At 39.8% G+C, this 115343-nt stretch carries 108 protein-coding genes, 3 tRNA genes and 1 pseudogene (1 of these 112 cut by a window edge); 20 read left to right on the top strand and 92 right to left on the bottom strand.

Annotated elements, in window-relative coordinates:
• Positions 1–151 precede the first annotated feature (151 nt).
• The 4 genes from F565_RS0105580 (at position 152) to F565_RS21240 (ending at position 4903) form a co-directional block, all read left to right on the top strand.
• Positions 152–694: a GNAT family N-acetyltransferase gene (locus F565_RS0105580; RefSeq protein WP_020212218.1), complete on the top strand. Its 543-nt coding sequence runs from the start codon at positions 152–154 to the stop codon at positions 692–694.
• 69 nt (positions 695–763) lie between these two features.
• Positions 764–1876 (top strand): lipid-A-disaccharide synthase, encoded by a 1113-nt coding sequence (gene lpxB, locus F565_RS0105585; protein WP_020212219.1) that lies wholly within the window; start codon positions 764–766, stop codon positions 1874–1876.
• Positions 1877–1950: 74 nt separating this feature from the next.
• Positions 1951–2727, top strand: coding sequence for a C40 family peptidase (locus F565_RS22280; RefSeq protein ID WP_020212220.1), 777 nt, complete (start codon positions 1951–1953; stop codon positions 2725–2727).
• A gap of 151 nt (positions 2728–2878) precedes the next feature.
• Entirely contained in the window at positions 2879–4903 is a 2025-nt protein-coding gene (locus F565_RS21240; protein ID WP_020212221.1) for a ComEC/Rec2 family competence protein, read from the top strand.
• Between the two features lie 6 nt (positions 4904–4909).
• Here the strand turns inward: F565_RS21240 and F565_RS0105600 are convergent, their stop codons facing one another.
• From F565_RS0105600 to F565_RS0105615, 4 genes are read right to left on the bottom strand one after another with little or no spacing between them, the layout of a single operon-like run.
• Complete coding sequence (locus F565_RS0105600; RefSeq protein WP_020212222.1) at positions 4910–5380, bottom strand: thioredoxin family protein; 471 nt, start codon at positions 5378–5380, stop codon at positions 4910–4912.
• 43 nt (positions 5381–5423) lie between these two features.
• Positions 5424–6971 (bottom strand): peptide MFS transporter, encoded by a 1548-nt coding sequence (locus F565_RS0105605; protein ID WP_020212223.1) that lies wholly within the window; start codon positions 6969–6971, stop codon positions 5424–5426.
• Positions 6972–6992: 21 nt separating this feature from the next.
• Entirely contained in the window at positions 6993–8486 is a 1494-nt protein-coding gene (locus tag F565_RS0105610) for a peptide MFS transporter (protein WP_020212224.1), read from the bottom strand.
• Positions 8486–10654, bottom strand: coding sequence for a S9 family peptidase (locus F565_RS0105615; protein ID WP_020212225.1), 2169 nt, complete (start codon positions 10652–10654; stop codon positions 8486–8488). Before F565_RS0105615 ends, F565_RS0105610 begins: the two co-directional genes overlap by 1 nt.
• 166 nt (positions 10655–10820) lie before the next feature.
• On the opposite strand from F565_RS0105615, the gene F565_RS0105620 reads away from it, so the two are divergent.
• Together F565_RS0105620 and F565_RS0105625 are read left to right on the top strand one after the other, a co-directional pair.
• Positions 10821–12170: a hydroxymethylglutaryl-CoA reductase, degradative gene (locus F565_RS0105620; protein ID WP_020212226.1), complete on the top strand. Its 1350-nt coding sequence runs from the start codon at positions 10821–10823 to the stop codon at positions 12168–12170.
• Positions 12151–13065 (top strand): GYDIA family GHMP kinase, encoded by a 915-nt coding sequence (locus F565_RS0105625; protein WP_020212227.1) that lies wholly within the window; start codon positions 12151–12153, stop codon positions 13063–13065. Before F565_RS0105620 ends, F565_RS0105625 begins: the two co-directional genes overlap by 20 nt.
• Positions 13066–13479: 414 nt before the next feature.
• Here F565_RS0105625 and F565_RS0105630 read toward each other — a convergent pair whose 3' ends face one another.
• From F565_RS0105630 to F565_RS0105660, 7 genes are all read right to left on the bottom strand, one after another.
• A complete protein-coding gene (locus tag F565_RS0105630; protein ID WP_020212228.1) occupies positions 13480–15582 on the bottom strand; it encodes a peptidylprolyl isomerase in 2103 nt (700 codons plus the stop codon).
• Between the two features lie 98 nt (positions 15583–15680).
• The gene (locus tag F565_RS0105635) at positions 15681–16946 is read right to left on the bottom strand and encodes a hemolysin family protein (RefSeq protein ID WP_020212229.1); all 1266 of its coding nucleotides are present in this window, start codon (positions 16944–16946) and stop codon (positions 15681–15683) included.
• Positions 16947–16952: 6 nt separating this feature from the next.
• A complete protein-coding gene (locus F565_RS22610; protein ID WP_081621317.1) occupies positions 16953–17144 on the bottom strand; it encodes a hypothetical protein in 192 nt (63 codons plus the stop codon).
• A 9-nt stretch (positions 17145–17153) separates the two neighbouring features.
• The gene (gene lptC, locus F565_RS0105645) at positions 17154–17708 is read right to left on the bottom strand and encodes an LPS export ABC transporter periplasmic protein LptC (RefSeq protein WP_020212231.1); all 555 of its coding nucleotides are present in this window, start codon (positions 17706–17708) and stop codon (positions 17154–17156) included.
• Positions 17705–19072, bottom strand: a complete 1368-nt coding sequence (locus F565_RS0105650; RefSeq protein ID WP_020212232.1) for a hypothetical protein — start codon at positions 19070–19072, stop codon at positions 17705–17707. The genes lptC and F565_RS0105650 overlap by 4 nt, the downstream gene beginning before the upstream one ends.
• Before the next feature lie 14 nt (positions 19073–19086).
• The gene (bamG, locus tag F565_RS0105655) at positions 19087–20352 is read right to left on the bottom strand and encodes a BamG family beta-barrel-assembly machinery protein (protein WP_020212233.1); all 1266 of its coding nucleotides are present in this window, start codon (positions 20350–20352) and stop codon (positions 19087–19089) included.
• On the bottom strand, positions 20349–21080 hold the full coding sequence (locus F565_RS0105660; RefSeq protein WP_020212234.1) for a type III pantothenate kinase: 732 nt from the start codon (positions 21078–21080) through the stop codon (positions 20349–20351). Before F565_RS0105660 ends, bamG begins: the two co-directional genes overlap by 4 nt.
• A 99-nt stretch (positions 21081–21179) precedes the next feature.
• Between F565_RS0105660 and F565_RS0105665 the strand changes: the two genes are divergently transcribed.
• The 3 genes from F565_RS0105665 to F565_RS0105675 all read left to right on the top strand — a co-directional run bounded on the left by F565_RS0105665 (position 21180) and on the right by F565_RS0105675 (position 22764).
• Positions 21180–21252, top strand: a tRNA-Phe gene (locus F565_RS0105665).
• A 59-nt stretch (positions 21253–21311) separates the two neighbouring features.
• Positions 21312–21384, top strand: a tRNA-Phe gene (locus F565_RS0105670).
• A 108-nt stretch (positions 21385–21492) separates the two neighbouring features.
• Positions 21493–22764, top strand: a complete 1272-nt coding sequence (locus F565_RS0105675; protein ID WP_020212235.1) for a hypothetical protein — start codon at positions 21493–21495, stop codon at positions 22762–22764.
• Positions 22765–22773: 9 nt separating this feature from the next.
• Here the strand turns inward: F565_RS0105675 and F565_RS0105680 are convergent, their stop codons facing one another.
• From F565_RS0105680 to F565_RS0105895, 40 genes are all read right to left on the bottom strand, one after another.
• Complete coding sequence (locus F565_RS0105680) at positions 22774–23058, bottom strand: helix-turn-helix domain-containing protein (protein ID WP_020212236.1); 285 nt, start codon at positions 23056–23058, stop codon at positions 22774–22776.
• Between the two features lie 469 nt (positions 23059–23527).
• Positions 23528–24157: a DUF6549 family protein gene (locus F565_RS0105690; RefSeq protein ID WP_020212237.1), complete on the bottom strand. Its 630-nt coding sequence runs from the start codon at positions 24155–24157 to the stop codon at positions 23528–23530.
• Positions 24158–24310: 153 nt separating this feature from the next.
• A complete protein-coding gene (locus tag F565_RS0105700) occupies positions 24311–24859 on the bottom strand; it encodes a TIGR02594 family protein (RefSeq protein ID WP_020212239.1) in 549 nt (182 codons plus the stop codon).
• On the bottom strand, positions 24856–25395 hold the full coding sequence (locus tag F565_RS0105705; RefSeq protein ID WP_020212240.1) for a hypothetical protein: 540 nt from the start codon (positions 25393–25395) through the stop codon (positions 24856–24858). The genes F565_RS0105700 and F565_RS0105705 overlap by 4 nt, the downstream gene beginning before the upstream one ends.
• Position 25396: 1 nt before the next feature.
• Positions 25397–25795: a hypothetical protein gene (locus F565_RS0105710; protein WP_020212241.1), complete on the bottom strand. Its 399-nt coding sequence runs from the start codon at positions 25793–25795 to the stop codon at positions 25397–25399.
• Between the two features lie 28 nt (positions 25796–25823).
• The gene (locus F565_RS0105715) at positions 25824–28793 is read right to left on the bottom strand and encodes an SGNH/GDSL hydrolase family protein (protein WP_020212242.1); all 2970 of its coding nucleotides are present in this window, start codon (positions 28791–28793) and stop codon (positions 25824–25826) included.
• A gap of 1 nt (position 28794) precedes the next feature.
• The gene (locus tag F565_RS0105720) at positions 28795–29301 is read right to left on the bottom strand and encodes a DUF6712 family protein (protein WP_020212243.1); all 507 of its coding nucleotides are present in this window, start codon (positions 29299–29301) and stop codon (positions 28795–28797) included.
• The gene (locus F565_RS0105725) at positions 29276–30454 is read right to left on the bottom strand and encodes a hypothetical protein (RefSeq protein WP_020212244.1); all 1179 of its coding nucleotides are present in this window, start codon (positions 30452–30454) and stop codon (positions 29276–29278) included. Before F565_RS0105725 ends, F565_RS0105720 begins: the two co-directional genes overlap by 26 nt.
• Before the next feature lie 4 nt (positions 30455–30458).
• Positions 30459–31115 (bottom strand): hypothetical protein, encoded by a 657-nt coding sequence (locus F565_RS0105730; protein WP_020212245.1) that lies wholly within the window; start codon positions 31113–31115, stop codon positions 30459–30461.
• 14 nt (positions 31116–31129) lie between these two features.
• Complete coding sequence (locus F565_RS0105735) at positions 31130–31738, bottom strand: hypothetical protein (protein ID WP_020212246.1); 609 nt, start codon at positions 31736–31738, stop codon at positions 31130–31132.
• Between the two features lie 35 nt (positions 31739–31773).
• On the bottom strand, positions 31774–32835 hold the full coding sequence (locus F565_RS0105740; protein ID WP_020212247.1) for a hypothetical protein: 1062 nt from the start codon (positions 32833–32835) through the stop codon (positions 31774–31776).
• Positions 32836–32837: 2 nt separating this feature from the next.
• Positions 32838–33923: a Clp protease ClpP gene (locus F565_RS0105745; RefSeq protein ID WP_020212248.1), complete on the bottom strand. Its 1086-nt coding sequence runs from the start codon at positions 33921–33923 to the stop codon at positions 32838–32840.
• A 79-nt stretch (positions 33924–34002) separates the two neighbouring features.
• Entirely contained in the window at positions 34003–34224 is a 222-nt protein-coding gene (locus F565_RS0105750; RefSeq protein ID WP_020212249.1) for a hypothetical protein, read from the bottom strand.
• Entirely contained in the window at positions 34225–34467 is a 243-nt protein-coding gene (locus tag F565_RS0105755) for a hypothetical protein (RefSeq protein WP_020212250.1), read from the bottom strand.
• Positions 34467–34778: a hypothetical protein gene (locus F565_RS0105760; RefSeq protein ID WP_020212251.1), complete on the bottom strand. Its 312-nt coding sequence runs from the start codon at positions 34776–34778 to the stop codon at positions 34467–34469. Before F565_RS0105760 ends, F565_RS0105755 begins: the two co-directional genes overlap by 1 nt.
• A 27-nt stretch (positions 34779–34805) precedes the next feature.
• A complete protein-coding gene (locus F565_RS0105765) occupies positions 34806–36965 on the bottom strand; it encodes a hypothetical protein (RefSeq protein ID WP_154652539.1) in 2160 nt (719 codons plus the stop codon).
• Positions 36966–37055: 90 nt separating this feature from the next.
• Positions 37056–40211 carry a coiled-coil domain-containing protein gene (locus F565_RS0105770; RefSeq protein WP_020212253.1) on the bottom strand — a complete coding sequence of 1052 codons (3156 nt, stop codon included), beginning with the start codon at positions 40209–40211 and terminating at the stop codon, positions 37056–37058.
• 1 nt (position 40212) lies between these two features.
• Entirely contained in the window at positions 40213–40503 is a 291-nt protein-coding gene (locus F565_RS0105775) for a hypothetical protein (RefSeq protein WP_020212254.1), read from the bottom strand.
• Positions 40500–41642, bottom strand: coding sequence for a hypothetical protein (locus F565_RS0105780; protein WP_020212255.1), 1143 nt, complete (start codon positions 41640–41642; stop codon positions 40500–40502). The genes F565_RS0105775 and F565_RS0105780 overlap by 4 nt, the downstream gene beginning before the upstream one ends.
• Positions 41639–42202 carry a hypothetical protein gene (locus F565_RS0105785; protein WP_020212256.1) on the bottom strand — a complete coding sequence of 188 codons (564 nt, stop codon included), beginning with the start codon at positions 42200–42202 and terminating at the stop codon, positions 41639–41641. The genes F565_RS0105780 and F565_RS0105785 overlap by 4 nt, the downstream gene beginning before the upstream one ends.
• 71 nt (positions 42203–42273) lie before the next feature.
• Positions 42274–42735, bottom strand: a complete 462-nt coding sequence (locus tag F565_RS0105790; RefSeq protein ID WP_020212257.1) for a hypothetical protein — start codon at positions 42733–42735, stop codon at positions 42274–42276.
• On the bottom strand, positions 42732–43289 hold the full coding sequence (locus tag F565_RS0105795; RefSeq protein ID WP_020212258.1) for a hypothetical protein: 558 nt from the start codon (positions 43287–43289) through the stop codon (positions 42732–42734). Before F565_RS0105795 ends, F565_RS0105790 begins: the two co-directional genes overlap by 4 nt.
• 2 nt (positions 43290–43291) lie before the next feature.
• On the bottom strand, positions 43292–44662 hold the full coding sequence (locus F565_RS21245; protein WP_020212259.1) for a phage terminase large subunit: 1371 nt from the start codon (positions 44660–44662) through the stop codon (positions 43292–43294).
• Positions 44663–44768: 106 nt separating this feature from the next.
• On the bottom strand, positions 44769–45473 hold the full coding sequence (locus F565_RS23085) for a terminase small subunit (RefSeq protein WP_020212261.1): 705 nt from the start codon (positions 45471–45473) through the stop codon (positions 44769–44771).
• A 471-nt stretch (positions 45474–45944) separates the two neighbouring features.
• Entirely contained in the window at positions 45945–46142 is a 198-nt protein-coding gene (locus tag F565_RS0105815) for a hypothetical protein (protein WP_020212262.1), read from the bottom strand.
• Between the two features lie 2 nt (positions 46143–46144).
• Complete coding sequence (locus F565_RS0105820; protein ID WP_020212263.1) at positions 46145–46384, bottom strand: hypothetical protein; 240 nt, start codon at positions 46382–46384, stop codon at positions 46145–46147.
• Between the two features lie 19 nt (positions 46385–46403).
• Positions 46404–46628: a hypothetical protein gene (locus F565_RS0105825; RefSeq protein ID WP_020212264.1), complete on the bottom strand. Its 225-nt coding sequence runs from the start codon at positions 46626–46628 to the stop codon at positions 46404–46406.
• A gap of 321 nt (positions 46629–46949) precedes the next feature.
• The gene (locus F565_RS0105835) at positions 46950–47375 is read right to left on the bottom strand and encodes a hypothetical protein (protein ID WP_020212266.1); all 426 of its coding nucleotides are present in this window, start codon (positions 47373–47375) and stop codon (positions 46950–46952) included.
• A 145-nt stretch (positions 47376–47520) separates the two neighbouring features.
• Positions 47521–48714 carry a hypothetical protein gene (locus F565_RS0105840; RefSeq protein WP_154652541.1) on the bottom strand — a complete coding sequence of 398 codons (1194 nt, stop codon included), beginning with the start codon at positions 48712–48714 and terminating at the stop codon, positions 47521–47523.
• A gap of 1 nt (position 48715) precedes the next feature.
• Positions 48716–48961, bottom strand: coding sequence for a hypothetical protein (locus tag F565_RS0105845; RefSeq protein ID WP_154652542.1), 246 nt, complete (start codon positions 48959–48961; stop codon positions 48716–48718).
• Between the two features lie 218 nt (positions 48962–49179).
• Positions 49180–49647 carry a hypothetical protein gene (locus tag F565_RS0105850; RefSeq protein ID WP_020212269.1) on the bottom strand — a complete coding sequence of 156 codons (468 nt, stop codon included), beginning with the start codon at positions 49645–49647 and terminating at the stop codon, positions 49180–49182.
• Positions 49648–49657: 10 nt separating this feature from the next.
• Complete coding sequence (locus F565_RS0105855; RefSeq protein WP_020212270.1) at positions 49658–50542, bottom strand: hypothetical protein; 885 nt, start codon at positions 50540–50542, stop codon at positions 49658–49660.
• Positions 50539–51087, bottom strand: a complete 549-nt coding sequence (locus F565_RS0105860) for a hypothetical protein (protein WP_020212271.1) — start codon at positions 51085–51087, stop codon at positions 50539–50541. The genes F565_RS0105855 and F565_RS0105860 overlap by 4 nt, the downstream gene beginning before the upstream one ends.
• The gene (locus F565_RS0105865; protein ID WP_020212272.1) at positions 51084–51755 is read right to left on the bottom strand and encodes a DUF6291 domain-containing protein; all 672 of its coding nucleotides are present in this window, start codon (positions 51753–51755) and stop codon (positions 51084–51086) included. The genes F565_RS0105860 and F565_RS0105865 overlap by 4 nt, the downstream gene beginning before the upstream one ends.
• 5 nt (positions 51756–51760) lie before the next feature.
• Complete coding sequence (locus F565_RS23300; RefSeq protein WP_262486798.1) at positions 51761–51883, bottom strand: hypothetical protein; 123 nt, start codon at positions 51881–51883, stop codon at positions 51761–51763.
• 134 nt (positions 51884–52017) lie between these two features.
• A complete protein-coding gene (locus F565_RS0105875) occupies positions 52018–52212 on the bottom strand; it encodes a hypothetical protein (RefSeq protein ID WP_020212274.1) in 195 nt (64 codons plus the stop codon).
• Between the two features lie 107 nt (positions 52213–52319).
• A complete protein-coding gene (locus tag F565_RS0105880) occupies positions 52320–52640 on the bottom strand; it encodes a hypothetical protein (protein ID WP_020212275.1) in 321 nt (106 codons plus the stop codon).
• Positions 52641–52663: 23 nt separating this feature from the next.
• A complete protein-coding gene (locus F565_RS0105885; protein WP_020212276.1) occupies positions 52664–52885 on the bottom strand; it encodes a hypothetical protein in 222 nt (73 codons plus the stop codon).
• 13 nt (positions 52886–52898) lie between these two features.
• Complete coding sequence (locus tag F565_RS0105890; protein WP_020212277.1) at positions 52899–53087, bottom strand: hypothetical protein; 189 nt, start codon at positions 53085–53087, stop codon at positions 52899–52901.
• A gap of 17 nt (positions 53088–53104) precedes the next feature.
• Complete coding sequence (locus F565_RS0105895) at positions 53105–53323, bottom strand: hypothetical protein (protein ID WP_020212278.1); 219 nt, start codon at positions 53321–53323, stop codon at positions 53105–53107.
• Between the two features lie 189 nt (positions 53324–53512).
• Here F565_RS0105895 and F565_RS22290 point away from each other — a divergent pair, with 189 nt between their 5' ends.
• From F565_RS22290 to F565_RS0105915, 3 genes are all read left to right on the top strand, one after another.
• Positions 53513–54580, top strand: a complete 1068-nt coding sequence (locus F565_RS22290; protein WP_020212279.1) for a helix-turn-helix domain-containing protein — start codon at positions 53513–53515, stop codon at positions 54578–54580.
• Positions 54581–54859: 279 nt separating this feature from the next.
• Positions 54860–55864, top strand: a complete 1005-nt coding sequence (locus tag F565_RS0105910; protein WP_020212281.1) for a phosphotransferase — start codon at positions 54860–54862, stop codon at positions 55862–55864.
• 30 nt (positions 55865–55894) lie between these two features.
• A complete protein-coding gene (locus F565_RS0105915) occupies positions 55895–56221 on the top strand; it encodes a nucleoside triphosphate pyrophosphohydrolase family protein (protein ID WP_020212282.1) in 327 nt (108 codons plus the stop codon).
• Between the two features lie 144 nt (positions 56222–56365).
• On the opposite strand, the gene F565_RS0105920 is transcribed toward F565_RS0105915, so the two are convergent.
• Together F565_RS0105920 and F565_RS0105925 are read right to left on the bottom strand one after the other, a co-directional pair.
• Complete coding sequence (locus tag F565_RS0105920; RefSeq protein ID WP_020212283.1) at positions 56366–57469, bottom strand: acyltransferase family protein; 1104 nt, start codon at positions 57467–57469, stop codon at positions 56366–56368.
• A 116-nt stretch (positions 57470–57585) separates the two neighbouring features.
• Positions 57586–58698: an acyltransferase family protein gene (locus tag F565_RS0105925; protein WP_020212284.1), complete on the bottom strand. Its 1113-nt coding sequence runs from the start codon at positions 58696–58698 to the stop codon at positions 57586–57588.
• Between the two features lie 273 nt (positions 58699–58971).
• On the opposite strand from F565_RS0105925, the gene F565_RS0105930 reads away from it, so the two are divergent.
• A complete protein-coding gene (locus F565_RS0105930; RefSeq protein WP_020212285.1) occupies positions 58972–59421 on the top strand; it encodes a KTSC domain-containing protein in 450 nt (149 codons plus the stop codon).
• Positions 59422–59716: 295 nt separating this feature from the next.
• Here the strand turns inward: F565_RS0105930 and F565_RS0105935 are convergent, their stop codons facing one another.
• The 7 genes from F565_RS0105935 to F565_RS0105965 form a co-directional block, all read right to left on the bottom strand.
• On the bottom strand, positions 59717–60940 hold the full coding sequence (locus F565_RS0105935; RefSeq protein ID WP_020212286.1) for an efflux RND transporter periplasmic adaptor subunit: 1224 nt from the start codon (positions 60938–60940) through the stop codon (positions 59717–59719).
• A gap of 4 nt (positions 60941–60944) precedes the next feature.
• Positions 60945–65285: a CusA/CzcA family heavy metal efflux RND transporter gene (locus tag F565_RS0105940; RefSeq protein ID WP_020212287.1), complete on the bottom strand. Its 4341-nt coding sequence runs from the start codon at positions 65283–65285 to the stop codon at positions 60945–60947.
• A 388-nt stretch (positions 65286–65673) separates the two neighbouring features.
• Positions 65674–66000 (bottom strand): DUF6660 family protein, encoded by a 327-nt coding sequence (locus F565_RS22295; protein ID WP_020212288.1) that lies wholly within the window; start codon positions 65998–66000, stop codon positions 65674–65676.
• Between the two features lie 93 nt (positions 66001–66093).
• Positions 66094–66177: transfer RNA gene (locus tag F565_RS0105950), tRNA-Gly, on the bottom strand.
• 162 nt (positions 66178–66339) lie between these two features.
• Positions 66340–67581, bottom strand: coding sequence for a glycoside hydrolase family 5 protein (locus F565_RS0105955; RefSeq protein WP_197062226.1), 1242 nt, complete (start codon positions 67579–67581; stop codon positions 66340–66342).
• Entirely contained in the window at positions 67578–68726 is a 1149-nt protein-coding gene (gene glf, locus F565_RS0105960) for a UDP-galactopyranose mutase (protein ID WP_020212290.1), read from the bottom strand. Before glf ends, F565_RS0105955 begins: the two co-directional genes overlap by 4 nt.
• Position 68727: 1 nt before the next feature.
• Positions 68728–69858, bottom strand: a complete 1131-nt coding sequence (locus F565_RS0105965; protein ID WP_020212291.1) for a glycosyltransferase — start codon at positions 69856–69858, stop codon at positions 68728–68730.
• A gap of 414 nt (positions 69859–70272) precedes the next feature.
• Between F565_RS0105965 and F565_RS0105970 the strand changes: the two genes are divergently transcribed.
• From F565_RS0105970 to F565_RS0105980, 3 genes are all read left to right on the top strand, one after another.
• On the top strand, positions 70273–72291 hold the full coding sequence (locus F565_RS0105970) for a thioredoxin domain-containing protein (protein WP_020212292.1): 2019 nt from the start codon (positions 70273–70275) through the stop codon (positions 72289–72291).
• Entirely contained in the window at positions 72292–73140 is an 849-nt protein-coding gene (locus tag F565_RS0105975; RefSeq protein WP_020212293.1) for a mechanosensitive ion channel family protein, read from the top strand.
• A gap of 150 nt (positions 73141–73290) precedes the next feature.
• A complete protein-coding gene (locus F565_RS0105980) occupies positions 73291–73974 on the top strand; it encodes a hypothetical protein (RefSeq protein WP_020212294.1) in 684 nt (227 codons plus the stop codon).
• On the opposite strand, the gene tsaB is transcribed toward F565_RS0105980, so the two are convergent.
• The 3 genes from tsaB to F565_RS0105995 are packed head-to-tail and all read right to left on the bottom strand — an operon-like array spanning position 73975 to position 77310.
• Entirely contained in the window at positions 73975–74634 is a 660-nt protein-coding gene (gene tsaB / locus F565_RS0105985) for a tRNA (adenosine(37)-N6)-threonylcarbamoyltransferase complex dimerization subunit type 1 TsaB (protein ID WP_020212295.1), read from the bottom strand.
• 1 nt (position 74635) lies between these two features.
• A complete protein-coding gene (locus tag F565_RS0105990) occupies positions 74636–75919 on the bottom strand; it encodes an efflux RND transporter periplasmic adaptor subunit (protein ID WP_020212296.1) in 1284 nt (427 codons plus the stop codon).
• 2 nt (positions 75920–75921) lie between these two features.
• Positions 75922–77310 carry a TolC family protein gene (locus F565_RS0105995; RefSeq protein WP_020212297.1) on the bottom strand — a complete coding sequence of 463 codons (1389 nt, stop codon included), beginning with the start codon at positions 77308–77310 and terminating at the stop codon, positions 75922–75924.
• A 144-nt stretch (positions 77311–77454) separates the two neighbouring features.
• Here F565_RS0105995 and F565_RS0106000 point away from each other — a divergent pair, with 144 nt between their 5' ends.
• On the top strand, positions 77455–78837 hold the full coding sequence (locus F565_RS0106000; RefSeq protein WP_020212298.1) for a DUF4403 family protein: 1383 nt from the start codon (positions 77455–77457) through the stop codon (positions 78835–78837).
• A 512-nt stretch (positions 78838–79349) separates the two neighbouring features.
• Here the strand turns inward: F565_RS0106000 and F565_RS0106005 are convergent.
• From F565_RS0106005 to F565_RS0106075, 14 genes are all read right to left on the bottom strand, one after another.
• Positions 79350–79601: a hypothetical protein gene (locus tag F565_RS0106005; RefSeq protein ID WP_020212299.1), complete on the bottom strand. Its 252-nt coding sequence runs from the start codon at positions 79599–79601 to the stop codon at positions 79350–79352.
• Position 79602: 1 nt separating this feature from the next.
• Positions 79603–80157 carry a DUF420 domain-containing protein gene (locus F565_RS0106010; RefSeq protein ID WP_020212300.1) on the bottom strand — a complete coding sequence of 185 codons (555 nt, stop codon included), beginning with the start codon at positions 80155–80157 and terminating at the stop codon, positions 79603–79605.
• Between the two features lie 2 nt (positions 80158–80159).
• Positions 80160–80783 (bottom strand): SCO family protein, encoded by a 624-nt coding sequence (locus F565_RS0106015; RefSeq protein WP_020212301.1) that lies wholly within the window; start codon positions 80781–80783, stop codon positions 80160–80162.
• Between the two features lie 4 nt (positions 80784–80787).
• Complete coding sequence (locus tag F565_RS0106020) at positions 80788–81456, bottom strand: hypothetical protein (RefSeq protein ID WP_020212302.1); 669 nt, start codon at positions 81454–81456, stop codon at positions 80788–80790.
• A gap of 80 nt (positions 81457–81536) precedes the next feature.
• Positions 81537–81893 carry a cytochrome C oxidase subunit IV family protein gene (locus F565_RS0106025; RefSeq protein ID WP_020212303.1) on the bottom strand — a complete coding sequence of 119 codons (357 nt, stop codon included), beginning with the start codon at positions 81891–81893 and terminating at the stop codon, positions 81537–81539.
• Between the two features lie 19 nt (positions 81894–81912).
• Positions 81913–82893 (bottom strand): cytochrome c oxidase subunit 3, encoded by a 981-nt coding sequence (locus F565_RS0106030; protein ID WP_020212304.1) that lies wholly within the window; start codon positions 82891–82893, stop codon positions 81913–81915.
• A gap of 46 nt (positions 82894–82939) precedes the next feature.
• The gene (locus F565_RS0106035; protein WP_020212305.1) at positions 82940–83527 is read right to left on the bottom strand and encodes a cytochrome c oxidase subunit 3; all 588 of its coding nucleotides are present in this window, start codon (positions 83525–83527) and stop codon (positions 82940–82942) included.
• 6 nt (positions 83528–83533) lie between these two features.
• Positions 83534–84436: a heme o synthase gene (gene cyoE / locus F565_RS0106040; protein ID WP_020212306.1), complete on the bottom strand. Its 903-nt coding sequence runs from the start codon at positions 84434–84436 to the stop codon at positions 83534–83536.
• A gap of 264 nt (positions 84437–84700) precedes the next feature.
• Positions 84701–85444, bottom strand: a complete 744-nt coding sequence (deoC, locus tag F565_RS0106050; protein ID WP_020212308.1) for a deoxyribose-phosphate aldolase — start codon at positions 85442–85444, stop codon at positions 84701–84703.
• 46 nt (positions 85445–85490) lie between these two features.
• A complete protein-coding gene (locus F565_RS0106055) occupies positions 85491–85862 on the bottom strand; it encodes a VanZ family protein (protein ID WP_026299908.1) in 372 nt (123 codons plus the stop codon).
• On the bottom strand, positions 85855–86235 hold the full coding sequence (gene gcvH, locus F565_RS0106060) for a glycine cleavage system protein GcvH (protein WP_020212310.1): 381 nt from the start codon (positions 86233–86235) through the stop codon (positions 85855–85857). The genes F565_RS0106055 and gcvH overlap by 8 nt, the downstream gene beginning before the upstream one ends.
• A 68-nt stretch (positions 86236–86303) precedes the next feature.
• On the bottom strand, positions 86304–93740 hold the full coding sequence (gene sov / locus F565_RS0106065; protein WP_020212311.1) for a T9SS outer membrane translocon Sov/SprA: 7437 nt from the start codon (positions 93738–93740) through the stop codon (positions 86304–86306).
• Positions 93741–93743: 3 nt separating this feature from the next.
• Entirely contained in the window at positions 93744–94325 is a 582-nt protein-coding gene (gene ruvA / locus F565_RS0106070; protein WP_026299910.1) for a Holliday junction branch migration protein RuvA, read from the bottom strand.
• 57 nt (positions 94326–94382) lie between these two features.
• The gene (locus tag F565_RS0106075; protein WP_020212313.1) at positions 94383–96674 is read right to left on the bottom strand and encodes an NADP-dependent malic enzyme; all 2292 of its coding nucleotides are present in this window, start codon (positions 96672–96674) and stop codon (positions 94383–94385) included.
• Positions 96675–96895: 221 nt separating this feature from the next.
• Here F565_RS0106075 and F565_RS0106085 point away from each other — a divergent pair, with 221 nt between their 5' ends.
• Positions 96896–98671: a DUF885 domain-containing protein gene (locus F565_RS0106085; protein ID WP_020212315.1), complete on the top strand. Its 1776-nt coding sequence runs from the start codon at positions 96896–96898 to the stop codon at positions 98669–98671.
• 53 nt (positions 98672–98724) lie between these two features.
• Here F565_RS0106085 and F565_RS0106090 read toward each other — a convergent pair whose 3' ends face one another.
• Positions 98725–99336: a zinc-ribbon domain-containing protein gene (locus F565_RS0106090; protein ID WP_020212316.1), complete on the bottom strand. Its 612-nt coding sequence runs from the start codon at positions 99334–99336 to the stop codon at positions 98725–98727.
• Positions 99337–99496: 160 nt separating this feature from the next.
• On the opposite strand from F565_RS0106090, the gene F565_RS0106095 reads away from it, so the two are divergent.
• On the top strand, positions 99497–100111 hold the full coding sequence (locus tag F565_RS0106095) for a WG repeat-containing protein (RefSeq protein WP_020212317.1): 615 nt from the start codon (positions 99497–99499) through the stop codon (positions 100109–100111).
• A gap of 5 nt (positions 100112–100116) precedes the next feature.
• Here F565_RS0106095 and queG read toward each other — a convergent pair whose 3' ends face one another.
• From queG to F565_RS0106110, 3 genes are all read right to left on the bottom strand, one after another.
• Complete coding sequence (gene queG / locus F565_RS0106100) at positions 100117–101040, bottom strand: tRNA epoxyqueuosine(34) reductase QueG (RefSeq protein WP_020212318.1); 924 nt, start codon at positions 101038–101040, stop codon at positions 100117–100119.
• A 342-nt stretch (positions 101041–101382) separates the two neighbouring features.
• On the bottom strand, positions 101383–102405 hold the full coding sequence (ruvB, locus tag F565_RS0106105) for a Holliday junction branch migration DNA helicase RuvB (RefSeq protein WP_020212319.1): 1023 nt from the start codon (positions 102403–102405) through the stop codon (positions 101383–101385).
• A gap of 31 nt (positions 102406–102436) precedes the next feature.
• A complete protein-coding gene (locus tag F565_RS0106110) occupies positions 102437–102739 on the bottom strand; it encodes a GNAT family N-acetyltransferase (RefSeq protein WP_020212320.1) in 303 nt (100 codons plus the stop codon).
• 364 nt (positions 102740–103103) lie between these two features.
• Here F565_RS0106110 and F565_RS0106115 point away from each other — a divergent pair, with 364 nt between their 5' ends.
• Positions 103104–104531 (top strand): APC family permease, encoded by a 1428-nt coding sequence (locus F565_RS0106115; protein ID WP_020212321.1) that lies wholly within the window; start codon positions 103104–103106, stop codon positions 104529–104531.
• Positions 104532–105058: 527 nt separating this feature from the next.
• Here F565_RS0106115 and F565_RS0106130 read toward each other — a convergent pair.
• From F565_RS0106130 to F565_RS0106180, 11 genes and pseudogenes are all read right to left on the bottom strand, one after another.
• Positions 105059–105454, bottom strand: a complete 396-nt coding sequence (locus F565_RS0106130; protein ID WP_020212324.1) for a hypothetical protein — start codon at positions 105452–105454, stop codon at positions 105059–105061.
• A 15-nt stretch (positions 105455–105469) separates the two neighbouring features.
• Positions 105470–105655 carry a hypothetical protein gene (locus F565_RS23190; RefSeq protein ID WP_081621318.1) on the bottom strand — a complete coding sequence of 62 codons (186 nt, stop codon included), beginning with the start codon at positions 105653–105655 and terminating at the stop codon, positions 105470–105472.
• Positions 105656–105664: 9 nt separating this feature from the next.
• Positions 105665–105850: pseudogene (locus F565_RS23385) on the bottom strand (AHH domain-containing protein); the annotation flags it as partial.
• A 17-nt stretch (positions 105851–105867) separates the two neighbouring features.
• Positions 105868–106194 (bottom strand): RHS repeat-associated core domain-containing protein, encoded by a 327-nt coding sequence (locus tag F565_RS23195; protein WP_342337503.1) that lies wholly within the window; start codon positions 106192–106194, stop codon positions 105868–105870.
• Between the two features lie 95 nt (positions 106195–106289).
• Positions 106290–108110 (bottom strand): cytochrome c oxidase subunit I, encoded by a 1821-nt coding sequence (locus F565_RS0106150; protein WP_026299911.1) that lies wholly within the window; start codon positions 108108–108110, stop codon positions 106290–106292.
• A gap of 27 nt (positions 108111–108137) precedes the next feature.
• Positions 108138–109337 (bottom strand): cytochrome c oxidase subunit II, encoded by a 1200-nt coding sequence (locus F565_RS0106155; RefSeq protein ID WP_020212330.1) that lies wholly within the window; start codon positions 109335–109337, stop codon positions 108138–108140.
• A 19-nt stretch (positions 109338–109356) separates the two neighbouring features.
• Positions 109357–110943 (bottom strand): hypothetical protein, encoded by a 1587-nt coding sequence (locus F565_RS0106160; protein ID WP_020212331.1) that lies wholly within the window; start codon positions 110941–110943, stop codon positions 109357–109359.
• A 31-nt stretch (positions 110944–110974) separates the two neighbouring features.
• On the bottom strand, positions 110975–111517 hold the full coding sequence (locus tag F565_RS0106165; RefSeq protein WP_020212332.1) for a c-type cytochrome: 543 nt from the start codon (positions 111515–111517) through the stop codon (positions 110975–110977).
• A gap of 5 nt (positions 111518–111522) precedes the next feature.
• Complete coding sequence (locus F565_RS0106170) at positions 111523–112050, bottom strand: DUF3341 domain-containing protein (RefSeq protein WP_026299912.1); 528 nt, start codon at positions 112048–112050, stop codon at positions 111523–111525.
• 4 nt (positions 112051–112054) lie between these two features.
• Positions 112055–113476 carry an NrfD/PsrC family molybdoenzyme membrane anchor subunit gene (nrfD, locus tag F565_RS0106175; RefSeq protein WP_020212334.1) on the bottom strand — a complete coding sequence of 474 codons (1422 nt, stop codon included), beginning with the start codon at positions 113474–113476 and terminating at the stop codon, positions 112055–112057.
• A 40-nt stretch (positions 113477–113516) separates the two neighbouring features.
• Positions 113517–115343 carry the 3' portion of a TAT-variant-translocated molybdopterin oxidoreductase gene (locus F565_RS0106180; protein WP_020212335.1) on the bottom strand. The gene runs 1242 nt beyond the window's last position, so the window shows 1827 of its 3069 coding nt (coding positions 1243–3069); its start codon lies beyond the right edge, outside the window; its stop codon occupies positions 113517–113519.

A 115343-nucleotide genomic window follows, 5' to 3' on the forward strand; every position in this document is an offset into this window, starting at 1 on the left:
ATATTTTGTAGCATAAGAAGTTAGAGCCTTGAATTTTTGCTTCTTTTGTTTCAAGACAAAAGAAGAGATATATAATTAAATTAAGATGTATATATACGATAGCCTTGGGCGATAAGACTTAAAAATCGCAATAAGGTTTGAACAAAATAAAATGATAAATATCCAACCCACTCTCGAAAACGAAAAAGTAATCCTGCAACCCTTAGCGGCAGATGATTTCGATTCTTTGTACGAAGCAGCATCCGACCCTGAAATATGGGAGCAGCATCCCAACAAAGACCGCTGGAAAAAAGAAGTATTTCGTACATTTTTTGAAGGCGCAATGCTGAGCAAGGGGGCTTTTAAAATTACAGATAAACAATCAGGCAAAATTATTGGCAGCAGCCGTTACTACGATCATAACGAAGAGGACAGCAGCATTTTTATAGGCTATACTTTTTACACCACGGCTACCTGGGGCACCGGAACAAATAAATCGGTTAAAAAAATCATGCTCGATTATATTTTGCAATTTGTAAACAAGGTATATTTTCATATCGGCTCAAACAATATGCGTTCGCAAATTGCCATTAGCCGTATTGGTGCTGTAAAAATTGGCGAGCAGGAAGTAACCTATTATGGAGAATTGAAACTACTAAATTTTGTTTATGAAATTACCACTGAACACTGGAAGGACATAACCAATAACAACTAAAAGCTTCTTAACCGAAGCTTTTTTTGTATTTATAAATAAGTAGTACTTTTGGGGTGTAAACTATAAAATATGAAATATTACATTATAGCAGGCGAAGCAAGCGGCGATTTGCACGGCGCCAACCTTATGAAAGAACTCTATAAGGCAGATGCCCATGCCAACATCCGTTTTTGGGGTGGCGACCTTATGGAGGCCACGGGAGGTACTTTAGTGAAGCACTATAGGGAACTGGCTTTTATGGGTTTTACCGAAGTTGCCATGAACCTCAAGACCATTTTTGCCAATATTAAGTTGTGCAAAGAAGACATTCTTGCCTTTAAGCCCGATGTTATTATTTTTATAGATTACCCCGGCTTTAACATGCGCATTGCCAAATGGGCCAAGCCTCTTGGCTTTAAAACGCACTACTACATCTCTCCGCAAATATGGGCGTGGAAAGAAAACCGCATTAAGGCCATTAAGCGCGATGTAGACCACATGTATATTATATTGCCCTTCGAAAAAGACTTTTACGAACAAAAACACAACTTTGCCGTAGAGTTTGTAGGCCATCCGCTTATTGATGCCATTAATAACCGCCAGCCTACCGATACCAACCAGTTTAAAAAAGACCATAACCTTGACGGCCGCCCCGTTATAGCCCTGCTTCCCGGCAGCCGCAAGCAGGAAATTGCCAAGATGCTGTCTATAATGCTATCGGTAGTAGATGATTTCCCCGATTACCAGTTTGTAATTGCAGGAGCACCAAGCCAGGAATATTCTTTTTATGAGCAGTTTCTTACTAAAAGCAGCGTGCATTTTATTAGTAACCAAACGTACGACCTGCTTAGTGTTGCCCATGCGGCATTAGTAACATCGGGTACGGCAACTTTAGAGACAGCCTTATTTAAAGTTCCGGAGGTGGTTTGCTACAAAGGCGGATGGCTGTCGTACCAGATAGCAAAACGCATAATTACGCTAAAATACATCTCTCTCGTGAACCTAATTATGGACAAAGAGGTGGTAAAAGAGCTCATTCAGGGGGAGCTGAACAAAAAAAATTTAAAAAAAGAACTTAACAAGATATTAACAGCCGAATACCGTCAAAACCTCCTGAAACAGTACGATTTACTGGAAGAAAAGCTTGGCGGAAAAGGCGCCAGTTTTAAGACAGCAAACCTCATTTTCAAACATTTAACATAGGTTCTTAATTATTTATTAAATTATGTTCTCTATATTTGTAAAAAACAAAGTTGAATTTGATACAATAAAAGATTTTGAAAAACCTCCTGAACCTATCCCTGTTTTTGATTATTTTCACGTCGTTTACGGCGACGGCGCAAATAGTAACTTCTAAAAAAGAAGCCCAGAAAAAAGGGGTTTACGCATATAACGATAAACAAGTTTCTTCACCGGCCCAGGCCTTTGCCAAAGCCCAGTCTGCATCTAAAAGTGCAGTTACAGAAACTCCCGAAGTAAAAAAGCAGGAAGTGCTTTTCTTAGATAACGACGTGGTTGTTGTTGATGATGCTCCGGTTAAAGTTAAAGCAAAAGGAGGGCCTAAAGCACCTGAAGCCCCGGCTAAAAAAGCAAAATCTAAAATTGTTGTTACGGATACTCCTACCGAACCGGATTTTGAAGCTGCTCCCGAAGAAAATTATTTTGCAGAACAGATTGTAAACAACGCCATGCAGTTTGAAGGTGTTCGTTACAGAGGCGGTGGTACTACCCCTGCCGGCATGGACTGCTCAGGTATGGTTTACGCTACTTTCCAGATATTTGATGTTACTTTACCCCGCAGCTCTGGCTCGATGGCCGCAGGTGCAGGACACGAGATAAAACTTGAAGAAGTTAAAAAAGGCGACCTTTTATTTTTTAGCAACAACAGGCACAGAAAAGGAATTAACCACGTAGGCCTTGTAACAGAAGTTACTCCCGAAGGTGAGGTTAAATTTATCCACTCTTCTACAAGCCACGGTGTAATGGTATCGTCTATGAACGAAGCCTACCATTCACGCACATTCGTTCAGGCAAACAGGGTAATCGAAGAGTAGTTTTCGATTATTTTTCGCGCCACAAATTGCACGAATTTCCACAAATAATAATTTTGGCATTACGTCTAAATTAATTCTTTACGGAATTGATTTCATCATCACAATTCCCTTTAATTTCCGTATGTTTGTTTCAATAGCTGTAACGTAGTTTATGCCGGTATTGAAATATCCCCTTATCCCTTTTACCTTATTTGTAGCGCTCGGTATACTTGCAGGCTATTATTTGCAGCCGCCTGAAACAGCATTGTATATTTTTGGCACAGCATCTTTATTGCTGCTCGTTGCTGCTTATTTTCAGGCTCAAAAAGCGTTCTTCCAAAAACCTTATTTTAATATTGTGGCATTACTGTTTGCATTGGCAACCGGACTGTTAGTACAAAACCTGCATTACGGGCCTAACAATGTAACCCACTACAGCCGTTACCTGACTGCCGACAAACTCCCCATCCTGAAAGGCATTGTTACCGAACGCCTTAAACCTAACGAATATTCAGAGAAATATTATTTGGAGGTACAGTCAGTTAACAGGCAATTGGCAACGGGCAAATTACTTATTACCGTACCTAAAGACAGCCTCGCAAAACAGGTCCACGCCGGCGACGTACTTATTATTGCCGACACTCCCCAGCCTATAATGCCATCGCTCAACCCCTACCAGTTTGATTATGCCGCTTACATGAAAAAGCAGGATGTTTTTCATCAGCTGCGGCTTAAGGTAAACTATGTACTTGCCGGGCAGGAAAAAGATTTTAACTACCATATAGAGCATTTGCGCACTACGCTTATTAACAGTTTTAGTATACACCACTACCCTGCCCAAATTCAGAACCTTATAAATGCCCTGCTCTTTGGCCAACGCCAGGATATGGATAAAGACACAACCGCCAGTTATATCAATGCCGGTGTGGTGCATATCCTCGCCATATCGGGGCTGCACTTTACGTTGCTGTTTATAGGGCTCAACTGGTTGCTTGCCCCGTTAAAACGCGCAAAGCATATAGGCTATGCAGGCCACTTTATAATCATCATGGTACTCATGTGGCTGTTTGCATTTATAACCGGCTTATCGGCATCGGTGGTGCGTGCTGTGGCAATGTTCAGCTTTGTACTAACAGGCGAACTCTTTAACCGCCGTGCCAATATTTACAATTCGCTTGCTGTTTCCGCATTGGTACTGCTATTGGCAAAGCCTAATTTTTTATTCGATGCCGGCTTCCAGCTTAGCTATATTGCCGTTTTCACCATTGTGTGGCTGCAGCCCATTTACAGCAAAATGAAACGCTCTAAATACTGGCTCATTAACTTTGCGAAAGATACTGTGGTTATCTCGCTCGTTGCGCAAATAGGAGTACTGCCGTTAAGCCTGTATTACTTTAACCAGTTTCCGTTATTGTTCCTGGTGGCAAATGTGGTCGTGATCCCGTTGTCTAATGTTGTGTTAGGCTTAGGCATAGCAGTGTTGCTGCTTAACTTTATCTTTCCGCAGGTCGCACTGTGGGTGGGTTACATTTTAGAATTCACTATTAATGTAATGAACAGCTTTATAAAATGTGTTGCCTCGTTTGAAGCACTTGTACTGAAAGATATTCCATTTACCCTCCTCCTTAACCTTATTTTATATTGCGTCATTACATTAGCCGTATTATGGCTTTATAAGCACAGCTTTCGCCGAGTGGCAGCAGTACTATGTGCGGTGCTGTTATTTCAGTCGGCCTACATGGCAACAGCATGGCAGGCAAAAAACGGATCGGAGTTTGTAGTTTTTCATAACAGGGAGGCTACGGTACTCGCACAAAAGGAGAACAGCCGCATTACTATTTTCAGTACCGATAGCCTTGCTTTGGAAAACAGGACGGTAAAAGCATACAACAAAGGCAATTTTAACCAAAATATTACGCTTGCACCCCTGCACAACCTCCTTTGGCATAAGGGTAATAAAATACTGGTGCTCGACAGCCTGTCGGTTTATCCGAAAAACGCTAAGCCCGATGTTATACTATTAACACAGTCGCCTAAAGTAAACATGGAACGCCTGCTGCTACAGCTTAAACCTAAACAGGTGGTTGCCGACGCTACCAATTACAAAACCTATGTTGCCCGCTGGGCCGCAACCTGCCGCAAACAAAAAATCCCTTTTCATGCTACTGCCGAAAAGGGATATTATATTTTGAAATAAGGTTTTTTACGCCTTAGTCTTCTTTATTATTTTGTTGGCACCATCAAGCCAGGCCGACGGGCCTCCAGCTACATAGCCTGTACTGCCCAGGGCATCAAAGCTAATCTTGCCTTCATTGGTTTTCTCTACATTAGCAAACCAAACCGTAGGGTACCCCCTAACCTGAAAGAACGAATTAAGCTGTGCATTCTGGATTTTAAGCTCCTGGCTTTGCTCTGTCCTCTTAGGGAAGTCAAGCTCTAACAGCACCACGTTTTCTTTAGCCCATGCGGTAAACTCTGGTGTTTTCATTACCTCTTTTTGCAGCCTCATGCACCATCCGCACCAGTCAGACCCGGTAAAGAACATCAGCAAAGGCTTTTTAGTTTTAGTAGAAACCGCCATGGCCTTCTGCAAATCGGTATGCCACTCCAGTTCCTGCGCCTGCATGGTTATTGCACTAAAGGCAACAAACAAGATCAATATAGCTTTTTTCATTCTGTAATAATTTAAAAGTGTCAATCCAAAAAGAATGCCATTTTTATTTAACGCCGTGCATCAGTTTTTTAACCAATGGATGCAGGGCTGTAATAATGATACCTAACCCAATAGGCACAGCAGTAAATATAAGGAAAAATGTAGTAAGCGAATATTTTGTAGTGATCTCTTCGATCATACCACCCATAGATCCTGCAATTTTGTTACCCATTGCAATAAACAGGTAATAAACACCAAACATCATCCCTATCCAGGCAGCAGGAACCAGTTTACTTACGTAAGAAAGCCCTACCGGAGAGATACATAATTCGCCCATGGTATGGAAAAGGTAGGCCAGTATAAGCCAAACCATACTTACTTTAACTACTTCCTGACCCGCAACAATAGACATAGAACCATAAGCAAGGAAACCAAAACCTAAGCCAAGTAACACAAGGCCCAAACCAAATTTAACGGCACCCGGAAGGTTGTATTTACTCTCCCACCATTTAGAGAAGAGTGGAGCCAAAGTAATAATAAACAGCGAGTTAAGAATACCAAACCATGTAGCTGCTACCTCTGTAGTATCGGCAGAAAACTCCCTGTTTATCCTCCAGAAAATGATGCACCATATAGCAACAAAACTTGTTGCAAGGATAAGGTTACCTATAGAATATTTTTTAAAAGTTTTTGAGAATAATTTTATAAGTACATAAGTAATAATACCTACAGGTATTATAGTAAGAAGCGCATCTACTATTTTATAAATAAGACCCGCATTACCTGTTAGCACCCTTTGTGTGTAGCGATCGGCAAAAATAGTCATCGACCCGCCTGCCTGCTCAAAAGCTGCCCAGAAAAATATTGTAAATATTGAGAAGATAAATACTACTATCAGCCTGTCTATAATAACCTTTTTAGGTGTAGTGTCTACAGCATCTTCTTCTGTTTTTAAAGCTTTGCTTTGTTTTGGAGTAAGCCCAACATTACCAAAAATACCCTGTGTAAAGTAAAACTGAAGCAAGCCCATGAACATAAAGATACCTGCAAGGCCAAAGCCCCAGCTCCATGAAATTTTTTCGCCTATGTAACCGCAAATTAAAATACCCAGGAAAGCTCCGGCATTTACACCCATGTAAAATATAGAATAAGCACCATCTTTCTTTTCAGGGTGGTCTTTATATAGGTTACTAATCATGGAGGTCATGTTTGGCTTAAACAACCCATTACCCACCATAAGGCAACCAAGGCCAATGTATAAAAACGTTTCCGTTTCAAAAGCCATACTGGCGTGCCCCAGCGTCATTATTAAAGCGCCCAGTAATACTGCCCAGCGGTAACCCAAAAGCCTGTCGGCAATTAATCCGCCAAAAACAGGAGTAAGATAAACGCCCATTGTGTAAGTACCATAAAGGCCCATAGCTCTTTCTGTAGTCCATTCCCAGCCGCCTTTATCGGCAGTAGAAACAAGAAAAATAACAAGAAGGGCACGCATACCGTAATACGAAAAACGCTCCCACATTTCGGTAAAGAACATTACAAATAAACCTGCCGGCTGGCCCAGGACACTTGATTCAAAAAAGCCGTTAGACGGCGCTGTTGTAGTAGACATATATAAAGTAGTTGTTTTTTATTATTTAACTTCCTGCATTAGTTTTTTTATTAAAGGAGTACACGCAATTAAAATCACGCCTGCAATAAGCGAATAAATAGCCAATTGGTAGTATCCCTCTGTATATGATTGCAATTTAGATGATAATGTAGTGCCTGTATTAGATCTGGAAATTTCAGCTCCAAGTTTACCTGCCGCAAACTGACCAAAAGCACTTGCAAGGAACCATAATCCCATCATCATACCAAACAATCTTTTTGGAGAAAGTTTAGTTATAATAGACATTCCTATTGGCCCAAGGCAAAGCTCGCCAAAAGTCATTACGAGATAACCAAGTGTAAATACATTTAGCGACGTAATACCATCTGCACCTGCAAAAAATTTTGTATAATAAAACACATAAAACGATGCAGCCAGGAAGATAAACCCTATTCCAAATTTAATTACAGTATTTGGTTCAATTTTCTTTTTCGCTAGCCAAAGCCACAATAATCCAATTAGCGGGCTAAAGATAATTACAAATAATGAATTAGAACTATTATTGATAACGTTAGGGTCTATATGAAAAAATAAAAGGCTATCGTTAAGGTTATCTTTTGCAAATAATGACAAAGACCCTCCACTTTGCTCAAAAATGGCATTAAATAGAAAGTAGAAAAAAATGAACATGAAAGCAGCAACAAACTTTTTTTGCAGCGAAGCTACTTTAAGATTGAAAGCCTCATAAGAAAAATATAAAATAGCGATTATGCCTATGGTATACATGAAATAGTCTGTATAATCTGTATTTCTCACCATAATAAATATAAACGGAATACTTAATATAGAACCCAGATAGACTGCCAGTTCACGTTTGATGCGCTTTGCAGGCTTTAAGTTAATAAGTGGAGAATCACCGATTGGACCCAAATATTTTTTAGTCATTAAGAACGTTACCACCCCTAATACCATAACTATTGCAGCAGCTAAAAAACATAGCGACCAGGAATAATATTTACCAAGATAAATACATAATGCACCACCTAAAAGCCCTCCTACATTTATACCGGCATAAAATAAACCGTAGCCCGCATCGCGACGGCTATCCTGTTCATGATATAATTCTCCAACCATAGAACTTATATTAGGCTTAAAAAAACCGGTGCCAATTATCGAAAGTGTAATCCCATAATAAAACAATTCCTGCGGGGAGAAAGCAATTAAAAGGTTACCCAATATCATTATTATACCACCAAAAAGAAGTGATTTTTTAAAACCCAATACTTTATCGGCAAAAATCCCTCCAATAAAGGTAAAAGCATATACAAATGCCTGTATAGCTCCATATTGCAAACTGGCCATATCTTCTTTAAGAAAAAGCTCATCAACCATAAAAAACACAAGCACACCACGCATCCCGTAGAAACAAAAACGTTCCCACATTTCTACTAAAAACAAGTACCATAACTGCTTAGGGTACTTGCCTTCAAAATTCTGGATATCTTCTAATGTTACCGCTGTAGTGTTATTACTCATTATAGTTTCTCTTTAATAAAGTTTGTCATTTTTGTGTAAAGCTGCAGCCTTGTTTTACCACCATATATACCGTGGTTCCTGTCCGGGTAAATAGCCCAGTCAAACTGTTTGTTTGCCTGTACCAAAGCCTCTATCATAAGCATAGAGTTTTGTACATGAACATTATCATCTGCTGTGCCGTGTATCAGTAAATAAGATCCTTTTAGCTTAGACGCGTGGTTTATAGGCGAGTTATCGTCATATCCCGTTGGGTTTTCCTGCGGGGTTTGCATGTACCTTTCGGTATACACCGAATCATAAAAACGCCAGTTGGTTACAGGTGCCACGGCAATAGCCATTTTAAATACATCGGCACCTTTTAGTATACAGTTACTGCTCATAAAACCACCGTAGCTCCATCCCCATATCCCTATGCGCGATGCATCTACATACGGGTACTGCCCTATTACTTTGGCAGCATCTATCTGGTCTTCCACTTCATATTTACCAAGTTCCTTGTAGGTCACCTTTTTAAATTCGGCACCTTTAAAGCCTGTACCGCGCCCATCTACACAGGCTACAATATAACCCTGCTGTGCCAGCATAGAAAACCAGTAATCGTCATAGCTGCCCCACTCGTTATTTACCTGCTGCGATCCCGGGCCACTGTACTGGTACATTAATACCGGATATTTTTTAGTGGCATCAAAATCTTTAGGTTTTATAAACCAGGCATTAAGCTGGTTGCCTTTTGCTGTAGTTATTACCGTAAACTCTTTTTGCGGAATATTATAATTGGCAAGTTTTGTCATAAGCGCATCGTTATTCACAATACCTTTAACCAGTTTGCCATCCTTACTGCTGTTAAGCGTATATTCTGTAGCCTTTACAGCGCTTGAGAACGAGTTAATAAAGTAATCAAAGTTTGGGCTAAAGGTAGCTGCGTTAGTACCCGTTTGCGCAGTAAGCCTTACCTTATTTTTGCCGTTGATGCTTATACGGTATATATCTCGGTTTACAGAACCATTCTCTACCGACTGGTAAAAAATATTTCCGGTCTTGTTATCAAAGCCATAGTAGGTTGTAACTTCCCATGCGCCTTTAGTAACCTGGTCAATCAGTTTGCCTGTTTTGGCATAGTGGTAAATATGGTTGTAGCCATCTTTCTCACTGGTCCATATAAAGCTGTTATCGTTAAGAAACGTAAGATTATCAGTAACATCTACATACGCCTTATCTTTCTCATTTAGCACCACTTTTGCTGTGCCGGTAGTAGCATCTATAAAAATAAGGTCAAGGTTATTCTGGTGGCGGTTTAATACCTGTACGCTAAGTGTTTGTGCATCGTTCGTCCACTTTAACCTCGGGATATAAAAATCAAAATAGTTACCCAGTTTTATTTCCTTATCGGTATTTGTTTTTACGTCATATATGTGCAGGCTTACAGTAGCATTTTTCTCTCCGGCTTTAGGATATTTAAAGGTTTCTACCTGCGGGTAAAGCCCCTGGTTGTACATATCCATGCTAAACTGAGGCACAGCCGTTTCATCAAAACGTATGTAAGCAATTTTATCGCCTGCCTTGTTCCACTCATACGCGCGTACAAAGGCAAACTCCTCTTCATACACCCAGTCGGTAATACCATTTATAATGGCATTCTTTTTACCATCTGTAGTAATTTGTTTGGTGTTTTTTGTAGCAAGGTCATATACAAAAAGATTGTTGTCGCGCCCGTAAGCTATTTTAGAACCATCAGCCGAAAAGGTAGGCTCCTGAATTTTTTGGTCGGATACTGCAACAGGTACCTTTTCTTTAATGTCGAAAATATAATAATCGGCCACAAACGAATGCCTGAAAATCTGTTCGCTTCCCGTGGCAAGCAGCAGTTGTTTCTCGTCGGGGCTAAAACTGTAATCGTCTATCCCCTCAAATTCCTTGTAGCGTTTAGAATCTACAAGGGTGCTTATTTTATTAAGCGTGGTAAAATCGTAAAGGTCTATCGTGGCCGACCCTGTATTGTAATTTGCATTAAGTACGGTATACTCATTAGAGTTGTCCATAGCCTTAAGTTCGTCCATTCCCTGGGCGGCAAAAGCTCCGCTCCATATTTCGGGTAAGGTTATTTTTTGTTGCGCTACGGCAGGCATTGCTGCCAGTAAAAACAATAAAATTGACTTTTTGATATACATAATTTTACAGTGGGTAAAAAACTTCCAATTTTAGTAATTTTTTATGACTTATAGGCTCTTTTTTTTGTTAAATACATAACGCCATGTTTTAGCTACAGTATATGTTTGGCAAAAGCCAATGGTATAGCCTATATTTGCAACAAATTATTATTTTAAGCTACTGAGAATGAGTAAAGCAATAGCAGGGTTTAGTAAACTTAGCAAACAGGAAAAGATAAACTGGCTGGCAAACGAGCATTTTAGCGACCCGCAGGCAGCTAAAAAACTCCTTGAAAACTACTGGAATACCGATGCCGACGTGCAAAAACTTCACGATGAGTTTATAGAAAATACTATTACTAACTTTTACTTACCGCTGGGCATTGCCCCGGGCTTTATAATAAACGGGCGCGAATACACTATCCCTATGGCCATCGAGGAAAGCTCTGTCGTGGCAGCAGCAAGCAAGGCCGCTAAATTTTGGGCTACCCGTGGTGGCTTTAAGGCTACGGTGCTTAATACCGAAAAAATAGGCCAGGTACATTTTATGTACAAGGGCGACCCCGAAAAACTGAATGCTTTTTTTAAAGCTACAAAAAAGGAGTTTTTTACAGATACCGAGACGATTACAAAAAACATGCAGAAGCGTGGCGGCGGCATACTGAATATTGAGCTTCGCGACAAAACTGCACTTATACCTAACTATTACCAGCTGCATGCTACGTTTGAAACGGTAGACAGCATGGGTGCTAATTTTATAAACTCGTGCCTGGAGCAGTTTTCTAAAACACTGCGCGAAGAGGCGTTACTTTATACGGCATTTACCGAAGACGAGCAGCAAATACAGGTGGTTATGAGCATCCTCTCTAACTATGTGCCTAACTGCGTGGTTCGCGCCGAGGTATCGTGCCCTGTTGAAGAATTAAACGAAGACAAAAATATAAGCCCAGAGGAATTCGCAACAAAATTTCTTGCGGCGGTGCAAATAGCTGAAGTAGAACCTTACCGCGCCGTAACCCACAATAAGGGCATTATGAACGGTATTGATGCCGTAGTGGTAGCAACCGGAAATGATTTTCGCGCTGTTGAAGCCGGTGTTCATGCCTATGCTACCAAAGAGGGTCAGTATTCCAGCCTTTCGCATGCTAAGGTAGCTGATGGTGTTTTTACCTTTTGGCTCGATGTGCCGTTGGCTTTGGGTACCGTAGGCGGTCTTACCACATTGCATCCCCTTGTAAAGCTTTCGTTGGAAATGCTGGGCAACCCTACCGCACAGGAACTTATGCAGGTGGTTGCTGTGGCAGGACTGGCACAAAATTTTGGTGCGTTGCGGTCGCTTACTACGACGGGCATACAGCAGGGCCACATGAAAATGCATTTAATGAACATCCTGAACCAACTTGAAGCTACCGACGATGAGAAGCAACAGGCCATTAAACATTTTGAAAAAAATACCGTGAGCCATTCGGCAGCGACAGATTTTGTAAACAATTTGAGAACCATAGATCCTGCCCACGTTGAAGAAGATTTTTTATAGTAACGGCAAACTTTTAATTACCGGCGAGTATACCGTGCTCGACGGGGCGAAAGCATTGGCATTGCCTACAAAATTTGGGCAAAACCTTGAAGTCGAAACTACTACAAATAGCGGCATAATTAACTGGACAAGCTTTGATGCCGATGGATCTGCCTGGGTTAAAGCCGAAGTTAGTATTCATGACGTTATCAATAATATTCAAAACGGCACATCTGTCGAAGCAGACACCTTAATTAAAATACTGCATCATGCCCATCTTGCAAATCCTGATCTACTAACGGGCGCAGCAGGTTTTGAGATTACAACAAACCTTACCTTCCCGAGGCATTGGGGATTAGGCACTTCTTCTACCCTTATTAACAACATTGCGCAGTGGTTTAATATTGATGCATTCGTTTTGTTAGCCAACAGTTTTGGCGGAAGCGGCTACGATATTGCCTGTGCCCAGTATGATACTCTCATTATATATAGCCTGCAGAATGGCCTACCAACAGTAATCCCCATTAGCTACAGTCCCTCATTTGCCAACGATATCTATTTTGTATACCTGAACCAGAAGCAAAACAGCCGCGATGCTATTGCTGCCTATCGCGAACACAGAAATGATATTAAAACCATTATACCCCGTATTGATGCGCTAACTAATGATGTGTTGCTTGCAGGAGATACTAACACCCTTGCATCGGCTTTAGAAAAGCATGAAGACCTCATGGCGGGCATATTAGGCATTGCTCCGGTACAGGAACGTTTATTCCCCGAATTTAAAGGTACCGTAAAAAGCCTCGGCGCATGGGGTGGCGATTTTGTTATGGCTGTTGCCGAAGAAAATCCAACCCAATATTTTAAAGATAAGGGTTATGAAACCGTAATTAGATATCGCGATATGATATTGTAATTTCTCCATGTTATGACCCTGTGAGGGTCAAAAAGATTTATCCAATTTGTAAGAGGCTTTTCTAAAAATTTTGTCACGCAAAGTCGCAGAGACGCAAAGTTTCACCCTAAATCAGCATATTTTCCCAGCGACTGTTAAGTCGCCAAGCTTTGCGACTTAACAGTCGCTGGGGTTCTCAACATAGATCCATTCACGGCTTTGCGTTTTTGCGCCTTTGCGTGACATTCTCAAACACGTTGGAAATAATATTACGTGCCGCTCCTCCAGAGCTCTTTCGCATGTGTGATTATCATTTTATAAACATGCCGTTCCTCCTGAACTCATATTCGAAATCAATATGTGACTTGTGTAAAAGAAAATAAACAAAAAAGTCCCCCGCAATGCGGGGGACTTTCGTTATAATATAAGGAACGGTTAGTTGAACTCGTGCCTGTTATCTTCTATATCAGCAGCATCTTTAAGTGCGCTTGTAAGTTTGGTTTGTATGTTACTACGGCCTTCAGCGTTTAACCTTGTAGTAATAGCAGTAACATTTTGAAGAGCCGGAGCTTTCTCTATGCCTTTAGACTGTATCATGAATACACCCGCAGTACCATCTATAAGGCCTGACGTTTTACCGTTTGCAAGACCAAATGCTTTACCTACCACTTTAAGCTCAGGGCCTACAGCAGGGATAGAAGGGTTAGCAAAAGTTACAGTAGCAGTAGCTATAGTTGCACCGGAAGCTTTAGAAACAGCATCAAGTGTAGTACCTGCCATTTTCTTCCTTATAAGTTCTGCTTTTTTCTCGTTGCGAAGTATTGGCAATACAGAAACTTTAGCCGATTCAAGAGGCAATAAACCTTTTTCATTTACAGCTTTAAGCCTTGCAATCACACTACCTTCGGCAATATCAAATTTCTTAACGTCGCCTGTTTTAGTGTCGTTGGCATAAGCCCATTTAACAATAGTTCTCTGGCTGCCTACTGCAGGTAAATTTTCATCGTTAGCACCAAGGCCATTAGCAGGAGTTACAGTAAGTTTTTCTGCTTTAGCAAGGTCTGCAAAAGATTTTCCGCTTTCCCTTGCATCCATTTCAAGTTTGGTAGCTTTGGTAAAGTTAGCATCGGCAGTAGCCTCTGTAGGCTGTATTTTTTGTGCTATGGTAGCAACCTGTACACCTTCGTATTTATCTAATACTTTAATTACATGGTAACCAAAATCAGTTTCAACAACACCTGTAGAACCTACCGGTTTGTTAAAGATAAAATCATTGAAAGGTTTTACCATCTGGTTAGGAGCGATATCATCATAAACACCTTCTGTACCAAGTGAGCCCTGGTCATTAGAGTTTTCACGCACTAACTGGCCAAAAGAAGCGGGGTTAGCATTTATTTGCGCAAGCAGGGCATCTGCTTTAGCTTTAGCCTCTTCTTTAGTAATTGTAATTTTAGGGTCTGGTAAAGAACCACCTTTGTAACCTATAAGGATATGGCTTGCTTTAGCGCTTGCACCCGGTTTTTTACTAACCATTTTAGTTATTTTGTAAAAACCGTTATCGACATAAGGGCCGTACACCTGACCCGGAGCAAGGCTATATATTTGCTGTGCATGCTCTAACGGAAGTTGTTTTTTAGTAACATAAGTACTATCGAACTTAACTTCTGAATTTGCGTTTACAAACTCTTCATTATTTTTAGCATTGGCAAAACCAGGAATAGTGTCATTACCTTTAGTTTCTTCGTTGTAAACAACTTTAGGAACAAGAAGGCCTTCTATATTTTTCTTCATTTCAGCTTCGTCAGCTGCAGATGGTTTGTTATCTATAAATACAAATTCGATATCGCGAGATGCTTCAGCTTTGTATTTTTTCTCGTTCTTTTTCATGTACGCTGTAATCTCCTCGTCAGATACTTTAACCTGATCGTCGTTGATGGTAGCATAAGGAACAAGCACATAATCAATAGTAGCTTTATCACTTTCCTGTGCGTAACGTGCTTTACCCTCTACATTAGTAGTAAAGTAAGACGCTTTAAGCATAGTAGCATAAAGTTGTTTTTTAGCAGATGATTCGATATCCGGCTTTTCGTTTTCGATTGCCTGAAATTGCTGCGGGTTTGTAGTTTTCATGTTAACTAAAAACTCGTTGAATTTATTTTTATCAAACTTACCCAAAGCATTCATGAACTGAGGGTTCTGGCCCAGCATTTGTGCATAAACATCAAGTACATGGTCGCGGCCTACACGTAGTCCGGCTTTCTCAAAACGCTCGTTATAAAGTATTTTTTCAACCTCAAGGCTCCAAACGTAGTTGGCTGCCTGTGTTGCAGTAGCACCTTGCTGGCGCTGTTGCATGTTGTTTACTTTTTCTAAAAATTCTTTAACGGGAATATCTGTACCGTTTACACTTCCCACGTTTTTAGTAACGCCAAAGCCGCCGTGGTTTATAATATCGCCTACTATAAAAGCCAGTAAGCAGAAACCGATAACTCCTATCAGCAGGATCGAACGTTGCCTTATTTTTGATAAAACCGCCATTTGTTTTGTTGTTAAAATTTAAATTCAGTGGGCGAAAATACAATTATCTGTGTAATAATAAAAATACTATACTTATTTTTTGCGAAGTTTTCTTTTATTTATTTTTTTGACTGCATAATCACTTTTACAAGCTCTGCCCTTTTGCCCGAAGACTTCTCTATAATAAAAGTATAATTACCCCACCCTATGCGGTCGCCGGTTTGCGGTATGTCTTTAGCATGATGCACAATAAAGCCGCCCAGCGTGGTATAGGCACCACTTTCGGGCAGGGCGAATTTGTATTTTTTATTAATATACTCAACATCCAGCCGTGCCGAAAACAGGAACGAGCCATCTTCTGTGTGCAGCTCTGTAAGTTCTTCGCCATCATCATGTTCATCCTCTATTTCGCCAAAAAGTTCCTCAATAATATCTTCTACAGTAATAATGCCCGATGTTCCTCCATATTCATCCAGCACCACTGCCATACTTTTCCGCTTGCGGGTAAGCTGGCTTAGCAGGTCTTTTATAAAAATGGTATGCGGCACATATTCCATAGGTACCATAACCTCCCTTATTGTAACGGGCTTGGTAAACAGTTTAAAAGAATCTACATAGCCCACAATATCGTCTATATTTTCGCGGTATACTACAATCTTACTGTAACCGGTTTCTACAAAAAGCTTGCGCAGGCCCATTACACTGTCGTTCACTTCTACAGCCACAATCTCTGTGCGGGGCGTCATGATATCGCGCGCCTTAAGCCCGGAAAAGTCGAGGGCATTTTTAAATATCTGTATTTCAGAGTCTACTTCTTCCTGCTCGTTTGCACCTGTAAGTTGCTGGTTTATGTAGATACCCAGTTCGCTGCGGCTAAAAAAGTCTTTGCGCGTATCTGCCTTTGTACGGAAGAGCGTTACCAGTATAAAATCTGACACAGCCATTACCGCCTTGCTTACATTGTAAAACAGCATATAAAAAACATAAGCGGGCACCGCCAGTGCCTTTATAAGCGTGTTTGCATAAACCTGGAAAAACACTTTAGGGATAAACTCTGCCGTGAGCAAAATTACAAATGCCGAAACCGCCACCTGTATAAGCAGCTGCCAGCCAAAAGCCATAGTATTATCATGCGGCACAAACCATTGCAGGGCCGTTTTACCCATGTGGTACCCGTAAATAACAAGCGCAATGCTGTTACCCACAAGCATGGACGTTATAAACTGCGTGGGGTTTTGGGTAAGGCGGGTAAGTAGTTTAGATATAAAGGTAGATTGCTTTTTCTCTACCCCAAGGTACACTTTGTTAGAGGAAACATAGGCTATTTCCATGCCCGAAAAAAAAGCCGAAAGCAACAGGCACCCTATGATTATTGCTGCTTCCATAAGTGATTACTTTTTAGGCCCCTGAAACCTGCTTTGCGACCATCTCCTGAAAAAGAACATAAAAACCGCCGCACCTGCAAATATAAAGCTGAGTATAGCGTGGCCGTTTTCTTTTTCTATAATGCCCATTATGCCGCTGTATATAAAAAAGCCGGCCATAATCAGGTACAAGAAAGAAATATATTTTAAATAAACCATTGTGTATTTTTAATTTACATTATTTATCTGGCCGTTGTTCTTTTGCATGTTAAAGACTTTAAAATCTTTACTAAAATCTATGCCGGGCCCTTCCAGGAAACCACCCTGGCCATCGGTAAATTTAAAATATTTTTCGGTATAAAACCATTCGTTCTTCTGGTCGTAGTACAACTGGTCGGTTGTGAGTACCTTACCATCGTTAGATGTTATTTTTACATTACCCTGCAAATCTATAATATCAGTATCGGCATAGGTAATAGCATAATCGCTAACTACATAACTCTCTTTGGCCTGATTGTCCATCAGCGTAACATCTACCCCTTTAGGAAACTCGTTAAAGCCATATTGAAGGTTACTGTAATCCAGCATGAGCGGGCTTTTAAGTATTGCCTTAACTTTACCACTATCGGTATACTTAAGGTTGATATTTTCGCTGCGGCCCACAGGATTAAAGCCTACGCTGTTTATGCGCTGCACATCTTTAAAATTACTTTCGCATGAGGCGAGCAGCAGCACAGCTACCACAGGCACAACAATGCTTATATAATTTAAGAGATTTCTCATTTTAGTTTAGGTAAGGTTACACTCTCGTTTATCCAACAGCCAAAGGTAACCACATCGCCTTTACCTTTTTTAGCCGCTTTTGCCTCTTTTTTGGTAGGCAGGTTTTTAGTATACTCTTCGGTTAAGGTTGCTACGGTAGCTTTTGTTTTTTCATCGGCTGCCTCAGCTTTTTTAAGGGCTTCTATAGCAAGAAAATAAACAGCCTTAGCCTCAAAATCGCTAAGGTTGCACTCTTTAGACACCGATGTGTAAAGGCTTGCAAGCAACAAATAAGGCTTACCCGATTTAGGGTTTGCCGCCGCCGATTTTTGTATGTATTTTTTAGCTTCGCCTTTATTGCTTATTCTGTAAAGTGCTACTATATCATTATAAAGGTTCGCCTTTAGTTCGGGGTTTTGCTGCAATTCTGCCGCCTGGTCATAATATTTTATAGCTTCCGGCAATGCATTTCTTTTTTGCGAAAGGTAGCCAAGCCTGTTAGCACTGTCATAACCCGGCTTAAGCGCATTTAGAGCCACTGCCCCGTTGTATAACACATCTGACTTGTAGCATTTACTTAGGTACATTACACTTACCATACCCTGCAGCCAGCCTGCGTTAGCCTTATTCTTCTCGAAATTTGCTCCATAGTACTGCTCCAGCTTTTCGCAGTTAAGGTATTTAGACGCCGCCTTGGTCATGTTAGTAGCCACAGCATCGAGTGTTTTCTCTGTCGCGGCTGTAGTGCTCAAATATTGCTTTTCTTCTGTACTAATGGTTTCGTTTTGCAATTTGGCATTAATTGCCGCCCTCTTTTCTGTTACAACTGTTTTTACAGCGGCAACCTGCGCAAGGACATCGCCAAATTTTGAAATAAACTGTTCCTGAGTAATGCCGGTAGTGCCGGTTTCATACGCTTTTAAATACTGGTTAAAGTACAGTTGCAACGGCGCATAATCTGTAAAAGTAGCCGGTGCAGCCGTAAAAGCAGCATTTAGCAATTTATACACATCAGCATCGCTACCCAGTTTTTTATCATTAAGCAGCATGGCTTTTTTTACCGCAGCGCCCGTGTTAGGGAAATTCTTTTCCTGGGCATCATAAAGCGACAGTAAACTTTCATTCAGCGTTTTTTTATCTTTATCAGCCCGTGTATATTGCAGCTTATTTAAAATTGCCTCTTCGCCATAAACATAAAGGTTTGCATTATATTTAGGGCAGTTTTTTATAAGGGCAGGCAGTAAAGGCACAGCATCATCATAGCTTTTTGCCTTTATTTTATCTTCAAGCACCTTAAAGCCGGCTTCGCACTTAAAAGTTTGTGCATGGGCAGTTAATGCAGTTATACCTGCAAAAAATAATAAAAGGGCCTGTTTAATTTTCATGCTGCAATTTTATTTTATTCGTATTTTCTTTTCACGAACCATTTATCGTTAAGGGACAAACCTATAAATACACTAAAGTAATTTTCCTGTACCAGGCCGGCATTTTTAGTACCCCTTTTGCCATACTCTAAACCTATATTAAGGTTAGAGCCACCAATGGTACCGCTAAGCGGAAGGCCCGCACCAAGGCTTACACCCATATCGTTAATATCTTCTCCTGCAATAACAAGGCCTGTTTTTTCATACTTTAAACCGGCACGGTAGGTAATCCTGCTAAGGTAGCTGGTATACGACATGTATTTAGGTATATAATAACCTCCCAAAGATATTTTAGACGAGCTTTTAAACTGGGTAGTGGTAAAATTATCAAAACGGTTGTTCATTTTGTTACTTTCCTGCACGGTATACTCTACCCCTGCAAACCAACTCCTTACACGGCCAAAACCTGTACCCACTGTAAACTTTGATGGAAGCTTAGAATCGTTTGAAGATATAACGCTGTTTACCTGATCTAAAACGATCTCTGTTCCCGACCCTGATGTGGATACTGTAGATATAGACCTCGAAGTATCTGATGTAAGGCTAATCTCCGGAGTATATACCGCACTTACCGTCCATGTATATTTTTTATTAAGCAATGCCTGGTAGGTTGCCCCTACATTAAAACCGGCACCTTTATAGTTTGAAGTATTTATTTCGCGTGTAGCATATTGCACACCCGGTATACCTACTACCGATCTTGTTTCTATATCGCCAAAGTTGTACTGAAACTCTGCCCCTATACTTAATTGCTGGGTTATTTTATAAGCTGCACCAAAGAACACACGGTTTAAGCCGCCGCTGCCCCTAAACTGCCTCATCCTTGTTAAGCCGTCTGTATTGCTTACAACACTATCTGACACCCTGTAACCCACAGCCGTATAAGGCATTAAACCAAATGCTACACCTATTTTTTTAAACGGCAACGCTACAGCAACATAGTCGAGCGTGGTGCGCCCGGCGGTATCGCTGGCATCGTTAGTTTTTAAAGATGTACTGGATGTGGTACCACCCACAGCAAAAGTTGTAAATTTTAAAGCACTGTATGTAGCGGGATTTTGCAGGTTTACGTGTATACTATCCGGCAGTATGCCCAGCCCGCCCATAGACCTGTTCTCTACAGTACCTTTAAACTTTACATCGCCAACGCCATAAAAAGAATAAGGTGAGGCATTGTTTTCCTGTGAAAAAGCAACCGTTGAAAGTAGAAGGCAAAGGCCTGCAATAATTTTTTTGATCATTTGTGATTCGTGTATAAATATAAAAGATTCAAACTTTCTAACAAGAAATTTGAATTGGCAAATATGGTGTTTTTTAATCTTTTAGCCAAAAAATCAGCGTCCCCTCCCGTTAATATTACTGTTACATCCTGATACTCTTGATTATACTGCGCAATAAAACCCTCTACTTCGTGCAAAAGGCCGTTTACAACCCCGCTGTGCATAGAGGCTTTCGTGCTGTTGCCTATGTAACTTTGAGGCATTTCCGGATATAACAACGGAAGTTTTGCCGTAAAATTATGCATGGCATTATATCTTAACTGCAATCCCGGCGAAATTGCCCCGCCCAGGTATTGGTTTTCAGCGTCAGTAAAATCATACGTTACACAGGTGCCGGCATCTATAACCAGCCGCGGCTTGTCAGGGTGCTGCAACACGGCACCCGCCGCAAGCACCATCCTGTCTATACCCAGTGTGGCAGGCGTGGCATATTTATTTGTAAAAGGAAACTGCAATGTGTGGTTAACTGCAGTAAGTTTTGTGTTGCCCTGCAGCCATAATAACAGGTTATTATCTTCTTTCCCTACCACGCTCATGATGCTTTGGGTGGCTTTAGGAAATTTTTTTAAAATTATTTTTACCCCATTTAAGGCATCCTCATGGCTAAAAATAAATTTTTCCAGCAAGGCACTACCCTCAAATACAGCGGCTTTAATTTTAGTATTGCCTATATCTACGGCTAAAAGCATTTCGTTATTTTTGATGGTGTAAAGATAGCAATACATTTTTTTTAACCTTTGCTTTGTATAAGTTAAAAAAGATTATATATTTGCACCCGCATTAACAATGGTACCTTAGCTCAGTTGGTAGAGCAATGGACTGAAAATCCATGTGTCCCTGGTTCGATTCCTGGAGGTACCACAAAATTCCCTAAACCAGTTTAAGGATTTTTATTTTACCACGTTAGTGCTCTTATTACCGGTACCTTAGCTCAGTTGGTAGAGCAATGGACTGAAAATCCATGTGTCCCTGGTTCGATTCCTGGAGGTACCACAAAAGCCTTAAATCACTCCCACATAATGATTTAAGGCTTTATTTTTTCACTTTCGAGCTATGTAGCTACAAGTCAAACGTCAATGTAAACGACAATGTAGCTGCTCTATGAAAAAAACTCAACTTGGTTGCTCGTATTCAGAATTATGGGTATCCCCTTCAGATTGGAAAACCACCAAATCAAAAGTATCGCTAAAACAGGAATGGTACGTACAATGTTACTACTATGATCCTGCATTTCACGATAAATATCCAAAGGGTAAGCCTATTCGCCAAAAACTTAATAAGTGGAAAACACTTGAAGATCGACGGGCGGCGGCTGAGATAATGCTCAAAGAATACCCGGTACTACTTGAAAAGGGTTTTAACCCTATCACAAAAAAGTACATGATACCGGCGTTCAATCCGGATGTTACAAAAATCAAGGTACTTGATAAAGATTTGCTATGTACTGAAGCCATTGAAATAGCCTGGAATAACATATTAGAGGCTGTGAGCGATGAAGTTGAAAATCCATTTGAAGATGTAAAGATTGCTAAAAATCGCTTTGTTAAAGGCCTTAATGCGTTACACTTTAATGACATCAAGATAATAGACATTCAGTCCTCACATATTAAACAGGTTATAAAGTGCTGCAGGATTACTGACGGCTATTATAACAAGTTCCTTTCGTATATGACCAAAATATGGACTGAATTATATGAATACGACTGTGTAACCACCGTTCCCTTCAAACTTTATAAGAAAAAAAAGAATACCAGTAAACCAAGGGAAATTTTACAAGATGAAGATTTTACTGGGGTAATGGATCACCTGTATCAATATCACTATTCATTTTACCGTTATGCAATGATATTTCATAATTCGGGTGGAAGGAGCACCGAATTAATGATGGTGCAAAAAAAGCATGTAGATATCAAAAATCAAGAATACACCGTACTGATTAAGAAAGGAGATCAATACGTATGGGAGATTAAAGTAATTACTGTTGATGTCCTGCATCTTTGGATTGAGATATATAACAAATGCCCAACACAGCACAGTTACTTATTCAGTAAAGGCTTAGAGCCGGGTCCGAAGCCGATTGATCCGGCGCAAATATCTCGAAGGTGGCACCGCCATATAAAAACAAATTACAGCGAACTTAGTGGTAAAAAGATAACATCTGATTTTTATGCATTGAAGCATCTATTTTTGAGCAAATTAGATGAGCAAAAATTCGATATAGTAGATGCCCCGGAAAATATAGCACAACTCATGGCCAGTCATAGATCATCACGTATGACCAATACAGTCTACTTGGTAAATAAGAAAAAACAAGAGCGTGAAATAATGAAGCGAATAAGTATTCATAGAGACCCTATAAACGAAGCCATTTAAGCGTACCAATTATTTTTGTTCCCCATTTTGGTATAACTCAAGGTTTTGTTTAGTTATTATCCAATTCTTGCCTGATTTTGCAGCTTTTATTATGCCTTTTTTGCAGTAATCAGAAATGGTTTGGGGATGCTTGCCTAAGACATCAGCTACTTGCTTCACTGAAAAAGTCATCATTTCATTGATAGTGTTATCACTGGTATGCAACAAACGGAGCTCTGCTTTTATCTCTGCTGCAAGATACTCTTTGATTTCTTGCACGTCATCCGGGTGCAGTCTTGGTAATTGATAGATCATTTTTTTGTGAAATTGGTTACTAAAAAATTAATTAAAAATCACACTGATAAAGCGAAAGTTAGTAACTGTTGTATCTAAATTAATTCGCATAACTTAATTTTTAGCTAATTTAAATACTTTGTATAACAATACTACACCTACTTGTAGGTATTTAAAAACCCTTTCCATTGCTGGAAAGGGTTAATGTATAACAAATTGCGGGCACCACCCCGCGAAAAAAATTATTTCAGCAAATATACTATTATTTTAATAAGAAGCCGCCTGCTATTCCGGCTGCTGTATTTATGTGAGGTATGTTCACGACATTATTGTCGTGAGCATACCTTTTTAAGTGAGTAGAATGCCTTAAAATATTGGTGTTTTTTTCTGATAACCTTATTGATGCGGTTATGATATAATTATCGCAAAATCCCATAATTAAAAACCCGGTTACATAATTGTAACCGGGCAAAATTCAGTGTAAGATAAACTACTTAATAAGTAAGCTCCCAGCAACCCCCGCCGCAAGCCATAACCACCATTTTTTATACCAAGGCACCGGTAAAGTAATTTCTACAGCCCTGATATCCGTAACCTTTACGTATGGGTTTGAATTTGTAATATCAGTTGTTAAGGTCTGTTTACCTAAAAACCATTTTCGCTTAGTGCCGGTAATTACCGTGGCTGTGTTTGGAAATGATAAGGTGTCGATTTCGACACCTTTTTGATTTGACCTGTACCCAAAGCTATACCATTGCTTTTTAATCGCGCCTGTGCGCTCAAAAATGCAGGGTACGGTGTCTTTATACGGTATCGGTATCGTATCAACTCGCGTATCTGTGTTATATTTTACCACACTATGCACGTTTGCAAATTCCGATGCCAGCGCGGCCAGTTCAGCATCCTTTTTAGTTAGCAGATCTTTTACCTGCTTATTGTCGAGCTGCAGGGTTTTGATACTGGCTGTAGTTGTACCTAACTTGTTTTTATAATGGGTAACTGTATCGGTAATTGCTGCTAAATTAGCATCGGTATTGCCGGCAATATAACGGCAATGTTGTACCGAAAAAAGCAATGCAATTGCCAAAGCTGCAATAATATACGTTTTATAATCTTTCATATTATTATGAGTTATTTTTATGTAGTTTTGTATTGGGCGTAAGGATAATATCCGAGAAGCCCCCCTTATACATCAAAGCCTGCACTATGCAGGCTTTTTTGTTAGTTTCGTTTTCGCTTACAAAATTTCTTTGCATACGAGAATTTCAGCAAGTTACGCTTCGTTTTCGCTTACCCCCCCGGTTGCACTTAGATAAATCCTTTTTACGCTGGCAGGTGTACCAATTGAATAATCTGGCCTGCGTGCCTCGCTTAACCTGTTTTTAGCAATGCGTGTAACGCTAAACTGGTTTGATTGGTTGCCGCCTGCTACATGGTAGTAAGACGGATCTTCTCCCACATACAGGCCAACATGCCCACCACCATCGCGATTAAACACGAGAACATCCCCAAGTTCCGGAACATCTATTTTTGTCCCAAATTTCAAGAATGATTTTGCCCTTAAGCGGTCATATCCTGTAAAGGGCACTTTCTTACCGGCACGCAATGCCAGCACCACCATTGCCACGGCACACCATGCCACTTCATCGCTTTTGTATATCCCGGCCACGCCCGCTTCTTTTGCAAGCGCCATAATTTCCGGGTTACTTTTAGGCCCTGCAACCTCTGTAGTATTTAGTTTTCCAAGCTTTACACCTTCGGCAACCATTTTTGGCAAACCCTCCACATGGTTTAACCAATCGTATTTTGATGATATTTTCATTCTGCTTTATTATTAATTTCACTTTCAAACAATTCTTTTACGTTACCGCTTTTTTCAAAGTTGTAAATCCGGTTCATAATGTACGGCGGTGGCCATTTTTTGCCGTAAATTATATGCAGGTTTTTCATAGCCTTACTTACAGGCCACAGCATTGTGGTTACCTGAATGATAATCTTAAAACCCTCACTAACCATACCATGCCCGGCAGCCATACGCAGTAATTCCAACAAAATATATACAAGGAAAACCCCCGCAAACATTTTAATATTACCCTTCCAGAAATCAGCCCAACTAAATGTGTTTTGAGAGAGGTGGTACCACACACCCACGATCATATTTAAGACGAGCGCAATAAGCATCGCACCAATAAACACCTGGTTACTTACAAACCACAACTGAAACGCCTCTAACAATGCCACGATAGGACCGAAAGCTGCGATAAGTTTACCCATGTAAGCGATCTTGTCCCAAAAAGTTACTTGTTTTTCTGCCAGCAGGATAACCCACACGTACAGCTTTTGCACAAATAACTTCATGTTACTTTTTAGTAATTTTTTTATACAATGCAGGCACACCCCATAGTAATACAGCTACTACAAAAATATACAAGCCTGCTTTTGGTAACCATGAAAATTTACTTATATCAGTGAACGCTGCAATTATCGCTATTACTCCTGTTGCACAAATAGAGCCTTCAGCACTTCTTTTCTCTTCTGCATTATCTTCTACAGCTTTTTGATGACACTGACCTTGTATCAAGTTAGCAATTAAAGCAGCTACCGCGCCCGAAACACATCCTACTATAATCGATACAACCCATCCTACTGTTTGGTCAAAATCGGTTCCGCCAATGCCTTTAAGTGTGTAGTACATTGTAGGTAATGCCGCGCTTATACCTACTAATACATTTACTAAGTTTGTTCTAAAATTTTTCATATAATTGTTTTTGATTTAATTTATATCTTTAGTTTAAATTCGCTTCAATTCTGCCAAAAGTTGTTGTGGCATCTATAGCAGTATTTGTGTTATTGTAAACCGTAATTGTCGCAATGTCGTCAGCTGTGCTTTCTGCTCTGTATGTTAGACCTGCAGCGGTCCAAGACGGGTAATTCGCAACTACTGTTTGGTATTGAACAATATTTGGCATAGTAACATTAACGCTTGTAGTACCGCCCGATGGTATACTAGGTAAATCTATATTCACCTCCCTATAAGCTTTTCCGTTTACTACCGACACTAACAATTTAAACAATGCCAAGTGTCCGGGAGTATTTAAATGCAGACCATCCGATGCATAAAAATCTAAAGGGTTTGTTTTATCAGCAAATAATCTATATGCATCAACTAAAGGAACCCCTGTATTTTTAGCAACCAAGGCAACAGCAGCATTATAAGCAAGTTGTTTTGTTGTATTAGATATTGTATTGTAAGGTGGCGTTATTAATATAACTCTTATACCTTTAGCTTTTGCCGCAACTACTATTTCCTGAAGTTTTGTCCTAAAATCTGCAATAATTGTCGCATCACCGTTTGTTGTACCATCACCCACATTCATATCGTTGGTTCCATACATTATAACAAGGGTATTCATTTCCTTATTTAACATAGATTGATACCTTTGATACCCTCCTGTAATTCCTAATGAAGTAACTGTTTGCCTTAGTTGACTGCTTGGTACACCAAGATTATATTCAATACCTCCTAAAGCCGCAGACGCTAAAACTGAAAACCTGTCCGCTCCCGTTGCAGCAGATATACCTGCCGTATTAGAATCTCCAAAATACACAAATAGTGAGCCCTGCGTTTGTATCCTGCCAAGCCTTTCATATAATTTATAAAGCGCTTTATTCATAGAGGCCGCCTGTGCATTGGTTAACCCAGACCCTGCAATCAAATACGATATACCGGCATTACGCATCCAAAGGTCGTTACCATTTCGGCGTGATTTAAACACCGTAACTTCAGTATTAAGCGTTACAGCAGTAGCAGCAATAGCCCTGTCATTTGTTTGATTTTCTCCATTTAAATAAGCACTAAAATAAGTACTTGATAGAGCATTTGCTAATTGTTGTCTTTTACCACTAAAACTTAAGGTTTGAGACCTTGTACCAATTATCATTGCTCCATTAGCAGTTCCTGCTAAAGTAGAGTCACCTGAAACTGGTGCATCTGAAAACAGGTGGCTTGAATTTGTAGAGCTTACTAAATCATAATTAGACACAAAATACCCAAAGAACAAATTATCGCTTGACAATCCGTTAGCTGAAGGATTAAAACCTGTATTAAAAAAATACCTGGTAGTTTGGTTTTCCAAAACAAACAACCCCTTTGATATATTGTAATTTGCGTCAGTTAACCCAGTATTAACCATAGATATAGCACCGCCTGCATCAACTACAAATTTTACAAGAGCCCCAGCAAGATTATACCCTAAAAGAGGTGCCCAAAATTTAATTTTACTAAACCCACCATCCCGTTTAGTCGTAGTTACAAAATCATCCAAAGCCAATGTTGTCTGATAATCTAAAATATTACCAACATCAGCCATCCTATCCGTATACATTTTGGTTTCGGGCTGAAAAGCAACAATCCTACCATTTACATAATTAACAATTGCTGTTGTGCTGGGCGCAACGGTTGTAGACGAGTTTACGTTGTTTTGTACTTTACCATCCGCATAAGCATTAGATGTTGTATTTGCAGCGTTATCCCCGCTGTTTGTGCCAGATGTATTATTTAGCTTTGTTTTTTCTGCGGGGTTTATTAAACCCGCGTTCGTTGTGTCTGCAAGTGGTATTATAGCAGGGTCACCAGTACTACTGCCAATAACTACATTTTCAGGACGAGGAAAGACGTACAAATCTGTTTCGCCTGAAGGCACATTCAAATCTACAACACCATTATTATCTGATATCTGGTCGTTTTGTCCGTTAACCCGAAATATCAGGGGAACATACTTAGTGTTAATTGTTACAGTAGGCTTTGTTAAGCTAATTTCAAACTCATCATGAAATACAAATTTTGCAAAATTACCATCAGGCCCTTTATAAACAGTTCCAGACTCGTTTTCATGTACAATATCATTAGTCGTGGTATTATCTGAGTTAGTCACTTCCTGCAAATTAGGCACACCGCCTGGAGGTACATCGCTCAATAACTGAAAATCAGCATCGGTACTCTGTAGATTACCCACACCATAAGCCCCCGGCGCGCCCACCCATAAATATGATTGTTCAATATAATCAACAGTACCTTTAAACAAAGTGTAACCTTCATCCTGTGGCTGTATTGTAATTGAAGGATCCTGCTCGTTTAACCATTCTGAAATTGTTTGGCCGTCAAGATTAGGGTAATTTATTGTTTGAGTTGTAGGGTCATCAGGGTCTACATCTTCAGCTGTTACAGGTGTTACATAGGTAAGTTGCAGGTCTAAACCGGATAAAACAACATTGCCACCGGTACCATACGTGCCTTTACCTTTATTAAATACCTTATATTTATAAACTGTAGCAAGGTTAAACCCTGAAGATGGTACACTTAGAAATATCCATAGGCTTTGTATTTCGCTAACCACAAATGATACGTCGTTATTAACAAGTGTCGCTAATTGCTGGGCCGTAAGGTTTGTATAAGAGAAGTACCTTTTAGCAATGTCGATGTTATCCTGGTTGATGATAGGCGCGTTTTCGCCTCCAAGTGAATTTCGGGAATATGTAACACCAAGGATTGCTGATTGCAAAGAAGCTACGTTGCTGTAAACAACACCGTCTAAATTTACCTGGCTAAATACCGTTAGCGGTAAAAGCACATCGGCGTTTTCATAGCAGTTAAATATCTGTATCCTAATACCTCTTACAGCAGTAATGTAGTTTTTTAGGTACTCAATACCGTTTAAAGAGAACCTCTTATCATCAACTGTATTTATAAAGATCATATTATCCTAATTTAGTGAAACGCATGCCGGCTGAACGCGGTGCAGAAGTTTTACAATTATTAAAAAGTGGATGGTTTGTCCTGGTTAAATAATTCTTTACATTATCCCAGATTTGTAGGGCTGATTCCCTGTTAATCTGGTAGATTGTTTTTTTACCTGCCATATCTATAGGCTCACTATTATCTTTCCGTATTTGGACGGCTCCGGATGGAGTATCTACATAACTTGAAAACATAATGTGCCGGGCATAGGCAAAGTATGAGATAACCATTTTTAAGCCGTGGTTATGATACGTTTCGCCATTGTATTCATAGGCACCTCCAATAAGTAAATCTTGGAAATTCTCGGGGTTTGCCATAAGTTTATTATAGAGGCGTTCCCCTATCAGTGGCTGCAAGTCTATAAGCTGAGCATCCAGTATTTGTTCTTTCAGTTTATCGTCAAAAGCAGATTTGGATATTTGTCTGTATTTTGCAATATCATCACGGGTTATCAATGTTTGTATCATCAATCAGCTTTATAGGTTGTACTTTTAAATCTTTGTTATTAACAGACAGGGACAAAAGGGAGTTGAGGACGTATGTAAGTTTATTACGTTCCTTACTTGTATTTTCCCAATACGTGCGCTTCATTTCACGGATAGATTCCCCTGAGTTACCAAACATTTGTGAATCGCTTGTTTTAATAAGGCCGGCCGGTAAGTTATTAAAGGCAATAAGGATGTTTTCACGTACGCTGGTTTCTGTATGAGCAAATATTTTATCATCAATATTGCTTTCAACTTTTTGGAATAAAATAGATTCTTCTAATTTATCCCCTCCAAATTCCATTTCCACACAAAGTACACCGCCGCCATTCTCTGCACCCAGCGAGCTTACAATTGCATTTTGAAATTGCTTTCGCTCATCATCTGCATCTATCCATTCAGGATTTATCTTTCGCTCATTTGCATCTAAATAGCGCGGAATATCTTTTGAAATAAGTGGCTTTGTTACTACGAGCATATTACCAAAAAAGCCACGCCTCAACATCCTATTTTTAAATACAGCGGTTTGGGCTTCACTATCACAATCCTCTGCAACAGAATCAACACGGGATAATGGATAGTGTAGTTTAGTATCCATATTCACAAACCAAATTTGCCCCTTGTATTTTTCCCATCCCCCGGCCTTTTCTACCTGGGCCTGTATAACCTTTGGGTTAGGGTTAAAAACATCAATCAGTTTTATATCTGACTTCTTTGGCTTGCTCCAATCTTCATATACAGCTATTTTTCCCGAATAAGCATTACTGTCAGATTTACCTTTTCGGCACCATTCATTAGGCATTACCCTTACATCTACAATTTCGTAAAGTGCATTGTAATTGATGTGGATAAATACGCCCCGTTGCTTTACGAGATCTTCTGCAACGTCATCTGCAAAATCAATAAGGGAAATAGTGTGCTGTTTATTTACTATCAAATTGTCATTGTCGGTTCCATAGCCTTTACCAATAAGATACTGGACCATAATATTAGCCGCTGATTTTGCCGTAACGCTATTATTAATAAGCCTATCCATTCTTTCTGGATAGGCATTATCAATATCGTTACCGTAAACATCTATAGACTTATTCCAAGGGGTTAACCTCTTTGCTATTTCTCCCAGTACTGTACGCATGGTATTACACTTTATTTTCTAAACCAAAAGCTTCAATTTCGCCGGTGCCGTTGAATTTTTCAGCATCGACAATTACAGAATCGCCAACTTTGTGCCCCTGTTCAGTAAGTTCAGGATGCGTTACAAAATCATCATCTTCAAGCGTAATTACGACCTTAGATAAATCTTCAACATCTGCCGGGGTTTGAGGCTCAACAAAAGCATCTAAGGCGGCTTTGGCCTCATCTACTGCAGCAGTTGCAGCTTCACGCGTTTTTGCCCTGGCTTTATCTGAAAGGTTTGCAAGCTTATCTTCAGCAGCCTTTAAATTAGCCTCAAGCGTTGCTTTACTGTTCAAGTCCGGCTGTTCTAAAAAGAACCTATGGCCACCTGGCTGCGAAAGAAGAATATCAGCATATTCTTTAGTAATGTTCTCATCATTTACGAGAATCTGTGAACCAAATTCAAGAGGTATGTTTTGATATTTGGCAAGTAATTTATAGCCTGATGTATTATTTGTAGTTTTCATGTGATTTTTGTATCTATTTAAATAATCAGTTAAACATTTTGGGCACCCTGCATTTACAGTGCCGCCAAAAATAGAAATATACTCCTTAAGAAATAACTCTAAATATCTAACACCATCAGTAGTTTTACCTGATCTGATGGTGTCTATATCCATGGATGCGAAATCCATTATTCTGAAGCAAATTTGTTATCAAAGGCGGTTTTCGATGCAGCATAAGTGCCGGATGCCACACCACCATCAAGAAACGTTTTAGCAACAGTGTTTTCTTCATAACCATCAGAAGATGATAATTCAAACACTATCATATTGTCGTTCTCTTTTGAGTTGTTTGTCATCGACATTAGCTCTAATCCGGAACCGTACCCCAATACTTCAAAAGCATCTTTATTACCAATGCCTTTAAATATTTGCTCAACTACAACAACATATTTAGAACCCTGGGCCATGTTGTTCGCTTGTGTTTTATTAGCCAGCGTTGGGCTAAATATCACACCGCTAAATGTGTGTTTCCATTTGTCAGGTGCATTCTCTTTTTTTACAAGCTCATAAGCTTTGCCGTTGCTTTGCTTAACACCGGTAAACTTGAAACCCGTAGCACCTGCCTTAAGTGTGATATTGCTTACCACCTTATTGTTTGTCGGGTCTAACGTGGTTAACGTGCGGTCTATGTCATCCCTGTTTATAAGGATGACGTTTTGCTCAATACCACCAGCCCCCTGATTTTCGCAATCGAATAATATATCAGCCGTTAAGGCTCCTGTACAATCTATTGGCATAATGTTTAAATTAATGGGTTAAAACAAGTAACGGCTTAGTAAGCCGCTACTGTCATGTATTTTTCAAGGTGTTTAGCATCCAGCGTATAAACTCCGTCGATTATATTTGTCTTAAGAGTTTTATCGTAGAACACATCAAGCTTCTGCAAATCCTCTTCACTTAGAGTACCTACAGGAATGTTACTTTTTGTGGTAAACACGGCGCGGTGTGGCAAATTGTATTTAGTACCGTTGTTTTGATATCCCTGGATGTACATATCCCAGTCGTAACGCGTTTTAACTTCTTTACCCTCAAAGGTTAGTTTAGTACGGCCACCCTCAACAACTTCAAGGAAACCGGCACCAAGATTTTTATTTCTCAATGTAGCCCTGTAGTTATCAGCAATTGACCTGGTAACAAGGAAAAAAGCATTAGGATCCTGTAACAGCCTGCTATCAGCAGCGGCATACATACTGCCTAATATGGTTAGTGCAGCATCAGCAGCCAAAGCCTGGTTAACATAGCTGTTACCTGTGTTTGCGGATATTGCTACATAATTGGGTGCAGTAGTTGGTACTTCCGTAAAAATTTGTTTAAACAAACCGTTAAATGTATTCCAGTACCCTAAATCGGTACCCACTTTAAACGATCCACCGTTTGCAGTTGTTGCAGCTGTCAAATCATTAAACCATATTTTACGATGTATGTTTTCTTTCATACCGTCTTCTACAGCGGCAATGACAACACCAAATTCAGGAGAACCCACGACATCGTAAAAATCAGGGTTCATTTTTTTAGCAGATTTAAACAGCTTCAAAAGTTTTGGCATATCCCCCTGGCAATGCTTTAACCTGAAATCTTCAACAGCAGGATCCCAGAACTTCTCTGTGAAAGTTAGACCTGCAGCTTCGTTAGGCGCGCATCCTGCTGATGCTTTACCAAGCAGGCCGATCCTGCCTGCAAACGCAATTTGCGTTTTCATATCCACGCCTGTTTCAACATCGTGATATTCAGAAAGGTCACTTTGATTAAATACCCTTTCAAATATCACTTTGCTTACTGTATCGGCTTCACGTGCGTTAAGCGTTAATGCATCTGCATTTACAATTGAGCTCATAATTATTGTTTTTTACTCTCCAGATAAGCTTTCATGCCAGCGGTTCTGTCAGCTCCTGTGATTATTTTTTTAGAATCCTTTTTGGTACTCAAATCGAATTTAGAAGTAACCTGTGCTTTAAGCTGTGTTACGTCTTTTTCGATGTCCTGCAATTGAGCCTGGGCCGCTGTAGTCTCAGTTTTTAATTGCTCGTTTTCTTCTTTAAGGGAATCCCTTTCAGCAATAAGCTCCGCAATTTGTTCAGGTGTCAATGTTTCTTCATCAGGAGAAACAATTTCTTTAAGCTCCCCGGCATCGAATTTATAAACGGTACCGTCCGGCATCGTATAATCCCCATCAGCAGGCTTATTGTCAAACGTTGCTTTGGCACCCACTTCAATTGCAGCATCTTTTTCAAGGTCTGTAAAATTGAGTTCGGCACCGGTGGCATCCTGTACCACTTTGTTTAAGATATCAGGCTTTTTAATCTTACCTAATACCTTGTCAAATAAGCCTGAAATAAAGGACTTATCTTTGTCGGTTAGACTCTCCATAGTATTTGTATTAATGTTTGTAAGTACGGCTTTAGCTACGGCCAGAATAGGCTCTGTAGTTGTGAAACCCAAAGTGTAAAGCTGCTCCATTGTCAGCCAGGTTTCATTTTTAAGAAGTGGTAATAAGGCAGACTCATCAAGTGATAGCACTTTCATATAAAAGCCTGTCATTTTCTTTTCAACAACCCTTAAACGGTCGGTAAATTCTGCTAATGTATCAGAATTGCCAGTAGTGCCGCCCCATGGTAAGTGAATCATGAACGGGGTATTAACACGAACCTGCCTAACAGATCCTGCCATGAAGATTATTGTAGCAATTGAAGCAACAATACCGCTGCCAATTGTAGTTATGTGAATACCTGAAGCCTGTAATGACACTAAATAATCATAGATATCGAAACCAACATCTACAAGACCCCCATCGCTATTTATGTGTACATTAAAATGGGTGGCTTCAGGCTGTTTTTTTACCTGCGATACAATATCTATAAGTTCAACGCCTGCAACGCCGTCAAACGTACCTATTTGCCCTGATATGTATATATTTCCAATCATGCCGTAAAATTAGGCATGGCAAAAAGATGTTTTAAGACATGAGTATGTCGCAAAAAAAAGCCAGTAACTTAATACCGGCTTATGATTCCATATATGCAACTATCCGCTGCACCTGTCTCCTGCTTACATCATAATTTGCAGCTATCATGTTTATAGCTTCAGATGTTTTGCTTTTCTTTATCTCTTGCAGGTAAGCTTCATAGTACACTTTCCAATCCAGTAAATGAAGTGGAATAAAGCCAACCTGTATTAAAGATAAAAATTCGTCGTTTAAAGATGTAATTTTTTCATACCTGGTCATTTACCATTTTGAGTTAGGGCAAATCTCTGTAGAGCGTATCTTTGCGCTTAACGGACAACCGCAAGCATCACAATACGCCCCCTGCACCTCTTGTAAGGTGTCTTTTATAAATGCAATTATCTTACCTTGTTTGGCATGAGGGCAAACAGCGCAAATTGCGGCCCTCTCTTTTGCCACACTTTCAACTACATCACTTTTAGAAATGTAATTTTTCCATCCGGTAAGTATTGCTTTAACGTTCATTAGTTATTTTGCGTACATCTTACAGTACGTCTTGCTTCAGTCACAAAATCAGTCCCTGTACTTGAGTTACCAGACGATTCTATAGTTCTATTAAAATAAGTTTGTTTTCCATCATCTTCACAATTTTCACTATAAACTATTGGCGTGCCAGTTGGTTGCCAATTTGCAGCAGGATAAGGCTGTCCCCTACCAACAGTAAATTGATTAATCTCCGCATATTGGATACAGTTGCACGTTACGACCGCCGGGGCATCATCATTCCCAGAACATGCAATAATTAATAACAAGGCTGCAAAAGCTAATTTTCTCATATCTGTAATTTTAGCAAATATAATAAATTACACAATGGTTACTTCAACTGTGTTGCTATGTTCATCATATATCCTGAAGAAATAATTGCCCGGATCTAAATCCCTTGTAACATACGGATTGAAATTACCTAACATGCCATAGGCTGTAAAGTTTACACCATCAGTTGATATAAGCAAATGACCTGCGAGCTGTACATTTCTGGTAAAATAGATACTGGCACGACGGCCATTAACCACTATGGTATTAATTACAAACCACGGAATTTCTACAGGTGGCAATACAGAAGCATATTGCACTTTTACAAGTTCGCATTTTGTTAGCTGGCCCGGTATATATTCAATAATCTTATTTACCAAATAATAATTGGATAGCTGCTCTATATAGTATAATTTTTTAAAATCGAACCCCGCTATATCAGTATCTTTAAACCAAAGCTTTGCAGTAACAATTACTGCCTTTTGTAATATGTTTTGCAGGGGTTGGTAATAATCATTCACAATATCCTGAAAAGGTAATCCGTAGAAAGTTTCACGATAATAATTATTTACAGTATTTTCTATCTCAAATTTTTTACTATATATTTTTGCATTACCGTATGCGTTACGGCTTCGCATAAAATAATATCTTTTGTCCAAAGATTTATATGTTACAACTGGCTCATCTGGAGATGGGTTCTCATTATATTCTTTCTCCCATACAGGATACACATTAGTACTTTCGTTTAAATATATCCTCCCCTCTTTATCAGGGCTATATATTTTTGACTTTATAGAATCTTTTGAATCCTGCAAGTTTACATTATCAACGGTTATAACTCCATCATTGTAACTTCCCTCCTTATCATTGTAATTATAACGCAGCCAATTACGCTGGGCATAAGAACCACTAATATAATTTTCGGTAAGTTTATCTGAAAATTTACTACTCCAGTTAACTATCTCCGGAGTTTGCAGCTGCTCATGAAGTGTTAGAAATTCTATATCATTACCTACTTTTTTTGTGAACATGGTTAAAGCAAACCTGTGTACTATTTCAGAAATAAAATCTTTAATTAGAAAGTCAGAAAGGGCTATACTAAAATCTACAAACAAAGGATCTATACGTACCAATGTAACCTCAAAGCCTTGAGGGATTGGCGCCAGCTGATACGACCCGCTAAAAGCAGAACCGGTAACAGCTATGTTTATAGCTTCCAGACCATTTAACTGAAACGGTGCCGATCTTAATGTAGTTTCTACACCGTAAGGTATTACATCTGCTTCAGCACCAAATATGGTAGCACCATTCTGTAATAACTGGTGTGTTGTAAATGAAGCTAACGGGTTACGGCCCCCGGCATTTTTGCCAATGGCAATTGCAGCATCTCTTTGTTGACCAAAATTATTAAAACCAAACAATGTGCATTTTATTTCAAGCTGATAGGTTGCATTTTCACGCATTGTCATATTAATACCATCTACCTGGTACAGCTCATCGACCAATACAGAATTATAGTGAGCATGGTAAAAGTATCTACCGGTATCGCGCTGCAGGTATTGATCTACAAAACTATAATCATTGCTATGTAAAAGCACATGGTTATCTACACCATCCCCGGTTGCAGGCAAACCTTTTGGATATGTCATCCATAAGTTTTTAAATGCTTCAGTATCAAAAATGGCACCTGTTGGCTGAACACCGAAATTGTATTCTTCAAATATCTTTCGCCACAGCCATGCTACGTTTACAGATGGGACCAGGTAATCAATATTAATTTCCGGCACTGTTATTTCGCTATCTATATTGGTTCGGCCAGTATCCCCGTTATAGTCTGCCAGTATGTAACGGTATGGTAATTCAGGATTTGCCCATGTGTTAACTACAGTCGCAACGGTTTTAGGATGTAGAAGATCTGTTAAGGTAAGCTGCGATAAGTTTTTATTTTCGATGTTTTTAAAGAAATCATAACCACCATCATATACTGCGATGTTAAAACTTTTTTCTCCATCCGTAATACGCGCCCATCCTTTATATACAAAGCATTCGCCGGTATCAGCACTGTAAAGACTGCATTCGTTTTTTTGATAGGGTATATTAGACGTGTTGCCGGGGACTGTTAGATATCCTAACGCCCGGATATTTTTAGATGTTTTAGGTACTGAAAATTGATCTGTATAATTTGCACTTCGAGATGCTAAATCGTTCAAGTCATTTATCTGTTTGTTTTGCGAAATTACAGTGTTAACATCAGTGTCCAATTTCTGATCATTTATGTATAGAAAGATGCTCATGTTTTCTTAAATTAATGTTGAATCGTTCATAACCCTTGCAGCTGTGTTACCCTCGCTAATAATTTGCTTAATACCGATAACAGGAGCAGGTAATGAAATAGCATTGGCTGCTGCTGTAGCTGCTCCTATTTCATAGGCCAGCTCTTTAATGTTAATGCCTTGCTGTATATTTCTTGACACCATACCGCCGCTTTCCAGATAATTGGTTACAGGAGTAGAACCACCTGCAGGGAACGCATTATTAAATGCCATGAAATGACGGGCTGCGTTTCGATTCATTACACCGATAAGCTCCCCGCGTTCAGCTTCAAATCTGGTACCATCTGCACCCTCGAACATTGTACCACCGTCGCTATGCCTGTTACCTCCAATACTGAACAAAGCACCTTTTTCTGCTTTAGGGGTTTTAGTGCTTTGAATAGACCGTACCGCTGATAATGCAGATTTTAGTACTACAGCCGTGCTTACTATTTTTTGTGCAGTTGCAAATGGTTCCGGCAAAATACTCTCGGATGCCCAAACCTGTGATACTCCTGTATAGGCATTTATTGTAGCTTCAGCAATGGCAGCAGCTTTGCCGGCGGCTGTTCTCTTACCAAGGATTTCAGCAACCTTACCAAAAGTATCTCCATATTGCGCAACAACTGCGTTTTCTTTAGCCTGGTTAATATCCTTTAAATTATCGGCATGCTCTTTTTCACGCGCTGTTTTCAGGTTGTCGTATTGTTCACGGGTAATATCCTGCTGTTTCAGTTGTTCGTTAAGGGTTGCTAATTCTGCATCGAAGCGGGTTTGCTCATTTATAATTTGCTGGTCATACTCTGTTTTAGCGTTAAGCAATTTTAGTTGCTTATCCGCCTCCAACTGCGTTACCTTTTTAGCTTTAGTTTGAGCCTCTAAAGCATCACTGTTGGTTTTAATCTGCTCGTTAAATTCGCGGTCTATTTGCGCTTTTGCTGTCAGGTATTGTAAATCTGCTTCAGATAAAGCTTGATTATTTTTTTGCTTTTCTGCAATTTTGGTGTCATTGGTTTTTTTCTCTAACTCCAATTGCTTAAGCTGCATTGTGCGTATATTATCAAGCCTTTTAGCTTCTTCACTAATCAGGGAATCTGTAAGTAATTCGCCTTGCTTTATTTTAGATTGGTTTTGCTGAATATATAAATCCATTTCGGCCTGACCATACCTAATAACAATGTCAAGAGAAGCATCTGCATACTCTTTTTTTGCTTCATTTTCGGCAGCTTGTAAAGCAAGCGCATCTTTGTTTGCTTTAAATTCTGCCTTTGCAATTTCAATTTTTTTATCTCTTACCTGGGCCGCAACTTCCATTTCACTAAGCATGGATTTTTCTTTAGCATCGGCATTGGCTTTAAAAATAACCAGTTCAGCTTTTAATTTATTGGTGTAGTCATCTAAGGCTTTTTTACGGGCGGTTTCCGCTGCTGCATTGGCTTCTTTACGGGCGGCGGCAATAACTCTTATTTGCTCTTTTTGGGCATCAAGTCCCATATCTTGTGCAGCATCCAGTTCAACTTCAAGGTCAATCATTTCCTGCCTGTCTTCATTGGTAACAGCGCGCAAGGATTGTTCTATTTTTAAGCGTGCAATTTTCTTTTCAATTATTGCGGCTTCCTTATCCCCCATTTCCTGATTAACCCGTATAATTTCATTAGAAGCAGCAACCCTATCTTTTAGAGATCTTGATGTGTCTTTTGATATTAAAAGCTGCTCATCAATTAAATCATTAGCCCCTACCTGTGCTTTGTTTAAAGCAATCTGGCTTCTTTCAATATCTTTTGTAAGCCTGTCAATTTCTTTACCTTTATTGGCGGCATCTTCTAAAAATTTCCCAGTTGCTTTAGCTCCTTTAATAACTTTATCTGTAAAGCCGTCAACACCTAAACCAACTTTTGCAACCGCATCAGTTGCTACCTGACCAGCTTTTGAAAATTCACCTGAAAATAATAAGCCAATAGCCTTGCCTATTTTTGGGAATAATTCCAGCATACCCATAAACCTGTTAACAATATTATCTTTGATTAAGTTACCGAAATCAATTAAAGCCTTTTTGGGGTCTGTAAAGATTCCTGACAGCTTTTTACCTACGTTCTGGAATACACCAAGCAAAGAAGAAAATATTGCCTGTAATGGTCTGGTTACGGATGTTATCGCATCAATACCCTCTTGTGTGGTAGCAAGAAATGCTATCAAAGATCCCAACACAACTACAATCGCGCCTATACCTGTAGATATAAGTGCAATCTTTAGTAACTTTAAAGATGTTGAAGATGCATTTGTTACCACTATCCCTGCAGCCGTTGCAGCAGCTTGTGCTTCTGTTGCTTCTGTATTAGCCACGGTGGCAGCCGTTGCAGCAGCTTGCAATTCTGTTTCAGCAACAAGCCCCTGATTATACCTAAAACCTATAGCGGTTGCAACTTCTTGAGCAGCAGAAGCGGCTTCTGTTTTTTCGGTTACAATCTGTTGTAGTATAGCATAATTTTCTTGTGCAGCCTTTACAGCCTCAACAGATTCTTTATATTCAGAAAAAGCATTTTTTATATTATCAGCCGCTTTTTTTCCATATTCAAAACCTATAGCCACACTTTCAGAACCACCGGTTAAGGATTGCATAGATTTACCTAACAGGCCGCTTTCACTAAGTGCTTCCTTAATGCTTTCTTTATAGCTACCAATGCCTATTTTTTGCTTCTCATAACCGGAAACATTCTCTTTGATAAAGGCGTTATTGCTATCAAGTTTTTTATTAATATCCTCTAAGGCTTTCTCGTAACCCTCGCTACCAATAACCAACTCTTTACGCAGCTTAAGTAGTTTTGTATTATTTGCACGATAATCATTTTCGGTAACGTTTAATTGTTCAACAGATCTTTTTATAGCTTCTTGCTGGCTTTCAAGTTTGCCGCCTGCTGATACCTGGGCCTGTATAAGAGTTTCATTCCTTTTATATTCGGCACCAAGCCTTTTAATCTCTACAGCATTCCTAATAAACTGTGCTGAATTTTGCTCCCCTGAATCGGTAAGTTCTTTCTGCTTTACTCTAAGGCTTTCTATTGAGGTTTTTACTTCTTCTGTTTTAGCTAACAGCTCATTAGTCCGTACATCAAGATTAGCTAATATTATCTTTTCTTCAGCCATTTTAGATTATTGTTACATTAATGGTATTGCCTTTTATCGTATCTTTTTTACCGCCGGATATTACTTCTACATCGATAACCTTATTCCCTGTAGTTGTATATAAAACCTCAAACTCATTATCTGATATTTTAGTAATGCCCCCGCCAGGTGCTTTAATAGACACCTGATAGCCGTTCTTATTATAAAGTGTATTCTGCCATACCTTGACCGGAAAACCTACAGGAGAATCAATTTTAGTAAACAGAAAACCAAAATGTATGATGGGTGCCGTTTCTCTTATTTCAACTATCATAATCTCTGGGTATATCGTTGCGGTAATTCAAAATCAAACGCAACATTATTCAGTTTCTCTTTGTAGTTTTTAATACGCATGTTGGTACTTTTAAGTGTAATTTCTACCCAATCCCTATAAACGTTACGTGAGAACGGCGCGCCGGTAAACATGTAAATCTTTGGGCTGTCAGTTATACCTGATACTATTAAAGTTTCATTCTCGGTAAGAGTTTCAGCAATTACTTTAACTGTGTCCTGACTATCTTTGCCTATCTGCAACACCCTATTATTTGTGTCAAAATAATTACCGAAATCATTTTCAATCTCTCCTATTGCGCGGGTGGTTCTATCAATAGCAGCTGTGTTTTCAAATAGCCAGTAATTATAACCACCCATAGCATTTATCCATTTGATGTAAACCCCACATTTGTACGGCATCTTTTCAAGCAGGATAAATTTATCATTTACGGTATCTTCATATTGGTCAATAATTCTGATGCTATTAAAGCCATCAATCAAAGGCAATAGGTTTTCCAACGTTTCATCATCATCCCCATCTGAAAGTATTAGCCTGAATGTACTGTCATTAAGGTCAAATTGCTGGCTTAATAAGTTGGTATCATTTCTAAGGGTAATTTCTTCAGCGGCTGAATAAAATGGTATATCAAATGGATATCCTTGCCAGTACTTTAAGTAGAACCTATCTAATGTATCAGTTTTAAAAGGGGTTAATACATAAGATTGTTCAGTGCTAAGTGTTTTATAATCCCCGGACTGGCTAACCCCTGCTATGTAGGTAAGAAAAAAAGTTACATTCTCAACGGTGTTATCAACGAATGTGATTTCAAATGTTACGTTAAGCTGCAAACTCATATCGGGGGCTGGGTAAATGTAGCTGTTAGGATCGTCCCTAATTAATCCTGACATTTCCATTGTATCAGCGAAATTGCTATTATTTATGAGTGCCGTAACAAATGATTTAAAGTTGAAATAGAACGCGCCGCCGGGGTCAGGGTATAGCACTGCAGTAAATGCATCTACAGCCCGAACCTCACATGATTTAGGTGCAATATTGTTAGTAGAAAAAAACCTTAAAACATCATTGTTATAAGCCATTCTTAACCTCGATTCCTGTATGTTTTCTACAAATTGTATCATAATTCTTTTTTTATATAATCTACTAATGCTGAAGTAAATCCAGTAACATAAATGTCGCTTAACTTATCAATAATGCTTTGTATACGTTCAGGCGTTATAACTTGACTCATGAGATGTACACCTCCGAAATTCTCCCGCTTCCAACCCTCTTTAAATATTTTTCTTACTATCAAGTAAGCTAATGCTGACCTTGTAATTTCTTTTTCTACTTTATTGGAAACTGACTTATCGCGTATATACCCCTTTACCGTTGCAGCCACTCCCTTATCAATAAGCCACTGTTCTATATCTCCAATAGGATCATCCCATTTTTGACCTGATTGGCCGCTATTTGGCCCCCTGCCGTATTCGAGCTGCTCAGCGTATCTTGCGGTTGTGGATAAAACTGCTTTGTTTTTTGTTATCTCTATTTCTAAGCTTGATTCAAAATTACCGGAAGCTCTCATTCCTAACTCATCATACTTTTTTACAAGATCTTCTTTGAGCTTAGTAAATTCTTCAAACAATAATTTACCCGTTTCCATGTCGGGACCGTTGAAAACTGCATTTATTAAACTCATAGTGTTATCATTTATTAGTTAAGGCATCCCATAATAGCCATGCAACGCATGCTGCCAATACCCATAATGCACTAAGCATTTACTTTTATTCTATAGCTGCACAACAGGCCGTCCATGTTCTGAACAAGTGCATCTGAACAATCTATATTATCCCACTGCAAGAGGCTGTAATCACTACAAAGTAGATTGTTACCTATTGAAGCGAAAACAGTCAGCAGCGGCTCTATGTTGGTGGTGTATTTCGATTCTGATTCGTTACCTCTTTCATTAAAATAAACCTGGTCAAAATCAGCATGCTTTACTAAGAAAAATTTACCCTCGTATGTATAACCCTTGATGCCAGTGCCCATTTGGTTAATCTCTGTTTTACGATTTGTAAACTCATGCAGCAGATACGTTTTGCTAATATCCAAGCCCTCCTGCTCTGTATTTTCAAGTAGTTCAAAAACATTAAGTACCGATTGCCTCCCATAATGGTAAACTATGCCTTTTGTTTCTGCTATATCCTGTAATACTCTTACTATATCTTTCATGATTTACTCTTTGATTTAATTTCCTGAAACTTAGTTTCAACTTCTGCCTGTGTTTTAATCTGAATGAGAAGGCCCAGCACTTCTTTGTATGGTTTCCTGCCCATGTCATAAGGGTAAATCCCGAAATGCTTACCTAATTGGATAAGCGGTAAAGTATCACTGTAAACATTAAGCTTATCAGCACCGGCCATGTTCCATATCTCTTCATCTTTTGGCTGTGAGTACAAAGCTTTTGATTCATACTTTATGGCAAATTCAAATTGATTTTGCATGAAGCCGTTAGCTTGGTAAAAATCCTTTATACCTGTATTCCAGAATTGTTCTTCAGTTACATCAAAGCATACATTAAATAGCGTATATATCTTATTCCAGTCTTTATCCTTTGCACTAAGCAACCGAACGCAATGTTTAAAGTTTACCCACGGCATAGCATTAATGTTCATTGTTTTGCCTGCAAAGAGGTTAACCGGGGCCACCCACTGTAGAACATCGTAATCGCTGCAATCCTGTAATGCAGCATACTTTTTAAGTGATATGTTTTTTAATTCCTTCATAGTTATACGCTTCTTTCTCCTACTCTTAATAACGTTGCCCCTCTTACCTTTCTTAATGCAAACCAGTAACGCATCATGATACTATCCCATTCATCAGGGGAACGGCCAATCAATTCTTTAACCCGGTCTTTTGGTATGATGCCCTGCTTACTGTCTTTGTCAATATCCTTAGTCTTTACCTGTTCCATTTCTTCAGATGTGGCTTCCTGTACTTCAGAATCATCGCACATTTCCCCGGCCTGACGATTAGTTATCATTTCAGCCATTTTTATGCTGCACTGGCTTTTAAGATTATCAAAGTTTGGCTTAATATAAACACCGCCCTCCATAACTTCTAAAGGGCTGCTGTTATTCACAAAGCCACTACACTTAAGAAAATCTACCACGCCGCTACCAACACCATCCTCATCAGCAACTGTATTAGATATAGAAATACCATGCTTTTGCTGTAGTATCTTTGCCCTTGCAACGACTACATCTAAGCCACTCTTTGGTATTGATTCCCTGGCAATACATAACCATCCGTGCCAAATACGAAATACAGTTTTATCTTTACCTTTACGAGCAACGTCAATGGTCATGTATTTTACACCAACGCCCTGAATGTGTATAGGGTTAAAGTAATCCGCAATACTATCAGTGTCTATAAGTGTGGCTGGATCGTCGTCATACTCCCAGTTACCGTAATACAAACGCTCCCTGCTGTTCTTATCCATCCTAAGCAACTTATCTAAATATTTTTGTGGCAGGTGCGGGTTATCCGTTGGTAACGCCTTTATAAACCTGCTTTTCTCCCATGATGGGTTTTTCTCGTCGTACTTACCTAAAAGACCTTCTCTATTTGGTTTAAAAAATTCTTTGTACGTCCAGTTCTTTGCCGGGTTGCATGTGCCTAACTGTTTAGGGGTAATCCCAAATTCATTAAGCTTGTAACGAATACGACTTCCAACTACCTGCCATGCCTTGTAAGATACCTGGTTACACTCATCTATAAACGCCCCGCATATTTCTAAAGAACCAAGCCTATCATATTCAGGGTCACTTGGATAGTGAAACAAATCCTTTAGAAGTATTTGGCTGCCATTTTTCCAATTAATCGTATGGCTTTGGTCATTATATACAAATTGCTTTGTAATCTTTAATCGTGATGCTAATTCAAAGAACGTATTTAGGGTTGTTTCCTTTAGTGTCTTAAGCTTTGAACGTCCCATTAACCAACGGGAACCGGGATATGTTTGACACATTTCTATAAGCCACAAACAACCAAGTGCGCTTTTGCCACCACCGGCTGCACCGCCGTATAGTATTTCTTCAGTCTCATTATCCTTTAGATAGTAAACTGCATGCTCTTGTTTTATTAATAGCTTATCCACTTTGCACCTCCAGCGTTATTTTTTGGCTTACATTTTGTCTCCGACCGCTGATTTTCGATACCTTTTTTAACTTTAAAGCATTTATCAGCACCTATAGCGATACTTTTCATTCTTCTGGCGGCTTAACACCGGTACCCAATGAGATATTATTTACCGTTTCGCCTTTAGTGGTGTGGTCAATTTCCTGCCTATCCCTCCAATTATCGGAACTTCTATTGCGTAACCATAAGGATTGACTTCGATAATCCCCCGGTATTACCCTTGTTTCAGGTGCGAGCTGTACGCGCTCGATCTCAATTCGTTTACCATTCTCATCGTAGGAAACCTCTTTGCATTTAATGGCTTTCAGTTCTGTTATTTCCCTGTCCTGTGTGCTTTGATACATAGAAAAAGCTACTTCCATATCAGCAACCTTTTTTCCGTTCTTTATGGACTCTGAAAATAAAGGAAAATCAATCTTCCATTTATTAATCGTAGATTCGTTAACCTCAAAGAAATCAGCCAATTCAGCATCAGTAGCACCTAATAAGCAAAGTTTATGAGCATGCATGTTAAACGCTTCATTATATTTTAATGGGCGGCCCGCCGCGCCCTTCCCGGTGTCCTCCCCTTGCAGCTTTGCTATATGAGCCTTTATGTAATCTGCATTCAATAACTCTTTAGCTTTCTTTGTGATGCTTTCAGGCTTCATAGCAGAAACATTATAGGCTTCTACGTACGCGGCCGATTCATCTTGCAGGCGTATATATGCCAAACAAAAGTTTTTATGGTTTTTAGTAAGCTTATGTGCTGTCTTGTTAGTTGCTGCCATAATTTATAGTATGGGTGTGTTCTTTACCGGCGGGTTCGCCTATGCTGCTGCGACATTCGAGAATGCAAATAGCGACAATAAATAATTCAAACAGGCTTATGGGTAAAGTTTGGAGTATGTTATAAATGAGCACGCCCCAAGCGAAAATGATTAGGGTGTATTTAGCAACGAGTTTGCCTTTAACGGTTTCTGCCCGGCAGATGTCGCTGGATGTATCTTTGGTAAGTGACAAAGATTAAAGTATTCCCTTAGCGGGTCAAGTATTCATTTAAAAAATTCAAATCTTTAAATGTTTCGTTCTTAAAATTTGAACGCCGTAAGTTTTTACACTTCAAAAATAGTTATTTATAACTTAACACGCAATTTGTATGATAAATTAGGTAATTATTATGTTTTAAGCTTTTCATGTACAGGCTATTTTATACAAAAAAGCCAAATAAAAAATCCCCAACTTAAGGGGATTAAAACGTCTTATTGTTTCTTTAGTTTGCGAACTATAACTCTACTGAAAAGTTCAAGCCGTATCCTTTGTTCATACTCTACTAATTCATTGATTGTTGATGTATTTTCAATAAACTTCGAATCTTCTTTTCTATCGGCGATTTGTTCTTGGACAAAGGCTCTTGCAGCCGATAAATCTGCTATTGTTAAATGGCTGTACTCTGACATAATCAAGCTGTAAAAGGTACATCAGGATTATTATATATACTCGCATTACTTTCATTAGTGCCAATGACTTTTTCAAGTAAATCCTTAACTTGTTCGTATGTCAATTCAAGATTTTCTACTGTACCGTTAATATATTCAATTTTTGAACCTTCTTTTTGAGCAACTACTGTTTTTATCTGAGCTATGTTAATTAAAAATTCATAATCTCTCACAGTTGCTGGTATTTCTATAAATCCTTTCATTTTTATATATTTAATTCTATTAATAAACTTTTACACCACCACCCTTTATAACCATTTCCTTTACAGATTTAACTACCTTAATCAACTCACTAAACTCTAAATATGTCATATCTAAAGAAATAGTTTCTCCATGAGACATTCTTAGAGATAATGAGTCTTTCAAAACCGTAACACTTGCGATTTGATTAATGTTGACTAATTTTACAGCTAATCCATTTTTCTTAATTTCAATAAATTCTTCCATTTTACAGTAATTTTAGGTTCAAGTAAAATTACCTTATTATGAAGTACTTATGATAATTTGTTATCCACATTTTAAATTAGTTATGCACAATAAAGAAAGCCACTCCGAAGAATGGCTTTATAGATTATTAGATTTTTACAACCTTTTATAATTTTCAAATTGTCGTTTAAATCTTTATAAGGATATGTTGCAGCAATTTTCTTAATCTCTTCCTTAAGATTTTGAAATTCAACCTTCATAACTCCTGCTACAGAATCAAGATTTCGGGTCGTCGCTCTTTTTCTTATATTTTATCTTAAATTTCTACAGCAGATTATTTGATTAGTTGTTTAACGTCCTAATAATAACATGTACTTTCTGATGATCCCCACCCGCGTTAAATGTGATATTTTCAATATTGTGGCCATCAATTATTAGTGATGCTGCCCCTTGGTTTTTCCAAACGTGCCAATTCATTATTAAAAATGTAATCTTCAATGTATTAGATTGTCGGTTTAAATAAGGTAACAAATCTAAACTGTTTGTATAGTGCTGATCGTGTCCAGGAACATCTAACACTATGGTATCATTAACTTCAACTCTTGCAATTACATCGCCCCCGGTAGACCTTTCCCAGTGATTACTGATGACTAATATAGCCGATGTTAGATTGTCAGTAAAGCTTATTATGCTTGAATTGACTACGTCATCAAAAAGAGTGTGCAGTTTACCACTCTCATCGATCTTAAAAAATTCTTTTACACTCATAATGTATAGTTTAAATTGATATTTAAAGCTAATATAATCAATGAGTTAAGAATTATTATAAAGTGTTTTTACCTGAATTAACTAAACAGGTATTTTTACGGAAAGTATAGGCATAAAAAAACCGCTAAGTATAGCGGTTTAATAGTTACTTCTTTTGTTGTAGAAATACTCCGGCACATATAAATGCAATGAAAAAGACAACGGCTGTGACCCAACCATTTGCAAATTCAAAAACATACAGATATAAAGTTGAAAACATTGCTGCAAAAATTATATTCTCTTTCAATTTTTTGTAAAAAACAGACTTCACTTGGAAAAAGCTTTTAAATAAATCTAAGAAAATAGTAAGAATAAAAATACTTACTATGGTAAAAAATGCTCGCTCTAAAAAGGTGTCAAAGTATTTTATAGGGACTTTTACCATTGGGAATATAGCCAAACCCAATAAAATTATGTAGAAGAAAATAAGTGTAAATCTGACAATAGCCAATTTTACATGAAAAAAACTATTGGATATTTTAAGATAAGTAATATTTATATTAACCACATTTTCGTACGGCAATACAAATATCTTTCCCTCTATCTCTTTCTTAAATACTATTTTATCAATAAATTCTTTATGAACAACGAAAGATGGGGTGCTAACACAAGCCTCATGAAGTGCGTCAATCTTGATTTGATTTTCGGGTGTCTTGTCAAAAGAAATAAATTTTAAAGGACTTTCTATTACAATGTGTTCAATTTTATTATCCTTATCTAAGACAAACTGTTTTAAACGGCCCCTGTATAATTCTTCTTTATCTTTCTTAGAACTTAAGACGTCAAGGTATGTTCTGAAATTATCCCCCCATTTTCGATTGATACCGTTTTCTTTACTTGCAATACCTATGTAGTGCCAGTCATTATTAAACCTTAAAGCAGAAAAAACGTGATCTAAGTTGAATAGTGTTACAAAATAATAAGAAAACAACCCGGAAATTGCCGACAATATCCAAATTAGGAGTACTACTGCTCCTATACTGGTCAGTTGCACCTCATTCGTAAATGCATCGGGATATTTATTAGTAGCTAAACTTTCAAATATTTTACTTACTGTACGAAAGTCGATATTATGAATAAACTCTACACTAAAATAGTCAGTTGCATAATATATTATGAATCCACTTAACACCAACGATACTATACTTAGAAATAGAATCCATAAGAACCTTTCTAATAAGTTGCCGTGGTTAAATTGATTACTAAATTTCCCAGTATAATAAAACTTTCGGAATAATATTCCCGGAAATAAAAATACCATTACATAAATAATGGTATTTAAAGCGATAGTGAAATTCAAACTAAGAAATTGAAACGGTTAGTTTTTCATTGTCTGAAAATATAATATCTTTTGATTTTTCATTCTTATGCTCCTTAAGATATTGTATAGCATCTTCAATCTTTTTCTGATCTTCAGGATTATTTAGTATCTCGTCAAGATTACGATTTGGTAAGGTGTTTTCAAAATCAAACTTATGGGAGACCTTATCGATAGTAAACTCCAAAATACCAGAAAATGTCCGAAACAGACTTTTAACTTTTTCCATAAGCATGTCAATTATTGGGTTAAACGGGGGTGTAATATTACTAAAAAAACGTTTACACATTAAATTTAGTACATTAAAAATAATACTTATTTTAAATAAAAGCATCAATAATAAGACAATATTAGGACTAACGGCAAATATCATCGACGAAATGCATATCTAAAAAATAAATAATACCTAAATTTAAACTATAAAACCACCCGGAGGTGGCTTGTATCTTAATTTTTAAAGAAAGGATCTATACCCAGTTGCTCTGTGTGGTCAATTTTGAGAAGTTTCTCAATTGTAACATCATGCTCACTTTGGTGGATGATTACATAACCATCCTTTACCTGAACATCAAAATCATTAATATGAAAAATGTTGTTTAAGCCCTCATATATGAAATTGTAATCTTCTTCAGTTATACAGTTCTTAATTATCAGCAACTTTAAATGCCAGTCAGTAAACGGTTCCTGGGATGTCGTATGAGGTGCCGTTTCATATTCTAACGGCTTGCGCCCTATAGCTTTTTCAAAACACAGTTCTAAAAATGCAAGCGGGCCAGCGTTCATGTAAGTTTCTAACTCATCATCGGTATATTTCACTTTAAGCACCTCTTGCAGCTTTGCAAGTGTGGCTGTTGCTTTTTGGCAGGCAATCTGCATGTCGCTGAATGTTACAGCTTTTGTTTCTACATTTTCCATAATTGTAATATTAAAATTCTGCTCTTGGTTTATTTTCTTTTGCTGAAGATTGTATGAGTGCCCCCTCAAGTACATAAGGCAAACGATCGCTATTCACGCCTATAGCAAAGGGGCTAAACTTTTTACCACGGGCGCGCTGGCAAGTTACTTCCGAGAAATCCCCAGCATCTTTTATAATAACGACCGTTTCACATTTTTGCTGAAGAATGGTTCCCAGATGCCCCCGGGCTTTTTCAGTGTTAGGATTCAAATGCAATATGCCTGTGATATGACATTTTGAAATGGTACTGTATTTCATAAGCTTCTGAGTAAATTCTATGCTCTCAGAGAGAGAATTAAAGTCTTGTATCATATCAACATACCCATCGATGGAAACAATGCCTAATTTGTCCTTATATGGGCTTTTAGTAAAGAGCCAATCTAAATACTCCATACGTTCAGCAGCACTGTATTCACGCAGCATAACAGGTATATAATTTTGCGGAATTGCTCCAACCATTCTTTTAACCCGGTCTGCTACCATCCAGGCATCGTATGAATCCTGTTCTGTATCAATATCAATGATGTATTTTCCTTCTATCGAGTGGCCCTTAATTTCACCGGCCAGTAAGTTGGAGTTCCCTCCTATAGCGCCGGATATTATCATACTCTTTAGCCATGTCTTTCTGGATTTTTCTTCACCTTTAATCATAGAGATATTACCGTAAGTTCCAAACCTCAACGGATAATGATGGCCATTATAAGCAATGTCATCAATTCCTATTGAAATTGCAGTAGGTGGCACCGGTGGCTTAACATCAAGATTAATCATGCTTTTTTTATGAACTGCAGCGTAATCATGAGTAAATTCATTTTCAGGCAATCCATCTGATTTTACTAACTCTATAAAACTCATGCGAGGTTTCCATATTCGTTAAGCAACTCAGTTACAAAATGATTCAACCTATTGTTTATGTCGGGTTGCTGCCAGCTGTCAAGGGATTTTAAAAGTATTGATTGATGTTCCTTGGTAAGCTTTTTACTTTCTGACCATTCGGCTTTAATTTTATCCATATCCAGATAACCGTTTTCAGATGTATTTCTGTCCCATATTTCAGAAATATCTTCAATGCCTAAAACTTCTTTTGATTGCTGAAAGTCGCGCATTATCCGCTGTAATCTGAATCTATCGTACCAGTAGACAGCAGGAAATTTTAATACTTGATGTATTTTACGTTCGGCAAAATGCATATTTCCAAAAAAGTCAATCTCTCTCATCAAACAGTAAATTACAATTTTGGCAAAATATCTGTTATTATTAATACGATTTTCTTTTTCCCTATCTATCCATTCAACGATACCCTTCAATGCTGCCTTATCATCCTCGTTAGGCATAAAGGCTTTCTTACTAACCATTCGCCAATTGAGGCGCTGTATATTATTTATTATGTTTTTACTCATGATGTTTTTAGACTTAGGTATTTTTCCATTTTGTCGGGCCGGGTGATAAATTCAATGGTAAGATGCTTATGATTTTCCGAAATGTGATATGGATCTTTGTGACAGTTTATAATTGCTGTAATTATGTCGTCCTTTGTATAGCCTATTTTAATGAGTGCCCGTATTTGTTTTTTAGCCTTTTCAGGAACCACTTTTGAATTTTTTCCGGTTAACGTATTGAACTGTTCTACGAGCTTTGTCCAGTCAAACCTTTCAGCTTTAGAATTAATCCCAGAAGGTTCGCCCGCACCTGAAACAAAAGTTTCAGGGAGAGTATTATTTATAATACTCTTTATATCACTATCACTATCACTATCACTATCACTATCGGCATGTTTGGTATCCGTTGGTATGCGGTCGCATTCATTCGCATTTTGTTTGTTCCAACGCTTTTCAGCATTTTGTTTATTCTTAGCACGGGTACTTTCATATTTCGCAAGATCCCTTTTTAAGCTCTGTTTAATATGTTCAAATGCAACTTCAATAAGCAGATCATCGGTAACAGGGTTCTGATCGTTTACGTATCTCAATATGTGTTTGAAGAGAACTCCGGCTTTTTCATCTGGCATCTTTTCAATTGAATGTATTAAATCGCAATACAATAAAAATGATTTTTTATCTGCTGCCATAATGACTAAGTTATGTTCTGAGCCACAAGATTATTATAATGCACCCCCGTAGACCCGCTTAATTTTCCCTCTACAGTAATAACTACTCTAACCTCATCATCTATCTCCACAAGATTAAGTAAGTCCATCTTACCGCCTCTAAATTCAATGTATGCTACATGATTGTTTTTCTGCAGAAGTGTAACTATTCTTTTAGGGTGCCCATTGCTATCTTTATAAACATTATCTTTTACAATGCCCCTTAAGGTGACCGGCGCACTCATTAGAATGGACACATCATATTACGAACTACTGTAAGAGCATCAATTAAATCTGACACCTCATCTTTCGATAATGATACCGAGGTCAATCCCTCCTTTTTATCAATAACCTGCACCATTGTAAGATTCACATCTTTATGATATTTCACTTCTAATCTCTGATTTTTGTCGAATTTCGATTTTAAAATATGTTTCATTTTGTAAATTGTTTTGCCGGTATCAGTAAGTTTATTACTTTTGGGCTTTAGATTTTTATTTAATTATTTTTTCTTGAATAAGGTGTAGCTCCCAACTTCACCTTTTTTTATTCTTTAGCACGATATACTTCTTTGTGAATTTCATCAAGAATATCTCCCTCATCCATTGTAGGTAAAAGATGAATTGCACTTCTTGTAATTGCATCAATACCCCAAAGCATATCTTCTTTATATTCATCCTCTACATCGTCATGATGTAATTTTGTTGCCATAAAACATACAACTTTAAGCATCGCCTGTACATCAAGCATTTTCATTGAATATCCGTACGTTTTCTGAGGGCTGTTTTGGATGTAATTTTCATCTAGTTGTAGGGTTTTTTTTAGGCGTTCTTTGTCCGAACCCGATAAATTTAGATTCTTCAGCATAATTTTTAGATTTTAGATTTTAATTATTTAGTGAAATTTGCCCGGATTTTCAAGATATCTTTATCCGGTAACTTATGTTTGCCCTTTCGGGCCTGCCCAGGAGAAACTCCCAATTTCTCCAAGGCAGAATTTGCTTCACTTTCGAGTTGTGTAGCTGTATTATAATTTTGCATAGCAACTTCTTTACCTTGTTTCGCTACTGCAATGATTTGTTTAAAATGAGTAATAGCTTGTTGTTTATTCATTCCCCATTAATTTTCAATTTTCGGCATCTATAGCAACACTAATCCCTAAAGCAATGCGAGAAATTTCAGCTATGCTATTTGCAGCGTCCTGAAAACCATCTTGCGTGAGATTTTCGGTATTTGAAGCAATAAATCTGATACCGGCAAGTAAGTTGCTAATTGTGCTTTGAGCGTCAGCAAATTCGAGTGTGATTTTTTTCATAATCTTAATTTTTTAAGTTATACAGATTCTATATTTTTTAATCGTTGCTCTTCGGAAACAGCGTCAGTAAGCAAATTACGAATTTCAACTAACTTGTCATCAGGTATTTGCCAGAAACCGGAAAACCAATTAGTGTACATTGTACTAGGCTTTATTCCAAACGATTTGCAATTTTTTTCGCAAAAAAGCATTTTGTTTTTTAAGCTCTTATAGATAATTTTTATTTCATTTTTCATATTATTATTGATACTTTACATTAGTAAATATTAGAAATAATTAAGTAAAACATTAACGAAATGTTAACACATAAACTATACAAAGCACTATCTTTGCAAAAATTTTTGTTCTTTTTATTTTTTTTATATTTACAAATATAGAACATTTTTCTATATATGTAACGTATAAACGTTAAAATTTATAGTTAAATGGATTTCTACACAAAACTTAATTACGCTAAGCTTTCTAAAATACTGAAGATAAAGGATTTAGCTGCTTTATTAAATAAAGAATATGATACTGTTCGGATGGCAATTAAACGTAAAAGCCTAAGCGATTATGAAAAAAGAATAATATCGGATAAATTTTTCACTCAGGATAAAAGGACAACCTTCTCATTAAGATTCTCGGAAGCATTATCGGAAAAAGGCTTAACTGCCTATGAATTAAGTAAGCTTACAAATATTAGTCAGTCTACAATTTCTTTTTATAAAAGTGGTCGTAATGTTCCTAAATCATCAAATTTGACAAAAATCGCGCAAATATTGGAAGTGGACAAACATTGGCTTGAAACCGGTGAAGGAAATATGCATATGGACTTTGATATAGAGCACATACGCACGCAACTGGGTTTTTCATTGGAAAGTTTTGCAAAGTTATTAAAAATAAATGTAGACGAATTGAGGGACTATAGCAACGGAAAACCAATACCGGATAATATTAGAACGATGTTGCTAAAGTATGTTTGGGGTACTGGCATTCGTATAAACCCTTATATCCCTCTAACTGACAGTACTTCTACTATTTATAAAAACTCTCTCGAATACGAGAATAATATAGAATCAATTTTATCTGTTAGAATTGTCAGAGCGCCCATGTTCAGTAAATATCTAAAAGGTTATCGAGAACCTACGTTTTTCGAAGGCCTACCAACAATTGAATTTTCTATAACTAAAAGGACTATTGAAGACACATTTCTTTGTTTTGAAGCACCCGATGAAAGTATGAATGGAGGTTTAATCAATGATGCGCCTATAGGTGCCGAAATGCTTTGTAAAAAAGTTAGTGTCCAATTTTTAAAGTTTAATCTCAATAACAGATATGGTTTTGTAATTGTACTTGACAATACAATTCTTCATAAAGATGTCTTAGATTTTGATGAACTCACAGGTGACATTAGATGTGGCAGTAGAACAGGGTTGCCACAACATAGCGATTTTACAATCAATGATAAAGATGTTAACGAGATTTGGTGCGTAATAAAACGAACATTTTAATTTACAAATATAGAACAAACCTTATGTAATAAGCATTGTAAAGGATATTGCCGACAATGCAATTTTAAATAAATTGGCAATAAAAACAATATTTAATAACAAATAATAAACAATTAGTCTCTGACTATTAGCTACATAGGTTTTTGAAAAAGTGCGGGTTTGTGACTGAAAATCCATGTGTCCCTGGTTCGATTCCTGGAGGTACCACAAAAAAATCCCTTAGCTTTACTGTTAAGGGATTTTTTGTTTTATACCAACCCATCTTAACACTGCCCGAAAATGAAAAACTTCCCGGTTACAACCTCAACACTTTCTGCTAAAGATTTAGGGCTGTTTGCAATTGAAAAATACGGGCTTGGCGAAAACGCCACCTGTACCTTATTCAGGACGGGCATTAACCATACCTATTTTATTAACGATGGCAACACAAAATATGCATTAAGGGTTTATAGTTATAACTGGCGTACAGAGTTAGAAATATCAGAAGAAATTAACCTGCTTAATTTATTAAAACAGCATGGCATTGGAATCTCCCACCCCATTGCTGATACAGGCAGAAACTTTATTCAGGCTCTTAACGCTCCCGAGGGAATACGGTATGCCGTCCTGTTTTCTTTTGCTAAAGGCGACAAAATAAGGAGTATGGATTTAGATACCTGCCAAACTATAGGCTCTTTAATGGCATCTATACATTCTCTGACAGCTAATCTTAAAACGGAACGCATAAATTACACTTCTGAATCGCTGCTTGCATTGCCTTATAAATATGCCACCGAATATTTTAGCGAAGCATTGCCGGAAATGAAATTTATTAAAGAGAAAACCGAAGAGATTACCGACTTTTTTAAACAGACTGCATCAGATATTCCAAGTGGTATTATCCATCTTGATATATGGTACGACAATATGGCTGTTACAGCAAATAATGAAGTAACGGTATTTGATTTTGATTTTTGCGGTAACGGATGGCTGGTTTTTGATATCGCTTATTTTTGCAAACAGCTTTTTCATATAGAGGCCGATAAAGACCAATATGAACTAAAAGCGCAAAGCTTTTTAAAGGGCTATAACACCATACGTACATTAACCACCAATGAATTGCAAGTGATACCCAAAACAGCCGCAGCCATTTGGATATTTTATCTTGGGGTACAATGCCAAAGGTTCGACTGGTCTAACATATTCCTGACAGAAAATTATTTAAAACTGGTACATGTCGCAAAAATTAAAACCTGGCTCGAATATTATAAAACAAGAGCGGTAACTTTAACTAACGTTGGGTAACAAAACAAATCCTGATTTAAAACGAACAACATGAAAACCTTAGACCTTAGCACCATAAAAGAACGCTCTAAAAATATACGCAATGCTTACCACGAATTAGAAAAGCACCACCATGGCAGCGAGTGGACGGTAGAGGAAGATGCTCTTGCCTTTTTAACCGATGCAGGATTAGTGGGCAGGCTTACCATGTCGCAACAGGGGCGCTGGCCAAAAGGCGGCGATGCCAATGCCGAACTGGAACATAAACTGGGTGAATGCATCTGGTGGATAACGGTTTTAGCCCAGCGCATGGACATTGACATTGAAGAGGCTACAGAAAAATTCCTTTCTAAAACTGAAAAGCTTTTAGGCCAGTAAATTTTTTTTATCCTCATTAGACAGGTGTTCCATTTCGACCGGAGCGCAGCGAAGTGGAGAAATCTCAACGCTAAAAATAGCCATTTCTCCTTCGTCGAAATGGAAGTAACTATCTTATATTAGCATTATATGTTATATGCGGGCTTAATTAAACTTTTTATTTAACCATTTTCTCACAGGCTCATCATACAGTTTAAGGCAGGCATAGGCAATGACAATGCTACATATAAATAACAATGCAGCAACAGGAAGAGATGCTGAAAAAGAGGGTTTATTATTTACAACAAATGCCATGTAAGCATATATAAATGGAAAGTGAATGATGTAAACAGGATAAGAAATATCGGCAAAGAATTTACATACTTTTAGCCCCGTCTTATTTTGCAACGTGCCAGCGGCGCCAAGGTAAACAATTAACGGAAAAACTATTATAATAGTTAGCGCATCATACAGGCCATTCATCCATAAATGATTTTCATTGCCTATGGCAGGAAACGCAAGTGCAGCTATTAATAATATCCCGCTCCACAAAAAAGCATATTTAATTTGCCTTATCCTTACCACGCGGTATAGTAATAAACCTGCTAAAAAAGGATATAGCAATCTTATTAAACCAATTCTTACCTGCGAGAGCGTTAAGGATGCGCCTCCGGATATCGTACCGTTAACAGCGGTAACACCATGGTGTACAAGTGCCGCAGCCGATACAAATGCCAATATGAATAGTGTTGTTTTAGAAAACTTTCTTATAAAAAGTGCATAAAGAACATTAGCTACATATTCAAAAAGCAACGACCATGCAGAACCGTTAAGAGGGTACATTTCGCTCCACCCGCGAATATCCATAGACGGACGTATGGGTAATAACGTACAGCCTACAACCATTATGAGCAGCATTTTCCATACTGGTGTGCCGGCAATTAATGGAAAGAGGCTGCATTCTCCAGAATAAAAAAATAGTGCGCCTAATAAAGACCCCACAACCACCATAGGTTGCAGGCGCACAAGCCTGCGTATAAAAAAATTGCCGGTTTTTAGGGTCCCCCACCTGTCATCATAAGCATACCCTATTACAAACCCTGACAGCATAAAGAAAAAATCGACTGCGAGGTAACCATGATGAAAAATTTGGTAAGAGTCAGGATAAACACCAAAAATGTGGAACAAAACTACTATAATTGCAGCGAGGCCGCGCAAGCCATCGAGTATGACATAATGAGGCTTTACAGCGGGGGTAGCTACATTCATTAATAAATTTTACTTTTAGAACTTTTAACAAACATTAGTATTCTGCCCAAAGATAGCGAGATATGTACTATCATGGAAAATATCCTTTAACGTTAATAAATGGTATCGATATATATTTAAGCAAACTTTTTATTCAGCCACTTCCTTACCGGTTCATCATACAGTTTAAGGCAGGCGTAAGCTATAACAATGCTTGATACAAATACAAGCAGGGCCAAGGGCAGCGCCACTGTAATAGAAAGTTTATTATCTACTACATAAGCCGTATAAATATAAATAAGTACGTAATGGGTTATGTATATGGGATAAGAAATATCGCCTAAAAACTTACATATCCTGTAAGCTGTTTTATTATGTACCGCACCACCTGCACCAAGGTAAATAACAAGCGGGAAAATAAAAATAATACTAAGCGAATCATACAGGCCGTTCATCCATAAATGATCTGCACCACCTACCCGCGGAAAGCCAAGGATAAGTACCAGCAACAGGCTGCTCCACAAAAAAGCGTTTTTTATCTGCGATATTTTTACAACCCTGCAAAGTAATAATCCAGCAAAAAACGGGTACATTAATCGGGTAAAACCTATTCTTAACTGCGGTATGTTTACGCTCCACCCTCCTATTACATCGCCGTTAGCCGATGTTACTGCATAATGTATAAGCGCCGCACCCGATAAAAACACCAACACAGATAATGCCGTTTTAGAGAACTTTCTAACAAACAGGGCATACAATATATTAGCTATATACTCAAAAAACAGCGACCAGCCCGGGCCGTTAAGAGGGTGCATTTCTTCCCACCCGCGAATATCCATAGATGGCGGTACCGGCAGTAACGTAAAGCCTATAAGCATGGTAAGTATTACCTGCCATGCGGGCACACCGGCTATCATAGGGAACAGTCCCGATGCGCCAAAGTAATAGCCTATGGCACCTAATATCATCCCCATAACCACCATAGGCTGCAGGCGCACAAGGCGGCGTTTAAAAAAATTGCCTGTTGTTATGGTTGTCCACCGGTCATCATAAGCATAGCCTATTACAAACCCCGACAGCATAAAGAAAAAGTCGACCGCAAGGTAGCCGTGGTTAATAATCTGGTCTATATGGCTGCCGCCGGCATGCGCCTCAAATATATGGAAGGCAACAACCATTAGTGCAGCTATACCACGCAGCGCATCGAGTATTAGGTAATGGGGCTTGGCAGCCGGGGTAATTGTATTCATGGTACTATGTTAACTGGTTTAAAACGGGCCGCTACATTACATCGTTGTAGTGATTGCCGTAATCTTCAAAGATAGTAAGATGTGTAAAATGTGCAAGGACAATTTTACAGGGGAGCATATTTAATTTAAAAATGCGGTTTACGGTATGGTAACATATTTTTTTCGGTCAGGTAAATTAAATGATTTGATTTTTAAACATATAGTACTACCTTTGCACGCAATTTGCAGCCACCTGTTGTGGTTTTACCTACTGAAAAGAAGATTTTTATGAATATGAAAAAAATTGTTGAGTACAGGAAATTACTCAACGTTACCAAAGCCGCTACTTTAAAAGAGCTAAAAACTATTTACAGGAACAGCATGAAGGATTTTCATCCTGACACTATTGCTGATGAGGCTGAAAGGCTTGAAGCTGAAGCTAAAAGTACTGAGTTTATTGCTGCTTACCACTTCTTAGTAAGTGTAGCTCCGGAAACTGCCGAGAAAAACAAAGTTGAGTATACTAAAACTACTACAACAGCAGGTATTGCCGATTTTTACTTTGACAACATGGTGCTTTACATCAACTTTACTGATGGTGCCAAGTACGAATATTTTGGTGTGCCTAAGCAACTTTATATTAAAATGGTAAACGCTGAGTCTCCTGCACGTTTTGCACGCAGAAATATTCACGGTGTATTTTTATACCGTAGTGCTGCCAAGCTTGTTGGCGCTGAAGAATAGAACATACATTGGCCCCGGCCTTTATATAAAAACCCACTCGCCTGAGTGGGTTTTGTTGTTTATAAGGGGTTTATTATTTAAAACCTTGCAGATAGTTATCAATACATTACAATAGATTGTGGTATTGTCGCGCAAAGACGCGAAGAAGCAAAGCCAAACCGGGAAACGCACATTAAAAGCGGCTGATAAGCCGCTTTAGAATTAAGTCCACATTCAACTTTGCGCGTTCGCGCCTTTGCGTGACCTTCTTTAGCAAAGTGTATTTATTTATCTATGATGATATATTAGTAATTGTTTAATGCTCATGGCCTCCGCCACCTTCATTCTTTATTAAATGGCTTTGTATGTAGTACGCCCCTTTAAGCACTATCTGTGCATTTTTATCTATAGGCTGCAATACCGATACCTGCACATAACCCAACTGCGCCGTACCTGTTTTTACCTCTATCCGCTGAAAGTGGAACGTTTTGCCCTCCTCTTTATGTCCGGTTTCTTCTTCATGGCCTTCTTCAAGCACAAAAATAAATTCGCGTCCATCAGCACGCACTACGGCATCTGCCGGTAACGACGCTACGTTTTGTGTACCTACATCTATAAGGGCATTTACATACATACCCGGTATAAGCGTTTGGTTACTGTTAGAAATATCGGCATGCACCGCGACTGATTTGGTTTCATTCTCGAATGCCTTACTCACATTAAACACCTTGCCTGTAATTTCTATATTATCCTGGTTGGTAAGTACAAACCTTATATTTTGCCCTGCCTTAACCTTATGCAGGTCTTTTTCATATACCAGTAAATCAACATGCAGTTTAGAGTTGTCTACAATACCAAAGAGTGGCTTGCCTACCTCTGCATTAGTACCTATTTTTATATTAACCTCTGTTACATAACCAGATATTGGTGCAACCACAGGCATGATGCTCGATGCGTTTATACCACTGCCTAAATTTAAAATTGCGAGTTGTTTTTGCAGCGAACTATAGCGTGCCTTCTCTATATCATAATCTGATTTGGCCCGCTGAAACACTTTTTTAGAATTTACATCTTCCTCGCTCAGCTTTTTTTGGCGTTCATATTCTAACGATAAAAATTCGAGGTTACTTTTAGAGGTAAGGTAGGCCTCCTGCAACTTGGCAAACTCCGGACTTTCGATAGTTGCCAGCACTTCGCCTTTCTTTACAAACTCGCCCTCTATAACTTTAATAGTTTGCACCACCCCACCCAGATGTACCGATATATCGGCCTGGTTTTGTGGCGGCAGCTTGGTATAGCCGTTGGCATTAACCACATCGCTCAGGTTTTTCATGGTAAATGTTCCCAGTGCTACCCCGGCGGCATTGTACTGGGCTTCGTTAAGCTCTACCTCCTTAACAGGAGCTTCAGCGTGTGGTTTTTCGGTTGCAGGCTCTTCGGCTTCGCTTTCAGCAACCACTTTAGGCTTTAACGCGAAATAAAGTATCAGGGCAATTGCTACTGCCGCAATAATTATATATATACTATTCTGTTTTTTCATGGTGTTATTGGTTAACCAGGTACTGTAAATTAATTACGGTAGTGTTATAGTTGTTTAATGCAGAGATATAATTAGTCCTGATGTCGAGCGCTGTTTCCAGCACCTGCACATATTCAACATACGATATATCTCCATTTTGATAGGCTTTGGTTGCATTCTTTGCAATAGTTTCTGCATTGGGCAGGGCCGTGTTTTTGTAGTATGCTAAAACCGACTCATACGTAGCAAGCTGCTCGGTTTCCTGCTTATACTGGCTTTGCAGTTGCAGGCTTAGGTAGTCGGCATTTTTTTGCTGTATCTCTATATTTATTTTAGCTGCCTTACTTCTCGAAATAGTGCTGCCTGCAAAAACCGGCAACGATATCCCAACCGTAAATCCATTAAAGCGTGGCGTACCATTATAATAAACGGTTTGACCATTTACCTCCTGGTTGCCTTTAAAGGATTGCACAAAATATCCGGCAGTAAGATCCGGCCACAGAACAGACTTTGCTACCCTGTTATTAGCTTTGGCTACAGCCACATTTTGAGATGCCACTTGTACCGATGCATTTTGTTTGACCCTTTCAGCATCCAGCAACTCTAATGTTGGCAATGCTGTAAATGAGGTATCGGTTACAGTGAAATCAGCATCAAGGTTAAGAAGCGCACTTATCTTATATTTCTCGCTTTTTAATAGTGCTTCATTCTGTTTTATCTGTTGTTCCAGTTCCTGCTGTTTAGAGACTGCCGTGATTTTTTCGAGCGAATTAGATTCTCCCGTTTCATACTTAAGGCTTGCCGAACGTACAAACTTTTGCATCAGCGCATTTTGCTTTTGCAGCATTTTATTCATTTCAGAATAGTATAAAATAGTATTCCACGACTGGCGGATGCTGTACGTAATATCTTGTTTGGCGCTGTTTAACCTCAGTTGGCTCGCTGTAATATTCTCGTTCAGCAATTTCTTCGCTGCGCCATACTGAAACGGGCTAAATGTTTGCGAAATGCTTAAGTTCTTATCCTGCGCGACAGTATTTATTTGCCCAAAAGTCCCGTTTATTTGTATTTTTGCAATGTCATAAGCCGTTCCGCGAAGTTGTTGCTGCATTTTCACATCTAACCCGGATGACTGAACACTTTGATTATTAGTTAACCCTTTCTCTATTGCCTGTTTTAAATCCATTTTTTGAACTCCCTGCGCATTCGCAGAAAAACCAAGCAGGCTTATCACGATTATCGGCAGAACTGCATTGTTCTTTGCCTTAAAGCCACCTTCGAAATAATAATAAAGGATGGGCAATACAATCAAAGTTAAGAGCGTTGCGGTTATTAACCCACCAATAACAACGGTAGCCAAAGGTTTCTGAACCTCAGCGCCTGCCGTAGTGCTTAACGCCATAGGCAAAAACCCTAACGATGCCACCGCTGCTGTTAAGATAACCGGGCGAAGGCGCACTTTTGTACCCTCTTTTATACGGTCGTAAATATTTTCCATTCCTTCTTGTTTTAACTGGTTAAAATAGGCAATGAGCACAATGCCATTGAGCACTGCCACGCCAAACAATGCAATAAACCCCACCCCTGCCGAGATGCTAAAGGGCATTCCCCGTAACCACAAAGCGAAGATGCCTCCAATGGCCGATAGCGGTATGGCGGTAAATATGAGCAGTGATTGTTTGATGGATTTAAAGGTAAAATAGAGCAAAATGAATATGAGCCCTAAAGCTACGGGAACAGCGATCATAAGCCTGTCGTTAGCCGCCTGCAGGTTTTCAAACTGCCCGCCGTACGTAATGTAATAACCATCGGGAAGTTTTAGTTTACCATCCAGCTTTGCCTGAATTTGCTCTACAACGCCCTGAATATCTTTACCGCGCACGTTGAAGCCTACCACTATACGGCGTTTGCCATCTTCGCGGCTTATCTGCATAGGGCCGTCTTCATATTTTATGTCGGCTACCTGTTCTAACGGGATCTGGTTACCCGATGGCAGCGTTACATACAGCGACTTAAGGCTCGAAATATCATTACGGCTGTTTTGTGCCAAACGTACCACAAGGTCAAAACGCTTCTCGCCCTCGTACACCAGCCCGGCAGATTCTCCTGCAAACCCCATCCTGATAACACGGTTAAGGTCGCCTATGTTTAGCCCATACAATGCAAGTTTATCTTTATTATAGCGCACGGTTATTTGGGGTAGGCCTGCAACACGCTCTGCTTTGGCCGATGTTACTCCTTCTATGCCCTGAATTAGTTGCAACGCTTCATCGCCTTTGCTCACCAGCATGTCTATATCCTCACCAAATATCTTAATGGCAACATCACTGCGCACGCCTGTCATCAGTTCGTTAAAGCGCATTTGTATGGGCTGCGAAAATTCGGTACTGGCACCGGGAATATCTTCCAGTGCTTTCTCCATCTTTTCCATCAACTCCTCTTTTGTTTTTGCCGATGTCCATTCCTTTTTATCTTTCAGTAATATAATAAGGTCGGCTGCCTCAATAGGCATCGGGTCGGTAGGGATTTCGGCACTGCCTATTTTTGCCACCACCATTGTAACTTCCGGAAATTTAGCCTTTAGTATCTGCTCAGCTTTGGTAGTTGCCTCTACTTCCTGCGACAGCGAGCTGCCCGAAGCTATTATTAAATGCGTTGCAACATCTCCTTCATCGAGCGTTGGGATAAACTCCCCGCCAAGCGAATTAAAAACAATTAATGCTACTACAAACAATGCTATAGAGATACCTAATATAATTGCTTTTATCTGCAACGCTTTATTAAGCATTGGCCTGTAAACACGGTCAATTGCATTAATAATCCTGTCGCTTATATTCGGCGTATGCCCGGTTTCTTTTTTTAGTACAAGTGCACTCATCATGGGCACGTAGGTAAGCGACAATATAAATGCGCCTAATACTGCGAAGCCCACAGTTTGTGCCATTGGCCCAAACATTTTACCCTCGGTGCCCGTAAGCGCAAGAATGGGCAGGTACACTATTAGTATAATAATCTCGCCAAAGGCAGCACTACTGCGAATTTTAGATGACGCCTCATATACCTCATCATTCATTTCATCGGCAGAAAGCTGCCCGGCCTTTCGTACCTGCAGCCTGTGGATTATGGCTTCTACAATAATTACGGCGCCGTCTACAATAATACCAAAGTCTATTGCGCCAAGGCTCATAAGGTTGCCGCTCACGCCAAAGAGTTTCATCATGTTAATGGCAAACAGCAACGCCAGCGGAATGACCGATGCCACTACCAGCCCCGCCCGCCAGTTGCCCAGTAGCAGCACAAGGATAAAGATCACGATAAGTGCGCCCTCTATTAGGTTAGTTTGCACTGTGTGTATGGCGTGGTCTACCAGTTTGGTACGGTCCATAAATGGGGCAATGTCTACCCCTTTAGGCAGCGATTTTTTAATCTGCTCCATTTTTTCTTTAACCCGTGCTACCACCTGCCCACTATTCTCGCCCTTAAGCATCATGACCATACCGCTCACCTCTTCGCCCTTACCATCCTTAGTAACTGCGCCGTAGCGAATGCTGCTGCCTATTTGTACGGTAGCCACATCCCGAATTAATATGGGGATGCCGTTCTGGTTCTTTATAACAATTTTGTTAATGTCTTCGATACCGTTTACCATACCTATCCCACGAATAAAATAGGCATACGGTTTCTTATCTATATAAGCGCCGCCGGTATTTTCGTTGTTAGATGCTAATGCTGCAAAAATCTCCGCAATGGTGGTATTCATGCTTTTTAAGCGGTCGGGCTGTACGGCAATTTCGTACTGCTTAAGGTAGCCGCCCAGGGTATTAACCTCAGCCACTCCGGGAGTACCTATTAACTGTGGTTTAATGATCCAATCCTGAATGGTGCGCAGGCTTGTGGCATCAAATTTATCTTCATATCCTTTTTTCGGGAAGACCACATACTGGTATATTTCGCCAAGCCCGGTGCTTATAGGAGCCATTTCGGGTACGCCAAGGTCTTTAGATATTACGTCTTCGGCCTGCTTAAGCCTTTCAGATATTTGGGCACGAGCCCAATATATATCTACATTTTCTTTAAAAACTACGGTAACCACGCTTAACCCAAAACGGCTTATAGAACGTAGCTCTACCACATTAGGTATTGGTTTTACAGCCTGTTCTATGGGGTAGGTAATAAACTGCTCTACCTCCTGCGTGGCAAGCGTGGGCGATGTGGTAATAATCTGCACCTGGTTATTGGTAATATCGGGCAGGGCATCTATGGGTAAATTGTATAGCGACCACGTGCCTGTAACCAACAACGCAAGGGTAAACAGCCCGATAATAAATTTATTATTAATGCTGAAATGAATGATCTTATCTAACATTTGATATTTATATAATGATGAAATTTTTGGCGAAAGCCAAACAATTATGCTGTGTAAAAAGCAACTTGCGAATATGTAAAACCATTTATTAATATAATGCAATCTAAATAATTTGTCACGCAAAGGCGCAGAGACGCAAAGCTGTATACTAAATTAGGTTTCGATACAGCGACTGTTAAGTCGCAAAGCTTTGCGACTTAACAGTCGCTTGGTAGCTAGGTGTACGTAACTCAGCTTTGCGTCTCTGCGCCTTTGCGTGACATAAAATAGTAGAAAAAATCGGGCTGAGAGATATTCATAAATAGTATAATTCCCGATTTGTGAAAATTCGTGAAATTCGTGGTTAACTAAGGTTCACGCATTTATTCCGCAGTTGCGGAAGGCATCATTATACTAACTGGGGTGGCTGCCAGATGGAGCCGGAATAGGTAGAGTTAACCGGCATGTAAAAACTATTTACTTCGCGGTTATAAGGAATAATTGCAGGCAGTGACTCAAAAGCAATTATTTGCTGTACCATAATAGGGGTTGTACAGCAGGAGCATACACAAAAGGGCGAACAGGCATCTACATCATCATGATGGTTATCGGCCTGTGCAATTTGGTTTTCGGTAGTAACCTGTGTATGCGAATGATCGTCGTTACAGGGCAGCACCATAAGTGCCAGTAAATAAACCGACAGCAATAAGGTTAGTATTTGCCTTGTAACTTTCATTGATGTAAAAGTAGAAAAATTTATTACAAAGGAATTATTTTTCTACTAAAAAAGCCGCATTAAATACGGCTTTCATTATATTGACTATTAAGATAATTCATGACGGGACTCGAACCCGTACGCCTAAGCACTAGTTTGGTAAACTAGCGTGTCTACCAATTCCACCACACGGTCATTTTTAATTGTGTCTACAATTATGATATAACAAAGGTAATTATACTTTCAAATTTAAAAAACATTTTAACTAAAGAATTTCAAATTTATAATTTACGTAAAACAGAAAATTTCATCATTCAGATAATATTTAAATTTCACAATACTGTAGCAAACAAAAAACCCCTAACCAGTAAACTGGTTAAGGGCCTTAAGCATTTTTGGGGTTAATTTATAGTATGTATTGCATCGGTTACACGATGGTATAATCCTGATAGCGATGCTGCCATTTTTAAATCCGAAAGCCTCATTTTGTTTATGGCTTTCCTCTATGAGCTTTTGCCCCTGGAGTATTGCTATTATCGAATCATTATGCGGAATGCGGTCTTTATTTTCATCCATATCCCAAATGCCGCAATCGTGGTATTCTAAAAGATCATCCCAGTTAGGGCGGTCTATTACAGGGTAAATGCACATGCCCAGCAACTCAACACCATTATTAATTGCCTCTACACATTCCAGCGTTATCTCTTCTATCCACGGGGCGCGGCCTATGCCAAAATGCCCTGTTTCCGATAGAAAGACAGGCTTATGGTAACGCTTATATGCCATTTCTAAAAGCGAGGCAACCGTTGCACGGCGGGGTTCGGTTTCCGGCCAGGGCAGTTCGCCAATGCCATGATCCCATTGGCTGTTCCAGTAATAGTTAAAGCCCAGTATGTCCAGGTATTCTTCGCTGCCGCCAAGCTCAGGGCACATGCGCCCGCCAATGATATCCACTGCCTGAAACTGGTGGTCGTTCATGTTTTGTATATGCTCAAAATTTGTTTCGTAGCCGGGGTGTATCTTTATTAATGGCTCTACACATACAATACGGCAATCAGGAACTAATTCCTTAAGCACTTTAATACCTATAATGGCAGCCTTGCATAAATGGTACTTCATATCCCAACCACTGTTTACTGCAAAAGGTACCGTACCGCGCACATCGCCGGAATGCCATGATAAAAAACTTATCTCGTTTACCGGCACTACAAACAATTGTGCCTTTGTAGCTGCTTTATAAAAGGTTGCAAAGGCATCGCACAACGCGGCAAAACGATTACAAAAATGCGGATGCGTGGGGTAAAGCCCGTCTGGGTACCCAAAGTGTATTAAGTCCCAAATAAGCTGGACACCCTGCCTTTCGGCGGCATCCATCCTGTTCTTTACTTCGGTAAAGTCAAAAATATAAGGGGCGGTTTCTACAGCGCTCCAGCAAATACCTTCGCGCACGGTAGTAATACCTATAGCCGCTAAATCTTTATAATCTTCTTCTGCCCTAACATCATGCTGTGTGTCCTGCAATAAATTTATACGTGCCCCCGACCTGTTTATATGGTCGGCACATTCGTAGCCTCCCATAAAGAATGACTGGAAAACACTCATATAAGCTCCTCTTTTTTGCTTTGCCCGGCTATCACTTCATTTTCTAAAGAGTAAAACAGTTCAAGTGCATTTTTAAAGGCCTGGTCCATATTAAAATACTTATAATTAGCCAGCCTTCCCACAAAATATACATCTATAAGAGCATCGGCTTCTGCCTTATATTTTTCATAAATGTGCTGGTTTTTAGGGTTTGGCACCGGATAGTAAGGATCGCCTACATCTGTAGTATATTCTTTTACAATAGTAGTCTTGTCCGATTTTTGACCGCCAAAATGCTTGTACTCAATAATACGTGTAAAGCCCACCTCTTCACCCGGATAGTTAACCACAGAGTTTTCCTGGTAAAATTCGGCATCTACCGTTTCGCTTACAAAGTTTATAGAGCGGTATTCCAGCTTTTCGGTAAGGCTGTGCTTAAATTCAAAGTAGCGGTCTACGGGGCCGGTGTAAAACAATTTGTCATATCCGGTTACCTCATCTTTAACATCAAAATAATCAGTGTTAAGCAGCACCTCAATGTTAGGGTGGTTCAGTATCCCTTCAAACAATTTTGTATAGCCACCCACGGGCAGTGCCTGATGTTTGTCGGAAAAATAACGATCGTCATAATTGGTACGTACCGGTATACGGTCAAGTACCGATGCGTCCAGTTCTTCAGGGTATTTATCCCATTGCTTTTTAGTATAATGCCTGAACATTTTTTCGTACAGCACCTGCCCCACTTTGTTAAGTGCTGCTTCACGCCCATCTTTAGGAGCATCAATAGGCAGGCGATTTTCGTCCAGCCAGTTTTTCATTTCAGGCTCGGTGGTTATGTTGGTGCCAAATAATTTATTTACGGTAGTTATGTTAACCGGTATGGGTACCAGCTGCCCGTCTACCTGGGCAATAACCTTATGTTCCCACGGGTACCAGTTGGCAAACTGGTTTACATATTCCCACACATCCTCCTCATTGGTATGAAAAAGGTGCGCACCATATTTAGATACCAATATGCCGTTCTCGTCTATATAGTCATAACAGTTGCCCGCAATGTGGTCGCGTTTTTCTATTATCAGTACTTTTTTACCCAGTTGTGCGTAGCGCTCTGCCAGTACGGCACCACTAATACCTGCACCTATAATTACAATATCTGCGTTTTTCATATTATTGTACGGTACTTTTAATTAATACTTTCATCTTATCGGCAGTGGCATTCCATGAGGTGTTTTTAAGTATGGCTGCATATTTTGCTTCCAGTAAAACATCCGGAGCACCGGCAATAAGTTTATCAATAGCAGCAGAGAATTCTTCAGCCGACTCCACTATCTCAACACAGCCGCTGTAATCCCTTACCACATCTTTAATAGCTGTAGATACCATAGGTTTTCCGGCAGCCATATATTCTAATGTTTTGGTAGGGCTTATGTATTTTGTAGCATCGTTAAGCGCAAACGGCATCATAGCAACAGAGAACGCTTTAAGGTAACCCGGCAATTCTTTATAATCTTTCATACCCAGGTAGTGTATGTTGTGCTGCCTTGGCAAATCGTGCTCCCCGATTTTTGCCAGCGGCCCTATCATTACAAAACTCATGTCTGGTTTTAAAAGGGCAACCTCATTAATAAGCTGCAGGTTAAGGCGCTCGTCTATCACCCCAAAATAGCCTGCAATAGGACCTTGTATATTTGCAATATCATGGGGAATTGCAATACCGTTCTGTGCCTTGGCAAAATGCTCCTGGTCTACAGAGCTGGGGAAGCAATGCACGTTATCATGGTGCTGCGCCTTAGATTCGTATAACGATTTACCACCGGTAAATACCACACTGGCATTTGCCATAAGGTAACGCTCCTGCTCTATTAGTTTTTCGGGGGCGTTTTTAAATAGTGTAAGCTCGTCCATACAGTCATACACTACAGTATCAAACTCAAAATAACTTAACAACGGCACAAACGACGCTGAGTAAAACCAGCCTGTAGCAGCTTTTTTACCGGTGTACTGTGCCAGCACCGTTTCTATTTCTTCTATATGCCTTACATTAGGCTGTAATACATGCAGGTTATCATTAATTTTAGTAAGCCTGCTTTCTTCTTCATGTTCCCTAAACCAGGGCTCTTCTATCAGTAATATTTTTTGGTCTTTAGCCATACGGCTTATAAGGTGTTGTGGCCTTTGGTATACAAAATCCCAACGCAGGTGGCAAAAAACCACCATATCATACGCATTTTCATTTTGTGCGGACATTCCGGCATCAATAATTGGGGTACTCTCTTTAGTTGTAGGTGTAGGTTGCATAGTTTTCGTTTTTTGGCAAAGAGTAGCCTGTAGGAATATCCTTCCAGGTTCGACGTTTATAATAAATTTGAAAAATCAGGGGGCGGGTAGCTAACCGGAATAAATAATTTGAGTATTAAGCACACCCATAGGCCGTTATGTATTCCTTCCTGTGCAAATTTCCCTGATTTGCCCCCGGTTTTCCTTATACAATTACCCCGTTTGGTTATACAATCATGTTTGTTAAGAAAAGTTTGTGAATTGTTGATTGTCAAAAGGAAAGAATTTGATAGCCCGCTACTCTTTTCTGGCATCTGCAAAATATATCAATTATGATATTCGCAAAACAGGCAGCATTTTTATAGTGTTTCTGTTTTCTTAAATGCTTTTATACCCGCTACAGGTTTTGTAATTTTACAGGCTGATACCAACACCATGAACGAACTTCACCTCGAAACCAGCCCTTACCTTTTGCAGCATGCCGGCAACCCCATTTATTGGAAAGCCTGGAACGAGCAGTCGCTGCAAACGGCACGCGACCAAAACAAACTTATTATTGTTAGTGTGGGCTACAGCGCCTGCCACTGGTGCCATGTAATGGAGCATGAAAGTTTTGAAGACAATGAAGTGGCTGCCGTAATGAACAGCAACTTTATAGCTATAAAGGTAGACCGCGAAGAACGCCCGGATGTTGATGCTGTTTACATGAAAGCTGTACAGCTCATGACCGGGCAGGGTGGCTGGCCTATGAACGTTGTGTTGTTACCCGATGGCAGGCCGGTGTGGGGCGGTACCTATTTTAGAAAAAACGCCTGGATGGAAAGCCTTACCCAACTTCAGGAATTGTTTGAAACCGAACCCGAAAAGATGGCAGATTATGCAGATAAGCTTATGCAGGGTGTGAGCCATTCGGGGCTTGTAAATCCTACATCAGATGAGATACCTAACCCCGGTGCTATAAAAGCAATTGCTGAAAAATGGGCCAGGAGCTTCGACTGGGAGTATGGCGGTTATGCCCGTGCGCCCAAATTTATGCTGCCTAATAATTATATATTTTTACAACGCTACGGCTACCAGACCAATACCAAAGAATTACTTGATTTTACCGATCTTACCCTTACCCGCATGGCGTGGGGTGGTTTGTTTGATACCGTGGGCGGAGGTTTTTCGCGCTACTCTGTAGATATGAAGTGGCATGTACCCCATTTTGAAAAAATGCTGTATGACAACGGCCAGCTTATGAGCCTTTATGCCGAGGGATATAAACGCACCAAAAACCCATTATATAAAGAGGTTATAGAGAAGACCCACTTTTTTGTTGAGACAGAACTGACTACTGATGCCGGTGCATTTTATAGCGCGCTGGATGCCGATAGCCTCAACCTTTTTGGACACCTTGAAGAGGGTGCCTTTTATGCCTGGGAAAAAGACGACCTTAAAGGATTGCTGGAAGATGATTTCTCTTTGTTCTCTGAAGTTTTTAATGTAAATGAATTCGGATTTTGGGAAGATGGGCGTTATGTGTTGATACAGAATAAGCCTCTGGAAGAAATTGCAATGGCGGCAGGAATCTCTGCGGAAGCATTACAGGATAAAAAAACGGAGTGGGAACAATTACTATATGCCGCCCGCGAGCTTAAAGCCAAACCAAGGCTGGACGATAAGATACTTACCTCATGGAATGCCATTATGCTTAAAGGCTATACCGATGCTTATAAAGCATTAGGTGATGATGTTTACCTTAATGCTGCCCGCCGCAATGCAGCCTTTATTACAGAACAACTTTGGCACCCCGACGGTTTTTTATGGCGTACTTATAAAAACGGGACCGCCAAGATTAATGGCTTTCTGGAAGATTACGCCCATACAGCCGATGCCTTTATAGCCTTGTATCAGGCTACGCTGGAAGAAAAATGGATAACCTTTGCCAAGCAGCTTACAGATTATTGCCTGGAACATTTTTATGATGAAAAGAAGCGGTTTTTCAGGTTTACAGCTACCGATGGCGAGCAGCTTGTAGCCGCGCACTATGAAACCGAGGATAATGTTATACCGGCATCAAATTCGGTCATGGCAAATGTGCTGTATAAACTGGGGCTGCTGTATGATAATGAATATTATGAAAAAGTAGCTTTAGAGATGCTCTACCTTATGGTGCCTAATATAGATTATGCATCGGCATATTCTAACTGGCTTAACCTGTGGCTGGACCTCGCCGCCGATAATAAAGAACTGGCAGTATGCGGGGTACATGCCGCACAAGTCATAAAAGAAATAAACAGCCACTACCTGCCCCATTTGCTTGTAGCGGGCAGTACAGCACCATCGGCCATGCCGTTTTTAAAAGACCGCTTTGCAGAGAATAATTTAATGTTTTATGTTTGCCAAAATAAGGCGTGCAACCTGCCCACATCATCATTAAGTGAGGCATTACAAGATTTAAAATTACAATAAATGATACAGGAAGAAACCCAGTTACAAAACTACATACACCAATTTACAGCTACAATTGTGGGCTATGTGCCTAATGTGATAAAGGCAATTTTTATTTTATTCATTGGCTTGATAATAATAAAAATTCTTAGGCGGGTTATTACCGGCATCATGACCAAAAATGCCGACCATGACCCTACACTGCTTAAATTTGTACTCGATGTTGCCACATGGATTTTAAGGGCTTTTATTTTTGTGGCTGTTATAGGTGCATTAGGTGTAGAAACTACAACCTTTGCCGCTGCCATAGGTGCAGCAGGTATTGCCATAGGCCTGTCGTTACAGGGTTCGTTAAGTAATTTTGCAGGAGGGCTGCTTATTATATTGTTCAAGCCGTTTCGCATAGGCGATTATATAGAAGCACAAGGGCAGGGCGGCACGGTAAACAGCATACAAATTTTTAGTACCCGCATTATAACTTCTAACAACCAGGTGGTGTATATGCCTAACGGAACCTTGTCTAACAACACTATTAAAAACTTTTCGCAGGAGCCACTGCGCCGTGCAGAGGTAGTACTGGGTGTGGGTTACAACAGCGACTTAAAGCACGTTAAAGAGGTTATTTATAAGGTAATAAAATCTGACGACAAGATACTTACAGAACCCGGGGCATCTATCGAAATAAAGGGCCTTGCAGAAAATTCTGTAGACCTTGTTGTGTTCCTTTGGGCAGAAAGGCCGAAGTATGGCGCAATGGTATCTGACTTTTATGAGAATATTAAAATCGCCTTTGAACAGGAAGGCATAGAGATACCGTTTCCGCAACGCGATATACATGTAAAACCCGACGGTAAAAATACTGTGGCTTAGACAATAAGGCGAAAAGGATTGCGTTTCATTACTGGCATTGTATTTGTTAAAAATACATTGTCAAGTGTAATTTATGTCGTTTAGTATTAATAATAAGCGGTATATTTGGCATCTCAAATTACTACTATTAACATACCATAAAATTTGAAAATGAAACGATTAAACTTATTTTGCGCTGCTCTTTTTGCAGCTGCATCTTTTACTGCCAATGCCCAGATAAACCAGACACCGGTGCATAGCGGAGGCGGACAAATTTATGTTCAGGGCGAAAAAGCACTTCCTGCTACAGGATCTATGTTTACAAGCGAGCAGTATATGCCTGCAAAAACATCTAATAACAATGCTACTACGCTGTTATTGCGTTACAATGCTTATTCAGATCTTTTTGAAATGAGCAACCCGCAGGAACAAAGCATTAAAGTACTGCCTAAGCAAAAAGATGTTGTTGTAACATTTAAGCAGAACAATGAGAGCTATGTGTATGAGACTTATAAAACAGAAAAAGGCGAAACCACCACTGGCTACCTAAATGTTATAAGTGATAACCCTAAAGTAAAAATATACAAGAGAGAGCGCGTTTACCTGCAACAGGGCTCTGTACCGGCTAATAGCTACCAGACTGCAAAAGCACCTGCCTACAAAAGGGCACCAGACGAATATTATGTAAAAGTGGGCGATGCAGAAGCTACCTTTTTTGATGACAAAAAAGATTATGCCAAACTTATACCGGGAAAAAGTAAAGAAGTTTTAGAGTTTATTAAAGCGAATAAGATTAACGTAGAAAACGCTACCGACCTGCAAAAACTTGCAGATTACTCTGCAAGCGTTTTGTAGTTATTTGCCTGCAATAAAATCTTTTAAATAAAAAGGCTCAAAATAAGCGACATCTACGGTGTCGCTTATTTTGTATTTATTAAAAGACAGAAGTGCCATCTCCCCTGCCGATGGGTATACGGCATTTTCATGGTATACAAATTTACCCGCAGGTAAAACTTCGTGGTATTTTGCGGCACCATCTCCCACAAGGTGTATGGTACCCACTACATCATCAAAAAAATTATCGCCTATTATCTCGGCCTTCGTTTCTCTTAATTTAGTATAGGCTGTGTCAAAAATAGCAGTATAGGCTTCCATACGGCGGGCATCTATCATGGGTATGATAACGCCGCTATCTACAGTTATTTTACGCGCTAACAGCTCTAAAGTATCTATAGCTATTAAGGGTATATTAAGTGCATAGCACAATCCTTTTGCTGCCGATACCCCTATGCGCAAACCAGTATAAGACCCCGGCCCTTTACTTACCGCAATAGCTTTAAGGTCTTTAAAATCAAGCCCGGCCTCCTTTAGAACATCTTCAATAAATACATGCAGTTTCTCAGCATGGGTGTAGCCTTCGCCTGCAAATTCATTTAAGGCAAGAGTTGCACCATCTTTAGCTATACCTACCGAACAGTTTTTTGTAGCGGTTTCTAAATTTAAAATAATCGCCATGCTATTTAACGTCCGCGGTTTTGATTTTTACTTTATCGTTGGGGTTAAGCTCTTTACTAACCAGGGTGTAAGGGCCCGTAATGACCTCGTCGCCTTTATTAAGGCCACTTAGTATTTCTATATTAGTATCATCCTGTATGCCGGTAGTTACTTTTTTAAGCACTGCCTTATCGCCCACTTTTACAAAAACGCTTTCAAACTTTTTTTCAGGGATGGCGGCATCATTGGTGTTAGCGGGTGCAGCAGCATCTTTTGGCGCATCCTGTTGCGCTGTTGCGCCATCTGCCTTTAGTACAACGGCACTTATAGGCACAGCCAGTACATTTTGTTTTCTCTCGGTAATAATATCTACCGTAGCGGTCATTCCCGGCCTGAAGGGAGAATAGTTAGACGGTTTGCCTGCAAGCATTTCCTGATACGATTCTTTAAGAATGCGCACCTTTACTTTAAAATTAGTAACCTGGTCGGCAGTAAGCGCATCGCTTGCCGAATTAGATATACTGGTTACAACGCCTTTAAATTTCTTTTTCAGGTAAGCATCCACCTCAATTTCGGCTTCATTGCCCACACTTATTTTTACAATATCATTTTCATTAACATCTACCTCTACCTCCATATTGTTAAGGTTGGCCACACGCATAATCTCTGTACCTATGTTTTGCTGGGTTCCCAGCACACGCTCGCCTAACTCTATGTCTAAAAGAGATATAGTACCGTCTACCGGAGAGTAAATTGTAGTTCTGTTAAGGTTGTCGCGCGCCTCTGTAACAGTAGCATTTGCACTTTGCACGCTATAGTAAGCCGACTTCTTAGATGCCTGCGCCACTTCGTATGCAGACACTATTTTATCCCACTCTGATTTAGATATTACCCCTTTTTCAAAAAGGCGCTGATTACGGTCATAATTAGCCTTAGCTTCTTTAAGCTGCGCATCGGCCTGGCTTAAACCGGCTTTGGATGTAGATAGTGATGCCGTGCTCCTGCTCACACCCGACTCATAAAGATCGGGGTTTACACGTACCAGCAACTGGCCTTTTTTTATGGCCTGCCCCTCTTTTACAGGAAGCTCTATAACCTCACCAGAAACTTCCGACGATATTTTAACCTCAATTTCAGGCTGTACCTTACCCGTTGCCGAAACCGTTTGGGTAAGTGTTATAGCTTTAACTTTGCTAACTTCTACTTCTTTACCTTCCTCTTTTTTAGCCGAATTTTTATACAGCTTGTAGCCTACAAAAGCTAAAATGACTGCTCCTACTAAAATTAAAATTGTTTTTTTTGACATGGTTATTGTTTTTGATAAAGTGGTATACCAAAGTAAAACTCCAGTATTTTTACCCTGAAAATAAAATCATATTTGGTTCGCAATACTTCCGACTGAGCGTTTACAGACAGTGTTTGCGCCTGGTTAAGGTCGAATACATTTATAAGCCCTACCCCGTAACGCTCAGTAGCATATTCTAACGCGCCTTTTCTTGCATTGGCCGCAGATACTGCTGCTTCATAAGCGCGCAGTGCACCCTGCGCATCTGTAAAGGCAGTATATACATTACGTTTAAGGTCTACTTCCTGCTGCTCGTAAGCAAGCTTAGAACGTTCCAGCGCAACCTTGGCACGCTGTACATTATTACGTATCTGGAAACCATTAATAATAGGTATTGATAACTGGAAACCAAAAGAGTGCCCCCTGTTATCTACAAACTGGTTCCAGAAGGAAGGCTGGCTTGTAATTACAGGCACAGGAGTACCACCACCTTCGGGTGTTACATACGTTACATTATCGGCATAACTTATACGGGTATTAAGGCTGTAAAAACCCCTAAGCGTGGGCTGGTAAGCACCACGGGCAATTTTAATATCCTGTTTTGCCACCTCAAGATTGGCAAGAGCCAGTTTAATTTCGGTACGTATTCCTTTAGCCTTATCAAAAATGGCATCGGGGGTTTGTATCAATACTTCGCTTTGCTCACTGCTATATTCTTCATCAGCAATATCAAATGTAGCAAAATCTTCAAGTTGCAGTAATTGGGCAAGGCTAAGTTTAGAGAGCAGTAACTGGTTTTCGGCAGCAATAACCTTTTGCTTATCACTTGCTATTGTAGCTTCAATATCCAGCAGGTCGCCTTTTGGTATCTGGCCACCCTCAACAAGCTGGCTGCTGCGCTCATATTGTTGCTCATCTATAGCTTGTTGTTCATTTTGTACCTTTAAATTTTCTTTATTAAAAAGTATCTGCAGGAAAGCATTGGCAACGTTTAGTGCCGTATCATCTTTCATTTTTTGCAACTGGTACTGGCCTGCAACAATTGCCATACGCGCCCGCCTGTAGTTCATTTGGTTTTGCAGCCCCTTATAAATATCAAACTGGGCACTTAAGCCGGCATTACTGTATTGCAGGGTTTGCTGTTGCAGTAAGTTAGTAAGCGGGTTAATATTTAAACCTACGTTCCAGGTATGGCTGCCGGTAACATTTGCCGATGGCAAAAAGGCACCAATAGCATCTGTTTTGGCTATAGACGTTGTTTTAAGATCGAGTTCAGACTGGCGTACTGATATATTATTTTTTAGTGCATAATCAACACATTCCTGCAATGTCCATTTCTTTGCCTGAGCCGCTGCCGTAAATGTACAAAGCCCACATGCCAGAAGCAGTAATATATATATTTTGTGTTTCATTTTTAATAATCCGGTTGGGTGAACAAAAATACTTAAAATTTCTGAGGGTATAAGACACAGATTTTCATTTATTAGACTACAAGCCAGCTTTAATGTTACAAATTAAACCTTAATTTTGCGGCGTTATTTTTCAATCACTTACTTATGAGATTTTTTGCACTCCCCACACTCCTTTTTTTTTCGGTACTGCTTAGCAGCTGTTCTACCACTAAAAGAATAGAAGCCCTTAAACCTGAACCCGGTAAAACTACCGATGTGGTTTACCAGCAGTCTACATCATTTATAAGCCTGCCTGTTACCATAGCCGTTGCCGATGTGGAAACACAGATAAACAAAATACTTACCGGCCTTATTTATGAAGATAAAAACATAGAGGACGATGATATTGCCATGAAGGTATGGAAAACTGCCCCTATAAAATTTACAGAACAAAAAGGCAAGCTGCAATCTGTAGTACCTATTAAGGTTACGGCAAGCGTGCGCTATGGCGCACTGGGTGTGTATGATACCCGCGAGTTTAACCTTGATGCTGTAGTTACCTTTACAAGCAAGGTGGGGCTTACCAACTGGCAAATGAAGACCGATACCAGTATTGCCTCATTAGAGTGGAACGAAAGCCCCTCTGTAACCATAGCAGGTAAGCATGTAGCTATTACTTACCTTATAAACCCTGCCATAAAACTGTTTAAGAACAAGATAGAAGACCAGCTTGATAAAGCCATAAGCCAATCGGTTAACTTTAAGCCGCAGGTTCTTGATGCGTTAGAGAAAGTTGCCACGCCTTTTTTAACCAGCCCCGAATATGAAACATGGTTTAAGCTTACCCCGGTAGAACTTTATGTTACCGATGCTGTATTGTCTAAAAAACAAATAACTATGGCAATGGGACTTAAGTGCACCATGGAAACTATGGTGGGCCAGCAGCCTAAGGTTACTTTTAAGAAAGAGAATGTAGCTTTAAAATCAGTTGCTACCATGCCAGATAAAGTAACGGCTACCGTTGCGGCAGTATCTACTTACGAGAGTGCCAGCAAGGTTATTACCAAGAATTTTGTGGGCCAGGAATTTGGCGAAGGCAGCAAAAAGGTTAAGGTAGAAAAAGTTGAACTGTGGAGTAAAGATTCTAAAATGGTGGTAGCGCTCGACCTTACAGGCAGCATAAACGGTACTATTTACCTTACCGGATACCCTAACTACAATGCGGTAACTAAAGAGATCTATTTTGACCAGATGGATTATGTATTGAATACCAAAAGCGTATTGATGCGCACCGCCAACTGGCTTGCCGAAGGTATTATCCTTAAAAAGATACAGGAAAATTGCCGCTACTCTATTAAGCAAAATCTTGAGGATGGCAAAAAGAGCATGCTGCCTTACCTGACTAATTATTCGCCTATGCCGGGAATATTTGTAAATGGCACACTTGATGATTTTGTGTTTGATAAAGTAGAGCTTACCAATAATGCTATTATTGCATTTATAAAAGGATCCGGTAAAATAGATTTGAAGGTTGACGGAATGAAATAGTCAATATTAAAATTTCACCCTCTATAACTATTCAGTAATTAATCTATCTTAAGAATAATTGATATTAAACACACCCCTAACCCCTCTCAAGAGGGGAACACTCAAACCTGCTTACTCTTGTAGTTACAGAAAGAGTGTGGATGCTTGCATAGACACATCTTCCCTCCACAACTCTCCCCAAAGAGAAGGAGTGACTACTTTTTGAGTGCTAAAAATGTGTATCTAATTTAGGAGTAAGCAACAATGAGTGAAGCTAAGGCCTTAAACTTCGTTGCGTTAAGCAAAATATAAGCTGAAGCGTTAAGAAAGATTTGCTGTTTGAGCGTAGCGAGTTCAAATCTTTTAGTCGAAGCTTATGTTTTGTAGCATAAGAAGTTAGAGCCTTGAATTTTTGCTTCTTTTGTTTCAAGACAAAAGAAGAGAATAAAAAACAAATGAGATGTCCACACGATAATTATTGAAAGAAGCCAAGTGTTTATAAATCAAGGGGCTAAACAAAAAAAAGGCAGCGGTTAATTACCAGCTGCCTCTTGTGTTTTTTGACGCATCTTTTTACGTTGCCTGTAAATGGCATAGCCCACGAGTGCAACAAGAAGATAAGGAAATATCATTAAGTAGACAATACCATCGTTTACCGCTTCGGGTTTAATACCGGCATCGCTGGTTTCGAGTGCGGCCCGGCACATGGCGCATTGTGCATTTCCCGGTGCTGTAAACAGTAACAGGAAAGCACTTAGAGCGAAATATTTTATATTGTAACGCATATTAGTATTTGTAATAAGGAGAGATCATTATATAAACAATAACTCCGGTTACGGCAACATACATCCATAAAGGGTAGGTAATACGTGCCAGTTTTTTATGGCGCTCATAACTGCCGGATATTCCCCTAACATACGTATACAGTACAAACGGTATAATTATTACCGATAGTGCAATGTGCGTTATAAGGATAAAAAAGTATATAGGCCTGATGATGCCCTCACCACCAAAAGGTGTAGAATCTGACGTCATGTGGTAGGCTACATACATAACCAAAAATGATACCGAGAAACATATTGCCAGTTTAACCAACACCTCATGCAGCTTGCGGTTGCCCCTTTTTATTGCCATTACAGCAAGGAATAATGTTATGGCAGTAAAACCATTTATAGTGGCATAAATAGGCGGCAGGAACGATAGGGGCTCTACATCGAAGCCTAATTTTCTTAGGTTAACACCAAACAATGCTGCCACAGCAAGCGGTATTATTACAGAGACAGCTATAATCCATTTATTGTATTTCTGCTCTACAGTTTTTTGTTCAATTGTATTTTGCATTCTTATTCTTCCAGTAATTTTTTAATATCTTCTTTTATTGCCTGCACCCCGCTATCTTCAAGGCCATCATAATACAGTATAGGGTTGCCAAAACTGTCTTTACGGCTGCGTATGTTCCCGTCTTTATCTACAAGGGCAAACATACCCGAATGTTCAAAACCTCCGGCAACTTCGGGGTTAACGCCTGCATAAAGCTTAAACTCTTTTGCCACGTTAAAAATATAATCACGCTTACCTGTAAGCAGGTGCCAGTTATAATTCTTTACTCCCAGTTTATCGGCATGTTCTTTTAAAACCTGTGGTGTATCATTCTCCGGGTTAATAGTTATAGAAGCTATACCAAAATCAGGATTACCATAAAACTCTTTTTGCAGCTTAAGCATGTTTTCATTCATCTTAGGGCAAATGGTTGGGCAGGTACTAAAAAAGAACTCTAACACATATACTTTACCCTCATAATCTTTATTCGAAATCTTTTTGTTATTCTGGTCGGTCAGCTCAAACTTTGGTGCCTCACCAATAACTAAAAGATCAGATTTTTGAAAGCGGCCTACAATCTTGGGCACGACCCAGATACCAAATATCAATATTATAAATGATATCCCTATATACGATTTGTTTTTCATGATACTAAATTTCCCTTTTTGCGCCTTTTTCGGTATTGTTCCTCCTAAGGGCAAGGCGGTACTCCCTCAGCACTATTTTAACGTCATCGGTCATATCATTATGCAAATCGGCTGCAGAAAATGAATTGTAACCATCCTTATAGGCATTATCTTTCCTGTTCTTTACTTCACCTTTTCTGCCCCTGAGGTTAAGCGTTTTGTCTACTATAAAAATATTAAACGTACCAAGGTCTTTATCAAGAGGTTCTTTAACTTTAAGCGAAGCATAGAACTTATTGATTTCTTCGGGAGATGTAAACACAAACTTCCAGTTGCTAATATCGCCCATAACCTTAAGGCTTTGTTCTACTTTTTTAACGTCTTCCTGGGTACCGTCGGGCATAAGCATAACGATCTGGAAATCTTTAAAAGCGCGGTACTTTGCATTAAGCTTTTGGTCAATATTAAAAATGCTTTCTTTGCGCTTTATAACATCGTTACCTAAAAAGCCTACAATTGTTATTTTGTCTTTCAGTTTAACAACACTATCTGTAAATGTTTTGCCCTGCGGAAGTTCGTTAACATTTTTAGTGATAACGGGCAAAAAGAGTGAATTGTGCTTAGCCATAGAAAAGTAAATGTATAGCACTAATGGTAGTGCTAAAAGGCCAAGCAGGACTATTTTTTTTTTCATAAAGTCGGGGAGCAATTATTCCCTGTGCAAAATTAAAAAAGGCGGTTGATAAAACCGCCTTTTTTAGTAATTAATATGTCTTAAAAAATCCACTTGTACTGGGACTGATGAAACACATCGAAAATATAATTACCCTCTATAAGTAAGATGAACACTAAATAGATAATTAAGAACACCAATGGCGACACAATTGACCACCTAAGGCTGCCTTTTTCGCCTTCAAGGTGCATAAATGCCCACATTATATAATATGCTTTTACAACTGTAAGGATAATGAATATCCAGTTAAGTATGCTAAGGCGGAATAATTCATGAAGAAAAAGAACATCCGGTTTAGCAATACCAAGTATTACCTCTACAATAGTTATTGCAGATAATATTCCGAAAACCGTCCAAATCCTTCCAAGGTTTGATGTATGCTCGTGAGTATGTGACATATACTTTAAATTTTTAGAATTAAACTAAGTAGAAGAATGTGAATACAAATACCCAAACTAAATCTACAAAGTGCCAGTAAAGACCAACTTTTTCTACCATTTCGTAGCTTTTTCTTCTCTCATACGTTCCGTAAATAACATTAAGGAAAATAAGTATGTTTATAACAACACCAGAGAATACGTGGAAACCGTGGAAACCTGTAATAAAGAAAAAGAAATCAGCAAATAGCTTATGGCCATACTCGTTATGCTCAAGGTTTGCACCTTTCACAAATAACGCGCCGCCTTTAATAGCCTCAAGAGAAGCATCCCTTGACAGTATTTCCTTTTTTTTAGTTGTAGGGTTTATGTTCTCTGTCCTTATAAGCACTTCAGGATGCGCTTTTAAACCTTCAGCAACTTCTTCCACAGTAAATTCAGGAAGTGTTGCACCGCTTAAAAACCATATACCGTTAGCTTTTGTTTTTTGTACTCTTGTAGTAGGTAAGTGCGCAGCAAAATCGGCCACAGCAACTCTTTCGCCTTCTTTATTAACAAACTGCAGTACAGCACCGCCTTTTGTTTCTACAGCACCAAACTCGCCACCTATAAAGTTTTTCCACTCCCAGGCCTGAGACCCAAGGAATATAAAACCACCTATAATGGTAAGAAGCATGTAAATGGCAACTTTAGTTTTCTTTAAATGATGCCCGGCATCTACGGCAAGTACCATAGTAACCGAAGAGAAGATAAGTATAAAGGTCATTAAAGCCACATAATACATGGGTGCCTCTACTCCGTGCATAAACGGAAAGTGAGTAAACACCTCATCTGCGATGGGCCATGTACCGATGAATTTAAACCTTGAAAAGCCATAAGCGGCCAAGAATCCTGAAAAAGTAAGAGCATCGGATACGATGAAAAACCACATCATCATTTTGCCATAGCTCGCTCCCATAGGCTCATTTCCGCCGTCCCAAAGTTTGCCTGTAGTGGCTGGTGAAGTAACTGTCGCTGCCATAAAACGTTATTAGGTTAAAAGTTTTCAAATTTACATTTTTTTTCCATTAATAGAAATAGAAAAATAAAAACAAATAAACCCACAAAATATCGAGAAAGTGCCAAAACATTGCACCCAACTCTATACCAAGGGTTTGTGAAGAAGTGTATTTTTGTTTAAAATGATTATAAATTACTACTAAAAGTACGATTAGCCCTGCAATAAGGTGGACAAGGTGTACAATAGTTACAACATATACAAATGTAGTGGTTATTGTGCTCTCCGGGCCTGTAAAAAAGTAACCCGACCTCACTATTTCTCCAAAGCCGTAAAACTGGGCTACAACAAACGCTGCACCAAGCCCCAGCGTGGCTAAAAGCAGCCCCGAAGCCGCCTGGCGGTTATTGTTTTGTATTGCTTTTACAGCAAAATGAAAGGTACCACTGCTTAATATAATTATAATTGTGCTTATTATAAAGGCCTGTGGCAATACAAAATCTTTAACCCAGTCCGGGCGCGATGTACTTACAACATAGGCACTGGTTAAGCCGGCAAACATCATGAACATGCTTATCATGGCAAACCATAGCAGCATTTTTTTAGACCTTGCATTTCTGTCATAATGCTCCTGCAGCGACATTTTAATCTTTTCCATCGTCTATTATCTGATAAATTTATCTATTATATATATAATTTGCAGCAGCGATATGTAAGATACGCTAACCAGCATAAGCTTGCGTGCCGCAGCGGCATCCATTTTATTGTAAAGCTTAACGGCATACAGCAGCATCCACAAACCCAGCAGCAGCACTATTGCACCGGAAACATAACTTAGCTTAAGCTCGCCTGTAAAACCGGTAACCGGCAGTAACGATGCCAGTATAAGCCAGCAGGTGTACAGTATAATTTGCAGTGCCGTTTTTTTATCTTTCTTACCGGTAGGCAACATAAAGAAACCGCCTTTTTGGTAATCGTCAAATAAAAACCAGCCTATAGCCCAAAAGTGAGGGAACTGCCAAAAAAATTGTATTAAAAACAGTGTACCGGCCTCCACATCAAAATCGTTTGTAGCAGCAACCCAGCCTAACATGTAAGGTATAGCACCCGGAAAGGCACCTACAAAAACGGCAAGCGGCGTTATGGTTTTTAGCGGTGTGTAAACACTGGTGTATAAAAAAATAGATATTGCCCCAAACATAGCTGTTTTAGGGTTTATGCTATACAAAATGCCAAGACCCACAATTGTAAGGATACAACCCAATATAAAAGCGTTGCGTACCGACATTTTACCAGATGGTACAGGGCGGTTTTTTGTCCTGTTCATTAAGGCATCGAGGTCTTTTTCTATAACCTGGTTAAAAACATTTGATGCACCTACCATACAGTAACCACCTATAGTAAGCAATACAAGTGTTGCCCAGCTAAAAGGATTAAGATCTGAAAAGCCCAGCAGGTACCCTGCTATCGACGAGAAGACTACACTAACGGCAAGCCTTGCTTTAGTTATGGCTGTAAAATCTGCAAGGAGCGATTTAAAAGAAACATCGTTTTCTGAAGCGTTCAAAATAATTTTCATTGTATTTTCAAAAACTGGTGCAAAGATAGTCCAAAAAACTTCCCTGAAAAAAAGAATACCCTTTAAAACAGGCGTTAAAAATATTTTTTACTTTTTTTTAAACCCTCAACGCAACCTTTTTAATCATACTGCGTCTATAGTATATAATTGCATTGCAAAGGTTGTTGAAGATAATTGCTATGAAAAAGAAATTTTAAACGATTTTGCTATGAAAAAGAGAGCCTTCCCGCTAACCCGGGAAGGTTTTTTTATTTAATACCCCTCTGCGGCGGCTTCGCCCTGGACTATGGCTTTTGCCGATGATGTGCCTATACGCAGTACCCCAAGCGCTATCATTTGCACGGCCTCATCATAATTGCGAACGCCTCCGGCAGCCTTAACCGGCAGTGGTGCAGAATGCTGCAACATAAGTTTAATGGCAGGAACGGTTGCGCCATTTGGCAATCCGTTTTCGGTTTTATAAAACCCTGTAGATGATTTTATAAAAACGCGGTTATAATCTGCTTCATCAAAATTTTGAAGGATAACACTTTTTATCAATTCGCAAATTACTACTATCTCTTCATCTGTAAGTGCAGCGATCTCTATGATCCATTTTACCGTTTTTTTATTTGCTAAACCAAGACGGGTACATTCTATAACCTGACGCTCTACTGTTTTTATATCGCCCTTTTTAAATGCAGTATAATTCACCACAAAATCCAGGTCATCGGCGCCATCGGCTACACCCTGCCGGGCTTCGGTAAGTTTATCATCCAAACTCCCCAACCCATCCGGAAAATCAATAACCGTACCCACTAACACTTTAGCATCGGCATCTGTAATTATCTTAACTGCCATAGCAACCATATCAGGCCGCACCATAACAAGTTTAAATCGTTCCTGTATGGCCTCAATTACTGCTGCCTGTACTACACTGCGGTTTTCCTGCTCAGTAAGCCCGGCCTGGGCAGGCGTTTTTAAATAAGTAGAATCTAAATAGTTCCTGATATCCATAATAGCTTATAAAAAAGAATCCCGAACCTAACGATTCGGGATTGTATTATTTTTTCATTTTACTTAATAGCCAAAGTACTAAAACAGCTAATGCAGCACCTGTTGTATTTGCAGCAACATCGGTAATATCGGCACTCCTGTCCTGAGTAAAGAACTGTTGGCAACCTTCAATAAATATACCATATATCACGGCCAGTAAAAATGCCCACAGCCTTTGCTTTTTAGTATTTACTGCAGTACCCGTTTTTAAAAACATATACCACAATACTGTAAAAACAAAATAAAATGTGCAATGAACATATTTATCGGTATACCCGTCATGCACCGGTACACTATCAAAATTATGCATACTTACAAGACAGCAAACAGTAACAAATACAGTCCACAATGCAGCTGCCCCAAAGTATAATTTACGCACCTATAAGCTCTTTATATTGTTCGCTGCTTAATAACTCTTCAATTTCTGCAGGGTTGCTAAATTTAACTTTAACCATCCATCCGTCGCCATAAGCATCAGCATTTACAGTTTCCGGTTTAGACTCAAGGCTGTCGTTAAAAGCAACGATCTCACCAGATAATGGTAAAAATAAATCAGAGACCGTTTTTACAGCTTCAACCGTTCCAAAAACCTCATCCTTTTCAAGCGTCTGGTCTAAGGTTTCTACTTCAACATATACAATATCGCCAAGTTCTTTTTGTGCAAAATCTGTAATGCCCACAGTTGCTGTGTCGCCTTCAATTTTAACCCATTCGTGGTCTTTAGTGTATTTTAATTCTGCAGGAATATTCATAGTTGTTAGTTTGTTTTGTTTAGGCAAATGTATGTTTTAAAAAAATAAATTTAAAATCTTTTTTTAGATTAATTTCCAAAATTGTACCTCAGTGTAAACCCTGCACGTATGGTGGTAATAGGGAACGCGGTAGATATTACAGCTTTAGAGAATGAATGGTCGTAATAAAATATAGCCGTAAGGTTCTTACTAAATGAATAATCGCCTGTTAACTTAAGCGTCCATATATCCTGGCCGCCGCCCAGCTGGTTGTTATCATAATCCAGGTAACGCACAATTGTCTGGTTTTTTCTCAACGTAAAGTCGGCCTTAAGGTTAATATCACTCTTAATAGTATTGGTAGGGTTATCTGCCAGTGTAGAGTTTATAATAACATCTTTAATACGGTAGCCCAGCCCTATTACATACTCGTTACCCTTAACCTCTGTAAGCAGGTTATTATCAAAACTTAAGTTAAGCGTACGGTCTTTACGTATCTCTGCGAGTATTTTAAGAGAGTTTTTCATCTCCATATCTACACGTATAAGCGGGTTAAACTGTTCTGCTAAGTTAACGTTAGATATAATGTTTTTAGGAATAAAGTTACCTGTATCATTATTATCCCTTCTATCCGGGGTATTTGCATTATAATCAAGATTAGAGCGGTAAGAGTTAATATTGTAAGAGGCCTGGTAACGGCTTTGCAACGAGAAACGCTTAAACCTGTCCTTAAAATATTTATAGCGCATTAAACCGGTGTACTTAATAAGCCAGTTAGGCAGCGGAGTATTGCGGAACATACCCGTACTTACATCTGCAGCATCCTGACCTGAATAAGCCGAAATGAATGATGGCAATAACACCACCTGGCTGTTTTTACCAAAACCTACAGGATATCCTGCATTTGCTGTAGCAAAAGCATCCGAGCCGGCTACATATCTTGGCACGGTAACTCCCGGCCCGTAATATTGCTCTGCCAGCCTGTTAGCTATAACAAGCCTGTTTTCCCTCATTTGGTCAAACGCTTCAGAACCATTTATGTCGCTCGTAGAAAATGCTGTTTTAATAAGTATAGTAGATACACTAAAGTTACCATAGTTGTAAGGAGAGCGCGGATTGTATAAACCTGTAGCATCTACGTCATACTGCTCTGATGCATTTTCAGATGATTGTTTTTCGGCATTAAGGTCTATCGTTAAGTCCGGGAATAAGTCTACTGTAGCTAAAAGGTTTAAACTTTTAGTGTTAACCGTTGTAAAACTTTGGTTAAAACTATCATAGTTTGTAAGATACCCTGCTTTGGCAGCTTCATAACGCACATCGGCCTGGCTACCCCACACAAATCCGAGGCTTGGTTTTGTAGTACCAAAGAAACCTATAGAAGGTAGGTAACCCGGTAATACGGTACCATTATTTTCTTCATAAGTTATCTGTATGTTCTTAACACTGGTAGCAATACCTAATAATCCATTTACAAATACATTGCCGGTAGCCTCCGGTTTAGGGGCAGCCGTAACTTTTTCTCCTGGTTTAGGGGCCGCCTTTGGCGCTGCATTTTTAGGGGCAACTTTTTTCTTAGGGCCAAGGCCTATGTATTTATAAAACAGGTCCATGCTAAGTGTAGCATTAAGTTTGTGCGAAGCCTTATTTTGTATGGTGTTACCCAGGTTGTAGGTAATCCCGTCATCTACAAACTCGGAAAACGCATCTGTAGCACGCAGCCAGTTGTAACTTGCCGTATATCTGTATGTTGATTTAACAAAGCTAAACATAGGCAGTTTGTTTAACGGCAAATCGTAGTTTACCACAAAGTTCTGGGTATGGTTGTTAGCCTCTCCCGTATTCCAGAAATCGTTAAACACCGTTGCCCCTTCTATAGGCCTGTCTGTCTCAGCATCTATATAGTTCCTTACAATATTACTGGTAGATACCTGGTAGTTAAGCGTAAGTGCTTTTGTAAGATTATAGTTAAAGCTGTACTGGTAATTAAAGAAATAATTTCTTCTGTACAACGGGCTTATTGCTATACCATCTACATCTACATTCCGGTACTGCTGCCTGTTGTATTGCCTGATTATATTAGAACTAAATGCTATATTAGACGGCAGATAATTAAAATTGAAATCGCTAAGCGCTTTCCAGTACTGGCTTTTTTTCATAAAAGCGGTGTTTTTAAACGGCTCTACCGGCTTGTTCTGAAATGCAAAATTATAATCGGCCGTAACCCTTACCTGCTGGTCCAGCATGTCCTCAATTTCATAATCATGATGCTGTGTTTGGTTAAACGAGTAACCAAGCGTAACATTTTCCGGGTCATAAACATGCTGTTTCTGTTCGGGAGCCCTGTCTTTTTTAACACCTATAAAGTTTATGCTCTTAGTTTTGGTATAATCTATAGCCCTGTTTTTAATATTATCTTTATCGGCCTGAGATGTTGTAATATCTATCAACTGGTCCAGCTTAACGTCCTGGTAAAAAGGATCATATTCTGGCGTAATTATCTGCTCACCCACACTGTAGTTAAACGGTATGTTTAAGTGCCACGATTTAGGCAAAAGCTTACCTGCACTAAGGTTAGTAATAAGGTTATACTGCTTGGTGTCTTCCCTGCTCCTCTCGTTAGGGCTTTGCTCTATGGTACCAAAGCCTATGGTACTTAAGTTACCTGTTGCGGACATTGTTAAAATATCAGCAAAATTAGTATCCATGGTTGCCACAGCCGCCACACCGCCTTTATTATCCATATCGCTAAGGCGAAGCTCATTAAACCATACTTCTCCCCTTACGTGCCTTGCTACATATTCGCCATTTTGGTTATGGTTCAGCGCAAGATAATCTGTGTTATTCTTAACACCCACCATTATGGTACGCACGTAACCAAAGTTAGGGTTACCCTTAATACCTATCCTCATTTCGCCCACACCTGCCGGCATCGATGGGTCAAGCTGGTTAGCCGTCATGTAATAAACACCATTAGCATCGGGTGCGCCTGCATTGCTTTGTAATACCAGTATTTTAAGCTTGGTAAGCATATCAAGTGTAACAAGCACCTCGTTATCGGCAGGCCAAACCCTGTCTTCGCTCGAATTATTAAAAGGCGAAAGTTCAAGGGGTTTTTCTATCTGGTAAAAGTTATCTGTAAAGTCGTTACCAAAACGCAGGAAACCTATCATTTCATAATCCTTAATATTAGGGTCCGGTATAGGGCGCGGATCTGTTGGGTTGCTTCCTTCTATAGATAAAGCTTCGGCATGTAAAAACATCCTTAACTTTTTATACTGGCGCATATCTACGTTTACATTTTTAAATACGGCACGGGAGTCGTTTGGCTCAAGGCCGGCATCAGTACTGTTAGATCCATTGGTAGCATATACCTTTAACGACAATGCCTGCTCATTTTGGTTTATTACAGCATTATTACTGTATAACTGCTCGCGCACCACACCCGGAGGCGACACATAGCGTATAGGCACCCTGTCTCCGTTTTCCTGCACGTTTAAAGATATTACATCAAAACCGGTAAGGTCGTTTGTATCGTCAGGGTCTGTATCTGTACCAATATCCATAGACTCGGTATACCTTCTCCATTCACTGCGCACTAAATCAAGCGCGCCTAAACGCAGGGTTACCTGTTTTTTAAAACCTGTCATTAATAACCTCATAAAACGTATAGAACGTAAATCGCTTATTTGGTTTATGCTTTCGCGTGTAGGTGCATCTATAGGCACTTTGTACAACAACCATCTTCCGGTAATGGTAGTACCATCACTGGCTTCTCTTCTAAAAGGCCTTTCGTCTACCACATAACCTACTCCTACAGCAGCACGCGGTGCAATAGGCACGCTAAACTTAAAGTAAGAATCTATGGTATTCATAGTGTTATCCTTATTGATGTCCTCAACATCCGGCAGGGTAGTAGAACCCCTGTTAGTATCGCCCACATCTACCGGCGAGTTGCCTTGGGTACCGTTATAATTTTTATATCGGTTTACAACACTACCATTTGCTGCCAGGAAAAACTGGTAGTTATCTCCTGCAGGGTCTTCGTAGCCCCCAAAAGCAGGGTTTGCATCTCTCTCTTCAACATCGTTTAAACCATCAAAACCTACATCCTGAAGCGCACGGTTAGCCCTATCGGTATCAAAAGCATAAATAAGCGATTGCGATACCGGCACTTTACCAAATACCGATGGAAAAACGGTGGCGCTGCCATCTGTACCAGGAAGCCCGTTTTCATATTGTTTTCTGTTATCTTTAAGGATATCTTCAGACATTTCACCCAGGTGAATCTCAAAAGTACCCGTATTGTCATCTGATGTTATAGCATCTCCGGCAGTGGCACCTTCACTTTGATAAGGGTCCATCATCCAGAACTGTATGTACTCTACATTAGTTTGTTCAAAGTTTGTTGATGTTATAGAGCGCATAATAGCACCCCAGTTATTTACCGCGTCGGTTTCGGTAAAACCATTGGTAGGTGCAGCAATAGGGTTAAAGTTGTAAGGCCCCCTTTCCTGAGGGAAATAACTAAGATCGAGCGTAGTTACTACGTTTGTAGACCCCGGAACCACATCGGTTGCAGGATAAAGCTCTTCATAATAAATACGCCTGTTCTCATTTTGAGAAACATCCCTGTCAGAAAGGCCTGTAGGCCTCTGGCTACTGCCATAAAAAACGGGATCTATACTATACCAGGCAAGTTTTGCCCTGTGGTTGTTTGTAGCCGGGTCGTTTATGGCCGGCTCTACACCCCCTATTATAGGCACACTCGATAACGACCAGCCCGAAGCACCTCGCATATCTATAGTACTTTGAGAACCCTCAAAGTCGTCTACATAGGTTGTAGCCTCACCGCCAAACTGGTCTGCCTTAGAGGCTCCCGGTTTTAGCATTGCCACCTCTCCCCTAAATGAGAAGTTAGAAGGCACATCAGTATCTACAAAAGGCAGCTTGTTTACTAACCTTGTAAAGAAAGGCACCTCTGTACTGTATGTGGTATTAAGGCCAAAAATAGTATTGTTTACAGACTCCTGCCCGTAGTTGGTTTTGCTTGTAAATGGCCTTTCGGACATGTTTAATAATGTAGCACCTACTAAAAACTTATCAGTAAATTTATGTTCTACATTAACCCCTGCAAAACGCCTTGTTTGTTGTCCAAATGTGGCATTATTTTCTACAGATACTTCAATAGGCGTATTAGATGCCTGCAAAGACGTATCTAATATCTGCACGGTACCTATTTGATAGTTTACCGTATAGTCCTGCCCCTCTACTAAGGTACGGCCTCCGGCTGTAACTACTACAGACCCTTGCGGCACGTTAAATGCCCCAAGAGATATACCATTGCCACCGGTAGATTTAAAGCGCCCTCTTAACTGAAACTTATTTTTCTGGCTTTGCTGCTGTGCCGCTGCCTGCGTGCTCTTATAAAGCTCGCGGTATACATATTTTTTCTGGTTGGAGTTATACGCCTGGATGTCTGCAGCAAGATTACTGTTATAATCAGGATTTGGTGTAGGGTTATTTGTTCCCAGTTTATCATACAGGTATTCTCCAAAGGGCTCTACGCTTGTAAATATAATTCGCCCATTTTGTGTATCAACTGTAAGGCCACTCTGAAAATCGAAGAAACCGTCTCCGCCCGTTTGAGGGTCACCCGCATAAGTTAACCTGTCTAAGTTAAACACCCTTAGTAAAGGTGTATCTGCAACTTCTGCCTGGTTGCCGGTACCGTTAGGTAATGGCAATCCACCATCTACCGGAGGTATCGCAGGGTTTATATAATTTAATGGCGAAGGGTCTGTGTAAAGGATGTTAAAACGGAAATCTTCCTGAGATAACTGGTATGCATTTGGTATCTGGTAGATGTTTTTCATCATCAAATCCCAAACAGGAGTATCTACCTTTATAAGGTTACTCTTAAGCATTTTTAATATAAGGCTCTGCGTAACCACATTAGTTACCTGATTGTCAGTATTGGTTTCGGGGGTTGTTGCTGCAACACCATCGGTACCAAACTCTCCTACCTGATATACATCTGCCCCTACCGTATATTGGTAAGCAACGGCAAGAACCTCGTCGTTATTAAGCTTTTGGTTTAACGATATGTACCCCAACTGCGGATGATAAGTATACTCACTGCTTGTAAGCTTACGTGCATTTTCCAGTTTAGAGTAATCCCTGCCCTCGCTGGCAGAAAGCGGTGCCCTAAAGCTGCCTGCGCTGGTAGTAACAATTTCTCTTATCGAATTTTCTAATAAACTTGTCCCTGTACCAACTACTTCGGGGTTAAGCTTATTGTTGCCATTATCCGGGTAGCTGTCCGTCGGTACATTATAAAATATATCGCCGGCACTGTTAAAACCTACTGCCTCGTTACTAATATCTGCACCCTCCGGCACACCCGGCGTAGGGCTTACTTTAGTTAATCGCGACTCACCTAAATCCTGTAGTGCTATAATATTTCTCGAATTATTTTCGGCAGGATTAATACGGTTTTGCTTGTTAGTAACCCAAACCTCTATACGCGTAATTTGTACACGGCTGTCTATTTGCGGATAAACAATCAATGCTTTATCATAACGATTACGGAAATATTGCGACAGGAAGTAGTGCCTGTCTGCATCATACTCGTTTGCAAAAAGGGCAAAATCCTGCACGGTACCACCACCCTGTGCCGTTACTGTTTTGGTTTGCGATTTTTGCTCTGAATAAATACCAGTTATTGTAGTTTTACCAAACTGGAACTGCGCCTTTACACCAAAAAGGCTCTGCGCACCCCTAACAAGCGAGTTAGACAGTGGGAAACTTACATTACCTATTTCTATCTTCTGGATGATATCATCCTCTGTAGGGGTATATTCAAGCTTAATAAGATTCTGGAAAGCAAAGGTAGACTCTGTATCATAATTTGCATTAACAGCAAGCCTTGTACCCACTTTTCCCTGGAGGCTCATACTTATACGCTGGTCGAAATCGAAGGTAAAAGTCTTCCTGTTACGAGGCGATATTGCCGGGTTATCCTGTTTTGTGTAACGTACACCAAGATCCATCTCTACAGATCCCTGCGGCTTAACATCTATGGTGTTACTACCAAATATTGTCTCGAAAAAACTGGAATTTACATAGTAGCGCGGCAAAAGGTCTTTTTGCTGTTTCTCTGTACCCTTACCATCTATAGCCTTAGATTTTTGCTTATAATAATCACGCATAGATTCGCGAAGCACAAGCTCCTCAAACTGCTCGGGCGTTAGTATTATAGGATAGGTAATATTAAAACCCTCCATCTTATTGGTATAAATATACCTGTTGGTTACAGGGTCATACGTGTATGCCGCTATAATGCTGTTGGGGTTGTTAAGTTCTATCTTACCACTATTATAGCCTTTTATGGTGTCGCGGGACGCCTCATTATCTTCATCCTCTTCAACAACCTGGGCCTGGGCCAAAACGCTGATGAACAAAAATAATAATGAAAAGCTATATTTTAGTTTTGTATAAAATTCTTTAGAGTACTCTGTTTTCAAGGACTATAAATTTTTTAATGCTTGTTTTATAATTGCTTCTACGGTGGCTGCGGGGGTCTCTTTAACAATTTTTTCGACAGCTTTTTCTGCCAACTTCTTGTTAAAGCCTAAGACCTCCAAGGCAGATAACGCCTCTTCTCTGTTTGTATTGTAACCCGAAATAGAAACTTCGTCTAAATCGTATAGTTTTAACACTTTATCCTTTAAGTCCAGTATAATACGTTGCGCTGTTTTTGTACCAATGCCTTTTATAGATTGTATGGTAACTACATTGCCGGAACCTATAGCCTGTATAACCTCTTTAGGCTCTAAGGACGAAAGCATGGTCCTGGCAATGCTTGCCCCAACCCCTGATACCGACAGTAATAGTTTAAAAAGTTCCCTTTCGGCCTTCTCCACAAAACCAAAAAGCGTGTGGGCATCTTCTTTTATCTGCAAAAAAGTATACAGTTTTATCTTTTCCGAATCCGGCAGGAGCGAATACGTGTGCAATGAAATATTAACGTGGTAGCCCACGCCATGGCAGTCTATTACCACTTCGGTAGGCGTTTTTTCTACCATTCTCCCCTCAAGATGTGCTATCATAGATATTTTTTAAACCGTACCAAAAATAACAAATTTATGTTACCCCACACCAATGTGCTATTTTTTAGGCATTTTAAGGCGCTTTTCTTTTTCCTGTGCATCTACAACAGCTACGGCCGCCATGTTTACCATCTCTTCTACACTGGCGCCAAATTGTACTATGTGCACCGGCTTGTCCATACCCATCATGATGGGGCCTATAGATACTACCCTGTCAAGCTCCTTTAGCAGTTTATAAGTAATATTAGCCGACTCAAGGTTAGGGAATATAAGTGTATTTACTTTTTTACCGGCAAGTTTAGAGAACGGAAATTTATTTTGGTGCATTTCCTGGTTAAGCGCAAAGTCGGCTTGTATCTCTCCATCTACAAGAAGGTCTGGGTGGCTTTTATGCAATATAGATACTGCCTGGCGCACCTTTACGGCGCTTGGCTCTGTAGAGGAGCCAAAGTTAGAGAACGATACCATGGCAATAACAGGCTCTATGCCAAACAGCCTTGCGGTACGTGCGGTAAGTATGGCAATATTTGCCAGTTCTTCGGCTGTAGGGTTAGGATTTATAGCAGTGTCCGATAAAAATACCGGGCCGCGCTTGGTAAGCATCATGTTAGTGGTAGCCACACGGCTCACACCCTCTGCCCTGTTAATCAACTGTAAAATAGGCTTTACAGATGATGGGTAGCTTCGCGAATAACCGGTTATCATAGCATCGGCATGGCCCATATTTACCATCATTGCGGCAAAATAGTTACGCTGGCGCATCCATTTTTGTGCATCGAGGTAGTTTATGCCCCTGCGCTGCCTTGATTGCCAAAACACCTGTGCATACTGGTTAAGCCTGTCGTTTTCAAGATCGGTCTTAGGGTCTACAATAAGCACATCATTATCAAAACCTATTTCTTCTTTAAGCTCTATAATAGTTTCGCGGTTACCTAAAAGTATAGGCTCGCCTATGCCCTCTTCCATAACAATTTGTGCAGCCTTAAGCACATCAAGCTGGTCGGCTTCCGCAAAAACAATACGTTTAGGGTCGGTCTTGGCGCGGTTGGTAAGCAGGCGCACCATTTTATTATCGTTACCCAAACGCTCTAATAGTTCTTCGCCATATTTATCCCAGTCGGTAATAGGCTTTTGTGCCACACCGCTCTCCATAGCGGCACGTGCCACAGCAGGAGCCACTACGGCAATAAGCCTTGGGTCGAATGGTTTAGGGATAATATAATCGCGGCCAAAGTTAAGTTTGGTTTCGCCATAAGCTATATTAACCTGCTCCGGCACACTTGCTTTTGCAAGTTCTGCAAGGGCGTGTACGGCAGCCATTTTCATAGCCTCGTTTATTTTTGTAGCCCTTACATCCAGCGCTCCCCTAAAAATATATGGGAAGCCGAGTACGTTATTAACCTGGTTAGGATGGTCGCTACGGCCAGTAGCCATAATAACATCTTTACGGGTAGCTATGGCAAGGTTGTAATCAATTTCGGGTATTGGGTTAGCCATGGCAAAAACAATAGGGTCTGGCGCCATGGTAAGCAGCATCTCTGCAGTAAGCACATTACCTACAGAAAGGCCAAGGAACATATCGGCATTTTTAACAGCTTCTGCAAGCGGTTTTTGTTCGCCATCCTGTGCATATTTTAAGTGCATAGGCAACAGGTTTACCCTGCTCTTTACGATCATGCCGTCAATATCAAACATGGTAATATTCTCTGCCTTAACCCCAAGTAGCAGGTACAGGGCCGCACATGAAAGTGCTGCAGAACCCGCTCCTGATATTACTATTTTAAGGTCTCCGAGTTTTTTACCGGCAAGGTCGGCTGCATTTATAAGGGCTGCCGATGAAATGATGGCCGTACCGTGCTGGTCATCATGCATTACAGGGATATTAAGCTCTTCTACCAGCCTTCTTTCAATCTCGAAAGATTCCGGTGCCTTAATATCCTCCAGGTTAATACCACCAAAGGTTGGGGCTATATTTTTAACCGTTTCTATAAACTTATCTACATCTTTAGTATCTACCTCAATATCAAAAACATCAATATCGGCAAATATTTTAAACAAAAGGCCTTTGCCCTCCATAACCGGTTTAGAAGCCTCCGGGCCTATATCGCCCAGGCCAAGAACGGCAGTACCGTTACTTATTACAGCTACAAGGTTACCTTTTGCGGTGTATTTATATACGTTAGTTACATCTTTTGCAATTTCCAGGCAGGGCTCTGCAACACCGGGCGAATAAGCCAGGGAAAGGTCTCTTTGGGTTGCATAAGGTTTAGTGGGTACTACCTGAATTTTTCCGGGGTGGGGCTTTGCGTGGTATAGCAAGGCTTCCCTTCTTTTGCTGTATTGGTTCATTCGTTTTCGCTATTGTTATAGAACTCGCAAAGGTAAGCGTCTCGTTTTAAATGGGAAATTTTTAACGCTATTCTTTTTTACAGTCCATAATGATAGCAACGTAAAACATAAACTTATTTATTTGCCAAAATGCCTTTGCTTTTGTTAGTGCATCTGTGATTTTAATACGAATATCCGGCACAACTATAAAAAATGTATATTTGATACTTAAACCAGACAACATGAAAAAATTAGTTTATATTTTTATCATTGCCGCCTTAGGTACAGTATCCTGCACCCGCAAAGAGCCCGTTACTGCACCTAACGCAAAGCTTGGGGCCCTGTTAGAAAAATACCACCAGGAAAATTTAAAGCTGTTCCCCTTTAGCGCTACCATGGCGGGAGATGACCGCTATAATAATATTTTTGCTAACGGCCTTGAAGAAAAATACATTCAGGAACAAAAAGATTTCTTTACCAAATACAAAAAAGAAATTGCAGCTTATAAAGATGAGGAGCTTAATGCAAACGACCTTATAAGCAAACAGGTACTGGAATTTGAATGCGACAAAAACTTAGGCCAACTCGAATTTAGGGAAGACCTGATGCCGCTTAACCAGTTTTCGAGTGTGCCGCTTGTTATTGCCCAACAGGCAAGTGGTACAAGTGCGCAGCCTTTTAAAACAGTTAAAGATTATAACAACTGGCTGGAGCGCCTTGAGGGTTTTAACAAATGGCTGCAAATGGCAATCCTTAAAATGAAAGAAGGTATATCTAAAGGGTATGTACTGCCAAAGTCTTTAACGCTAAAGGTTATTCCTCAAATAAAATCGATGACTACTGCCGATGTAAAAAGCCATTTATTTTACAGCCCCATAAAAAACTTTCCTGCCTCGTTTACCGATGCCGAAAAGAAAGACCTTACCGATAAATACACCAAAATTATTGGCGAAAAACTTATTCCGTCATTCAAAAATCTTTATAATTATGTTAGTACCGATTATCTTGCTGCCAGTAGGGCTACAAGTGGGATATCATCTATTACCGATGGTGCTAAATATTACGATTTGCTTATAAAAAGCTACACTACAACCGAAATGAAAGCCGACGAAATTCATAATCTTGGGCTTAAAGAAGTAGCACGCATTACCACCGAAATGGAAAAGGTAAAAACTCAGGTAGGCTTTAAAGGCACTCTAAAAGAATTTTTTAATTATGTGCGCAACAAAAAAGAACTTATGCCTTTTACTGAGCCGCAGCAGGTTATAGATAATTATAATGCCATCTATAAAAAAATGCAGCCTAACCTGGATAAGCTTTTTGGCATTAAGCCGAAATCCGGTTTTGAGGTACGGAGGACCGAAGCGTTTAGGGAAGCAAGTGCCAGTGCCGAGTACAACCAACCGTCGCTGGACGGTAGCCGCCCGGGTATTTTTTACGTTCCGCTGCCCGATGTTACCAAGTATAATGTGTATGATAATGAAGACTTATTTTTGCACGAAGCCATTCCCGGCCACCACTACCAGGTATCGTTGCAACAGGAAAATAATGCATTACCCTCTTTCCGCAAAACAATTTGGTTTAATGCTTATGGCGAAGGCTGGGCGTTGTACACGGAATCGTTAGGTAAAGAACTTGGTTTGTATACCGACCCATACCAATATTTTGGGATGCTTAGTGCCGAGATGCACCGCGCCATACGGCTTGTGGTTGACACCGGACTGCATACTAAAAACTGGACCCGTGAGCAGGCCATACAATATTCTCTTGACCATGAAGCCGAAAGCGAAGAGAGCATTGTTGCCGAAGTAGAGCGTTATATGGCAATACCGGGCCAGGCATTGTCTTATAAAATTGGGCAGCTTAAAATCAGAGAGCTTCGTGCAAAAGCAGAAGCAGCACTGGGAGATAAATTCAGCATAAAAGAATTCCACAACCAGGTGCTTGATGCAGGGTGCCTGCCGCTAAAAGTTTTAGAAACTAAAATTGATGCATGGATAGCAGCAAGTAAAAAATAAAAAATAAAGCCCTGCATGATAAATGCGGGGCTTGTTGTTATTGATAAACTGTATTACTCTTCTTCATTGGTGGTTACATTACGTATCACACCAGAGTCATACCAATCTTTAATTTGCTTTTTAGGCACAGCATGGGCATCGCTCCTAAACGGTTTTTCATGCAGGCCACTAAATCCGGAATAATCGTCGGCAATAAATTGGTTTTCTACAAGGTAAACACTATCACCTTTTACAGCAGTAACTTTTAGCAGGGTAAATACTTTATCTTCCAGCTTTACGTCATATATATGCCCCGCTACCGGTGTAAGTACAAGACGCGCAGTTTTGCGGCTTTCTTCAATACCTGTGTTAATAGCTAAGCCTAAAATTGCTGCTATAATAGCTAACCCACTATACATCCACCACGATGGTAATTTTTTGATTTCCTTGTAACTTTGTTTCAGGCTTTCTGTAAAGACCGTTTTATCGTATACTGCATTACAATTATGGCAATTGGCTGCTGCCTCTTTTCCGTTAGGCATAAATGGCACAAAAAATAACGTTGCATATTTTTGATACACGACCATTCTCATTGTCCAAATGCTATTACACTTAGGGCATTGCGCATCTACTATAGTATCGGCTACAAGGCGCTTTTTTAATTGTATCAATAAACTTACTACCATATATTTTATTTAATAGCCGGCAAAAGTATACATTCTTATAAAATATAAATAAGCACAAATAATATTTAACACTGCCTATTAGTTAGCTGGATAATTATATTTTATGCATTTTGCTTGTGTACAAATCAAATTATTTAAATTTGAATAAACCCATACACTCATGAAACACCTTATATGCCTTCTGATTTTTCTAAGTTTTATAAATGCTTCGGCACAGGAAAAATTTAAAATAAAAGAGGTAGAGGGTAAAGATTATAAATCTGCTTATTACATTGTAAACGAAAAAGGAAAAGCAGTAAAGCAGTTAGATTCCACAAAATATTTAATGTGTTTTACACAAGAGAAATATGGCTACTTTGCTGTTTTTCTAATTAAAGGTAATAGTGGCTGGTGTGCCGTAGATATAAACGAAAAAGTTTTATTCAACGTTTATAACACGAGTTATGGGGAGCCGTCGCCAGATGAATTAAGGGAAAACAAAATAAGGATAGTTGACGAAAATGAAAAATTAGGCTTTGCAGACCATAAAGGAAATATTATTATTAAGCCGCAGTTTGAAATTGTAACGTCTTTCTATAATGGTAAAGCAATAATAGGTGAGAAATGCAGCAAAATACCCTGGGGCCCACATGAAGAAGAAGGAGGATGCCACCATTATACTATTGATTGCACAAGAGCCGGATATATTAATACAAAAGGGAGTATTATTGAAATCGGAGATTTTACTTTTGAAGAAATGGCAAAGAAAATAAAGTGGAAATCAGAGTATGAGTAATCTCACTACTTCAAAAAATCTATATTCCTTGTCAGTCCCGCAAACTTGGTACGCTTTACCGCCGAGTTTTTAAAGACTGCCCTAAAGGTATCTTCGGTAATTTCTTCCCAGTCTTTTTTGGTTAGCGATAGTAAATCAGGATGCGGGTTAAAGAGGGGTTCGCGGTGCGGTTTAGAGAAGCGGTTCCACGGGCAAACGTCCTGGCACACGTCGCAGCCAAAAGCCCAGTCATTAAAACTGCCTTTCATACTTTCGGGGATGTTTTCTTTTAGCTCTATAGTAAAATACGATATGCATTTGCTGCCGTCTACCACATAAGGCGCAATAATAGCCTCTGTAGGGCAGGCATCAAGGCAGGCGGTGCAGGAGCCGCAATGGTCGGTTACGGCATGGTCGTATTCCAGGTCGAGGTCTATAACCAGCTCTGCAATAAAAAAGAAGGAACCCACCTGTTTGCTCAGGAGGTTGCTGTTCTTGCCTATCCACCCAAGTCCGCTTTTTGCCGCCCAGGCCTTATCGAGCATGGGTGCCGAATCTACAAAAGCCCTGCCCCCCACTTCACCTACGCTTTCCTGAATAGAGTGCAGCAGTTCCTTAAGCTTTTCTTTAATTACAAAATGGTAATCCTGCCCGTAGGCATATTTAGATATTTTATAAGTGTCTTCGGGTTGTTTTTCTTTGGGATAGTAATTTAGCAGTAGCGATACCACGCTTTTGGCACCATCTACCAGTAAGGTTGGGTCCAGGCGCTTATCAAAATGATTCTCCATGTACTGCATCTGGCCGTGGCGGTTTTCATTCAGCCATTTTTCCAGTCTGGGCGCTTCCTCCTCAAGAAAACCAGCCTTGGATATACCGCAAGACATAAAGCCGAGGCGCTTCGCTTCGGCTTTAATGAATTGAGAATATTTTTGTTTGTTGTTTATCATTTCGGCATCACCACTACTTCCATTAAAGCACCTTAACTAATACTCTTTTTACCACAAAGGGCATTAAGTTTTTCACAAAGTGCACTAAGTAATTCTCATTGATCAGTATACAAAGACAACAATACCGATAAATCGGCATTAAGGGGCACAAGGTTTTATTGCACAGTTACCTGAAGTAGTTTACCATTTGACTCAACTCTGCTTACTTGTTTATGATGTCGTCGCTACAAGTAACAAAGCAATCTAAATGTGAGATTGCTTCGTGTCCCGCAATGCCAATGCCCCTCGAAATTCGTCACGTGAAGTTCAATCTGAAATCAAAAATCTGAATTCTGAAATTTCTTAAAAAAGGCCCCCCTGTATTCCCGGTTTTATCTTACCAAGATGCTTATAGGCTTTCTCGGTTACTTCGCGTCCTCGAGGTGTACGCATTATAAACCCCTCCTGTATAAGGAACGGTTCATACACTTCTTCTATGGTCTCGCTGCTTTCTGACACGGCTGTTGCTAATGTAGAAAGTCCTACCGGACCGCCTTTAAATTTATCTATAATGGTTGTAAGTATTTTATTGTCCATTTCGTCGAGGCCGTGAGCATCTACGTTTAAAGCACGTAGCGAATAACGGGCAATCTCGATATCTATTTTTCCGTTGCCTTTTATCTGAGCAAAGTCGCGCACGCGGCGCAGTAATGCATTGGCAATACGTGGTGTACCACGGCTGCGGCCTGCTATTTCTATTGCGGCTTCCATGCTTATGGGCATGTTGATGATCATGGCACTACGCTGCACAATGGTTGTAAGCAACTCTGTAGTGTAATATTGTAAACGGCTTGATATCCCGAAACGGGCACGCATGGGCGCTGTTAAAAGTCCCGAACGTGTCGTAGCACCTACCAGTGTAAACGGACTAAGCCCTATTTGTACCGATCGTGCATTAGGACCGCTCTCTATCATGATATCAATCCTGAAATCCTCCATAGCCGAATATAAATACTCTTCTACAATAGGGCTAAGGCGGTGAATTTCGTCTATAAAAAGTATATCGCGCTCGTCAAGGTTGGTAAGCAAACCGGCAAGGTCGCCGGGTTTATCCAGCACGGGGCCCGATGTTATTTTAATGCCTACGCCAAGCTCGTTAGCCAATATGTTAGCCAGCGTGGTTTTCCCTAATCCCGGTGGCCCGTGAAAAAGGGTATGGTCCAGCGCTTCGTTACGCATGTTAGCCGCCTGTACAAAGACTAATAAATTTTCGAGCACCTGGTCCTGCCCGGTAAAATCGTCAAAGGAGAGCGGCCTGAGTTTTTTCTCCAGGTCGATCTCCTCCGGGTTAAAATTTTTATTGGTAGGGTCTAAATTCTCGTTCATGCCGCAAAGATAATTCAATTTGGGTTAAACCCTACATCCGGTAGCCGTCAGATAAAATTTCGTTCCACTCCGGGTGGTCGTTTACATAATTAGCTACAAAAGAGCATGACGGCACTACCGTTAACCCATTATCTTTAGCACATTGCAGGCTTTGTTTTACAAGATCGGCAGCAATGCCCTGCCCGCGCAATGCCTCCGGAGTTTCGGTATGTGTAAGGTATATTTTTTCGCCTTCACGGATAAATTCTAAAAAGGCAGTACCACCTTTTGTGTGTAGCTCAAACTGGTTTTCGTCTTCGTTTACTTTAAAGGTAGTGGTGTTGCTGTTTTTCATGGTTTGATTTTTAATAAAGGTAAAATTATTTAGATAATGAGACTATTAAATTTACCACAAAGGTCACAATGATATTTCACTGAGTTCATTAAGCTGAATAGTACAAATGCTTGCTTAAGCAAGCGGGACACGAGGCTGCACGCACAAGAGCTTTCTAAGAAATGAATGACTCAATAGCCCTGACGTAGCCGGTATCCTGCCGACCGCAGGGAGGCAGATAAAGGCGATGGCAGGAACTACGATCGCTAAAATGCGCCTGCCTTTCGCTCCATAAAGTTTACAGACCTTTCCAGTCAGGCAATTATATGATGATATGTTAACTAACTGCTTTTTTTAAATATCTTTAGCGAAACAAACCAAAGTTATGACAGAAAACGAACACGAAGATAAACATTTAAAGCGCGAACTTGGCCTGCTGGACGGTACCATGCTGGTAGTGGGCTCCATGATAGGGTCGGGTATATTTATAGTTAGTGCCGGTATTATGCAGCAGGTGGGCAGTGCGGGCTGGCTTACACTTATATGGGTCATTTCCGGTCTTATGACCATGATCGCTGCCGTGAGTTATGGCGAGCTTAGCGCTATGTTCCCTAAAGCGGGCGGCCAGTATGTGTACCTTAAAGAAGCATATAACGAACTTGTTGGGTTTTTATACGGATGGAGCTTTTTTGCCGTAATACAAACTGGAACCATTGCCGCTGTGGGTGTGGCCTTTGCTAAATTTGCAGCGTACCTGTACCCTCCTGTAAGTGACCAGAATATTTTATATGAGATAGGCAGTTTTAAACTGAATGCCGCGCAATTGGTATCTATAGCCATTATTATTCTGCTCACGTACATCAACAGCCGCGGGGTTAAGAATGGTAAATATATCCAGACTATTTTTACCGTTGCCAAAATAGCATCGCTGTTCGGGCTTATAATTTTCGGGTTTATCCTCGCTGCTAAAGCCGAAGTTTGGGATGCCAACTGGGCAGATGCATGGACGGCAAAATCGTTTAGTAAAGACACCGGCTCGTGGACGGTTATTGGCGGGAGCATGTTATTCTCGGCAGTGGCAGCCTCTATGGTGGGTTCGTTATTTAGTAGCGATGCCTGGAATGGCGTTACGTTTATATCGGGGGAGATAAAAAGGCCGGAGCGCAACGTAGGGCTTAGCCTGTTTTTTGGAACACTGATCGTGACTATAATTTACATATCGGCCAACCTTATGTATGTTGCCGTAATGCCGCTTGATGCTATTGCCTTTGCCCCAAGCGAACGCGTGGCGGTGGAAGCTTCGCAATATATTTTTGGCACTACCGGAACGTATATTATTGCCATCATGATCATGGTTTCTACCTTTGGGTGCAATAACGGACTGATACTTGCCGGTGCCCGTGTGTATTATACTATGGCTAAAGACGGGCTTTTCTTTAAGAAAGCAGCTTCCTTAAACAAGGCAAGCGTACCGGGTTGGGGGTTGTGGTTTCAGTGTATTTGGGCTTCGGCGTTGTGCCTTACGGGTAAGTATGGCGACCTGCTGGACTATGTGATGATCATTGTAGTGATATTTTATATCCTGACCATTTTTGGCATCTTTATTTTGAGAAGAAAAATGCCCGATGCCCCAAGGCCCTACAAAGCTTTTGGTTATCCTGTACTACCTTTAATCTATATTATACTGGCAACGGCTTTTTGTGTTGCTTTACTAAAAGACAAAACCGACACCTGCGGATGGGGCGTGCTCATTATGCTTGCCGGGATACCGGTTTATTATTTGAGTAAAAGGAATGCGAAAATAAGAGGTTAAAAAATAATTTTAAACATATTTTAAAATGGGTTAGCAAGGCTTAACTATAAACAACAATCTCCCCCGGAAACGGGGGGAGATTGTTGTTTTATATAATGCCGTTTACTATCTTTATACCTGGCACTTAGCCTATACCTATGAATAATAACCTACCAAATTTAAACGGTTTCCCTACGGATAACCTACCATCTACCCAGCTCAAATACGATATTGTGGCCAGCAAGTTTATGACTGGCATACACAACCACAACATACGCAACGCACAAGTATCCTAGTAATGACCTTGGGTTAATTGGAGCTGTGTTAATAGGACTAGTGGCTTTGGCTATGATGCTTGTAGCAGGTATATACTGGTTAAAAAACCTTCCGTTAGGAGTGCCAGCACCATTTAACATATTTAAATATTTTATCAACAACTAATTACAGGCAACAATCTCTCTTGGAGTCACAGAGTGACCGATTGCCTTTAGTTAAAAATCTACATTAAAGTAGATTGATTTTGTATAAAACTCATACTTGATTAACATTTACTCTTCGACTAATGCTACTTTCCAAACCCCATTTTTAAAAGATAGAAATATTCTAGTTTCATATATAGTATTATCTGGATAAGTTACCCTCTCGTCTACTACATAAATATTATCTTTAAATCTCTGCAGGTTAAAAATTTCACTCTTCAAGTTTTTAAAATTTGGAAAACCATTTTCTTGCAAAGTTAAAACTAAACTGCTTTCTAATGCTTTAGCCGTTTCTTCAATAAGTTCAATATTCTCTAAATTATATGCTTCTACTGTCTGTTCGAGAATAAATTTCGCTTCCTCTATAAAATCTTTGCAAAGAATTATCGCATTAATATCTTCATTGCTGTAAGCCTTTTCTAAAGATGCAACAGCTTCTTCAGGAGTATCATAAGTATATTTCATAATAAATAAGTAGTATTATATAAAGTTTCCAGGCTCTTTCTTTTTAGGTTCAACATTACGTGGGAGTTCAGGCTTCGGAACACCAGTGCTTTCTATGACAGTATTGGATTTAAAAATATCATTAATTTTTGTATCAGGATTATTTTTAATTACCTCTTTAATTTCCAACACATTAGCTCTTACAAATTCAAGAGGTTTCAAACCTTCACTTTGTGCTGCATCTAACTTGTCTTTTAAGGCATTATTGTACTTAGGATGAGGCCCATGCGTACCTTCACCAGTTGATTTTTTAAATTTAGGAACAGGTATTTTATTTTCCGCGCCATCATAATTAAATCCTTCATCTCTGGCAGCTTTAACAACCTCATGATTTCTTAATGCTCTTGGCCAAACATGATGAACCTCTGATTCTCCTACAACTCAGCCGTTTTTACTCCTGTTTCAACAGCAGCCCTAACAGTGTTCATTGCTGTTCCTGTTAAAGGAGGTGTATTTGTTGTCTCTAAAAGAGCTCCAAACCAAACTCCTTCTAAGCCTTCGAGCTCTCTGTAGGCAATAACCTTATTCGACGCAAAATTGTTCGGAGACTGGAAAGCATATTTCTCTGCTAATGGGTCAATACTCATAAAACGACCTATAGCATAGTCATAATTTCTATACTTAAAACTATCCCAGTTAAGCCCCAGCTCGTCTTGGCGTTCCTGCCCTTGGTACTTATAATTATAGCTAATATATTGAATGCTTTCAAATTTATTGTCATAGTAACATAAGTTAGAACCGCAATAAACAAAAAAAGGCTACCCATTCGGATAGCCTTCTTCATATTTAATATTTACTAAGAGTGGTGTAGTTCTTCTTCACCCTCTTTCATAGGAACTGTTTGAGGAACAAAGTCATCATCATGTCCCGGTTTGCTGTAATCATACGGCCACCTGTATACTTCAGGTATTTCGCCCGGCCAGTTACCGTGAATGTGCTCTACAGGAGTTGTCCACTCCAGTGTGTTAGCCCTCCATGGGTTCTGGATCGCTTTTTTACCTTTAAATATGCTGTAGAAGAAGTTCCACAGGAATACTAACTGGAATGCTGCTCCTACAAGTGCAAACATTGTAATTACAATGTTAACATCGGCAAGGTCATCAAATAGCGGGAAGTTAGTATTAGTATAGTAACGTCTTGGCAAACCTGCCATACCTACAAAGTGCATTGGGAAGAATACTCCGTAAGCACATATTGCAGTTACCCAGAAGTGAATGTAACCAAGTGTTTTGTTCATCATCCTGCCGTATAATTTAGGGAACCAGTGGTATATACCGGCAAACATACCGTATAGTGCAGAGATACCCATTACAAGGTGGAAGTGAGCTACCACAAAGTAAGTATCGTGAACGTTAATATCAAGCGTACTGTCACCAAGTATAATACCTGTAAGACCACCCGTAATGAACGTAGATACAAAACCTATAGAGAACAACATGGCAGGGTTCATTTGCAGGTTACCCCTCCATAATGTAGTTATCCAGTTAAACGCTTTTACAGCAGATGGTATTGCAATAAGTAGTGTTGTAAAGGTAAACACAGATCCAAGGAACGGGTTCATACCCGAGATGAACATGTGGTGTCCCCAAACGATTGTTGAAAGGAATGCAATAGCTAATATTGAAGCGATCATCGCACGGTAACCAAAGATTGGCTTACGCGCATTTGACGTCATAATTTCAGAAACAAGACCCATTGCAGGAAGGATTACAATGTAAACTTCCGGGTGGCCAAGGAACCAGAAAAGGTGCTCGAACAATACCGGAGATCCACCTTGGTAGTGTAGTACTTCTCCTGCGATATAAATATCAGAAAGGAAGAATGAAGTACCAAAACTCCTGTCCATGATAAGTAGTAATGCAGCAGATAAAAGAACCGGGAACGATACAATACCAATAACTGCAGTTACAAACAAAGCCCATATTGTAAGTGGAAGCCTTGTCATAGACATACCTTTTGTTCTTAGGTTGATAACGGTAACTACATAGTTAAGAGATCCCATTAGCGACGATGCAATAAATATCGCCATAGATACTAACCAAAGCGTCATACCAAGACCAGAACCGCCTATTGCCTGAGGAAGGGCACTTAATGGCGGATAGATTGTCCATCCGGCAGAAGCAGGGCCAGCCTCAACAAACAGTGAGCAAACCATGATTACCGCAGAGATAAAGAACATCCAATAAGAAAGCATGTTCATAAATCCTGATGCCATATCCCTTGCACCAATTTGCAGCGGGATAAGCAGGTTACTAAACGTACCACTTAAACCGGCCGTTAGTACAAAGAATACCATTATAGTACCGTGAATGGTAACAAGTGCAAGGTAAATATCATTACGCATTACACCATCCGGTGCAAACTTATCTCCTAAAAGTATTTTAAATATCGTAAACGACTCCTCCGGCCATGCAATTTGCATACGGAATAAAAGAGACATTATGATACCTATAATACCCATAAGCGTACCAGTAAGCAGGTATTGTTTAGCGATCATTTTATGATCAAGGCTAAAAATATACTTCTCTATGAAAGTCTGCTCATGGTGATGGTCGTGGGCATCGTGATTATCGTGTCCGTCGTGAGCGTGTATCTCGTCGTGTCCTACTGCTGACATATTTCTTTAATTTGAATATTTTAAGAATTATTTTTTGATAACCTGTGCTACAGTCATTTTAGTGGCTGTAGAATCTGGTTTTGCTGTATTAGTTGAGTCTTTTGCTGTTGCAGGAGCTGCTTCGCCGGCAGCCGGCGCAGCAGGCTGTTTAGATTCTTTAACGGCAGCCGAAAGCGTTTGCTTAGCGCTTAACCATTTGTTAAAGGTAGCCTCATCTTCAACAACAACCTTCATTTGCATGTTATAGTGAGATGCACCACATATTTTATTACATAATAATAAATAATCAAAAGTATAAGGCTCTAAAGCCGCGCCACCTGTAGCAGCTGCTTCGGCACTCTTCTTAGATCGTAACTCATTAATATGAGCAACTTTTTTCATGATAGAAGGATCCTGGCGCATTTCATCAGTAGTAACAGTAGGTACAAAACCAAACTGTGTTACCATACCCGGAACAACATTCATCTGTGCCCTAAAGTGTGGCATGTATGCAGAGTGCAATACATCCTGAGAACGGAATTTAAAGATAATTTGTTTACCTTTTGGTAAGTGAAGTTCGCTTGCCTGGATATCATCCTGAGCATTAGCGTCTCCCATATCTACACCAAGTGTGTTTACACCTTCTATATAACGTACGTTAGCTTTACCAAGTTTGCCATCTTTACCGGCATAGCGCACTTCCCAGTTAAACTGTTTTGCGTATACTTCTACATAAATAGCATCTTCTTTAGCCTCTTCGTCAATAAACATAATGTTTGTCCATGCATAAAGACCATATAAAATAAGACCGGCAAGAACGATTACAGGAATAATAGTCCAGATAAATTCAAGTTTATCGTTATCAGCATAATAAAATGCTTTCCTGTCTTTCCTACCTCTGTTAATGAACGAGAAGTAATGAAGTAAAAATTGGGTTAAAACCTGAACGACACCAATAAGCCACATTGAAATTGACATAAGACTATCGTACTGTGGGCCATGTTCTGAAGCAGGAGTACCCAGTAAAAGGTCACCCCATTTCATCATAGAATAAATTGTGAAGATATAAATGAAACCCAAAAAACCAAACATCAGGTAACCATTCACATTATTATCCCTATCAGTAGCTACTTCCGGATTTTCATTATAAGTGGCAGCACCCACTTGTGTAAGGTGGAATATTTTAGTTAATTGCCATATTGCAATGCCTAATAAAACTAAAACTACAATTACCAATAAACTCGTCATTTGTTTATTTCTTTAAATATTAATAATGAAAATGCTTACTTTCTTCAATCAATGGGTTGCGTTTAGCAAGCAACGGCACTTTTGTTAATGCAGTAAACACTACAAAGATAAACAGGCCAAAGAAAAATAATACAGAACCTATTTCTCCTGCACCTATAAACCATTGGTCACCTACAGTAGCCGGCATGATCATGTTGAAGAAATCTACATAATGGCCACAAAGTATTACAATACCTGCCATAACTACTATCCATGAAAGACGTTTAAAATCAGTATTGACTAATATCAATATAGGGAAAACAAAGTTCATTACTACCATCCCAAAGAATGGAAGGTTATAGTTATCTATACGCATTTTAAAATATACAACCTCTTCCGGCATATCGGCATACCACATAAGCATGAATTGCGAGAACCAAAGGTACGTCCAGAATACACTTATACCAAACATAAATTTAGCAAGGTCATGAATATGGCTTGTATTAACATATTCAAGGTAACCTTTAGATTTTAAATATAGGGTAACTAATGCTATCGTAGTAATACCACTTACAAAGAAACTTGCAAATACATACCAGCCAAACAGGGTGCTGTACCAGTGCGGATCTACCGACATGATCCAGTCCCAAGACATGATAGACTCTGTAACGATAAAGAAAGCAAGGAAGCCTGCAGCTGCCTTAAAGCTTTTCTTATAAGCTAAATTATCTGTAGCTTCATCCTGTGCAAGTGATTGTTTCCTTGAATACTGACGGTATAAAATCCATCCTCCAAAAAATATAACTGCCCTTATAAGGGTAAAAGTACCATTTAAATAACCTGATTTGGCTTTTATAAGGTGGTCTTCGGCTACAACCGCAGGATCCATCCATATAAACAGGTGGTGAAATTGTAAAACCCCTAAAACAAGCAATACAAAAACCACTATAGAACCAGGTAAAAGGTAACTTGTAATACCTTCCATAACCCTGAAAAGTACCGGAGACCAACCTGCCTGTGCTACATTTTGTATAGCATAAAAAGCAAGTACTCCTAATGATATTAGCATAAAAAATATTGCAGCAACATATAATGCAGCCCATGGTTTGTTTTGCAATTGCTTAAACACGTGCTCAGCATGTTCTTTATGTGCATCATGTTCAGCGTGAGCGTCATGCCCTTTGTGAGCATCATGAACAGCATCTATAGCAGCTTTATCAGCAGCATGAGCCAATTCTGAATGCTCATCATGACCTGCTTCTTGGGCATCGCCGGTAGGAGATGCAGCATCATGTGAAGTTGCAACAGTATCATGCTCTGCGTGAGTTGCTACAGCATTAACAGAATCATGGCCTTCATGAGTACCCTCTGCTTCAGCAGCAGAATGTTCTACTACAGCAGGTACATCAGCATGTTCTGCATGAGCCGCTTCAGCCTCATGGTGCTCTGCTCCGGCCGCTTCATGAGCACCGGCTTCGCCGTGGCCTCCATGATGTTCAGCAGCTAAGATTTGCTCTACTTCTTCAAGAGATGTGGGTGCAGTAAAAAAACTATAACCTATCCCAAGGATACCAACGGCCATCAGGATAAAGGCAAAAGTTCTTAAACTATTTGAAAATGTATACATATATTTATGCTTTCAGTGTTCTACAAATTTATTATTCGCTCTTAAGTTTCATCACATAATGGGCAACCTGCCAGCGCTCTGTTTGAGAAAGCTGGTTAGCATGAGATCCCATCATGTTAAGTCCGTAAGTTTCTACATGAAAAATACTTCCCTCAGTAATTACCCTGTCTTTATAGTTAGGTACACCGGCAAATTTTTCTCTCTTAGCAAGGTTACCTTTACCGTCTCCTTTATCGCCATGGCATATAGCACAGTAAATAGTAAAAAGCTCCTCACCTTTTTTAAGGTCTACTTCTTCGGCTGTTAATGGCGATTTAAGGTTAGCTTTTGCAGCCTCATAACCTTCCGGCGTGTTAGGATACTCATAAGGAGTATAACCCCTCGGTATAGATCCGTTAGCAGGCAACTGCCCTTCTTTACCGTTACCAAATGCAGCAGATTCCTGGTAAGGCTCATAAGCTACAGACTGGTACATGTTCGGGAAATACTGGTAATTAGGCGCACCCTTATCGTGACACGAAGTTAGGGAAGCCACTACAGCAACCAGTACTACTATTTTAGATAATGCTTTCATACTTCTTAATAATGCTTTTCAATTACTTTTACCTCTACAGCTCCGGTTTCCTGAAAAAATGCAACCAATTCGTTTTCATCACCTTTAACAGAAACTTCCATCAAAAAATGGTCATCTGTAGTTCTTACATCCGGGTTCTCAGCAGCCTTAAACGGCCATAATTTACTTCTCATGTAAAAAGTAATAACCATTAAGTGAGCAGCAAAAAACACGGTCATCTCAAACATTACCGGTACAAAAGCCGGCATATTCTGGATATAGCTAAAGCTTGGCTTACCACCAATATCCTGTGGCCAGTCCTGGATCATGATATAGTTCATCATGGTAGTAGCTACCGATAAACCTACTAAACCATATAAGAAAGAGGCAATAGCTATCCTTGTAGGTGCAAGACCCATGGCTTTATCAAGGCCATGTACAGGGAATGGCGTGAAAACTTCTTCAATGTGATGATGTGCAGCGCGTGTTTTCCTTACTGCATCCATTAGGATATCATCGTCATTATACAATACGTGTAAAACTTTATTGCTCATGTTCTTAGTGATGATTATGTTCTGAATGTGAATGATTGTCGTGACCGTTATCCCTTAACTTTTTATAAGTTTCGCTGGATGTTTTCATGATAGATTTAACCTCTGCCTGTGCAATTACAGGGAAGCTCCTTGAGTAAAGAAGGAACAACACGAAGAAGAAACCAATTGTACCAATGAAGAAACCTGCATCTACAAATGTAGGCTGGAACATTGTCCATGAAGACGGAAGGTAATCCCTGTGAAGCGAGGTAACGATGATTACGAAACGCTCAAACCACATACCTATATTAACAACAATTGATATTATAAAAGAAACCATAATACTGGTCCTGATCTTTTTAAACCACATAACCTGCGGAGAAACCACATTACAGGTCATCATTAGCAAATATGCCCACCAGTAAGGACCTGTAGCCCTGTTGATAAATGCATACTGCTCATACTCTACACCAGAATACCATGCAATAAATAACTCTGTAATATATGCAGTACCTACAATAGATCCTGTAATCATGATTACTATATTCATCAATTCGATATGCTGAACAGTGATGTAAGCCTCAAGATTAGATACCTTTCTCATGATGATAAGCAGGGTGTTTACCATTGCAAATCCTGAGAAGATAGCTCCCGCAACAAAGTATGGCGGAAGGATTGTAGTGTGCCATCCCGGTATAACCGAGGTAGCAAAGTCAAAAGATACGATAGTGTGTACCGAAAGTACAAGAGGGGTAGCAAGACCTGCAAGCACAAGAGAAACCTCTTCAAAGCGCTGCCAGTCTTTTGCGCGGCCACTCCAGCCAAAACTTACTATAGAGTATACTCTTTTTGTAAAAGGAGTTACAGCCCTGTCGCGAAGCATCGCAAAATCGGGAAGTAAACCTGTCCACCAGAATACTAATGATACCGAAAGGTATGTCGAGATCGCGAACACGTCCCAAAGAAGTGGTGAGTTAAAGTTAACCCACAACGAACCAAACTGGTTAGGTATTGGCATTACCCAGTAAGCTAACCAAGGGCGACCCATGTGGAATACCGGGAACATAGCCGCCTGGATTACAGAGAAAATGGTCATAGCCTCTGCAGAACGGTTAATGGCCATTCTCCATTTTTGGCGGAATAACAATAGTACAGCCGAGATAAGTGTACCGGCGTGGCCAATACCTACCCACCAAACAAAGTTGGTAATATCCCAGGCCCAGCCTACTGTCTTGTTAGATCCCCATGTACCAATACCTGTACCTACTGTATAGGAAACACACGCTACGCCCCAAAGAAAGGCAATAAGCGCTATGGTAAATGCAATCCACCAGTGCTTGTTAGCCCTGCCTTCCACAGGCCTTGCAACATCAACTGTTACATCGTGGTAATTTTTGTCACCTATAATTAAAGGTTTTCTAATGGGAGCTTCGTAATGAGACGACATAATATTTTTATGTTTGTTTCTTTATTAATACTTTTTACTACTATGTATTCCTTACTTTAACGTGGTAGAATACATTAGGCTGCGTGCCAATGTGGCTTAGCAGGTGGTATGCTCTATCATCTTCTTTAAGCCTAACGATAGGGTCTTCCTTTTCGTTTACATCACCAAATACCATAGCACCGGTGCTGCAGGCTGCCGAACAGGCACAAGAGTCGTTAAATTCTCCTTTTGCAACCGGCCTGCCTTCACGTTTAGCCTTAAGGATAGTGGCTTGAGTAGACTGGATACAGAAAGAACATTTTTCCATTACACCCCTTGAACGTACATTAACATCAGGGTTAAGAACCATACGGCCAAGGTCATCGTTCATGTGGTAATCAAACTCGCTGTTCTTGTTATAAAGGAACCAGTTAAAACGGCGCACTTTATAAGGACAGTTGTTTGCACAGTAACGTGTACCCACACAACGGTTGTAAGCCATGTGGTTTTGTCCCTGGCGACCATGAGAAGTTGCAGCCACAGGACATACAGTTTCGCAAGGTGCGTGGTTACAGTGCTGGCACATTACCGGCTGGAATACTACCTGAGGATTCTCGGCAGGGTCTTCCATTGCAGTAAAGGTATCAACAGATTCTAACAGGCCATTTGCATTATTTTTAAGGTTAACATCACCTGCAAACGTATCTTCGTGAGAGTAATACCTGTCTATACGCAACCAGTGCATATCACGGCTTCTTCTTATTTCAGATTTACCAACTACCGGTACATTGTTTTCTGCGTGACATGCAATTACACACGCTCCGCAACCTGTACAGGCATTAAGGTCTATCGATAAATTAAAGTGGTGTCCTGTAGTCCTGTCAAAAGATTCCCAAAGGTCTATTGATGCAGCAGGCACTTCTTTATGATCATAAGATACTACCGGCATAATATTCCAGTCGGCAACATCTTTTTCATTAAAATCTTTTAGCGTAGCTTCCTTAACGATATCTCCCCTGCCCATAAGTGTTTTTTGCAGCTGTACGCATGCAAACTCGTGGTCGTCGCCATTTTCTTTAGTAAGCTTGGCAACCTGGAAAGCGTTAAAGTTAGTATATAGAGAGTAAGCATTAACACCTACCATCATTTCTTTTTTCATAGCTGCCTTACGACCATAACCAAGAGAAAGACCTACAGATCCTTTTGCCTGGCCCGGCTGGATGATTACCGGAACTTTTTCCAATTTTTTTCCATTAACCTCTATAGTAACGTAGCTACCATTAAGGCCACCGTTAGCAACATTATAGTTCTCTAAACCTAATGCATCAGCATCGGCTTTAGCAACAGTTACATAGTTATCCCAAGATACACGTGTAATAGGATCCGGGAATTCCTGCAACCATGGGTTGTTAGCCTGCTGGCCATCTCCCATACCTGTTTTAGTATAAAGAACCATCTCTAAACCACCGGCTTTCTTAGCACTTGCAAGTGTAGTCGCAGCAGTACCATAATCAGCCGGAGCTGCAGATACTGTAGCAGGAACTTCGTTTAAGTAAACACCATCATGAACCAGTTGGTTCCAGGTTTTACCCGTAGTGAAGGTTGGAGCAAAAGCTTTAAGGTAGTCATAGTACGACTGACCGTTACCAGACCATGAAAGCAATGCATCCTGAAATTGTTTTGTATTGAATAAAGGACGGATAGTAGGCTGTGTGATGCCGTAATGTCCTTTTGCAATTGTTACATCGCCCCATGCCTCAAGATAATGAGGAGCTGCGGCAGCAACAGTAGCTATTGATGCAGTTTCATCTTCTTTAAGAGAGAAAGAAACCGACAATTTTACTTTTTTAAGAGCCTCAGTAAATCCGGCACTGTCAGGATATGTATA

It is taken from the genome of Flavobacterium rivuli WB 3.3-2 = DSM 21788 (assembly GCF_000378485.1).
Classification (GTDB): domain Bacteria; phylum Bacteroidota; class Bacteroidia; order Flavobacteriales; family Flavobacteriaceae; genus Flavobacterium; species Flavobacterium rivuli.

What these genes read in the sequence shown, in the direction of transcription:
- F565_RS0105580 (WP_020212218.1), top strand. Translation starts at nt 152, where the DNA reads ATGATAAATATCCAACCCACTCTCGAAAACGAAAAAGTAATCCTGCAA.
- lpxB (WP_020212219.1), top strand. Translation starts at nt 764, where the DNA reads ATGAAATATTACATTATAGCAGGCGAAGCAAGCGGCGATTTGCACGGC.
- F565_RS21240 (WP_020212221.1), top strand. Translation starts at nt 2,879, where the DNA reads ATGCCGGTATTGAAATATCCCCTTATCCCTTTTACCTTATTTGTAGCG.
- F565_RS0105600 (WP_020212222.1), bottom strand. Translation starts at nt 5,380, where the DNA reads ATGAAAAAAGCTATATTGATCTTGTTTGTTGCCTTTAGTGCAATAACC.
- F565_RS0105605 (WP_020212223.1), bottom strand. Translation starts at nt 6,971, where the DNA reads ATGTCTACTACAACAGCGCCGTCTAACGGCTTTTTTGAATCAAGTGTC.
- F565_RS0105610 (WP_020212224.1), bottom strand. Translation starts at nt 8,486, where the DNA reads ATGAGTAATAACACTACAGCGGTAACATTAGAAGATATCCAGAATTTT.
- F565_RS0105615 (WP_020212225.1), bottom strand. Translation starts at nt 10,654, where the DNA reads ATGTATATCAAAAAGTCAATTTTATTGTTTTTACTGGCAGCAATGCCT.
- F565_RS0105620 (WP_020212226.1), top strand. Translation starts at nt 10,821, where the DNA reads ATGAGTAAAGCAATAGCAGGGTTTAGTAAACTTAGCAAACAGGAAAAG.
- F565_RS0105630 (WP_020212228.1), bottom strand. Translation starts at nt 15,582, where the DNA reads ATGGCGGTTTTATCAAAAATAAGGCAACGTTCGATCCTGCTGATAGGA.
- F565_RS0105635 (WP_020212229.1), bottom strand. Translation starts at nt 16,946, where the DNA reads ATGGAAGCAGCAATAATCATAGGGTGCCTGTTGCTTTCGGCTTTTTTT.
- F565_RS22610 (WP_081621317.1), bottom strand. Translation starts at nt 17,144, where the DNA reads ATGGTTTATTTAAAATATATTTCTTTCTTGTACCTGATTATGGCCGGC.
- lptC (WP_020212231.1), bottom strand. Translation starts at nt 17,708, where the DNA reads ATGAGAAATCTCTTAAATTATATAAGCATTGTTGTGCCTGTGGTAGCT.
- F565_RS0105650 (WP_020212232.1), bottom strand. Translation starts at nt 19,072, where the DNA reads ATGAAAATTAAACAGGCCCTTTTATTATTTTTTGCAGGTATAACTGCA.
- bamG (WP_020212233.1), bottom strand. Translation starts at nt 20,352, where the DNA reads ATGATCAAAAAAATTATTGCAGGCCTTTGCCTTCTACTTTCAACGGTT.
- F565_RS0105660 (WP_020212234.1), bottom strand. Translation starts at nt 21,080, where the DNA reads ATGCTTTTAGCCGTAGATATAGGCAATACTAAAATTAAAGCCGCTGTA.
- F565_RS0105675 (WP_020212235.1), top strand. Translation starts at nt 21,493, where the DNA reads ATGAAAAAAACTCAACTTGGTTGCTCGTATTCAGAATTATGGGTATCC.
- F565_RS0105680 (WP_020212236.1), bottom strand. Translation starts at nt 23,058, where the DNA reads ATGATCTATCAATTACCAAGACTGCACCCGGATGACGTGCAAGAAATC.
- F565_RS0105690 (WP_020212237.1), bottom strand. Translation starts at nt 24,157, where the DNA reads ATGAAAGATTATAAAACGTATATTATTGCAGCTTTGGCAATTGCATTG.
- F565_RS0105700 (WP_020212239.1), bottom strand. Translation starts at nt 24,859, where the DNA reads ATGAAAATATCATCAAAATACGATTGGTTAAACCATGTGGAGGGTTTG.
- F565_RS0105705 (WP_020212240.1), bottom strand. Translation starts at nt 25,395, where the DNA reads ATGAAGTTATTTGTGCAAAAGCTGTACGTGTGGGTTATCCTGCTGGCA.
- F565_RS0105710 (WP_020212241.1), bottom strand. Translation starts at nt 25,795, where the DNA reads ATGAAAAATTTTAGAACAAACTTAGTAAATGTATTAGTAGGTATAAGC.
- F565_RS0105715 (WP_020212242.1), bottom strand. Translation starts at nt 28,793, where the DNA reads ATGATCTTTATAAATACAGTTGATGATAAGAGGTTCTCTTTAAACGGT.
- F565_RS0105720 (WP_020212243.1), bottom strand. Translation starts at nt 29,301, where the DNA reads ATGATACAAACATTGATAACCCGTGATGATATTGCAAAATACAGACAA.
- F565_RS0105725 (WP_020212244.1), bottom strand. Translation starts at nt 30,454, where the DNA reads ATGCGTACAGTACTGGGAGAAATAGCAAAGAGGTTAACCCCTTGGAAT.
- F565_RS0105730 (WP_020212245.1), bottom strand. Translation starts at nt 31,115, where the DNA reads ATGGATATAGACACCATCAGATCAGGTAAAACTACTGATGGTGTTAGA.
- F565_RS0105735 (WP_020212246.1), bottom strand. Translation starts at nt 31,738, where the DNA reads ATGCCAATAGATTGTACAGGAGCCTTAACGGCTGATATATTATTCGAT.
- F565_RS0105740 (WP_020212247.1), bottom strand. Translation starts at nt 32,835, where the DNA reads ATGAGCTCAATTGTAAATGCAGATGCATTAACGCTTAACGCACGTGAA.
- F565_RS0105745 (WP_020212248.1), bottom strand. Translation starts at nt 33,923, where the DNA reads ATGATTGGAAATATATACATATCAGGGCAAATAGGTACGTTTGACGGC.
- F565_RS0105750 (WP_020212249.1), bottom strand. Translation starts at nt 34,224, where the DNA reads ATGACCAGGTATGAAAAAATTACATCTTTAAACGACGAATTTTTATCT.
- F565_RS0105755 (WP_020212250.1), bottom strand. Translation starts at nt 34,467, where the DNA reads ATGAACGTTAAAGCAATACTTACCGGATGGAAAAATTACATTTCTAAA.
- F565_RS0105760 (WP_020212251.1), bottom strand. Translation starts at nt 34,778, where the DNA reads ATGAGAAAATTAGCTTTTGCAGCCTTGTTATTAATTATTGCATGTTCT.
- F565_RS0105770 (WP_020212253.1), bottom strand. Translation starts at nt 40,211, where the DNA reads ATGGCTGAAGAAAAGATAATATTAGCTAATCTTGATGTACGGACTAAT.
- F565_RS0105775 (WP_020212254.1), bottom strand. Translation starts at nt 40,503, where the DNA reads ATGATAGTTGAAATAAGAGAAACGGCACCCATCATACATTTTGGTTTT.
- F565_RS0105780 (WP_020212255.1), bottom strand. Translation starts at nt 41,642, where the DNA reads ATGATACAATTTGTAGAAAACATACAGGAATCGAGGTTAAGAATGGCT.
- F565_RS0105785 (WP_020212256.1), bottom strand. Translation starts at nt 42,202, where the DNA reads ATGAGTTTAATAAATGCAGTTTTCAACGGTCCCGACATGGAAACGGGT.
- F565_RS0105790 (WP_020212257.1), bottom strand. Translation starts at nt 42,735, where the DNA reads ATGAAAGATATAGTAAGAGTATTACAGGATATAGCAGAAACAAAAGGC.
- F565_RS0105795 (WP_020212258.1), bottom strand. Translation starts at nt 43,289, where the DNA reads ATGAAGGAATTAAAAAACATATCACTTAAAAAGTATGCTGCATTACAG.
- F565_RS23085 (WP_020212261.1), bottom strand. Translation starts at nt 45,473, where the DNA reads ATGGCAGCAACTAACAAGACAGCACATAAGCTTACTAAAAACCATAAA.
- F565_RS0105815 (WP_020212262.1), bottom strand. Translation starts at nt 46,142, where the DNA reads ATGTCAGAGTACAGCCATTTAACAATAGCAGATTTATCGGCTGCAAGA.
- F565_RS0105820 (WP_020212263.1), bottom strand. Translation starts at nt 46,384, where the DNA reads ATGAAAGGATTTATAGAAATACCAGCAACTGTGAGAGATTATGAATTT.
- F565_RS0105825 (WP_020212264.1), bottom strand. Translation starts at nt 46,628, where the DNA reads ATGGAAGAATTTATTGAAATTAAGAAAAATGGATTAGCTGTAAAATTA.
- F565_RS0105835 (WP_020212266.1), bottom strand. Translation starts at nt 47,375, where the DNA reads ATGAGTGTAAAAGAATTTTTTAAGATCGATGAGAGTGGTAAACTGCAC.
- F565_RS0105845 (WP_154652542.1), bottom strand. Translation starts at nt 48,961, where the DNA reads ATGGAAAAAGTTAAAAGTCTGTTTCGGACATTTTCTGGTATTTTGGAG.
- F565_RS0105850 (WP_020212269.1), bottom strand. Translation starts at nt 49,647, where the DNA reads ATGGAAAATGTAGAAACAAAAGCTGTAACATTCAGCGACATGCAGATT.
- F565_RS0105855 (WP_020212270.1), bottom strand. Translation starts at nt 50,542, where the DNA reads ATGAGTTTTATAGAGTTAGTAAAATCAGATGGATTGCCTGAAAATGAA.
- F565_RS0105860 (WP_020212271.1), bottom strand. Translation starts at nt 51,087, where the DNA reads ATGAGTAAAAACATAATAAATAATATACAGCGCCTCAATTGGCGAATG.
- F565_RS0105865 (WP_020212272.1), bottom strand. Translation starts at nt 51,755, where the DNA reads ATGGCAGCAGATAAAAAATCATTTTTATTGTATTGCGATTTAATACAT.
- F565_RS23300 (WP_262486798.1), bottom strand. Translation starts at nt 51,883, where the DNA reads ATGGACTTACTTAATCTTGTGGAGATAGATGATGAGGTTAGAGTAGTT.
- F565_RS0105875 (WP_020212274.1), bottom strand. Translation starts at nt 52,212, where the DNA reads ATGAAACATATTTTAAAATCGAAATTCGACAAAAATCAGAGATTAGAA.
- F565_RS0105880 (WP_020212275.1), bottom strand. Translation starts at nt 52,640, where the DNA reads ATGCTGAAGAATCTAAATTTATCGGGTTCGGACAAAGAACGCCTAAAA.
- F565_RS0105885 (WP_020212276.1), bottom strand. Translation starts at nt 52,885, where the DNA reads ATGAATAAACAACAAGCTATTACTCATTTTAAACAAATCATTGCAGTA.
- F565_RS0105890 (WP_020212277.1), bottom strand. Translation starts at nt 53,087, where the DNA reads ATGAAAAAAATCACACTCGAATTTGCTGACGCTCAAAGCACAATTAGC.
- F565_RS0105895 (WP_020212278.1), bottom strand. Translation starts at nt 53,323, where the DNA reads ATGAAAAATGAAATAAAAATTATCTATAAGAGCTTAAAAAACAAAATG.
- F565_RS22290 (WP_020212279.1), top strand. Translation starts at nt 53,513, where the DNA reads ATGGATTTCTACACAAAACTTAATTACGCTAAGCTTTCTAAAATACTG.
- F565_RS0105910 (WP_020212281.1), top strand. Translation starts at nt 54,860, where the DNA reads ATGAAAAACTTCCCGGTTACAACCTCAACACTTTCTGCTAAAGATTTA.
- F565_RS0105915 (WP_020212282.1), top strand. Translation starts at nt 55,895, where the DNA reads ATGAAAACCTTAGACCTTAGCACCATAAAAGAACGCTCTAAAAATATA.
- F565_RS0105920 (WP_020212283.1), bottom strand. Translation starts at nt 57,469, where the DNA reads ATGAATGTAGCTACCCCCGCTGTAAAGCCTCATTATGTCATACTCGAT.
- F565_RS0105925 (WP_020212284.1), bottom strand. Translation starts at nt 58,698, where the DNA reads ATGAATACAATTACCCCGGCTGCCAAGCCCCATTACCTAATACTCGAT.
- F565_RS0105930 (WP_020212285.1), top strand. Translation starts at nt 58,972, where the DNA reads ATGAAAAAAATTGTTGAGTACAGGAAATTACTCAACGTTACCAAAGCC.
- F565_RS0105935 (WP_020212286.1), bottom strand. Translation starts at nt 60,940, where the DNA reads ATGAAAAAACAGAATAGTATATATATAATTATTGCGGCAGTAGCAATT.
- F565_RS0105940 (WP_020212287.1), bottom strand. Translation starts at nt 65,285, where the DNA reads ATGTTAGATAAGATCATTCATTTCAGCATTAATAATAAATTTATTATC.
- F565_RS22295 (WP_020212288.1), bottom strand. Translation starts at nt 66,000, where the DNA reads ATGAAAGTTACAAGGCAAATACTAACCTTATTGCTGTCGGTTTATTTA.
- F565_RS0105955 (WP_197062226.1), bottom strand. Translation starts at nt 67,581, where the DNA reads ATGAGTGTTTTCCAGTCATTCTTTATGGGAGGCTACGAATGTGCCGAC.
- glf (WP_020212290.1), bottom strand. Translation starts at nt 68,726, where the DNA reads ATGAAAAACGCAGATATTGTAATTATAGGTGCAGGTATTAGTGGTGCC.
- F565_RS0105965 (WP_020212291.1), bottom strand. Translation starts at nt 69,858, where the DNA reads ATGCAACCTACACCTACAACTAAAGAGAGTACCCCAATTATTGATGCC.
- F565_RS0105970 (WP_020212292.1), top strand. Translation starts at nt 70,273, where the DNA reads ATGAACGAACTTCACCTCGAAACCAGCCCTTACCTTTTGCAGCATGCC.
- F565_RS0105975 (WP_020212293.1), top strand. Translation starts at nt 72,292, where the DNA reads ATGATACAGGAAGAAACCCAGTTACAAAACTACATACACCAATTTACA.
- F565_RS0105980 (WP_020212294.1), top strand. Translation starts at nt 73,291, where the DNA reads ATGAAACGATTAAACTTATTTTGCGCTGCTCTTTTTGCAGCTGCATCT.
- tsaB (WP_020212295.1), bottom strand. Translation starts at nt 74,634, where the DNA reads ATGGCGATTATTTTAAATTTAGAAACCGCTACAAAAAACTGTTCGGTA.
- F565_RS0105990 (WP_020212296.1), bottom strand. Translation starts at nt 75,919, where the DNA reads ATGTCAAAAAAAACAATTTTAATTTTAGTAGGAGCAGTCATTTTAGCT.
- F565_RS0105995 (WP_020212297.1), bottom strand. Translation starts at nt 77,310, where the DNA reads ATGAAACACAAAATATATATATTACTGCTTCTGGCATGTGGGCTTTGT.
- F565_RS0106000 (WP_020212298.1), top strand. Translation starts at nt 77,455, where the DNA reads ATGAGATTTTTTGCACTCCCCACACTCCTTTTTTTTTCGGTACTGCTT.
- F565_RS0106005 (WP_020212299.1), bottom strand. Translation starts at nt 79,601, where the DNA reads ATGCGTTACAATATAAAATATTTCGCTCTAAGTGCTTTCCTGTTACTG.
- F565_RS0106010 (WP_020212300.1), bottom strand. Translation starts at nt 80,157, where the DNA reads ATGCAAAATACAATTGAACAAAAAACTGTAGAGCAGAAATACAATAAA.
- F565_RS0106015 (WP_020212301.1), bottom strand. Translation starts at nt 80,783, where the DNA reads ATGAAAAACAAATCGTATATAGGGATATCATTTATAATATTGATATTT.
- F565_RS0106020 (WP_020212302.1), bottom strand. Translation starts at nt 81,456, where the DNA reads ATGAAAAAAAAAATAGTCCTGCTTGGCCTTTTAGCACTACCATTAGTG.
- F565_RS0106025 (WP_020212303.1), bottom strand. Translation starts at nt 81,893, where the DNA reads ATGTCACATACTCACGAGCATACATCAAACCTTGGAAGGATTTGGACG.
- F565_RS0106030 (WP_020212304.1), bottom strand. Translation starts at nt 82,893, where the DNA reads ATGGCAGCGACAGTTACTTCACCAGCCACTACAGGCAAACTTTGGGAC.
- F565_RS0106035 (WP_020212305.1), bottom strand. Translation starts at nt 83,527, where the DNA reads ATGGAAAAGATTAAAATGTCGCTGCAGGAGCATTATGACAGAAATGCA.
- deoC (WP_020212308.1), bottom strand. Translation starts at nt 85,444, where the DNA reads ATGGATATCAGGAACTATTTAGATTCTACTTATTTAAAAACGCCTGCC.
- gcvH (WP_020212310.1), bottom strand. Translation starts at nt 86,235, where the DNA reads ATGAATATTCCTGCAGAATTAAAATACACTAAAGACCACGAATGGGTT.
- ruvA (WP_026299910.1), bottom strand. Translation starts at nt 94,325, where the DNA reads ATGATAGCACATCTTGAGGGGAGAATGGTAGAAAAAACGCCTACCGAA.
- F565_RS0106075 (WP_020212313.1), bottom strand. Translation starts at nt 96,674, where the DNA reads ATGAACCAATACAGCAAAAGAAGGGAAGCCTTGCTATACCACGCAAAG.
- F565_RS0106085 (WP_020212315.1), top strand. Translation starts at nt 96,896, where the DNA reads ATGAAAAAATTAGTTTATATTTTTATCATTGCCGCCTTAGGTACAGTA.
- F565_RS0106090 (WP_020212316.1), bottom strand. Translation starts at nt 99,336, where the DNA reads ATGGTAGTAAGTTTATTGATACAATTAAAAAAGCGCCTTGTAGCCGAT.
- F565_RS0106095 (WP_020212317.1), top strand. Translation starts at nt 99,497, where the DNA reads ATGAAACACCTTATATGCCTTCTGATTTTTCTAAGTTTTATAAATGCT.
- queG (WP_020212318.1), bottom strand. Translation starts at nt 101,040, where the DNA reads ATGATAAACAACAAACAAAAATATTCTCAATTCATTAAAGCCGAAGCG.
- ruvB (WP_020212319.1), bottom strand. Translation starts at nt 102,405, where the DNA reads ATGAACGAGAATTTAGACCCTACCAATAAAAATTTTAACCCGGAGGAG.
- F565_RS0106110 (WP_020212320.1), bottom strand. Translation starts at nt 102,739, where the DNA reads ATGAAAAACAGCAACACCACTACCTTTAAAGTAAACGAAGACGAAAAC.
- F565_RS0106115 (WP_020212321.1), top strand. Translation starts at nt 103,104, where the DNA reads ATGACAGAAAACGAACACGAAGATAAACATTTAAAGCGCGAACTTGGC.
- F565_RS0106130 (WP_020212324.1), bottom strand. Translation starts at nt 105,454, where the DNA reads ATGAAATATACTTATGATACTCCTGAAGAAGCTGTTGCATCTTTAGAA.
- F565_RS0106150 (WP_026299911.1), bottom strand. Translation starts at nt 108,110, where the DNA reads ATGTCAGCAGTAGGACACGACGAGATACACGCTCACGACGGACACGAT.
- F565_RS0106155 (WP_020212330.1), bottom strand. Translation starts at nt 109,337, where the DNA reads ATGACGAGTTTATTGGTAATTGTAGTTTTAGTTTTATTAGGCATTGCA.
- F565_RS0106160 (WP_020212331.1), bottom strand. Translation starts at nt 110,943, where the DNA reads ATGTATACATTTTCAAATAGTTTAAGAACTTTTGCCTTTATCCTGATG.
- F565_RS0106165 (WP_020212332.1), bottom strand. Translation starts at nt 111,517, where the DNA reads ATGAAAGCATTATCTAAAATAGTAGTACTGGTTGCTGTAGTGGCTTCC.
- F565_RS0106170 (WP_026299912.1), bottom strand. Translation starts at nt 112,050, where the DNA reads ATGAGCAATAAAGTTTTACACGTATTGTATAATGACGATGATATCCTA.
- nrfD (WP_020212334.1), bottom strand. Translation starts at nt 113,476, where the DNA reads ATGTCGTCTCATTACGAAGCTCCCATTAGAAAACCTTTAATTATAGGT.